Raw genomic sequence first — 115343 nt, forward strand, 5'->3', positions numbered from 1 at the left:
GGGCATACTCGGTGATCAGCAGGATATTCAGCCCGGTCGTTGGTTTGCAGCCCGCTACGGCGGCCAGATCGATAACCGGGATCACCTGGTCACGGATATTGACCATCCCCATCAGGGGTGACTTCATCCCCGCCGGTTTGGTAAACGCTGGCATGGGCACAATCTCGCGAAGCTTAAAGACGTTGATGCCGAACAGCTCAGATTTGTTTTCATTCAAAGATGTGCCGAGACGAAACAGCAGCAGCTCAAAACGGTTCGACAGGGTCAGATTTGCCCTGTCATCAATGTCTTTCTGGAAGTTATCCATTTTTGCCCCTAAGTGAAAAATACCTGCCTGGTATGGTTATCGGCAGAGTCGGGGAAAACCAGAGCATTAAACGCGCACCGTAGCAAAATCTTCTGCCAGCTGGCTGTCGGCAAACAGGGCACGGCACTCGGCCAGCAGCATGGCGCAGCCTTCGGCGTCATAGCGGGAGCTGACGTGGGTGACGATCAGCTTTTTCACCTGCGCGTCGCAGGCAAGCCTGGCCGCCTGGCGCGTTGAGCTGTGGCCGCGGCTGTTGGCTTTCTCCTCCATCGCGGCCTCAAGCGTCGCCTCATGCACCAGCAGATCGACGCCCCGGGCCAGCGCGAGGGCGTTATCGCAAGGGGCGGTATCCCCGAAGATGGCCAGCTTCTTACCGGGGCGGGGCGGAGAGAGATAGTCTGCCCCGTCGATCGTCCGGCCATCGTCCAGGGTGACGCGTTCACCGCGCTTGAGCTGCTGGAACAGCGGGCCGAAGGGCACCCCGGCGGCAACGAGCGCCGCACCGTCCAGGGCACCGGGTTTATCCTGCTCTTCCACGCGGTAGCCGTAACACTCTACCGGGTGATTCAGCGCGGCCGCGGTCACGGTATACGCATCATCGCTGAACACCACGCCAGCGCTAATCTCGACAATCTCAAGGGGATAATCGGTCCAGGATCCACTGATGCGCAGGCTGGTTTCGACAAACTCACGGATCCCGGGCGGGCCGTAAATGGTCAACGGATGGATATTGCCCGCCATCGAGCGGCTGCACAGCAGCCCCGGCAGGCCAAACAGGTGATCGCCATGCAGATGGGTAATGAAAATTTTATCCAGCTTGCCGGGATGACTGGCGGTGCGCAGAAGCTGGTGCTGCGTCCCTTCGCCGCAGTCAAACATCCATAAACCGCCGCGGGTCGGGTGCTGTAAATCCAGCAGAATTGAGGTGACGTTGCGCGTACGGGTCGGCACGCCAGCAGATGTTCCTAAAAAAAGCAGCTCCATAATGCACTCAGCCTCTGTGCCGGGGATGAAAAGTCATTAGCAAATGCCCCATAAACCCTCGGCCAATCGGGCGGGGATATAAGGGGAGCTAATCAGGGGTTTTCTGCGAGGCTACGTAAGCCTTCAATGTTTCGATTGTAGCGCCCCGGCACTACAGGCGAAATAGGAGCGTGACCAGAGCACCCCGCTATTACTCGCCTTGCGTAAATTCGTATTCAGGATGCGCACACGGCGGCTACTGATCGACTTCAAATTATTCACCAGCACACTGACAGACAGCTTCGGCGGGTATGCAATCAGTACATGAACGTGATCCGCTTCCCCGTCCATTTCCAGAATCTCATTTTCCAGCTTTTCGGCAGCGCTTTGAAACGCTTCCCGTATCTACTGGATCATCATGCCGTCAAAAATCTTGCGGCGGTACTTCGTCGTAAAAATCAGGTGGACAACCAACTTGCTGACGCTATGGTGGTGCGAGAGATACCCCACAAATGCCACACTCACTTTAAAAACATCTATCCTGCCCTTAAAGTGTAAAAATTCTATAACTGAGCACTGAAATGAAAAGAGCCACCAAAGTACGCATTTACCCTACCGACGAACAAGCCGCATTCTTAAATGCGCAGTTCGGCGCGGTTCGGTTCGCGTACAATAAAGCCCTTCATATCAGCCGCCACATGTACCAGCGCCACGGCGTTTCCCTCAAGCCGACGCGCGATATAAAGCCATTGCTGGCAGTGGCGAAGAAGTCACGCCGCTATAGCTGGCTCAAAGAATATGACTCGCTGGCGCTCCAGCAAGCAGTGATCAACCTGGACAGGGCATTTGCTAACTTCTTTAACAAGAAACTTAAAGCCAGGTTCCCCGTTTTCAAAAGCAAACACGGCAAGCAATCCAGCTACCATCCCAACGGGAAGGTATTAACTGACGCTATCCAGTTGCCAAAATTGAAGCCTGTCCGGGCCAGTCTTCACCGTGAGATTGTCGGCAAGGTTTCCAGCATCACGATCACCCGCAACGCGGCGGGTAAATACTATGCCTCAATACTTGCAGACGACGGACAGGAAGCGGCGGCAAAGCCGACCTGCATCACCAGCGTAACGGGCTATGATTTGGGGCTGTCGCACTACCTGATCGGCAATGACGGCAACAAGGTGGCAAACCCTCGCCACCTGGTCAATGCATACCGCCGCTTACGCCGTGACAGCAAGGCGCTGTCCCGTAGGAAGGCGGGCAGCGCAAACCGCCTTAAGGCTCGCTTACGCCTTGCCGCACAACACGAACGGGTAGCCAATGCCCGGGCTGATTTTCAGCACAAACTTTCCAGACGAATTATCGACGAAAACCAAGCGGTGATTGTGGAAACGCTGAAATCGACAACCATGATGAAAAACCGTCGCCTCGCCCGTCATATCGGTGATGCGGCATGGTTTGGATTTGTGGCAAAACTCGCCTACAAAGCGGAGTCGGCAGGGGTTCACCTGGTCAAACTGGATCAGTGGTTCGCCAGCTCGAAAACGTGTCATTGTTGCGGCCACAAAATGCCGGAAATGCCGCTAACGGTGCGTGAATGGACATGCCCTGGCTGTAGCGCCAATCATGACCGCGATATCAACGCGGCGATCAACATACAGCACAAGGGCATAACAGAGTTAATGGCGGCGGGTCACGTCGTCAAAGCCCATCGAGGCTTGCGTAAGTCTGGCTCTATGCCAGTTGCAGCCTGAGAAGTGGGAAGCCTCGCTGTTTACGGCGGGGAGCAGTCACTATAACGGCTACCTACACGATAAGGAGACCCCAATGATCCAGTGGCAAGATCTGCACCACAGCGAGCTGACCGTTCCCACGCTTTACGCGCTGCTTCAGCTGCGCTGCGACGTCTTTGTGGTGGAACAAACCTGTCCTTACCAGGACATCGACGGCGACGACCTGGTGGGGGAGAACCGCCATATTCTCGGCTGGAAAGATAACCAGCTGGTGGCTTATGCGAGGATTCTGAAAAGCGACGATGATTTTTCCCCCGTTGTGATTGGCCGGGTAATCGTCAGCAGCGGGGCGCGGGGCGAAAAGCTGGGATACGCGCTGATGGAGCAAACGCTGCGTTCCTGCGAAAAACAGTGGCCGAACAAGGCGTTATATCTGGGGGCGCAGGCGCATTTGCAGGCCTTTTATGCCCATTTTGGCTTTGTGCCGGTAACCGATATCTACGATGAAGACGGCATCCCGCATATCGGAATGGCGAAAGAGAGACAACAAGCGTAGCAGGCAGAATCGGCAGGGATTGTCTATAGTTAGCGAACTGATGCAACTACAAGGAGAAAACTATGTCCTTCCAATCTTCGGAAACGCATGTTGATGACGATCTGACGCTGTTAAGTGAAACGCTGGAAGAAGTCCTTCGTTCTTCAGGCGATCCGGCCGATCAAAAGTACATTGAGCTGAAGGCGCGTGCCGAACAGGCACTGCACGACGTGAAAACACGCGTCAGCCATGCGTCGGATACTTACTATTATCGGGCTAAAAAAGCGGTCTATCGTGCAGACGATTATGTCCGTGAAAAACCCTGGCAGGGTATTGGAGTAGGTGCCGCCGCCGGTCTGGTGCTCGGTATTCTTCTCGCCCGCCGTTAAGGCTACACACGCACGCTTCTCCCTGCCAAATTGGGGGTACTGCTTTTTCAGGCAACTACCCCGTATAATGTGAGGTTTTTGAGCTGGGAGAAGTTCGCGTGCACTCGATTTCCACCGCGCTGGCAGGCCTTTGCGACCAGTTAGCCGCCGATTTTCCTGATGCGCCTGGCCTGCATCACCTCAATATCTCTTTTGCACTTAACGATGCCTTTGACCCGCTCGCCTGGCTGAATGCCCAACAGAGTTTCCCCCAGTTCTACTGGCAACAGCGTAACGGCGATGAAGAGTACGCCGCGCTGGGAGCGACAAAAAAGTTCTCCTCTCTCTCTACCGCCCGTCATTTTTTGCAGCGTTATCCGCACTGTCCCGATCTTCGGGTTGTGGGCGTAAATGCCTTCGAGCCCGCGCAGGGCAGCCTGTTTCTGCCGCGTCTGCTGTGGCAACGCAACGGCGGAACCGCGACGCTGCGGCTGGTACTCTGTAGCGACACCTCGCTGAAAGACGATGCCCGGCACGCGCGCGAATTTATATGCTGCCTCGAAGAGAGCCGGCCTGTCGACGCTGTTGTTCAGCCGGTGGTGAGCGAAACCCATCGGCCTGAGAAATCCGGCTGGCTGGCGTTAGTCAGCCGTGCAACCGATGCCGTTGCTCAGGGGGAGTTCGACAAAGTGGTGCTGGCCCGGGCCACGGATCTGCAGTTCAGTCAGCCGGTTAACCCTGCCGCCCTGATGGCCGCCAGCCGTCGGGTCAATTTCCAGTGCTACCACTTTTTTATCCGTTTTGATGCGGCTCATGCCTTTCTCGGGTCGTCCCCGGAGCGGCTGTGGCGGCGGCGCGGAACCCTGCTGCGCACCGAGGCGCTGGCCGGTACGGTCGCCAGCCATCCGGATGATGCGAAGGCCGCCCGCCTGGGCGACTGGCTGATGCATGATGATAAAAATCAGCGTGAAAATATGCTGGTGGTCGAAGACATCTGTCAGCGCCTGCAGCGCGAGGGCGGGGTACTGGACGTCCTGCCGCCGCAAATCGTGCGCTTGCGTAAGGTCCAGCATTTACGCCGCTGCATCTGGACCGCGCTGCAACAGCCGAATGATGAGCAGTGCCTGATGCTGCTCCAGCCCACCGCAGCGGTCGCCGGTCTGCCGCGCCAGGCGGCATGGGAATTTATCGCCGGCAATGAACCCTTCGACCGGGAGTGGTATGCCGGTTCCGCTGGCTATTTGTCATTAGCGCAAAGCGAATTTTGCGTGGCGTTGCGCTCGGCCAGGGTGGAGAAAGCCTGCGTGCGCCTCTACGCCGGGGCGGGGATCGTGAGCGGTTCCGACCCGGAACAGGAGTGGCAGGAGATCGAAAATAAAGCCGCCGGACTGCGCTCTCTGCTCCTAAAGGATTAATACTGAGTCGTACTTACCCGATTCATATCAAAATTACATCTTTTCCTATTATTTATACTAAGTCGCAATATTGATACCGGACAATTCCATGTCAGTGAGTTCCTTTAACCGGCGCTGGGCGGCGGTGATCCTTGAAGCCCTGACCCGCCATGGCGTCAGGCACGTTTGCATCGCACCCGGCTCGCGTTCGACGCCGCTGACCCTGGCCGCTGCGGAAAACCGCGCCTTTATTCATCACACCCATTTTGATGAGCGCGGCCTTGGGCATCTGGCGCTGGGGCTGGCCAAAGCCGGTAACGCCCCGGTGGCGGTGATTGTCACCTCCGGTACCGCGGTGGCAAACCTCTATCCGGCGCTGATTGAAGCCGGGCTGACCGGTGAAAAGCTGGTTCTGCTGACGGCGGATCGTCCCCCGGAGCTGATCGACTGCGGCGCCAACCAGGCCATTCGCCAGCCGGGGATCTTTGCCTCTCATCCTACCGAAACGCTCTCCCTGCCGCGTCCGACCCGGGATATCCCCGCCCGCTGGCTGGTCTCGACGGTGGATAACGCACTGGGCACACTGCGTGCAGGTGCGCTGCACATTAACTGTCCGTTTGCCGAGCCGCTGTATGGCGAAATGGATGAAACCGATCTTGCCTGGCAGCAGGCGCTGGGCGACTGGTGGCAGAGCGATAAACCCTGGCTGAGCGCCCCCGCAGAGCTTGCGAGTCCCAAACAGCGCGACTGGTTCTTCTGGCGGCAAAAACGCGGCGTGGTGCTTGCGGGCAGAATGAGCGCCGCGGAAGGAAAAAAGGTGGCGGAGTGGGCGCAAACCCTCGGCTGGCCGCTGATTGGCGACGTACTTTCCCAGACCGGACAGCCGCTGCCGTGTGCCGACCTGTGGTTGGGCAATACAAAAGCCGTCACCGAGCTCGAGCAGGCGCAGATTGTGGTCCAGCTGGGCGGCAGCCTGACGGGGAAACGGCTGCTGCAGTGGCAGGCGACCTGCACGCCGGAGGAGTACTGGCTGGTGGATCCGCGGGAAGGACGGCTGGATCCGGCGCACCATCGCGGTCGTCGGCTGGTCTCGAATGTGGCCGACTGGCTGGAACTGCATCCGGCGGAAAAACGCGCCCCCTGGGCCGCGGCGATCCCGGAACTCTCCCGTCAGGCCTGGCAGCTGACGGCGCAACACAGCGACGAATTTGGCGAGGCGCAGCTGGCGCACCGCATTCGTGACTATCTCCCCGAGCAGGGGCAGCTGTTTGTCGGCAACAGTCTGGTGGTGCGTCTGATTGATGCCTTTTCCCGCCTGCCGGCCGGCTATCCGGTGTTCAGCAATCGTGGCGCCAGCGGCATTGACGGGCTGATCTCCACCGCAGCCGGGGTCCAGCGCGCCAACGCCCGCTCGACGCTGGCTATCGTAGGCGATCTGTCGGCGCTGTACGATCTCAACGCGCTGGCGCTGTTACGTCAGGCCTCTGCGCCCTTTGTGCTGCTAGTGATCAACAATAACGGTGGGCAGATTTTCTCCCTGCTGCCGACGCCGCACACTGAGCGTGAGCGCTTCTATCTGATGCCGCAAAACGTGCAGTTTGAACATGCCGCGGCGATGTTCAGCCTCCGCTATCAGCGCCCGACAAACTGGGCGGAGCTGGAGAGCGCCCTGGCGACGGCGTGGAGCAAACCCCGCGCGACGCTTATCGAAGTGGTGGTTAACGACAGCGACGGCGCACAGATGTTGCAGAACCTGCTGGCGCAGGTAAGCCATCTATGATCCTGCAAGGGACGCAGTGCGCTGGCGCGGCAGGAAAACCCTGGCTGGTTTTCCTGCACGGCTTTTCCGGCGACCGCCGCGAATGGCAGCTGCCCGAGGCGTGTCTGGACGATTATCCCCGGCTGTATCTCGACCTGCCGGGACACGGCGAATCGGCATCAATTGCAGTCAGTGATTTCCGCGATATGAGTCATCTGCTGAATCGCACCCTTATTAGTTACAACATACTTAACTACTGGCTGGTGGGGTACTCCCTCGGCGGCCGCATTGCGATGTATCACGCTTGCCAGCGCCCAAAAGGGCTACAGGGGCTGATCGTCGAGGGGGCGCATCCGGGGTTGCGTTACGAGCATGAGCGCGTAAGCCGCCGCGCCTCCGATGCGTGCTGGGTCGCACGTTTTCGCCACGAACCCTTAGAGGCGGTGTTTGCCGACTGGTATCAACAGCCAGTCTTTGCCTCATTAACCGAAGGGCAGCGGCAGGCGCTGGTTGCCCTGCGCAGCCGCAACAACGGCGCGGCCCTGGCCGCGATGCTGCAGGCGACGTCCCTGGCCGAACAACCTGATTTACGGGCTGCGCTCGCTGAGTGCGTAGTCCCTTTTTTCTATATGTATGGCGAGCGGGACGGCAAGTTCAGGGCGATTGCCCGGGACCTTCCCGCGATCGGCCATCCAATCCCCCATGCCGGACATAACGCCCATCGGGAAAACCCCGTTGCGGTGGCTGAGCGTCTGGCTCAGATACTCCGTCTACCCAAAAAGGACACGCTATGATCTATCCTGACGAAAACATGCTCTACGCACCGGTGGAATGGCAGGACTGCTCCGAAGGTTACACCGACATTCGTTACCACAAATCGGCGGACGGCATCGCCAAAATCACCATCAACCGTCCCGAAGTGCGCAACGCGTTTCGTCCGGTCACCGTCAAGGAGATGATCCAGGCGCTGGCGGATGCGCGTTATGACGACAATATCGGCGTGATTGTCCTGACCGGGGAGGGTGAAAAAGCCTTCTGCGCCGGTGGCGATCAGAAAGTGCGCGGCGACTACGGCGGATACCAGGATGACTCTGGCGTACACCACCTGAACGTACTCGACTTCCAGCGCCAGATCCGCACCTGTCCAAAACCGGTGGTGGCAATGGTGGCTGGCTTCTCCATCGGCGGTGGCCACGTGCTGCACATGATGTGTGACCTGACGATTGCCGCAGAAAACGCCATCTTTGGCCAGACCGGGCCGAAAGTGGGCTCTTTTGACGGCGGCTGGGGCGCGTCCTATATGGCCCGCATCGTCGGTCAGAAAAAAGCGCGCGAAATCTGGTTCCTGTGCCGTCAGTACAATGCTCAGGAAGCGCTGGACATGGGCCTGGTCAACACCGTGGTGCCGATTGCCGATCTGGAAAAAGAGACCGTGCGCTGGTGCCGCGAAATGTTGCAAAACAGCCCGATGGCACTGCGCTGCCTGAAAGCGGCGCTGAACGCCGACTGCGATGGTCAGGCGGGTCTGCAGGAGCTGGCGGGGAATGCCACCATGCTGTTCTACATGACCGAAGAGGGCCAGGAAGGACGTAACGCCTTCAACGAGAAGCGCCAGCCGGACTTCAGCAAATACAAACGGAATCCGTAATGCGCAGCGTACAGATCTACCGCTGGCAGGTACCGATGGACGCGGGTGTGGTACTGCGCGAACGGCGGTTAAAAACCCGCGACGGTCTGTTCGTTCATCTCCAGCAGGGCGGACGGCAGGGGTGGGGAGAAGTCTCCCCTCTGCCGGGTTTCAGCCGCGAATCGCTGGAAGAGGCGGAAGCCTCGCTGCGGGCGTGGGGCATCGCCTGGCGCGACGGCGAAGCGCCTCTGTTACCCGGTCTGCCTGCGGTGGATTTTGGCATCAGCTGCGCGCTGGCGGAGCTGGACGGCTCCCTGCCGGAAGAGGCGGACTATCGCGCGGCCCCGCTCTGCACCGGGGATCCTGACGAACTTTTTGCCGTACTGGCCGCCATGCCGGGCGAGAAAGTGGCGAAGATCAAGGTCGGTCTGTATGAAGCGGTGCGCGACGGCATGGTGGCGAATCTGCTGCTGGAGGCCATCCCGGATCTGCGGCTGCGCCTCGACGCCAACCGTGCGTGGACCCCACTGAAAGCGCAGCAGTTTGCGAAGTACGTCAATCCGTCGCATCGGGATCGTATTGCCTTCCTGGAAGAACCCTGTAAAACGCGCGCGGACTCGCTGGCCTTTGCCCGGGAGACCGGAATTGCCATCGCCTGGGATGAAAGCCTGCGGGAGGACGATTTCAAATGGGTTGCCGAGCCGGGCGTGCGGGCGGTGGTGATCAAACCTACGCTCACCGGCAGCATCGCGAAGGTCCGTGAGCAGGTGCAGAAGGCCCACGCCCTCGGGCTGACGGCGGTGATCAGCTCGTCGATTGAGTCGAGCCTCGGCCTGACCCAGCTGGCGCGAATGGCCGCTCAGTTCACGCCCGACACCGTTCCCGGCCTGGATACCCTGAACCTGATGCAGGCGCAACTGTTGCGGCCCTGGCCGGGCAACACCTTGCCGTGTCTGGATCGCGACGCGCTGGAGCCGCTGCTATGACCTTTTCCGACTGGCCGTGGCGGCACTGGTGCGCGCGCAAGGCTGAACAACCGGCGCTGCGGCTTAACGGCGAATGCCTGACCTGGCGCGAACTCTGCCAGCGTACCGATGCCCTGGCGAGCGGTTTTGTCCAGCAGGGGGTCAGGGAAGGCGATGGGGTAATGCTGCAGGCGCATAATCATCCCGACACATTGCTGGCGTGGCTGGCGCTGCTGCAGTGCGGGGCGCGGATCCTGCCGGTAAATCCGCAGCTACCGCGTTCCGTGCTGGAGATCCTGCTCCCGCCCCTGACGCTGCGCTTTGCGCTGGTACTCAATGGCAATAGCGGTTATTCCGGCCTGTCTGCCCTGACGCTGGATCGCCAGCAGGGGAGAGCGGGCGCGGTCTGGCAGCCTGAACGGCTGGCGACCATGACCTTAACCTCGGGCTCGACAGGCCTGCCGAAAGCAGCGGTGCACACCTGCGCCGCCCACCTTGCCAGCGCCGAAGGCGTGCTGGCGCTTCTGCCCTACGTCGGGGAGGACGACTGGCTGCTTTCTCTGCCGCTTTTCCATGTCTCCGGGCAGGGGATCCTGTGGCGCTGGCTGCTGGCGGGTGCCCGCCTGACCGTCTGTGAAAAACAGCCTCTGGAACAGATGCTGCAGGGCTGTACCCACGCTTCGCTGGTACCGACTCAGCTCTGGCGCCTGCTTAATGGTGGGAACGATGTGGCGCTTAAAGCGGTGCTGCTGGGCGGCGCGGCGATCCCCGGAGAGCTAACCCTGCGGGCTGCCAGCCGGGGCATTCGCAGCTGGTGCGGCTATGGCCTGACGGAGTTCGCCTCTACCGTCTGCGCCAAAGAGGCGGATGGCCTGGCGGATGTCGGCTATCCGCTGCCGGGCCGGGAAGTGAAACTGGTAGAGGGCGAGGTGTGGTTAAAGGCGGCCAGCATGGCCAGCGGCTACTGGCGTGACGGCCAGCTTGTGCCCGTCGCCAACGCCCAGGGCTGGTTCGCCACCCGCGATCGCGGTGAGATAGTGGACGGACGCCTGACCATTCTTGGTCGGATGGATAATCTCTTTTTCAGCGGTGGGGAAGGGATCCAGCCGGAAGAGCTGGAGCGGGTGATCGGCACCCATCCTCAGGTCAGCCAGGTTTATGTGGTTCCCCTCGATGACGTCGAGTTTGGTCAACGGCCAGTGGCGGTCGTCGAGTGCGAAGCGGGGGCAGATATCGCACAGCTGCCGCACTGGCTCAGCGATAAGCTGGCGCGCTTTCAGCAGCCGGTGCACTGGCTGGTCCTCCCGGCTGAACTGAAAAATGGCGGGATTAAGATCTCCCGTCGCGCCCTGCAACAGTGGGTTCATCAGTCGTTAAGGGGCTGATTTGCGAGCCTGCTCGGGAAAAGAAATCAACAAGCTTACCTGCAGCGCGTGCTGTGTTATTTTCCGGCGAAAGGAACTGGCGCAAGGGAAAATATGCACAGCCCATCAACACCCACGCCGCATGACGCGGTGTTTCGTCATATTCTGTCGCAGCCAGAGACGGCGCGAGATTTTTTAGCGATCCACTTGCCGGAAAAATTACTCGCGCTCTGCGATCTGTCGTCGTTGCGGCTGGAGTCAGGCAGCTTTGTCGAAGAGGATCTTCGCCTCAGCTACGCCGATCTCCTGTGGTCCGTGAATACCTCTTCCGGCGAGGGGTATATTTATGTGCTGATCGAGCATCAAAGCTCCCCGGATCGGCACATGGCCTTTCGCCTGATGCGCTATGCAATTGCCGCCATGCAGCGACATCTCGACAAAGGGCACCGCGAGCTGCCGCTGGTGATCCCGCTGCTATTTTATCATGGTCGGCGCTCGCCCTATCCATGGTCACTGCGCTGGTTCGATGATTTTCATGAGCCTGAGCAGGCCGAATCGCTCTATACCGGGGCTTTCCCCCTGATTGACATCACCTGTCTGTCTGATGAAACCATCATGGAACACCGCCGGATTGCGATGCTGGAACTGCTGCAAAAGTATGTCCGGCAGCGGGACATGTTGGAACTTCAGGAGCAACTGGTCAGGCTCCTGGGGCTGGGATACACTGGCAATGCCCAGCTAAAAACGTTGCTCAACTATCTTCTTCAGGCCGGCCATACCGCCGACCCCGCAGCGTTTTTGCAGGCATTAGCACACAGGACGAAGGATCATCAGCATAAGGAGACGTTAATGAATATTGCGCAATTTCTCCGGGAAGAGGGTATGGCTCAGGGATTAAATCAGGGCCTAAGTCAGGGAAGAGCGGAAGGCATTGAACAGGAGGCGCTTCGCATCGCTAAGGTGATGCTGGAAAATGGCCTGCCGCCTGAGACCGTCACCCAACTGACCGGTCTGGCGCCCGAGATTGTCGAGCAGGCCAGACATTAATCATGAAATAAAAAACGGGAGCCTGGGCTCCCGTTCTGTTTTTACTTCTCTTCGGCTAAACGCATCAGTGCTGCCTGCACACCCGCTCCGTAGTGCGGATGGACTTCACTGAACAGGGCAATCTGGCGCGCCTGAATAAACGCCGGCACATCCTGCATATCTCCGGCGATACGGTCGAACATCCGCTGGTGCTCTTCCGGGCTCAGCAGTTCAAACAGCTTGCGCGGCTGGCTGAAGTAGTCGGTATCCTCACGATGATTCCAGTGGTCTGCGGCGCCCTCAAGGGACAACGGCGGCTCGCTGAAGTCCGGCTGTTCCTGGAACACGCAAAAGCTGTTTGGCTCATAGGTGGCACCATTGCCGCTGTTGCCATCCACGCGCATCGCGCCGTCGCGATGGTAGTTATGGAACGGGCAGCGCGGGGCGTTCACCGGGATCTGATGATGGTTCACGCCTAAACGGTAGCGGTGGGCATCGCCGTAGGAGAAGAGGCGCCCCTGCAGCATGCGATCCGGCGAGAAGCCAATCCCCGGGACCACGTTAGCAGGCGACATCGCCACCTGCTCAACTTCCGCAAAGTAGTTGTCCGGGTTACGGTTCAGCTCCAGCACACCCACTTCCATCAGCGGATAGTCGCCGTGCGGCCAGACTTTGGTCAGATCGAACGGATTATAAGGCACCTTCGCGGCATCGCTTTCCGGCATGATCTGCACGTAAAACGTCCAGCGTGGGAAATCGCCTTTTTCGATAGCGGTAAACAGATCCCGTTGGGAACTTTCACGGTCTTCTGCGACCAGGCGTTTGGCTTCATCGTCCATCAGGTTAGCAATACCCTGCTGGGACTTGAGGTGGAATTTCACCCAGAAGCGTTCGTTATTGTGGTTAATAAAGCTGAACGCGTGGCTACCGAAGCCGTGCATGGTGCGATAGGAGCGCGGCAGTCCGCGATCGCTGAAGTCAATAGTGAGCTGGTGCAGAGTTTCCGGCTGCTGGGAGAAGAAATCCCATTTATACGTAGGGTTACGCAGGTTCGAACGCGGGTCGCGCTTCACCACGTGGTTGAGATCCGGAAACTTCAGCGGATCGCGCAGGTAGAAGACCGGGGTATTATTTCCGACCAGGTCCCAGTTGCCTTCTTCGGTGTAAAACTTGATAGAGAAGCCGCGGATATCACGTTCCGCATCGGCGGCACCGCGTTCACCGGCCACGGTGGAGAAGCGCACAAAGAGATCGGTTTTTTTATCGACTGCGGAGAACAGCTTCGCGCGGGTAAAGGCGGTAATGTCCTGGGTCACGGTAAAGGTGCCGTATGCGCCTGAACCTTTGGCGTGCATCCGACGCTCCGGGATCACCTCTCTGTCGAAATGGGCCAGTTTTTCCAGGAACCAGACATCCTGTAGCAGCATCGGTCCGCGCGGGCCTGCGGTGGCAACATTGTTGTTGTGGGCAACGGGGCAGCCGGATGCGGTGGTTAAACCTTTCTTGCTCATATTTTCTCCCTGAAATGTCAGTGTTGGTCGTTAAATTTCCGTTTTGAGCTCCAGCTAATCTAAAGAAAGGGGGCAGAGGGCTTATTGATCGGACGCAATGTAAGCGGGCGTAATCTGTTTCTCAGGATTTAACATTGTTAAAACCTGTAAGTATCAACTCGTTACAATCTAATTTTTGTATTGCATCACCTCAGCGTTGATCGCTGGCCGACTCACGTTAAAATCACGCGTTTTGGGAATCTATCTAAATAATTGTGCGGGATCACGACAATGAAAAAAGTGGCATTACTGGGCCTCGGCGGCCTGATGTTTGTTTCTGCGGCAGCCAATGCGATTACCATCAGCGGCCAGGCCGGTGAGGACTACACCAACGTTGGCGTCGGTTTCGGCACGGAAACGTCGGGCCTGGCGGCGACCGGCAACTGGACCAATAACGACGATGAGGGTGACGTAGCCAGCATCGGTCTGGGCCTGAACGTGCCTCTCGGTCCGTTCCTTGCGACCGTGGGCGGTAAAGGAATCTACACTAACCCGAAAGACAGCGACGAAGGCTATGCGGCGGCGGTAGGCGGCGGCCTGCAGTGGAAAATTGGCAACAGCTTCGGTCTGTTTGGCGAGTACTACTACTCTCCGGACTCCCTCTCCAGCGGTATCGATAGTTACGAAGAGGCCAACGCAGGTGCGCGCTGGACCATCATGCGCCCTATCACCATTGAGGCGGGCTACCGTTATCTGAACCTGGCAGGCAAAGACGGCAACCGCGACAACGCCATTGCCGATGGCCCGTACGTGGGCGTGAGCGCTGGCTTCTGATCCTCCGGCGCGGCGGTCTGCCGCGCCTGTTTCTCTCTTCCCCCCACAGCCGATTGCGCTATAGTGTTTTCACCACAAATGCGGGAGAACACAATGATAAACGTGGAGATGCTGTCCACTGGCGATGAAGTGCTGCATGGACAAATCACTGATACCAATGCGGCCTGGCTGGCGGATATTTTCTTTGAGCAGGGATTACCGTTAACGCGGCGTAACACGGTGGGTGACTCGCTGGAGGCGCTGGTGAACGTCCTGCGTGAGCGTAGCGAACAGGCGGATGTGCTGATTGTGAATGGCGGCCTCGGCCCCACCAGCGACGACCTGAGCGCGCTGGCCGCCGCCACGGCGAAAGGCGAAGAGCTGGTGTTGCACACCGAGTGGCTCAGCCATATGGAGCGTTTCTTCAGCGAACGCGGCAAAGTGATGGCCCCCAGCAACCGCAAGCAGGCCGAAATTCCGGCCAGCGCGGAGCTGGTCGATAACCCGGTCGGCACCGCCTGCGGCTTTGCCGTTCAGCTTAACCGTTGCCTGATGTTCTTCACCCCCGGCGTCCCGTCCGAATTTAAGGTGATGGTGGAAAAAGAGATCCTGCCGCGCCTGCGCCAGCGTTTTACCTTACCGGAACCCCCAATCTGTTTGCGTCTCACCACCTTTGGCCGCTCGGAGAGCGATCTGGCGCAGAGCCTCGATCACCTGAGCTTACCGCCAGGTGTGACGATGGGCTACCGCTCCTCCATGCCGATTATCGAACTGAAATTAACCGGCCCGGCAACCGAGAAGGCCGCGATGCTGGCCCTGTGGCCTGAAGTACAGCGCGTGGCGGGGGAGAGCCTGATCTTTGAAGGCACCGAAGGACTCCCGGCGCAAATCGCCCGCGATCTGCAGGCCCGCCAGCTGAGCCTGACCCTGAGCGAGCAATTTACCGGTGGCCTGCTGGCGTTACAGCTTTCACGGGTAAGCGCTCCGCTGCTGGCAAGCGAGGTGGTGCCGTCCCAGGAGGAGACCCTGGCGCAAACCGCCCACTGGGTGGCCGAGCGGCGCGTGAAACATTTTGCCGGTCTGGCAGTGGCGGTGTCGGGTGTCGATGAAGATCACCTTAACTTTGCCCTGGCCACCCCGGAAGGCACCCATGCCCTGCGGGTGAAAATGAGCGTCACGCGACACAGCCTGGCGGTGCGTCAGGAGGTCTGCGCGATGATGGCGCTGAACATGCTGCGTCGCTGGCTGAACGGCAAGCCGGTGGCCAGCGAACATGGCTGGATCAACGTCGTCGAGACGCTGTTCCTGCCGTGATTTTTGCGCGCCGGGCTCCCCACCCGGCGCGTTGTTGTCCAACCTGTTGTACTCGCTCTGATTCTTTCTGCGCTGTTCATCACATTTTTATCCTGCTGTTTGTCCATCTGGCTGGAACCCGCCGGTGATTTGAACTCGCTCACAAATAAACCCGCCCTCAGCCGCAACACTGATTCCAGTATTCAGGACTGGAGTCCAGCATGTTGGAATCAACCAAAGTACCGGCGCTGACCCGCGCCATCGATATTCTCGACACCATCGCCCGTCTGGGGCCCTGTAGCGCCGCGACCCTGATCGACGAGCTGGGGATCCCAAAAAGCACCGCTTACCTGCTATTGGGTGAACTGAAAAGACAGCGTTTTCTCAGCCTCGACAGCCAGGACAACTACTGCCTGTGGACCCGGCTGGTGGAGCTGGCGGGTCACGCAGTCAGCCGGATGGATCTGCGTGAGATGGCGCGCCCGCGCCTGACGCAGCTGATGGACGAAAGCGGCATGCTGTGCCATCTCGGCATTATCGATAACGGTAGCGCCTACTACATTCTCAAAATCGAGTCGTCCGCCACCATCAGCGTGCGTTCGCACGAGGGGAAAAGCCTGTCTCTCTCCCGCTCGGGCATTGGCAAATGCCTGCTCGCCTGGCAACCCGAGCGGGTGCAGGAGGCGATCATCGCCAGCCTGGACTGGGAGCGGGTCACGCCCACCACCATCACCAGTGCCGGGCAGATGCGTGACGAGCTGGCGCGCATTCGCGCCAGAGGCTGGAGTTTTGACAACGGCGAAGACTACCCCGACGTGCGCTGCGTGGCGGCACCGGTCTTTAACGCCAGTAACGAACTCACCGCCGCGATCTCGGTGGTGGGTACCCGACTGCAGATCAACGAGGACAACCGCGACTACCTGGCCGGTAAAGCGATTGCCTGTGCGAAAGACATTTCCCGTTTACTGGGCTGGAAAAGCCCCTTCGATCAAGCCTCATAATATGGAGAACATCATGACCCTACCGAAGATTAAACAGATCCGTGCCTGGTTTACCGGCGGCGCAACGGCAGAGAAGGGCGCAGGCGGCGGCGATTATCACGACCAGGGGGCCAACCACTGGATCGACGACCATATCGCCACCCCGATGAGTAAATATCCGCAGTATGAGCAGTCGCGCCAGTCGTTTGGCATTAACGTCCTCGGCACGCTGGTGGTCGAAGTGGAGGCCGACAATGGCCAGACCGGTTTTGCGGTCTCCACTGCCGGAGAGATGGGCTGCTTTATCGTTGAGAAACACCTCAGCCGCTTTATCGAGGGCAAATGCGTCAGCGACATCAAGCTGATCCACGACCAGATGCTCGGCGCGACCATGTATTACGCCGGTTCCGGCGGGCTGGTGCTCAACACTATCTCCTGCATCGACCTGGCGTTGTGGGATCTGTTCGGCAAGGTGGTCGGGCTGCCGGTCTACAAACTGCTCGGCGGCGCGGTACGCGATGAGATCCGCTTTTACGCCACCGGGGCGCGTCCGGATCTGGCGAAAGAGATGGGCTTTATCGGCGGCAAAATGCCGACCCACCGGGGGCCGCACGACGGCGACGCCGGGATCCGCCAGGACGCGGCGATGGTGGCCGAGTACCGGGAGAAATGCGGCCCCGACTTCTGGCTGATGCTCGACTGCTGGATGAGCCAGGACGTCAATTACGCCACCAAACTGGCCCACGCCTGCGCACCGTACAACCTGAAGTGGATTGAGGAGTGTCTTCCGCCGCAGCAGTACGAAGGCTATCGCGAACTGAAGCGCAATGCCCCGCCGGGGATGATGGTGACCAGCGGCGAGCACCACGGCACCCTGCAATCCTTCCGCACCCTTTCCGAAACCGGGATCGACATTATGCAGCCTGACGTCGGCTGGTGCGGCGGCTTAACCACCCTGGTGGAGATCGCCGCCATCGCCAAAGCACGGGGGCAGCTGGTGGTGCCGCACGGTTCGTCGGTCTACTCCCACCATGCGGTGATCACCTTTACCAATACCCCGTTCAGCGAGTTCCTGATGACCAGCCCGGACTGCGCGACGCTGCGTCCGCAGTTTGATCCGATCCTGCTCGATGAGCCGGTGCCGGTAAATGGCCGTATTCATAAGTCGGTGCTGGATAAACCCGGCTTTGGCGTCGAGCTGAACCGCGATTGTGCCCTGAAGCGTCCATACAGCCACTAATCCGTCGCGCCGCGCACCGGCGTGGCGTCACCTTTTACTGAGGATTGTCCATGAGTATGACTCTGCTCGACAGCGTGGTCAGGAAAAACCGCGCCCGCCTGATACCCTTCATGCTGGCGCTCTACGTGCTGGCGTTTCTGGATCGCTCTAACATCGGCTTCGCCAAAGAGAGCTACCAGATCGATACCGGACTCAGTAACGAAGCCTATGCCCTGGGCGCCGGGATCTTCTTTGTGGTTTACGCTCTGCTGGGCGTGCCCGCCAACCTGCTGATGCGCAAGTTTGGTGCCCGGACGTGGATCGGCACCACCACGCTGCTGTGGGGATTCCTCTCCGCGGCGATGGCGTGGGCCGATACCGAAACTAAGTTTCTGCTGATCCGCACCCTGCTGGGTGCAGCAGAGGCGGGCTTCTTCCCCGGCATGATCTACCTCACCTCCCAGTGGTTCCCCCAGCGCAACCGCGCCAGCATCATGGGACTGTTTTACATGGGTGCGCCGCTGGCGTTATCGCTCGGGTCGCCGCTCTCAGGTGCGCTGCTGGAGATGCACGGCTTTATGGGCCATCCCGGCTGGTTCTGGATGTTTATTATCGAAGGGCTGATTGCCGTGGGTGCCGGGATATTTACCTTCTTCTGGCTGGACGATACCCCGCAGCAGGCGCGGTTCCTCACTGCCGAAGAGAAACAGGTGCTGATCAATCAGCTGGCAGGGGAGGAGCAGAGCAAGGCCACCTCGCGGTTGAGCGATGCCCTGCGCAATGGCCGGGTCTGGCAGCTGGCATTTATCTACATGACCATTCAGATCGCCGTCTACGGGCTGATTTTCTTCCTGCCGACGCAGGTGGCGGCCCTGCTCGGCACCAAAGTGGGCTTCACCGCCTCGGTGGTGACCGCGATTCCGTGGGTTGCAGCGCTGTTTGGCACCTGGCTGATTCCACGCTACTCCGACCGCACCGGCGAGCGGCGCAACATCGCCACGCTGACGCTGCTGGCCGCCGGTATTGGGGTGGGCGTCTCGGGGCTGGTGTCGCCGGTGCTGGCGATGGTGGCGCTGTGCGTGGCCGCGGTCGGGTTTATTGCCGTGCAGCCGGTCTTCTGGACCATGCCGACGCAGCTGCTCTCCGGCACCGCGCTGGCGGCGGGGATTGGCTTCGTCAACCTGTTTGGCGCAGTGGGTGGTTTTCTTGCTCCGCTTATCCGGGTGAAAGCCCAGAGCGTGTTTGGCAGCGATGCGGCCGGGCTGCTGGCGCTGGCCGGGATTGCGATCCTCGGCGCGCTGGCGATCCTGGTGCTGGGCGTGACCCGCACTGCACCGCAGGCCGATCGCGTACATCATTAATATCAGGGAGTTATTATGCAAAACGTTCTTTCAAACCCCTTTAAGCAGGCCCTGCTTAAGGGTGAAACGCAGATCGGGCTGTGGCTGAGTTCCACCTCGTCTTACATGGCGGAGATCGCGGCGACCTCAGGCTACGACTGGCTGTTAATCGATGGGGAGCATGCACCTAACACGGTGCAGGATCTCTATCATCAGCTGCAGGCGATCGCCCCTTATGCCAGCCAGCCGGTGATCCGCCCGGTTGACGGCGACCGCAGCCTGATCAAGCAGGTGCTGGATATAGGCGCCAGGACGCTGCTGATCCCGATGGTCGACAGCGCAGAACAGGCGCGCGAGATCGTCTCCGCAACCCGCTATCCGCCGTTAGGGGTGCGCGGCGTGGGGGCAGGCGTGGCGCGGGCGGCGCGCTGGGGACGGGTGGAGAACTACATGGCCCAGGCCAACGACGAGCTGTGTTTGCTTATTCAGGTGGAGAGCAAAGCCGCGCTGGATAACCTGGATGCGATCCTGGACGTTGAAGGCATTGACGGCGTGTTTATCGGGCCGGCCGATCTGTCGGCTTCGCTGGGTTATCCCGACAACGCCGGGCATCCGCAGGTACAAGAGATCATTGAGCAGGCGATCCGCCGGATCCGCCACGCGGGGAAAGCCGCCGGCTTCCTGGCGGTAGATCCTGAGATGGCGAAGCGCTGTCTGGCGTGGGGGGCGAACTTTGTTGCCGTCGGGGTCGATACCATGCTCTATACCGGGGCGCTGGACAAGCGGCTGGCGCTGTTTAAATCCGGCAGCGCCCAGGCCAGTAAAAACAGCTACTGACCCGGTTACATTTCGATTTCGATGTCACCTTTTGCCCGGCAGCAGCAGGGCAAAATTTCCCCTTCGTTGATGAAGGCCAGCGGTTCGGTGATCCAATCGACCTGACCGGTCACCAGGCGGCAGCGGCAGGAGCCGCAGTAGCCTTCACGGCACTGGTATTCGACTTCAATCTGGTGGGATTCCAGCGCAATGAGTAGGGAAGGGTGTTCTTCCTGGCACAGGAGTTCTGTGCCAGTAAGACGAAGCGTCACGCGGCTCATCAGAGCTGGAAGTCGCTCAAATCGTCGGTGTTGACTTCAGAATCAATCTGACCGACCAGGTAGGAGCTCACTTCCACTTCCTGCGGCGCAACCTGCACGTTATCGGACACCAGCCAGGTGTTGATCCACGGGATAGGGTTGGAGCGGGTCTGGAACGGCAGATCCAGGCCGACCGCCTGCATGCGGATGTTGGTGATGTACTCCACGTACTGGCAGAGAATATCTTTGTTCAGGCCGATCATGGAACCGCCCTGGAACAGGTATTCTGCCCACTCTTTCTCCTGCTGTGCCGCCTGAACAAACAGGTCATAGCTCTCCTGCTTGCACTCTTCAGCAATCTCGGCCATCTCCGGATCGTCCACGCCGCTGCGCAGCAGGTTTAGCATATGCTGGGTGCCGGTCAGGTGCAGGGCTTCATCACGAGCGATCAGACGGATGATTTTGGCGTTGCCTTCCATCAGCTCGCGTTCCGCGAAGGCGAAGGAGCAGGCGAAGCTGACGTAGAAGCGGATCGCTTCCAGGGCGTTAACGCTCATCAGGCACAGATAGAGCTTTTTCTTAAGTTCACGCAGGTTCACGGTGACGGTTTTGCCGTTCACGGTGTGGGTGCCTTCGCCCAGCAGATGCCAGTAGCTGGTCATCTCAATCAGGTCGTCATAGAAGTGGGCAATGCCCTGCGCGCGCTTCAGGATCTGATCGTTGGTAACGATATCATCAAACACAATCGCCGGATCGTTGACGATGTTACGGATGATATGGGTATAGGAGCGGGAGTGGATCGTCTCAGAGAACGCCCAGGTCTCGACCCAGGTTTCCAGCTCCGGGATGGAGATCAGCGGCAGCAGCGCGACGTTCGGGCTACGACCCTGGATGGAGTCCAGCAGCGTCTGGTACTTCAGGTTGCTGAGGAAGATATGCTTTTCATGCTCCGGCAGAGCCTGGAAGTCGATGCGGTCGCGGGAAACGTCAACTTCTTCCGGGCGCCAGAAGAAGGAGAGTTGCTTTTCAATCAGCTTTTCGAAGATGTCATATTTTTGCTGATCGTAGCGTGCCACGTTGACCGGCTGGCCGAAGAACATCGGCTCTTTGAGCTGGTCGTTTTTCGTCTGTGAAAAGGTGGTGTATGCCATGAGTGTATCCTGTGAGAGATTTTGTCGTTCGGGCAAACAAAATCGTAGGCCGGGTAAGCGTAGCGCCACCCGGCATTTACATTAAATCTTACAAGCGCCGCTTTCGCAGCCGTCGTCCTGAATGGACGGGGCCAGATCGTCCTGCGCATCTTCTGCACCGTCACGGGTGTTTTGATAATACAGGGTTTTCACGCCAAATTTGTATGCGGTAAGCAGGTCTTTCAGCAGCTGCTGCATCGGCACTTTCCCTGACGGGAAGCGTGACGGATCGTAGTTGGTGTTGGCAGAGATCGACTGGTCGATAAACTTCTGCATGATGCCCACCAGCTGCAGGTAGCCGTCGTTATTTGGCATCTCCCACAGCAGCTCGTAGTTGTTTTTCAGCAGCTCGTAGTCCGGCACCACCTGGCGCAGGATCCCATCTTTCGACGCTTTGATGCTCACATGGCCGCGCGGCGGCTCGATGCCGTTGGTGGCGTTGGAGATCTGCGAGGAGGTCTCGGACGGCATCAGGGCAGAGAGCGTGGAGTTACGCAGGCCGTGGGTCTTAATGGATTCGCGCAGGGCTTCCCAGTCAAGATGCAGCGGCTCGTTGGCGATCGCGTCCAGGTCTTTCTTATAGGTGTCGATCGGCAGAATGCCTTTGGCGTAGGTGGTTTCGTTGAACCACGGGCAGGCACCTTGTTCGATGGCCAGATCGTTAGAGGCTTTCAGCAGGTAATACTGAATGGCTTCGAAGGTCTGGTGCGTCAGGTTGTTGGCGCTGCCGTCGGAATAACGTTTACCGTTTTTCGCCAGCCAGTAGGCATAGTTGATCACGCCAATGCCGAGGGTACGACGACCCATTGCACCGCGTTTTGCCGCCGGGATTGGGTAATCCTGATAATCCAGCAGCGCATCCAGGGCACGTACCGCCAGCACCGCCAGCTCTTCCAGCTCGTCGAGGCTGTTAATGGCACCCAGGTTGAACGCAGACAGCGTACACAGGGCGATTTCGCCGTTTTCGTCGTTCACATCTTCCAGCGGTTTGGTCGGCAGGGCGATCTCCAGGCACAGGTTAGACTGGCGCACTGGGGCAACGACCGGATCGAACGGGCTGTGGGTGTTGCAGTGGTCGACGTTCTGGATGTAGATACGACCGGTGGAGGCGCGCTCCTGCATCATCAGCGAGAACAGCTCAACCGCCTTCACGCGCTGCTTACGGATGCTGTCATCGTTTTCATACTGCACGTACAGACGCTCGAACTCATCCTGATCGGCAAAGAAGGCGTCGTACAGGCCTGGGACGTCGGACGGGCTGAACAGGGTGATATCGCCGCCTTTCAGCAGACGGGTGTACATCAGCTTGTTGATCTGAACGCCGTAGTCCATGTGACGCACGCGGTTACCTTCCACGCCACGGTTGTTTTTCAGTACCAGCAGGCTTTCAACTTCCAGATGCCACATCGGGTAGAACAGGGTCGCTGCGCCACCGCGCACGCCGCCCTGAGAGCAGGATTTCACCGCGGTCTGGAAGTGTTTGTAGAACGGGATACAGCCGGTGTGGAACGCTTCACCGCCGCGGATCGGGCTACCCAGCGCACGGATGCGGCCGGCGTTGATGCCGATCCCGGCGCGCTGGGAAACGTATTTCACAATGGCGCTGGAGGTGGCGTTAATGGAGTCCAGGCTGTCGCCGCACTCGATCAGCACGCAGGAGCTGAACTGGCGGGTTGGGGTGCGCACGCCGGACATGATCGGCGTCGGCAGAGAAATCTTGAAGGTCGAAACCGCATCGTAGAAACGCTTCACGTATTCCAGACGGGTATCGCGCGGATAGCCAGAGAACAGGCAGGCGGCAACCAGAATGTAGAGGAACTGGGCGCTCTCGTAGATTTCGCCTGTTACGCGGTTCTGGACCAGGTATTTCCCTTCCAGCTGCTTCACCGCGGCGTAGGAGAAGTTCATATCACGCCAGTGATCGATAAACCCGTCCATCTGCTTGAACTCTTCTTCCGTGTAGTCTTCCAGCAGATGCGTGTCGTATTTGCCCAGCTCTACCATCTTCACCACATGATCGAACAACGCTGGCGGCTCAAACTGGCCGTAGGCTTTTTTACGCAGGTGGAAAATGGCCAGACGGGCAGCGAGGTACTGATAATCCGGTGCTTCGCGGGAGATCAGATCCGCCGCAGCTTTGATAATGGTTTCGTGGATATCAGAGGTTTTGATGCCGTCATAGAACTGGATGTGAGATCGCAGTTCCACCTGAGAAATGGATACGTTGTTCAGTCCTTCTGCTGCCCAGTCGAGAACACGATGGATTTTGTCCAGATTGATACGCTCGGTAGCACCGTCGCGCTTTGTCACCAGCAGACTCTGATTCATGTGGGTTTTTACCTGTCCGTGAAAAATGAAAATATCCCCCGCTTATCCACAGACCTCTGTGGATAAATACTATATATAGGGGTTGTGCGTTAAGCATAACGCAAGATGGTGAGTATTCTAGTAAGGATTCTTTTCAGCACAAGAGTTGATTTTGAGGTTAAATTCAGGTTGTGAAAGAGTAAAAAAGCCTAAGTCCTCGTACCGTAAGGCCTGGACGTCATGTCAATAATGTAGAAAAAAAAATGAAAATTTGATCGACTGCTGATTTCTTCAACGGGTGGTCAAAAATGCGCAACGGAGGGTTGCGCATTCGTTAGAAAAAGAGTGGCTAACCTTAGTCTTTTTTTGCGGTGGTATGGAGCATGTAGTTCACGTCCACACCCGGTGCCAGTTTGAACTTGTCGCTCAGAGGATTGTAATGCAGGCCGGTCATGTGCTGCTCTTTCAGCCATGTGCCGTCGACCCAGCTTAGTAATTCGGCCGGTTTGATGAATTTTTTCACGTCGTGAGTGCCTTTAGGCACCATCCGCAGCACGTATTCCGCACCGACCACCGCCATCAGCCATGCCTTGCCGTTGCGGTTGATCGTGGAGAAGAACACCTGGCCGCCCGGTTTTACCAGCGCTGCGCAGGCTTTTACCACCGATTGCGGGTCGGGAACGTGCTCCAGCATCTCCATGCAGGTGACGACGTCATACTGATGGGCGTGATCCGCCGCATGCGCTTCGACCGTTTCCTGCACGTACTCTACCTGCACGCCGGACTCCAGCGCATGAAGGCGGGCGACCTGCAGCGGCTCAAATCCCATATCCAGGCCCGTTACGGTTGCCCCTTCGCGCGCCATGCTCTCTGCCAGGATGCCACCGCCGCAGCCCACGTCCAGCACCTTCTTACCGAACAGACCGCCGGAGCGCTCCGCGATATAGCCCAGACGCAGGGGGTTAATGCGGTGCAGGGGTTTAAACTCACCTTCGAGATCCCACCATCGGGACGCCACCGCTTCAAATTTGGCGATCTCTTCATGGTCAACGTTGTGAGCCACCGGGGATTTTTCCGCATTCATGGACGCTTTTACTCCGTAATTTAAAGACGAGGAAGTATATCAGGATAACAAAGCAAATTAGTTTAAACCTAAGCGGGTGTGTTATAATTTCCGACCTTTGAATCCGGGATACAGTAGAGGGATAGCGGTTAGATGAGCGACCTTGCGAGAGAAATTACACCGGTTAACATCGAGGAAGAGCTGAAGAGCTCCTATCTGGATTATGCGATGTCGGTCATTGTTGGCCGTGCGCTGCCGGATGTCCGCGATGGACTTAAGCCGGTACACCGTCGCGTACTATACGCCATGAACGTATTGGGCAATGACTGGAATAAAGCCTACAAAAAATCTGCCCGTGTCGTTGGTGACGTAATCGGTAAATATCACCCGCATGGTGATACAGCAGTTTATGACACCATCGTCCGTATGGCGCAGCCATTCTCATTGCGTTACATGCTGGTTGATGGTCAGGGTAACTTCGGTTCAGTCGACGGCGACTCCGCCGCGGCGATGCGTTATACGGAAATCCGTATGTCGAAAATCGCCCATGAGCTGATGGCCGATCTGGAAAAAGAGACCGTTGATTTCGTCGATAACTACGACGGCACCGAGCGCATTCCGGATGTGATGCCAACCAAGATCCCTAACCTGCTGGTAAACGGTGCATCCGGTATCGCCGTAGGTATGGCGACCAACATTCCGCCGCACAACATCACCGAAGTGATCAACGGCTGCCTGGCCTATATCGACGATGAAGAGATCAGCATTGAAGGGCTGATGGAACACATCCCGGGCCCGGACTTCCCGACCGCCGCCATCATTAATGGCCGTCGCGGCATTGAAGAAGCGTACCGTACCGGTCGCGGCAAGATCTATATTCGTGCCCGCGCCGAAGTGGAAGCCGACGCCAAAACCGGCCGTGAGACCATTATCGTCCACGAAATCCCGTATCAGGTGAACAAAGCGCGCCTGATCGAGAAGATTGCCGAGCTGGTTAAAGAGAAACGCATTGAAGGTATCAGCGCGCTGCGTGATGAGTCTGATAAAGACGGCATGCGCGTCGTGATTGAGATCAAACGTGACGCGGTAGGGGAAGTGGTGCTTAACAACCTCTACTCCCTGACGCAGCTTCAGGTCTCCTTCGGTATCAACATGGTTGCGCTGCACCATGGCCAACCGAAGATCATGAACCTGAAAGACATTCTGAGCGCGTTCGTCCGTCACCGCCGTGAAGTGGTGACCCGCCGTACCATTTTCGAATTGCGTAAAGCCCGCGATCGTGCACACATCCTTGAAGCCCTGGCGGTTGCGCTGGCGAACATCGATCCGATCATCGAGCTGATTCGTCGCGCGCCAACCCCTGCGGAAGCGAAAGCAGGACTGGTGGCTCAGCCATGGGCGCTGGGGAATGTCTCTGCAATGCTGGAACGGGCAGGCGATGATGCTGCGCGTCCGGAGTGGCTGGAGCCCGAGTTCGGCGTGCGTGATGGTCAGTATTACCTGACCGAGCAGCAGGCCCAGGCGATTCTGGATCTGCGTCTGCAGAAACTGACCGGCCTCGAGCACGAAAAACTGCTCGACGAGTACAAAGAGCTGCTGGAACAGATTGCCGAGCTGCTGCATATCCTTGGCAGCGCCGATCGTCTGATGGAAGTGATCCGCGAAGAGCTGGAGCTGGTCCGCGATCAGTTCGGCGATGAGCGTCGCACCGAAATCACGGCGAACACCGCTGATATCAACATCGAAGACCTGATCAACCAGGAAGACGTTGTTGTGACCCTGTCTCACCAGGGCTACGTGAAGTACCAGCCGTTAACCGACTACGAAGCACAGCGTCGTGGCGGCAAAGGCAAGTCAGCGGCACGTATTAAAGAAGAAGACTTTATTGACCGCCTGCTGGTGGCCAACACCCACGATACCATCCTCTGCTTCTCCAGCCGGGGCCGTCTGTACTGGATGAAGGTTTATCAGCTGCCGGAAGCGAGCCGTGGCGCGCGTGGACGTCCAATCGTCAACCTGCTGCCGCTGGAGCAGAACGAGCGTATCACCGCCATTCTGCCGGTGCGCGAGTACGCAGAAGGCGTGAACGTCTTTATGGCGACCGCCAGCGGTACGGTGAAGAAGACCGCCCTGACCGAGTTCAGCCGTCCACGTTCAGCCGGCATTATTGCCGTCAACCTGAACGAAGGCGACGAACTGATTGGTGTGGATCTGACCTCCGGTTCCGACGAAGTGATGCTGTTCTCTGCCGCCGGTAAAGTGGTGCGCTTCAAAGAGAGCGCAGTGCGCGCCATGGGTCGTACCGCGACCGGCGTTCGCGGCATCAAACTGGCAGGCGAAGACAGCGTCGTTTCCCTGATTGTTCCGCGCGGCGAGGGAGCGATCCTGACCGTTACGCAGAACGGCTACGGTAAACGTACCGCTCAGGACGAGTATCCAACCAAGTCCCGCGGCACGCAGGGCGTTATCTCGATCAAAGTGACCGAGCGTAACGGCTCCGTTGTTGGTGCGGTTCAGGTTGATGATACCGACCAGATCATGATGATCACCGATGCCGGTACGCTGGTGCGTACCCGCGTGTCAGAGATCAGCGTGGTGGGTCGTAATACTCAGGGCGTGATCCTCATCCGTACTGCGGAAGATGAAAACGTGGTGGGTCTGCAGCGCGTCGCTGAGCCGGTGGATGACGAAGAGCTCGACTCTATCGACGGCAGCGTAGCGGAAGGTGACGATGAGATCGCACCGGAAGCGGACACCGACGACGATGCAGCGGACGACGCTGAAGAGTAACGTCACCTGACGATAAAGGGCCGATCTCCGGCCCTTTTCTTTTGCTGGTACGCGCAATTGCAGACAACCTAACATTGCGACCGCGCGCGTTTACCGCTACCTTAAGCCATTCCTTTTGACCCTGATGGCGGAGCCTCGCCCCCTTGAAATACCTCGTCTCCTTCCGAACCACGCTGAAAGTCTCTCGCTATCTATTTCGGGCGCTGGCGCTCCTGATCTGGGTGTTGATCGCACTGTTTTCGGTATTTTACATCGTCAACGCGTTGCACCAGAAGGAGGCGGAGATCCGTCAGGAATTCAGCCTCAGCTACGATCAGTCCCAGCGCTACATTCAGCGTACCGCCGACGTCATGAAGGAGCTCAAGTACATCGCGGAAAACCGTCTGACGGCAGAAAACGGCGTGCTGGCTACCCGCGGGCGCGACAATAAAACCGAGGTTCCCAACTTTGAGCCGCTGTTCCCCGATTCTGACTGCTCGGCAATGGGCCCGGCATGGCGGGGGTCGCTGGAGTCACTGGCGTGGTTTATGCGCTACTGGCGCGATAACTTCTCGGCAGCCTACGATCTGAACCGGGTCTTTCTGATTGGCAGCGAAAACCTCTGTATGGCCAACTTTGGCCTGCGTGACGTGCCGATGGATCGTGACAACGCCCTGAAAAGTCTGCACGAGCGGATCATGAAATACCGCAATGCGCCGCAGGACGAGCGCGGCAATAATCTGTTCTGGATCAGCCAGGGCCCACGTCCTGGGGTAGGGTACTTCTACGCCATGACGCCGGTCTATCTGGCTAATCGTCTGCAGGCGATGCTCGGCACCGAGCAGACTATTCGCATGGAGAACTTCTTTACCCCCGGCAACTTGCCGATGGGCGTGACCATTCTCGATGAAAATGGCCATTCTCTTATCTCGCTGGTGGGGCCGGAAACCCGCCTCAAGATCGACCCTCGCTGGATGCAGGAGCGTTCGTGGTTTGGTTATACCTCCGGTTTCCGCGAGCTGGTGCTGAAAAAGAGCCTGCCGCCATCGTCGCTGAGCATCGTCTACTCCGTGCCGGTGGATATGGTGCTGGAGCGTATCCGAATGCTGATCCTCAACTCGGTGCTGCTGAATGTGCTGGTGGGGATTGCGCTCTTTACCCTCGCGCGGATGTATGAGCGCAAAATCTTTATCCCGGCGGAGATTGACGCCCAGCGCCTCGAAGAGCATGAGCAGTTCAACCGTAAGATTGTCGCCTCTGCGCCAGTGGGGATCTGTATTCTGCGCACCCTGGATGGCACCAACATTCTCAGTAACGAGCTGGCGCATAACTATCTGAATATGTTGACCCACGAGGACCGCCAGCGGCTGACGCAAATCATCTGCGGGCAGCAGGTGAACTTCGTCGATGTGCTGACCAGCAACAACACCAACCTGCAGATCAGCTTTGTACACTCGCGCTATCGCAATGAAAACGTCGCCATCTGCGTGCTGGTGGATGTCTCCGCCCGCGTCAAAATGGAAGAGTCGTTGCAGGATATGGCCCAGTCCGCTGAACAGGCCAGCCAGTCGAAATCGATGTTCCTCGCCACCGTCAGCCACGAGCTGCGCACCCCGCTGTACGGGATTATCGGTAACCTCGATCTGCTGCAGACCAAAGAGCTGCCCCGGGGCGTTGACCGCCTGGTGACGGCGATGAACAACTCCTCCAGCCTGCTGTTGAAAATCATCAGCGATATTCTCGACTTCTCCAAAATCGAGTCCGAGCAGTTGAAAATTGAACCCCGCGAATTCTCCCCGCGCGAGGTGATGAACCATATCAGCGCCAACTACCTGCCGCTGGTGGTGCGTAAGCAGCTGGGGCTGTACTGCTTTATTGAACCGGACGTGCCGGTTTCGCTTCAGGGCGATCCGATGCGTCTGCAGCAGGTGATCTCCAACCTGCTCAGTAACGCCATTAAGTTTACCGATATGGGCTGCATCGTGATGCATGTCGCCAGGGCAGGGGATTACCTGAGCATCCGGGTGCGCGACACCGGGGTGGGTATTCCGGCCAAAGAGGTGGTCAAGCTCTTCGATCCGTTCTTCCAGGTGGGGACGGGGGTTCAGCGTAACTTCCAGGGCACCGGGCTGGGGCTGGCGATTTGTGAAAAACTGATCAGCATGATGGACGGCGATATTTCGGTGGATACCGAGCCGGGCATGGGTAGCCAGTTCACTATCCGCATTCCACTCTATGCGGCCCAGTCTCCGGCCAACGGGCTGGTAGAGGGATTAAGTGATAAACGCTGCTGGCTGGCAGTCAATAACGCCTCGCTGTATGCCTATCTGGAATCCCTGCTGACGCCGCACGGCATTCGCGTGGCGCGCTACGTCGGGCAAACGCCGGATGCGGAAGACATACTGATCACCGACGATGAGCTGACGCAGCCGTGGCAGGGTAAAGCGGCGGTGATCTTCTGCCGTCGTCACATCGGCATCGCCCAGGAGCGCGCCCACGGCGAGTGGGTGAGCAGCGTGGCCGCACCGCATGAGCTGATTGCGCTGCTGGCGCGGATCTACCGTATCGAGTTGGACGCAGGCAATGGCTCGGCGGCGCTGCCTTCACCGGAATCAGAGCAGTCCCTGAATGAGGACATGATGATCCTGGTGGTGGATGACCATCCGATTAACCGCCGTCTGCTGGCCGACCAGCTTGGCTCGCTGGGCTATCAGTGCAAAACCGCTAACGATGGCGTGGACGCGCTAAACGTGCTGAGTAAAAACCATATCGACATCGTCCTGAGCGACGTAAACATGCCGAACATGGACGGCTATCGCCTGACCCAGCGTATTCGCCAGCTGGGCCTGACGCTGCCGGTGGTAGGCGTCACCGCCAACGCGCTGGCAGAAGAGAAGCAGCGCTGTCTGGAGTCGGGGATGGACAGCTGTCTTTCCAAGCCGGTCACGCTGGACGTGCTGAAACAGACGCTGTCGGTGTACGCGGAGCGGGTGAGGAAGACGCGGGGATAAAAGTGCGGCCTGATGCCCTCACCCTAACCCTCTCCCGCTGGGCTGAGGGATCCCCACATAAATATTGGCACGGACGGCTCCCTCTCCATTCAGGGAGAGGGCTGGGGTGAGGGGGAACATGCGGCTCAGGTGGTGGTTCCGTTCACCTTACGTTCTGCACTTCTCTGTCAGCGGCGTCACCCGTGAACGTGTTAAGGGGCTTGCCGCCGCCCCTTAACAATCCCGGCTCCCGGCAAAGAAAATCGCCGCTTCGCGGTGCCCTCAGCTTATTCCTCCAGGCTTTCGGGCCGGGCACCAGCCTGCATCCATGCAGGCTATGCCCTCTCGGCGCGTCCCTGCGCCTCGCCCGGCCTTCCGGAAACGCTTCGGCGATTTTCAGCCGGACCAGGGAGTCGCTGTAAGTCATTTATTATTATGTAATTATTCTATTGCTTTAAAGGCAAAAAAATTACTGGGATCTCTCAACCCACAGGGAGAGGGCGCAAACATAAAAAAAGGCAACTTACGTTGCCTTTTTGCGTTTACCTTGCCACCCGGCGTTTCGCACAATCAGTCTTTATCGGCCGGACTCAGGGTCACGGAAGAGAGATAGTTCAGCAGGGCGATGTCGTTTTCCACGCCCAGTTTCATCATCGCCGATTTTTTCTGGCTACTGATGGTTTTAATGCTGCGGTTCAGCTTCTTGGCAATCTCGGTCACCAGGAAACCTTCGGCGAACAGACGCAATACTTCGCTCTCTTTCGGTGACAGACGTTTGTCACCGTAACCGCCAGCGCTGATTTTTTCCAGCAGGCGGGAGACGCTTTCCGGGGTAAATTTCTTCCCTTTCTGCAGCGCGGCCAGCGCCTTAGGCAGATCGGTTGGTGCGCCCTGTTTCAGGACAATCCCTTCGATATCGAGATCCAGAACGGCACTTAAAATGGCCGGGTTGTTGTTCATGGTCAACACGATGATCGAAATACTCGGGAAGTGACGCTTGATGTATTTGATCAGCGTAATCCCGTCACCGTATTTATCTCCAGGCATGGAAAGGTCGGTGATGAGCACGTGCGCATCAAGCTTTGGCAGGTTATTAATCAGTGCTGTGGAATCTTCAAATTCGCCGACTACATTCACCCACTCGATCTGTTCAAGTGATTTGCGAATACCGAACAGTACAATCGGATGGTCATCGGCAATAATTACGTTCATATTGTTCATGTATAGGGCTACCTTGCTACAGCAAGCTTTTGACATAGTCGTCAATGTCGCTGATGTATTTTTCTATGCTGGCGGCATCTTTCTCACGAATAAGATGTTCCAGCGTTTCACATAATTGCTTGCCTGGAACCAGATTAAGCATGGCAAACACCCCTTTGAGCCGGTGTGCTGTCTGAGCCAGCGCTGCGAAGTCGTTCGCGGCGGCTTCAGTATACAACCTCTTAACATCATCTGGTACTGTGTCTACGAAGAGAGAATAATAGCCGCTGGCCTGCAGTTCGGCATTTTCATTGCCGCCCAGTGGGGATTCCGGGATCGTTTCCTGCGCCAGTTGCTCCTCTATTAGTTGTAGTACAGCTTCCTGCATCGCATTGCTCATATTAAAGTTGACGCGCACCTGGCCGGGGCCAATTTTTCGCACGCCTGGCTCATCATCGCTTAAAAGCAAGCCCGAGGCAGTAAGATTAGACGGATTATCTGTTAAAAAGAGATCATATTCTTGACTTGCCAGCCTTTCGTCCGGGGAGATACAGGTCGCTCCCCAGTTTTCCAGCTGGCGAACCACGATACTGCGGATCTCATTCGACGTCACATCCACCATGATCACCACCTCATCCAGCAGGCCCTCATCGTCCTCGGTTTCCTGCGGGCTGGCCGGCATTTTCACATGCAATGAATAACGGGTGCCCAGCGACTCACGGGCTTTAATGTTCAGGTGACCGCCAAGCTTACGCGCCAGCTGATCGCAGAGCCAGAATGTGAGGGCGTTGGCTTTGCCGTAATTGTCGCCCTGGGTATCATTCAGGAACGGGAAGTGCAGATTGTCGATTTCACTGGCCGTCACCCCTTCGCCGGTATCGAGGATACGGAAGGTAAGACGGTCATCAGCCGACTCATCGCTGCTCACTTCCAGCGTAATTTTGCCGATCTGGGTGGTCGTGACCGCGTACTGGATCAGCATCAGCAGAATACGACGCAGCGCGTCGCGGTCGCCGTGGCGCTCATCGTTAGCCCGCAGCGGGTTGTTTATCAGCAGCTGCAGCCCTTTACGCTTGATCACCGGCAGCACTTCCGGCACCACTTCATCAATCAGATCCTGAATCGAGAACAGCGTAGCGGTGCTCTTCCAGCTGTCGTTCTCTAGCATATTGGCGAGCTGGATCTCATCCACCAGCCGCACCAGCGTATCGGCATGGCCCGACAGCTGCAGGCTTTCCGGGCTGGTTAACTGAGCCGCTTCGCTGGCCAGCGCCTTCAGCGGCAGTTTGAAGGCGTCGCCGATATTCTGCATAAAGGCCGCGCGGCCCTGCTGGTTCTTCTCGTACAGTCTTTGCGCCTGTTTGAGCTTTTTATTCACCAGCACCTCGCGATCCTGATCGCGAATGATAAAGATCTGCGTGCGCGACGCCACCTGGCTGCGGAACTGACGGATCTCGTACAGCTCATTATTAATGGTGGCCTGAATCACGCCCTGATGCTGATCGGCCATGCTGGTGATGTTCTGTAGATTCAGGTGCGGCAGCAGGTGATCGGCGATTTTGTTGCTGATCACCGTGCGGTTGGCCTCCTGGTCATGCACCAGCAGACCGAGCGGCAGCACCGAGACAATCTCTTCATTCAGGGCGCGCAGGACGCGCAGCTCGTTGCTGGTCCCGGCGGCAACCGGGACATCGCTCTGGCGACCTGGCTGCGAGCGGAAGGTGGTGTAACCAAACAGCGCCAGCGCCAGCAGACCAATATTGAGCAGCAGCGGCAACAGGATATTTTGCAGGGTGTCCAGCAGCAGCGTACCGAAAGGCACCTGCCAGACCAGACGCATGCCGGTCGTGTTCAGCGAGGAGGCGATCTCGATTTTCGAGCCATTAAAGGAGATAGAGACGCTATCGGGGCTCTCTTTATCCGTCGGCGCACGCAGGTTTTGCCCAGTGGTATCCTGCTCGAGGCGGAAGCTCTCAAGCGGCATATCCGGGGGGATCAGATCGTTGATCGGCAGATCGAAGGCCACCACCGTCGCCAGATGGCCTGGCTGATTGAAGGTGGTGCGCAGGGTAAAGTAGTGACCATTTTGCCAGGCCAGACGGCGCAGGGAAGAGAAGCTTTCGCGTTCATCCAGAGCATTGGCCTGCTGCAGCATCTCCGCGCGACGGGAATCAACAATCGTGCCGACCGAGGACTCTTTAAAGCCGGAGGAGAGATCTTTCAGCGGCAGGGTGGAGATCAGGATCATGCTGTTGTCCTGACCGTTGAGATAGTACATCGACCAGGGAACGGTCTCCGCACCCCACAGCGTATCGAGATAGGTCGACATGCGCTGGGTCATCTCCAGCGTAGCGCTGTCGTGCGAACCGAAAATCAGGGCTTCGGTTTTGCGCCGCGTTTTCTCCAGATAGTAGACGTCCTGCTTCAGGCGCGTCTCCTGCAACCCTTCAGCAGAAGCCGTGGTCGGCGTGGCCGCGATGTTGTCGTAAATCTGCCAGGTGGCGTAGCGCCAGGTGTCGATGCGTTTATGCAGTGCGTGGCTGATATCAACAATCTGATAGCTTCTGTCTTTTAACCAGGTGTTCACCGCGCTCTGCACCATCACGCCCATGGTCACTAACAGCACAACGATCAATAGAAGAAAGAAACGGGTAATACTGCCCGGAAGCAGGGAGAATTTGTTCGCGGCTGTGGTTTCTGACTGACTCATTGCTGTGGTTAACCCGTTATGGCTGCGCTTCAGGCGAATAGGGCAGTATAAAGCGTAATAATCGAATTTCCAGCCTCACGCCACTTACGGGACCGACTTTTTCATCCCGTTGCGCAAGTTGAAAAGGATTGTCTTAAATCTGTACGGTTAAACGTTTATTGTACAAATAATTAACAATATAGCGAAAAAATAGCACGAATAAACAAGAAATTAAATTACCTGCTAAATTTTTTAGACAAAAAATAGCACGCTAAGATTTAATTAATAGTCGTTATAGTTTCGGGTGGGTAGCACAGATATTTTAAGTTTGCGTAAAGAAGAGTAAAAAAAAACCGAATGCATTGCATTCGGTTCAATTCTGGATAAACAGACATTCAAATTTGAATGACGGTAATAAATAAAGTTAATGATGATAGCGAGAGATATTTTAGTAGCCGCGCGTCTTTTTGTTTTGGCAATCAGTGCTATAATTATTTTTTTCTTAAGCTATTGATTTTATTGTAATATTTTAAGTTTTTGATTTTTGGTGCTTTATTTTTTAACTTATTGTGCGGCAAAAAAGTTCCCTCATATTTACAAAATGAAACATCTATACGGCAATATGAAACATCTTAAAAGTTTTCGTATCATATTCTTGTTGGATTATTCTGTATTTTTGCGGAGAATGAACTTGCCGACTGGTTAAGAGGGTTAATCAGTAAGCAGTGGTAATAAAAACATATAACAGAGGGTTAAAATAATGAAAGTCAAAGTACTGTCCCTCCTGGTACCAGCACTGCTGGTAGCAGGCGCAGCAAATGCGGCTGAAATTTACAACAAAGACGGCAACAAATTAGATCTCTACGGCAAAGTAGACGGTCTGCACTATTTCTCTGATGACGATGGCGCTGATGGCGATCAGACCTACATGCGTATCGGCTTCAAAGGCGAAACTCAGGTTAACGATCAGATCACTGGTTATGGTCAGTGGGAATACAACGTTCAGGCTAATGACACAGAAAGCAGCAGCAACCAGTCCTGGACGCGTGTGGCCTTCGCTGGTCTGAAATTCGCTGACGCAGGTTCTTTCGATTACGGTCGTAACTACGGCGTGATCTACGACGTAACCTCCTGGACCGACGTTCTGCCAGAATTTGGCGGCGACACCTACGGTTCTGATAACTTCCTGCAATCCCGTGGTAACGGCGTTGCTACCTACCGTAACCAGGACTTCTTCGGTCTGGTTGACGGCCTGAACTTTGCTCTGCAGTACCAGGGCAAAAACGGCAGCGTCAGCGGTGAAAACGTTGGCGGCCGTAGCCTGCTGAAACAGAACGGTGACGGCTTCGGCGGCTCCCTGACCTATGATCTGGGCGAAGGCTTCAGCGTGGGTGCAGCAGCATCCTCTTCCAAACGTACCGCAGACCAGAACGGTCCAGGCGTTTACGGCCGTGGCGACCACGCTGAAGTGTACAGCGGTGGCCTGAAATACGACGCGAACAACATCTATCTGGCAGCGCAGTACACCCAGACTTACAACGCGACCCGTTTCGGTAACTCTCAGTCCAGCAGCGACAACGCGGTTTATGGCTTTGCTAACAAAGCACAGAACTTCGAAGTGGTTGCACAGTACCAGTTCGACTTCGGTCTGCGTCCATCCGTGGCTTACCTGCAGTCTAAAGGTAAGGACATCGAAGGTAACGGCGACCAGGATCTGCTGAAATATGTTGATGTTGGCGCGACTTACTACTTCAACAAAAACATGTCCACCTACGTTGATTACAAAATCAACCTGCTGGATGATAACGCCTTCACCGACCGTGCAGGCATCAGCACTGATGACATCGTAGCACTGGGTCTGGTTTACCAGTTCTAAGTCTTACGCAGTATTGCAAAAGGGGCCTGTGGGCCCCTTTTTTTGGCCTGACTCTCCGCCCCTTACAAAGCCTGCTTTTTAGTGTACTCTTGCCGGTCTCAGGCTTGAGGATAATAACGAATGGAAATTACTTTTCTGCGCGCCGGCGTTCTGGCGACACTGTTTATGCTGTCAGCGTGCGATGCGCCAGCCCCTCCGGCGAAGGCCGACACCGCCGCCGCAACGGTGCTGGAAGGCAAAACCATGGGCACCTTCTGGCGCGTCAGCGTGATTGATCTCTCTGCCGCCCGGGCTGAAGAGCTGCGCGGGAAGATCCAGTCCCAGTTGGATGGCGACGACCAGCTGATGTCCACCTATAAAAATGACTCTGCCCTGATGCGCTTCAATCAGTCCCAGAGCACCTCTCCCTGGCCGGTAAGCGAATCGATGGCGGATATCGTCACCGAGGCGCTGCGGGTGGGGTATAAAACCAAGGGGGCGATGGATATCACCGTCGGCCCGCTGGTTAACCTGTGGGGCTTTGGCCCGAACAAGCAGCCGGTGAAAACCCCCGATCAGGCGCAAATAGATGATGCCCGGGCGCAAACGGGCCTGCAGCACCTGACGGTTATTAATCAGTCCGGCCAACAATACCTCGAAAAAGATATCCCCGATCTGTTTGTCGATCTCTCGACGGTGGGGGAGGGCTATGCTGCCGATCACCTGGCCCAGCTGATGGCCGAAGAGGGGATCTCGCGCTACCTGGTGTCGGTGGGCGGGGCGCTGGTCAGCCGCGGCATGAACGCCAGCGATAAGCCCTGGCGCGTGGCGATCCAGAAACCTACCGATCGGCAAAACGCCGTCCAGGCCATTGTCGATATCAACGGCCACGGCATCAGTACCTCCGGCAGCTACCGTAACTATTATGAGCTGGACGGAAAACGCATCTCCCATGTGATCGATCCCCAGACCGGTCGCCCGATTACGCACAACCTGGTGTCAGTAACGGTCATTGCCCCTACGGCGCTGGAAGCCGATGCCTGGGATACCGGTCTGATGGTGCTGGGAACCGAGAAAGCGAAAGAGATCGTGCGAGAGCAGGGGCTGGCGGTCTATATGATTGTCCGCGAAGGGGAGGGCTTCAAAACCTGGATGTCCCCGCAGTTCTCCAGCTTCCTCGTCAACGGGGCGAATTAAAAAGCAAGATTGCCGGTTTTTGTCGGGTGGCGTTCAGGCAGGCTAAGCATATGCTTATATAAGGAGCCGATCATGAAAAAGCCGAACCTGATGAATGACGATCAACGCTGGCTGGCGGTGCTGGCCCGCGATGACCATGCCGATGGTCAGTTTGTGTTTGCCGTACAGACCACCGGCATCTTCTGCCGCCCCTCCTGTCGGGCGCGCCATGCCCTGCGTGAAAATGTTCGCTTTTATCCCGATGCCCGCCAGGCGTCGCAGGCGGGTTTTCGCCCCTGCAAACGCTGCCGCCCGGATCAACAGGATCCTCAGGCGCAGCGGGTTGCCACTATCGAAAAAGCCTGCCGGTTACTGGAGCAGGAGCAGCCACTGACGCTGGAAAAGCTGGCGCAGGAGGTGGCGATGAGCCCGTATCATCTGCATCGACTGTTCAAATCCTTTACCGGGATGACGCCGAAAGCCTGGCAGCAGGCAGCCCGGGCGAAACGGCTGCGCGACGCCCTGGCGCAGGGTGAGAGTATTACCGACTCCGTGCTGGCGGCGGGTTTCCCCGACAGCAGCAGCTATTATCGCAACGCCGACGCCACCCTGGGAATGACCGCAAAGCAGTACCGCAGCGGCGGGGAAGAGACCACCGTGCGCTATGCTTTAAGCGACTGCGCGCTGGGGCGTTGTCTGGTGGCGGAGAGCGCGCGCGGTATCTGCGCGATCCTGCCCGGCGATGATGACAGCGCCCTGATTGCCGAGCTGGAAACGCTCTTTCCGCACGCCCGGCGAGAACAGGCCGATACCGCCTTCGCCGCGCGCGTCGCTCAGGTGATCGCCAGCGTGGATAACCACGCCGTGGCGCTCCCCCTACCGCTGGATATTCGCGGCACCGCCTTTCAGCGCCAGGTCTGGCAGGCCCTGCGTGCCATTCCTGGCGGCGAGACCGCAAGCTATCAGCAGGTGGCCAACGCCATTGGTCAGCCCGGTGCGGTGCGGGCGGTGGCCCGGGCCTGTGCCGCCAACAAACTGGCGATTGTCATCCCCTGTCACCGGGTGGTACGTAGCGACGGCGGGCTGTCGGGTTACCGCTGGGGCACGGCCCGCAAAGCGGCGCTGCTGCGTCGCGAAGCAAAAAAAGAGGAGGTGTAATGCTGGATTTATTTGCGGATGCTGAGCCCTGGCAGGAGCCGCTGGCACCGGGGGCGGTGATCCTGCGCCGTTTTGCCCTGGCGCGGGCCACCGCCTTAATGCAGGGCATCGAACAGGTCGCCAGCGCCTCGCCGTTCCGCCAGATGGTCACCCCCGGGGGCTACACCATGTCGGTGGCGATGACCAACTGCGGCGGGCTGGGCTGGACCACCAACCAACGGGGCTACCTCTACTCCCCGGACGATCCCCTCACAAACGCGCACTGGCCGCCGATGCCGGACGCTTTTGCTGCCCTTTGTCACGATGCGGCCCGTGAGGCGGGTTATCCTGATTTCCAGCCGGATGCCTGCCTGATCAACCGCTACGCCGTCGGGGCTAAACTCTCTCTTCATCAGGATAAGGATGAGGCCGACCTGCGGGCGCCGATTGTCTCGGTGTCGCTCGGCCTGCCCGCGGTGTTCCAGTTCGGCGGATTACGCCGCAACGATCCGCTGCAACGCCTGCTGCTGGAGCACGGCGACGTGGTGGTGTGGGGCGGGCCGTCCCGCCTGTTTTATCATGGCATTCAGCCGCTTAAACCCGGAGAACATCCTCTCACCGGGGAGTATCGCTACAACCTGACCTTCCGCCAGGCAGCGAATAACGAATAAAAATAAGAATTATTCTTGATGTAAGTGGCGGGCAGTTTACACTGCTGGCTGATTTTTCTTGTCTGGATTGTTTGTATGGAACTCCTGTTGCTGGTCTGGCGGCAATACCGCTGGCCGTTTATCGCGGTAATGGCATTAAGCCTGCTTAGCGCCGCGCTGGGTATCGGGCTTATCGCCTTTATTAACCTGCGTTTAATTGAAACGGTCGACACGACCCTGATGGTGCTGCCGGAATTTCTCGGCCTGTTGGTACTGCTGATGGCCGTGACCCTGGGTTCGCAGCTGGCACTCACCACTCTCGGCCACCACTTCGTCTACCGCCTGCGCAGCGAGTTCATCAAGCGTATTCTGGATACCCAGGTTGAACGCGTCGAGCAGCTGGGCAGCGCCTCGCTGCTGGCTGGATTGACCAGCGATGTCCGCTCAATCACTATCGCCTTTGTGCGTCTGCCGGAGCTGGTGCAGGGGATCATTCTGACCTTCGGGTCGGCTGCCTATCTGGCCTGGCTCTCCACCAAAATGCTGGCGATCACCGCCCTGTGGATTGCGATCACCATCTGGGGCGGCTACCTGCTGGTGTCCCGCGTCTACAAGCACATGGCGGTGCTGCGTGAAACCGAGGATAAGCTCTATAACGACTATCAGACGGTACTCGAAGGGCGCAAAGAGCTGACCCTGAACCGCGAGCGCGCCGAGCATATTTTCAATAACCTCTATATCCCGGATGCCCGGGAATATCGCCACCACATTGTGCGGGCCGACACTTTCCACCTGAGCGCGGTCAACTGGTCAAATATTATGATGCTGGGGGCGATTGGTCTGGTCTTCTGGATGGCCAACAGCCTCGGCTGGGCGGATACCAACGTCGCCGCCACTTACTCGCTGACCCTGCTGTTCCTGCGCACGCCGCTGCTTTCGGCCGTAGGCGCGCTGCCGACGCTGCTCAGCGCCCAGGTGGCGTTTAACAAGCTGCGCAAGTTTGCCCTCGCGCCGTACAAAGCCGAATTCCCGCGCCCACAGGCCTTCCCTGACTGGCAGACGCTGGAGCTGCGCAACGTCACCTTCAAATATCAGGACAACGACTTCTCCGTCGGGCCGGTGAACCTGACCCTCAACCGCGGCGAGCTGCTGTTCCTGATTGGCGGCAACGGCAGCGGCAAATCGACGCTGGCGATGCTGCTGACCGGCCTGTATCAGCCCCAGTCGGGCGAGATCCTGCTGGACGGCAAACCGCTGAGTGCCGAAAAGCCGGAAGATTACCGCAAGCTGTTCTCTGCGGTGTTTACCGACGTCTGGCTATTCGAGCAGCTGCTGGGCCCGGAAGGCAGGCAGGCCGATCCGGCGCTGGTGGAGAAGTGGCTGGCGCATCTGCAAATGTCGCACAAGCTGGAGCTGCAGGATGGCAAGATCCTCAACCTCAAGCTGTCGAAAGGGCAGAAGAAGCGCGTGGCGCTGCTGCTGGCGTTGGCGGAAGAGCGCGACATTATTCTGCTGGATGAGTGGGCCGCCGATCAGGACCCGCACTTCCGCCGCGAGTTTTACCAGGTGCTGCTGCCGCTGATGCAGCAGATGGGCAAAACCATCTTCGCCATCAGCCATGACGATCACTACTTTATCCATGCCGACCGCCTGCTGGAGATGCGCAGCGGCCAGCTGACGGAGCTCACCGGCGCGGAACGTGATGCCGCGTCGCGCGATGCGGTAGCCCGTACCGCGTAATCTTTCTGCCCGGCGGCACCGCGCCTGCCGGGCAACTTTCACCGCATCGCTGCTTTTTTATCCATCCCCCTCCGCCGTTTATTCTTATTTACATATCGTCACGCTATGCTTAATGCCATCACATTTAATGGATATATGATTGATGGCATTTACTAATAAACACAGCGCAAGGCTGCGCGATGAAGAGCGTGCCCGTCTGATCTGGCTGCTCACCACCGATAAAGCGGTGGTCTCCACCCTGTTAGGCAAGCTGACCCTGGCTGAGCAATATGACGTTGGCACCTTATCCGACAATATTGCTGAGGTAGGGGCGCTGGTGGCGCATCTGCCGCCGCCCGATCTGGCCGATACCCTGGAAGCCTTACCCTCGGAAGAGCGCCACGCCCTGTGGCGGCTGGTGGAGGATCACGAGCGCGGCCAGGTGCTGCTCGAGGCCTCTGAAAACGTCTGGGACGATCTGATCGACGAGATGAGCGACAGCGCCATCCTTGATGCCCTGCAAACCCTCGATATCGACGATCAGATCTACCTGGTGCAGCATCTGCCCCGCGACCTGACGGGCCGCCTGCTGGCCTCGATGCCGGCCGACGAGCGCGCCCGCGTGCGTCAGGTCATGGACTACGAGAAAAACAGCGTTGGCGCGATTATGGAGTTCGGCGTCATCCTTGTGCGCCCGGACGTCACCCTGGCGGCGGTGCAGCGCTACCTGCGCCGGCTGGGGAAAATGCCGAAGAATACTGACAAACTCTTTGTCACCTCCCGGGATAAAACCCTGCTGGGGGAGCTGGAGCTGCAAACGATTCTGCTCAACGACGCCCACAGCCGGGTGAGCGAGGTGATGGATCACGAGCCGACGATCTTCCTCCCCGAAGATAATGCCGAAAAAACCGCGCGCACCTTCGAGCGTGACAACCTGCTCAGCGCCGCGGTGGTGGACTCAACCGGCAAAATAATGGGCCGCTTAACCATCGATGAGATTGTCGACGTGGTGTACGAAGAGACGGGGAACGATATGCGCGCTATGGGCGGTGTGAGCGCGGAAGAGGATGTTTACGCCCCGGTGAGCAAGGCGGTGAAAACCCGCTGGGCGTGGCTGGCGATCAACCTCTGTACCGCCTTTATCGCCTCGCGGGTGATTGACGGCTTTGAACACACCATCTCCCAGCTGGTGGCGCTGGCCTCGCTGATGCCCATCGTGGCGGGCATCGGCGGGAATACCGGCAACCAGACCATCACCATGATTGTCCGCGCGCTGGCGCTGCAAAATATTCAGCCGGGCAACTTCCGCTTCCTGATCCTGCGTGAGCTGGGGGTGGCGTTAATCAACGGCCTGGTGTGGGGTGGGATTATGGGCGGGGTGACCTGGTGGCTGTACGGCGATATGGCGCTGGGCGGGGTAATGACCCTGGCGATGGTGCTGAATCTGCTGGTGGCGGCAATGATGGGGGTGATCATTCCGATGGTGATGACCCGCCTCGGGCGCGACCCCGCAGTGGGGTCGAGCGTGATGATCACTGCCATCACCGATACCGGCGGTTTCTTTATTTTTCTTGGGTTGGCGACGCTGTTTCTGCTGTAGCGGCGCTATGGCGTCGCAGGCGGGCAGGGAGGATCGCCATGACGATAATCCCGCCCAGCACGCCAATCGCCAGATTGCCGGTTGAGACGGTGGCCGCCACGGTCACCAGCATCACCAGGGTTTCTGCGACCGGTGCGCCTTTCACCGCGGCAGGGCGAATGCTTTGCCAGTTAAAGGTTTTGAGGGCGACTATCGCCATGATCCCCGCCAGCACCGCCATCGGGATTTTTGCCATGACGTCGCTCAGGGCGGTGACCAGCAACAGCAGCACCAGCCCGGCGGCGAACGTAGAGACGCGGCTGCGCCCTTTGCCCATTTCGACGTTAACGATGGTCTGACCGATCATCGCGCACCCGGCGATCCCACCAAAGAAGCCCGCCATGATGTTAGCCACACCCAGCCCCATGCTCTCGCGGCGCTTGCTGGACGGGGTAGCCGTCAGTTCATCCACCAGTTTTGCCGTCAGCAGCGACTCCATCAGGCCGACAAAGGCGATGCTCAGCGCGCAGGGCCAGATAATGCTCAGGGTGTTCAGATTAAGGGGCACCAGCATCTGGGTGATCCCCGGCAGGCCGCCGCCGATAGAGCCTTCATCGCCCACGGTCGGCAGCAGCTGGCCGCTGGTGACGGTAAACAGGGTCAGAACCACAATCGCAATTAGCGGGGAAGGAATAGTTTTGATGTAGCGGGGCGCCCACAGCACAATCAGCAGGGTCAGGACAAACAGGCCGACAATCAGCGGGCTTTTGCTCCAGAAATGCGGTACCTGAGCAAAGAAAATCAACATCCCCAGCGCGTTCACAAACCCGGTCATCACCGCCTGAGGAATAAAGCGCATCAGGCGCGCCATCCCCAGCGCGCCGAACAGGATCTGGATCAGCCCCGCCAGCAGCACCGCCGGCAGAATATACTGCGCGCCATGCTGATGCACCATCGGCCCAATCACCAGCGCCACCGAGCCCGCGGCGGCGGTCACCATCGCCGGACGGCCGCCCATGACCGACAGGGCCAGGCACAGCACCACCGAGGCGAACAGGCTTACTTTGGGATCGACGCCCGCGACTACGGAGAAGGAGATCACCTCCGGGATGAGCGCCAGGGCGGTGATCACACCGGCCAGGATTTCACGCGTCAACAGCGACGGGGAGCGCAGAACGGCAAGAGTATGGGGAGATGCATGTGTTGGGGACATATTTCTTCGCAGGTTAGTGGCGCTGGGCAGGATCTGTGCGGCCGATCACAAAGGGCAGCATAGTAGCGGGAAAACGCGCGTGTTTCCAGCCCAGCTGGGGTCATATCCCTACAAGTATCGCGACATTAATTATCATAATTACAATAATTATTTAACCTTTAAACAATATTTAAATATTGCTACCGTGGCGCCGCACTCGACTTCATCTGCATAAATAGCGAACAACACGCTTATTACGAAGGCATTAATTATGAAAAAAATGACTGCCCTGTTGCTGGCTGCGGCGGCAAGCCTTAGTGCTGCCCCGATGGCGGCGAAGGCTCAGGCATCGCAGGACCAGGAAACGGACGTTCTGTTAATTGGCGGCGGGATCATGAGCGCCACGCTCGGAACCTATCTGCAGGAGCTTCAGCCGGACTGGTCCATGACCATGGTAGAACGCCTCGACGGCGTCGCGCAGGAGAGCTCCAACGGCTGGAACAACGCCGGGACCGGCCACTCGGCCTTAATGGAGCTGAACTACACCCCGCAGAAGAAAGACGGCTCTATCAGCATTGAGAAAGCCGTGGAGATCAACGAAGCGTTCCAGATCTCCCGTCAGTTCTGGTCTCACCAGGTAAACAGCGGCGTGATGCACGATCCGCACAGCTTTATTAACACCGTGCCGCACATGAGCTTTGTCTGGGGCGACGACAACGTTAACTTCCTGCGCGGTCGTTATGCTGCCCTGCAGCAAAGCTCGCTGTTCCGCGGCATGAAGTATTCCGAAGATCACGCGCAGATCAAAGCCTGGGCGCCGCTGGTGATGGAAGGGCGTGACCCGAACCAGAAAGTGGCCGCGACCCGTACCGAAATCGGCACCGACGTGAACTACGGCGAAATTACCCGTCAGCTGGTGGGCTCTCTGCAGAAAAAAGAGAACTTCAACCTGTCGCTGAACACTGAAGTGCGCGGCTTTAAGCGCAACGCGGACAACTCCTGGAGCGTGACCGTTGCCGATCTCAAACACAATGAAGAAGAGCACGTCATCAAGGCGAAGTTCATCTTTATCGGTGCGGGCGGCGCGGCGCTGAAGCTGCTGCAGGAGACCGGCATCCCGGAAGCGGATAACTATGCGGGCTTCCCGGTTGGCGGGCAGTTCCTGGTGTCGGAAAACCCGGAAGTGGTGAACCGTCATCTGGCGAAAGTGTATGGCCAGGCGTCCGTAGGCGCACCGCCGATGTCGGTGCCGCACATTGATACCCGTATTCTCGACGGTAAGCGCGTGGTGCTGTTCGGGCCGTTCGCCACCTTCTCAACCAAGTTCCTGAAGAACGGTTCACTGTGGGATCTGCTGAGCGCCACCACCACCTCGAACGTAGGGCCGATGATGAATGTCGGTCTGGATAACTTCGATCTGGTGAAATACCTGATTAGCCAGGTCATGCTCTCTGACGACGATCGCTTTGAGGCGCTGAAAGAGTACTATCCGCAGGCGAAGAAAGCGGACTGGCGTCTGTGGCAGGCGGGTCAGCGCGTGCAGATCATCAAGCGTGATGAGGAGAAAGGCGGCGTGCTGCGTCTGGGCACCGAAGTGGTCAGCGACAAAGAAGGCACCGTGGCCGCGCTGCTGGGGGCCTCCCCTGGCGCATCCACTGCGGCACCGATCATGCTGCACCTGATGGAGAAAGTGTTCAAAGACAAAGTCGCCAGCCCGGAATGGCAGGCGAAGCTGAAGACCATTATTCCTTCCTACGGAACGGCGCTGAACGGCAACGTTGACGCCACAGAGCAGGAGCTGGAGTACACCAGCCGCGTGCTGCAGCTGAAGTATGAAAAGCCGCAGGCACCGGATGCGGCGCCTCAGGCTGAGCCGCAGGCGACATCCCAGCCGGAAAGCAAACCGGTCGCGGATATCGCGCTCTGATAAAAAAAAGCCGGGTTATTTAACCCGGCTTTTTTATTAACGCGCGACGGCGTTTTCGATTTTCTCATCTGCCTGCCAGACGCGGTATTTCACCTCAACGTTGTCCGGGGTGTAGACCACAATCGGCAGCTTGCTGTTGTAGCGCAGCAGGCTGTGCTCGCCCAGATTGGCGGTCACAAATTTGGCGCTCTTTTTCCCGTCCGGGCAGGCCATCATGGTGGAGACCGGCGAGGTGACCTTATCAAAGACGTAGTAGTCATAGCCCCAGCCTTCCAGCGTCTTGCTGGTTAACTGCCCGCCGAGGCGGTGCACGTTGCAGTCCACGTCCAGCGTCTGGCCGATCAGCAGCTCAACTTTATAATTCGCTTCATCTTTCTGCGCGGGCAGGTCGATAACCTGGCGCTTCATCCCCTGTTCCGCCTGCGGATACGGGGCCGTTTTTTCGAGCGGTTGCGCGGCTGGGGCGGCATAAGCGCTGGCGCAGGCCAGTGCCAGCAGAGCGACGAGGCTTTTAGGTGCGTTTTTCACAGTCATTCCTTTTTATGTCAAACGGGTCATGTCCACACTATCATATCTGGTGTTTTTTGCCTTTATTTTATTTTTATGTGGTTTATATCACTGATAATTTGCCTTTAACCTGGTTTTAAATTCTGTAATGGTGTCAGGGAGCCGTTCGTGGTAGGGTGAGCGGCAATCATTGTTATTCATCTGTGAAGGAATAGATGCATGGTACGCCAAAAACTTAACACCCCGGCGGGGAAAAAATTTCTGCTGGCACTGCTGACGGTGTTTCTAATCGCGGTGATTGGGGTGGGGCGTGTGACGATCGTTGGTGTGGTTGACCAGTACAACATTCCGTTGACGGCGTGGACCACCAGCATGTTCGTTCTGCAATCGGCGATGGTGCTGGTCTACAGCACGGTCTTTACCGTTCTGCTGGCTATCCCACTGGGGATCTTTTTCCTCGGTGACAGCGATAAGCACTGAGTTTTCCCGTTGCAATATTAACGATATTTATTCGCATTCCCTCCTGCGGCGTTTTCGGGTTAAATACCTGTTTTCCCGATAGCAGGAGTGGAGCATGGCCTCCCGATTTACCACCCTAAGCCGGATCCCAAAAGGGGTCTGGGTCGTTGGCGGCGTCAGCATGTTGATGGATATCTCCTCGGAGATCATCCATAGCTTATTACCGCTGTTTATGGTGACCACACTGGGTGCCAGCGTCATCTTTATTGGCCTTATCGAAGGGCTGGCGGAAGCCACGGCGCTGATTATCAAGGTCTTCTCCGGTGCCATCAGCGACTATCTGGGCAAACGTAAAGGACTGGCGCTGCTGGGCTACGGCCTGGGTGCCGCCAGCAAGCCGCTGTTTGCGCTCGCCTCGTCTTCGGGGATGATCCTCGGGGCACGCTTAATCGACCGGGTAGGGAAGGGGATCCGCGGCGCACCCCGCGACGCGCTGGTGGCCGACGTGACGCCGCCGGAACTGCGCGGGGCGGCATACGGGCTGCGGCAGTCGATGGATACCGTTGGCGCGTTTCTTGGCCCGCTGCTGGCGGTGGGCATGATGCTGCTGTGGAACAACGATTTCCGCACCATCTTCTGGATCGCCGTTATTCCCGGCGTACTTGCCGTCGCGCTGCTCTTTTTTGGCCTGCACGAACCCGCCTCTCCCGTCACCCATAAACGCAGCAACCCGATTAAAAAAGAGAACCTGAAACGCCTCGGCGCCAGCTGCTGGTGGGTGATTGGCCTGGGCGCGGTCTTTACCCTGGCCCGCTTCAGCGAGGCCTTTCTGGTGCTGCGGGCCCAGCAAGCCGGTATTCCGCTGGCGCTGATCCCGCTGGTGATGGTGGCCATGAACCTGCTCTACGCCTTTTCCGCCTATCCGTTCGGCAAACTCTCCGATGCCATGAGCCATACCCGTCTGCTGCAGTGGGGACTGGCGGTGCTGATCGCGGCGGATATCGTGCTGGCGCTGACCACCCACTGGGCGGGGATCATCCTCGGCGTGGCGCTGTGGGGTATCCATATGGGGATGACCCAGGGGCTGCTGACCGCAATGATTGCGAAAACGGCACCCGCGGACCTGCGCGGTACCGCCTTTGGCCTGTTCAGCATGGTGAGCGGCGTGGCGCTGCTGATTGCCAGCCTGGGGGCGGGCATTATCTGGGAGACGTGGGGCGCGGAGTACACCTTCTACGCCGGGGCGGCGATCTGCCTTGTAACGCTGGCTTACCTGCTTAAGCGACCCGCGGCGTTGTAAAGCGCATGGCAGCGGAAAAAGAGTCAGTTAAAAACTCGGAGAGTTAGCGCCGTTTTGTTACCAATGTGGTCCTTTCTATCAGGAGATATTTATGAAAAGGACCGCACTTTACACCGCGCTGGCGTCAGCCCTTCTGTTGCCTTCGCTTTCTGCGCATGCAGGCCCGCAGGCTCATGTTGTTTGCGCTTATCATCACACCTCGGGTGATGATGCCATTATGATGTTCGGCAAAGCTAATCAGGCAATGTGGCATGATTTCTTTGGCAACACCCGCACCGATGCTGACTCATCTTATGCCTCGCTGCGCCAGCAGCCGGAAACCACCTGCGATAACAAAGCGGACAGTTCGGCTTACTGGGCACCCTCCCTGCGTCTCCCGGACGGCACGGTGGTGAAACCTGCGTATCAGAAAACCTACTATCAGGCTTCAAACGTTGATCAGTATCCCCTCAGCCCTTTCCCGGCCGGGCTTGCGCTGCTGGTGGGCGATCACCATGGTGCTAAGCCCAACTCGCGGATCACTTTCTTATGCGCCAACGGCAAGGGCTACAGCAATAAAATCGGTGAAGTCTGCGGACTGCGAAGCGCTAAAGATGCGGTGCAGTTTAATATCGGTATCCAGTTCCCCAACTGTTGGGACGGTATCAACCTGAAGCCGCACCACGGAATGGCAAATGCTGCCTACGATGTGAAAGGGCAGTGCCCTTCCGGCTACCCGGTGAAGATCCCGACGGTGAACATGAACGTGGCTTACGTGCTGCACGACATCACCTCCCTGGATACGGCTAAAGTCCAGCTGTCGCTCGATCCCACCATGAATGGTGATGAGCGGGAAGAGCACTGGGGCAGCCTCTATACCGCCCATGCCGACTTTATGAACGGCTGGACCGAAGAGGGGGCCCGCTTTATGACCGAAATGTGCATGAATCAGGGCATGGATTGTGGCACCAACGTGCCTTATGGCTATTCGAAGGCGCAGGCGAACGTCTGGGTGAGCAGCGAGACGCCGACCACTCCGGTTCCGACGGCACAGACGCTGTTAATCCAGGATAACTGGAAAAACGGCGGTCGTACCCGTAACGTCGAGACCATGAGCCTGGTCAAATTTAAGATCCCTGCGCTGGCGACAGGCCAGGATCCTTCCTTGTTCAAGTACAAGGTCCGCATCTTTGGTGGGAAAGTTGAAGCTAACGGCGCCGATCAGATCTTCTTCTACCCGGCCAGCAACGACTGGGATCCTGCCACCGTCACCTGGAAAAAGCGGCCTGCCTGCAACTACAGTTCCGATGCGATCCTGTATCTCAACAACAAGCGTGAGTACCGGATGGTGGATGTTGATAAGGCGGTGCGTAAAGCGCTGGCCGCAGGGAAAACGGAAATCTCCTGGTACATCGGGGGGGACCGTCAGGGTAACCACTACCAGTTCAATCCGGCAGACACCAGAGAGAGCCTGATGCTGATGCTGACGGGGTACAAACACACCCCGGAAATCTAACTATCAGAAGCCGGCCCGGCAGCGGGCTGGCTTCAGCCTCTCTTTACATATGCTTACATTTGTTGCTCTGGATGATAAAAACCAGTAGATACAGTGAGTTATAAATTTAGCCTGGACGCGCTTATTTCATTTGAAACAGCCCGATACCGCGTTAAAAATGACAAATTATCCTGCTTAAATAACGACTTAGCCTCTCTCCCTGACTCATATCAATAACTTATTAGTTTCCTTTAAAAACAATTTCGTTTGTTTAACACAGCACGCGATGCTAATTTTCATCGCGAATTAACAACGTGTGGTTTTTAAACAGAGTCAGGCAGGTTTCAGATCGCGGCTGAGTCTTTGTTTCAGGCATCTTTTTTCTTTCTGGTGGTTATGGGTATGGTTAAAAAATTACTGATCGCGGTTGTACTCTCCTCAATAGTTTCCGCTCCGGCGCTGGCGATTAATGCCAAGTTTCGCGAGCAGTTGATCCGCTCCGGGTGTAATCAGCAAACCGAGATGGACGGCACCTGTGATATTCATAAAACCAAAGCGGAGAACCAGCAATCCGCCGAGCTGAATAGCTTTCTGCGCGACAGCGTTCGTGGGCAAAAGGTTGATGCAGCTTACAACGCGCTTGAGGGATATGGTTTTAAAAATACGCAACCTCTGACCTGGGTGAAGGGCAAACAAAAGGTGACGTTAAAAATGAATAATGCTGACGTGGTGACCAGCGCGACCGTTGCGCACTGATTGCACTTTGAAAAACTGAACGCTCTTACAGCCCCGTTGGGGCTGTTTTTGTTGCTGGCTTTATTTGTTTTCCTGTATCGCAGGCATAAAAAAAACCAACCGCAACGGGTTGGTTTTTTTGGGATTTTTGGTCGGCACGGAGAGATTTGAACTCTCGACCCTCGCCACCCCATGACGATGCGCTACCAGGCTGCGCTACGTGCCGACACGAAAATTTATACTACCCATTTCCGCGTTTAATGCAAGGCCAGTTCAGGCTAACTGATTAATTTTGAATCAGTTAGCAATAAACCGTTTTTCATCCGTCAGCACCTGCAACAGCAGACTGAGCTGTGGCGTCTGGTCGTGGAGTTTCTCACCCTGCAGATTGTACGTCCTGTAGCTGCCGTTGCTGTTCAGAACCAGCGTCAGAGTTGGGGTCGTAACGGCTAAGGTATTGTTGCTGGCGGCCGTTACCCAGTTGTGACGACGTGTGGCGCTGAACAGATCCTGACCCTGGGAGTACTCATTAGCTGGCGTGCTGACGTGGAGCAGACGCTGCATCAGGGTCGTCATCACATCTTTATGATCGGTCAGCATGTTAATGCGCTGCGATGGCGTGCCAGGCCAGTGGATGACCAGCGGAACGTGCAGGCGAGGGCGCGACCAGTCGACATCCTTGCCCTCGTTGTCCAGCGGCACGCCGTGACCCGCGGTGATCACCACGACCGTGTTCTCCAGCTTGCCGGATTCACGCAGGGCGTCCAGCACCCGGGCAATCTGCGCATCCACATCGCCTGCCGCCTTAGCGTAGCGACGGGTAAAGGTTTTCTGGTTGCTGTTATCCAGCGTGGTGCCGTTGAGGGCAATCCACGAGAACCAGCGGTTATCGTCCTGCGCATAGCGGTTCAGCCAGCTGATCCACTGTCCTGCAGTCTGTGCGTCGGACTGGCTCTGGGTGGTCGGCAGTGAGAAGTCGGACAGCAGCGCCTGGCGGTACAGCGGACTGCTGAAGCCATCAGATGAGAACAGTCCCAGCTGATAACCCTGCTGGTTCAGGCCGGTGATCAGCGCCGCAGGGATACGCGACGACAGCACGCCGTCCATATAGCCCGGCGAAATGCCGTAGAACAGGCCGAAGATCCCGGTATCGGTGGAGTTACCGGAGCTCATATGTTGGGTAAAGTTAATGTTCTTATCGGCAAACTCCGCCAGCGTCGGCATCTGCTTCTCAAAGCGCGAGTAGTTCAGCCCGTCAACGGTGATCAGCAGGACGTTTTGCCCCTGGCCCATGTCACGGTAACGCAGATCGCTGAGCGGATACTGCACCGAAACCGCTTCGGGATCGCCTTGCTCAATCAGGCGGCGCTGATACTCCTGCGCATCCAGCAGGCCGTGTTTCTCGAGGAAGCGACGAGCGGTCATCGGATAGGAGAGCGGCAGGTTCGCACGCTGCATGGTGATCGGCCGATAGAAGTTGGCGTCAGCCCAGATATACATGAAATGCGAGCCGATAAAAGCCGCAAAAAACAGGGCGGCGACCGGTTTAGCGTAGCGACGACGTCGCGTCAGGCTGCGCAGTTTTTGCCAGCTCCAGGTGGCAAACAGCATCTCAATCAGCAGGATAATCGGCACGCTGATAAACATCAGCTGCCAGTCGCGTGCCGTTTCGTTCTGGTCGGGGTTAATCACCAGTTCCCAGACGACAGGATTAAGATGCAGGTGGAAACGGGTAAAGACTTCGCTGTCGATCAGCAGCAGCGTCATGCCTGCGGTGGCGAGGATGGCGGAGACAAACCGCATCAGCCGTTGTGACATAACGACAAACGTCAGTGGGAACAGGATCAACAGATAGGTGGAGAACACCAGAAAGCTGAAATGGCCAATGACGCTCATCCAGGAGTAGATACGCCCGGCAAGCGTTGTCGGCCAGTCGGCGACAAACAGGTAACGACTGCCAAGCACCATCGCCAACAGAATGTTGAACAGGGCAAACCAGTGCCCCCAGCTAACCATCTGGGAGACTTTTTCACGGTAGCGCTGACGATTCGTCACCATAAACTGTCGTTCGTTTCCCTTAGTGCGCCTGGTCGTCGTTAACCGAGGACTGTAAGGCCTGGGCGAAAGATTTTGCGATCGCCTGGCGCTGGGCCGGCGCAACGCTGGTATTGATAAGGTTAGTCACCATATTTCCCAGAACCATCAGGGAAAGGTCGGTTGGCGCCTTATGTTTTTCCAGTACGTTGAGCAGCTCACTGAGCATTTGTTCAACGTGTTCATCACTATAGCGGGAGAGTTGTGGCATAAATCGAAATCTGTTTGTGGAGGAAAGGGCAACATATTACCGTAGCAACAGCTTTTTTTCCCCTTTTTTATCTTCGGTTGCATACATGACTGGCGGGTGGTTGAATACGGCCCGGTCTAAAAGGAGAGTTTATCATGAGTCTGGATATCAACCAGATTGCCCTGCACCAGCTTATCAAGCGTGATGAGCAAACCCTTGAGCTGGTGCTGCGCGATTCGTTACTGGAACCTACACCTACCGCGGTCGACATGATCGCGGAGCTGCACCGGGTTTACAGCGCCAAAAACAAAGCCTACGGCCTGTTCAGCGAAGAGAGTGAACTGGCGCAGACGCTGCGTCTGCAGCGTCAGGGCGAAGAGGATTTCCTCGCCTTCAGCCGGGCCGCTACCGGTCGTCTGCGCGATGAGCTGGCGAAGTACCCCTTTGCCGATGGTGGGATCGTCCTGTTCTGCCACTATCGTTACCTGGCGGTGGAGTATCTGCTGGTGGCGGTGCTGAACAACTTAAGCAGCATGCGCGTCAATGAGCAGCTGGATATCAGCTCGACTCACTATCTGGACATCAACCACGCGGATATCGTGGCGCGTATCGATTTGACCGAATGGGAAACCAATCCGGAGTCGACCCGCTATCTGACCTTCCTGAAAGGGCGGGTAGGGCGCAAGGTTGCCGACTTCTTTATGGATTTCCTGGGTGCCAGCGAAGGGCTGAATGCTAAAGCGCAGAATAAAGGCCTGCTGCAGGCGGTGGATGACTTTACCGCAGAAGCCGAGCTGGACAAATCCGAGCGCCAGAACGTGCGTCAGCAGGTGTACGCCTACTGCAACGAGCAGCTGCAGGCAGGGGAAGAGATCGAGCTGGAGTCGCTGTCAAAAGAGCTGGCCGGCGTCAGCGAGGTGAGTTTCCAGGACTTTACGGCGGAGAAAGGCTACGAGCTGGAAGAGAGCTTCCCGGCGGATCGCAGCACCCTGCGTCAGCTCACTAAATTTGCCGGTAGCGGCGGTGGGTTAACCATTAACTTTGATGCCATGCTGCTGGGCGAGCGTATTTTCTGGGATCCGGCGACCGACACGCTGACCATCAAAGGCACCCCGCCAAACCTGCGCGACCAGCTGCAGCGTCGCACCTCCGGCGGCAAATAACGGCCATAAAAAAACCCCGCAATGCGGGGTTTTTTCTCAACCTGTTAGCGATTACGCGCGAACGAAGTCGATGTGAGACAGTTTTGGCTTGAACGGGTGACGCTGAACAGCCTGAACCTTCACTTTTTCTTCTTTACCGTCAACAACCAGGGTCAGAACTTCGCCGTAAAAACCAGGCTTGTCCTGCAGGTTCCACACTTTGTCGTGGTCCAGTTCGATTGCGATCGGAGCAGCTTCGCCGCCATAGATGATGGCAGGGAATTTGTTTGCTACGCGCAGGCGGCGGCTCGCACCCTTGCCCTGCTCTTTACGTGCTTCTACATTGATAGTTAACATTGATTTCTCTCTGTACATATTATTCCTGCTACAGGCGACCCAGCAGCAGGTAAGTGTTCTGCCTCACGGATGTGAAGCGGGCGGCATTTTATACTCAAATGGCTCGCACATCAATGAAAAGTCCCTTTATCCACGTAATTCGTTGGCCCGGCGATAGCGGCCTTCATAATCGAAAACCTTTTCACGCACCTGCCAGAACTGCCCTTTTTTGCGCGCCACCACAAAGTCAGGGTGGCGCAACAGCGGCTGCTGATGAACGATATCCGCCGCGGTGATCCAGCGCAGCGGCACCCCAGGGGTACGGGTATGCGGGCGGATAAACAGCTGCTCAAAGGCGGTACGCTGGGCGGGGGTCTGCAAACGGAAGCGCTCACTTACATCTGCGCCGTCTTCGTCGTAATAGGTGATTTTCAGCCATTCGCCTTTTTCATCCGCGCCGTGAGCCAGCACCATCCCGCTGCAGCGCAGCACCAGCGCGTCTTTCAGCTTCAGGGCCGCTTTCAGCATATCGTCGGGATCGACCAGCACCGTATCGCAGGCGCGGCAGCGGCGGGCGGCAATGTCGTTTTCGGCGTTGCACTGCGGGCAGTTTTTAAAGCGGAAGCGGTAGTCGCACTGCTCGCGATGCCCCTCGTCATCTTCAAACCAGCCCTGACAGCGGCGGCCAAAGTGCTCAATCAGGGTGCCGTCGGCGGTGGTTTTGCCCCAGAAGGTGTTGGCAAACCCGCAGCCGGGGCAAAACACCTGCACGGGGACGTTGTCACTTTTCCCCTTCGGCGCACCCACTTCCGGGGCATAAAGGTCGTGAGGGTTGCCGGCGTAATCCAGAATCAGGCAGTCGGTTTTGCCGGGCGCTAAACGCAGGCCGCGGCCGACAATCTGCTGATAGAGGCTGACGGATTCGGTCGGGCGCAGAATGGCGATCAGATCGACGTGCGGAGCATCAAAGCCGGTAGTAAGCACTGACACATTGACCAGGTAGCGGAACTGCTGCGCCTTAAAATCTTCAATCAGCCGGTCGCGCTCGCTGCCGGGCGTTTCGCCGGTGATAAGCCGGGCTTCGCTGGCGGGCAGCAGGCCGGTGATTTCCCGGGCGTGCTCCACGGTGGCGGCAAAAATCATTACCCCTTTGCGGTCAGCGGCAAATTCCATTATCTGGCTGATGATATGCGGGGTAATACGATCCTGTTTTTTCAGCTCACGGTTGAGATCCGCCTCGCTGAACAGGCCGTTGCTCTGGACCTGCAACCGGCTGAAATCGTACTGCACCACTGGCATATCCAGCCGCTCCGGCGGCGTCAGGTAGCCGTGTTTGATCATATAGCGCAGCGGCAGCTCGTAAATGCAGTCGCGGAACAGCGCCTTTTCATTGCCGCGCACCATGCCGTGATAGTGAAAGCGGTAGATCCAGCCTTTGCCGAGGCGGAACGGGGTAGCGGTGAGCCCCAGCAGACGGATCTGCGGGTTCACGCTCTTCAGGTGGGTCAGGATCTGCTGATACTGGCTGTCATCGTCATCGCTGATACGATGGCACTCATCCACAATCAGCAGCGAGAACTCGCTCTGAAACTTGTCCAGATTGCGCGCCACCGACTGCACGCTGCCAAACACCACCTTGCCGTGGCTCTCTTTACGCTGCAGACCGGCGGCAAAAATATCGGCCTCCAGGCCCAGCGCCAGATACTTGGCATGGTTCTGCGCTACCAGCTCTTTGACGTGCGCCAGCACCAGCACGCGGCCGCGCGCCAGGCGCGCCAGCTCGGCGATCACCAGGCTTTTGCCCGCGCCCGTGGGCAGGACGATGGCGGCCGGTTCTTTATGCTGACGAAAGTGGGCGAGGGTGGCGTCCACGGCTTCCTGTTGATAGGGGCGAAGTGTAAAGGTCATGGTTACTCAGCTTGGTTATCTCGCACATAGTATGCCACGAAACTTTTTCCCTTGAGTGGCGCACAGAGCCCGTTATACTGGGCTGTTGTTAACTGCTTCTTTTCCGGGCGCCTCGTCCGGCTCCTGGCACCTTTAAGGCTAAAATTATTTCATGCGACTTGATAAGTTTATCGCTCAGCAACTCGGCGTAAGCCGCGCTATTGCTGCGCGTCTGATTCGCGGCAGCCACGTAACCGTGGATGACGACATTGTGCGAGACAGCGCGTTCAAACTCCAGCCTGAGCATCAGGTAGAATATGAAGGCAATTCGCTGACCCAGCAGATCGGCCCGCGCTACTTCATGCTCAATAAGCCGCAGGGCTACGTCTGTTCGACCGACGATCCGGATCACCCGACCGTGCTCTATTTCCTCGATGAGCCTGTGGCGCACAAACTGCACGCCGCCGGGCGTCTGGATATCGACACCACCGGTCTGGTGCTGATGACCGACGACGGTCAGTGGTCGCACCGTATTACCTCCCCGCGCCACCATTGCGAAAAGACCTACCTGGTGACCCTGGAGTCGCCGGTGAGCGACAGCACGGCAGAGCAATTTGCCCACGGCGTCCAGCTGCACAATGAAAAAGATCTGACTAAGCCCGCCGTTCTGGAAGTGATCACCCCTACCGAAGTGCGTCTGACCATCAGCGAAGGACGCTACCATCAGGTAAAACGCATGTTCGCTGCCGTGGGTAACCATGTTGTCGGTCTGCATCGCGAACGGATCGGAGAGATTGCTCTCGACCCGGAACTTGCGCCAGGCGAATACCGCCCGTTGACGGAAGAAGAAGTTGCCAGCGTTGGCCTCTCTTCTCGCTAATTTCAGGAGCTCACTGTGACCACCAGGCCACACTCGTCGTTCAGCATTGTCTTTATCCTTGGCCTGCTGGCCATGCTGATGCCGCTGTCCATCGACATGTATCTGCCCGCGCTGCCGGTGATCGCTGAGCAATTTGGCGTACCTGCGGGTAGCGCACAAATGACCCTCAGCACTTATATCCTCGGCTTTGCCCTCGGCCAGCTGCTGTACGGACCGATGGCTGACAGCCTGGGCCGCAAACCGGTGATACTGGGCGGGACGCTGGTGTTTGCCGGCGCGGCGGCGGCCTGCGCGATGTCGCAGTCCATCGATCACCTGATCGTTATGCGTTTCTTCCACGGCCTGGCGGCAGCGGCGGCCAGCGTGGTCATCAACGCCCTGATGCGGGATATCTACCCGAAAGAAGAGTTCTCCCGCATGATGTCATTCGTCATGCTGGTTACCACCGTTGCGCCGCTGGTGGCGCCAATGGTCGGGGGCGCGGTGCTGGTGTGGTTCAGCTGGCATGCGATTTTCTGGATCCTGGCGCTGGCGGCCCTGCTGGCCTCGGCGATGATCTTCTTCTTTATAAAGGAAACCCTGCCCGCTGAGCATCGGCAGAAGTTTCATATCCGCACCACGCTCGGCAATTTTGCCTCGCTGTTTCGCCATAAGCGCGTGCTGAGCTATATGCTGGCCAGCGGCTTCAGCTTTGCCGGGATGTTCTCCTTCCTCAGCGCCGGGCCTTTTGTCTACATCGAGCTTAACCACGTCTCCCCGCAGCATTTTGGCTACTACTTCGCGCTGAACGTGGTGTTCATCTTTGTGCTGACCATGATTAACAGCCGCTTCGTCCGCCGGGTGGGGGCGCTGAACATGTTCCGCATTGGGCTGTGGATCCAGTTCGTGATGGCGATGTGGATGGTAGTGACCGCCTTCTTCGATGTCGGCTTCTGGACCCTGGTGGTGGGGATCGCGGCCTTTGTCGGGTGTATCTCGATGGTGTCGTCCAACGCGATGGCGGTGATCCTCGATGAGTTCCCACATATGGCCGGAACGGCTTCTTCCCTGGCGGGGACCTTCCGCTTCGGGATTGGCGCCATTGTCGGGGCGCTGCTGTCGCTTGCGACCTTTACCAGCGCCTGGCCGATGCTCTGGTCAATTGCCCTCTGCGCCACCGGTTCAATTCTGTTCTGCCTCTACGCCAGTCGGCCACGAAAAGCGGTGAAATAAACGACAAAAAAGGGTCCCGACGGGGCCCTTTTTTGATGCCGGTCAATCAAAACAGGTTTCATTGACGCCTTGTTTGTTTCTTTTATGTAAAATCTATTTATGTAAATAGTCACAGCTTTGTAGTTAAAAAGGTTGTGTTAGATCACAGAAACGGGTACATATAGCGCCGCTAATGACCTGAAACACTGCCAAAAAGCCCTGATAAATAAGACGCCAACGCCCGTGGAAACTGGTGTAAGCGTTTTCTTAATCAAAACAGGGCAAGTGTTTAATGATGTGTTACTATAAATGTAAATAGATTGTGAAGTATATTTTGCTTCCGGGGAACAAACGTGAATACATTACAGCTCTCCATTATTCATCGCTTGCCGCAGAGCTATCGCTGGTCGGCGGGTTTTGCAGGCTCGAAGGTTGAACCGATTCCGCAAAATGCAGCGAACGGTGATAACTGTCTGGTAGCGCTCAAGCTGCTGGGCCCGGAAGAGGGCAACGCGTGGCCGGTGATGGAAAAGTTAAGCCAGGCGCTGACCGATATTGAGCTTTACAGCTCGGTTCTGGAGTGCGAAGGCGAGCCGTGCCTGTTCGTGAAAAGCCAGGACGAGTTCGCGGCAACCTGCCGTCTGAAAAATTTTGGTGTGGCGATCGCCGAATCCGTAGCAGGTCAGGCCCCTGTCTGAGCGTCAGCGTAGCGCTAATAGCTGACGCGTGTACTCTTGCGTCGGCGCGGCAAACACGCGCTGACACTCCCCTTGCTCGACCACCTCTCCCTGCCGTAGCACAATCACCTGATGGCATAGCGCCCGTACCACCTGTAAATCGTGGCTGATAAAGATATAGGCCAGACGGTGCTTTTCCTGCAGCGCCTTCAGCAGTGCCAGAATCTGCGCCTGCACGGTTTTGTCCAGCGATGAGGTCGGTTCATCCAGAATAATCAGCTCCGGGCGCAGGATCAGCGCGCGGGCAATGGCGATGCGCTGGCGCTGGCCGCCGGAAAAGGCGGCGGGATAGCGATGCCGGGTCTGCGGATCCAGCCCCACTTCACCCATCACCCGAATTACCTCCTCTTCGCGCGCCTGCAGGCTGAGACCGGGCTGGTGAACGCGCAACCCCTCCTCAATAATTTGCTGCACGTTAAGTCGCGGATTCAGAGAGGAGTTGGGATCCTGGAACACCACCTGCATCCGGTGGCGGACGGGCAGCATCTGTCGGCGATCCCAGCGGTGCAACGGCTGGCCGTCAAACTCTATTTCCCCTTTCGAGGCGATCAGGCGCAGCAGCGCCAGCCCGGTGGTGCTCTTTCCGGAGCCGGATTCGCCCACAAGCCCTAAAGTTTCGCCCGGACGCAGGGTGAAGCTGACGTTATTCAGCACCTGCTTGTGATCCACTACCCGGCGCAGGAGACCTTTGCGCACCGGAAACGCCACCGAGAGATCTTTTACGCTCAGCAGCGGTTGCCCCGCGTCCGGCAGCGGAACAGGATCCCCGGCGGGCTCGCTGTTGAGCAGCCGCTGGGTGTAGGGATGCTGTGGGGCGGCGAGCAGCGGCGCGGCGCGGTTCTGTTCCACGCAGCGGCCGTTCTGCATTACTGCGACCCGGTCAGCCAGCTTTTTTACAATGCTGAGGTTATGGGTGATAAACAGCAGGCTCATGTTCAGCTCGTCGCGCAGCTCGCGTAACAGCTGCAGGATCTGCGCCTGCACCGTGACGTCCAGCGCGGTGGTCGGCTCATCGGCGATCAGCAGTTCCGGGCGGGTCAGCAGCGCCATGGCAATCATTACCCGCTGGCGTTCACCGCCGGAGAGCTGGTGAGGGAAATCGGCCAGCCGTTTTGCGGCGTTGCGGATCCCGGTGCGTTCGAGGCAGTCGAGCATCTCCCCGCGCGCCGCCTCTTTACGCATCCCGCGGTGCAGGGAGAGCACCTCATAGAGCTGTTTTTCGAGGGTGTGCAGCGGGTTCAGCGACACCATCGGCTCCTGGAAAATCATGGCGATTTTGTTGCCGCGCACTCCGCGCAGGGTGCGCTCGTCGGCATGCAGCAGCGACTGGCCGTGAAACAGGATGTCGCCCTGCGGATAGACTACCGGCGGGGCAGGGAGCAGGCGCAGGACCGAGAGGGCGGTGACGCTCTTCCCGGAGCCCGATTCTCCGACCAGCGCCAGCGTCTCGCCGGCATCAATTTGCAGGGAGATCTCATTGACCACGGTGCGCAGCTCGCCCTGCTGGCGAAAAGCGATGGAGAGCGCGTCGATATGAAGCAGAGGCTGGGTCATCTTACACCGCCTTATTCGGGTCAAAGGCATCGCGCACCGCTTCGCCAATAAAAATCAACAGCGAGAGCAGGACGGCGACGGAGAGAAAACCGGCTATCCCGAGCCACGGCGCTTGTAGATTGTTTTTGCCCTGTAACAGCAGCTCGCCCAGCGATGGCGACCCCAGCGGCAGGCCGAAGCCGAGAAAATCGAGCGAGGTAAGGGTGGTGATGGAGCTGCACAGAATAAACGGCAGGAAGGTGAGGGTCGCCACCATGGCGTTCGGCAGCATGTGACGGAAGATGATCCCGCGATCGCTCACCCCCAGCGCCTGGGCGGCGCGGATATAGTCAAAGTTGCGGGTACGCAGGAACTCTGCGCGCACCACCCCCACCAGCGCCATCCAGCCAAAGAGCACCGTGATGGCCAGCAGCCACCAGAAGTTAGGCTGAACCACGCTTGAGAGCAGAATAATCAGGAACAGCGTCGGCATCCCGGACCAGACTTCGATAAAGCGCTGCCCCCAGAGGTCAATTTTGCCGCCGTAATAGCCCTGAATCGCCCCGGCCAGCACGCCCATCACGCTGGAAAACAGGGTCAGCATCAGGCCAAACAGAATCGAAATCCGCGTCCCGTACAGAATACGCGCCAGCACATCCCCGCCGTTGGCATCGGTGCCGAGCCAGTTTTGTGCCGAAGGCGGAGACGGGAACGGGGTGGAGGTGGCAAAGTTAATGCTGGTGGCACCAAAGCGGACCGGGGTCCAGAGCACCCAGCCGTGCTGGTCTAGCTGGGCCTGTAACCACGGATCCTGGTAATCCGCCGCGGTGGCGAAGGGGCCGCCAAAATCGCTTTCGCTGTACTCTTTCACCACCGGGACGTACCAGCGATCGTTAAAATGCACCAGCAGCGGCTTGTCGTTGGCAATCAGCTCCGAGCACAGGCTGAGGGCGAAAAACAGGGCGAAAATCCACAGCGACCAGTAGCCTCGGCGATTGTGACGAAAGCGAGCCCAGCGGGCCTGATTAATGGGGCTTAAGCGCGGCATCAGCGACCCTCAAAATCAATGCGCGGATCGACCAGCGTATAGCAGATATCGCTGAGGATATTCAGCAGCAGGCCAATCAGGGTGAATATATAAAGCGTGCCAAACATCACCGGATAATCCCGCGAGACGGTGGCCTCATAGCCGAGCAGCCCCAGGCCGTTGAGAGAGAACATCACCTCAATGAGCAGGGAGCCGGTAAAGAACATGCTGATAAAGGTGGCGGGAAAACCGGCGATCACCAGCAGCATGGCGTTGCGAAAAATGTGTTTCCACAGGATGCGCCGCTCGCTCACCCCTTTGGCGCGGGCGGTGACCACGTACTGCTTGCGGATCTCGTCGAGGAAGGCGTTTTTGGTCAGCATGGTCAGGGCCGCAAAGCCGCCAATCACCGTCGCCAGCACCGGCAGGGTGATGTGCCACAGATAGTCAGTTATCTTTTTGTACCACGGCAGGCTACTGAAATCGGTCGACACCAGTCCGCGCAGCGGGAAGAGGTCGAAGTAGCTCCCCCCGGCAAAAAAGACGATCAGCAGCACGGCAAACAGAAACGCCGGGATCGCATAGCCAATAATAATGAAGGTGCTGCTCCAGATATCGAACCGGCTGCCGTTATCCATCGCTTTGCGGATGCCGAGCGGGATCGAGACCAGATAGATAATCAGGGTGCCCCACAGCCCCAGGGTGATGGACACCGGCAGGCTCTCTTTTATCAGATGCAGGACCGAGGCGCTACGGAACAGGCTGTCGCCAAAATCAAAGCGCAGATAGTCCCCCAGCATTTTGAAGTAGCGTTCGTGGATCGGTTTATCAAAGCCGTAGCGCTGGGTGATCTCGGCGATCACCTCCGGATCCAGGCCGCGCCCGCCGCGATAGTGGCTCTCATTGATGTTGCCCACCCCGGTGCGGGCGTGGCTGGCGCGCATCCCTTCATCGCCCCCGCCGGGCATCGACCCGCTGTTACCGAACTCGATGGCGGCAATGGCCTGATCCACCGGGCCGCCCGGGGCGATCTGCACGATAAAAAAGTTGATGGTGATGATCGCCCACAGGGTGGGGATCACCAGCAGTAAACGACGAAGTAAATAAGCGCCCATTGCGTATCCTTAACGCCGCTCGGCGGGTAATTTCGCCGCTCTGTTAACGTCATACCACCAGTTTTCAAACCCGAGCGAGTAGACCGGGCGCTGCGCCGGAAGCGCGAATTTATCCCAGCGGGCCACCCGGTCCTGGCCCATAAACCACATTGGCAGCATGTAATAGTTCCAGGTCAGGATCCGATCCAGTGCCCGCCCGAGGGGCAGCAGCTTCTCTTTGTCGCCCTGCGCGGCCACGATCTGCGCAATCAGGGTATCGACGGCCGGGTTTTTCACCCCCGGCGCATTATAGGTTGAGTCAATGTACTGGGAGGCCCAGGAGATTTGCAGGTCGGTGCTTGGCCACGGCATGGCCCGCCACAGGCGCGGCATCATATCGTAATCGCGGTTGCGCATCCGGTTGGTGATCTGTGAATTATCCACCTGGCGGATGTTCATGGTAATGCCGAGCCGTTCCAGGTTGTGCTGGAACGGCAGCACCCACTGGTTATTGCCCCCCGAGGCCAGCAGCAGTTCAAAGCTGAGCGGTTTGCCGGTTTGCTTGTTGATCCGCTGTTTATTTTTAATCTCCCACCCGGCCTCGTCCAGCAGCTGGCTGGCTTTCAGCAGGTTGTTACGATCGTAGCCGTCGCCTTTTGAGACCGGCGGCTGGAAGACGGTGGTAAAGACTTCCGGGGGAACCTCGCTTTTCAGCGGCCCGAGTAGCGTCAGCTCCGCGGCATCCGGGTAACCCTTCGCCGCGTACTCTGTATTCTGGAAGTAGCTGTTAACCCGGCTGTAGGCACCGTAAAACAGGGCCTTGTTCATCCATTCAAAATCAAAGGCGAGGGTAATGGCCTGACGAACGCGGCGATCGCTGAATACCGGGCGCTGAATATTAAACGCCAGCCAGCGCGTGTCCTGTGCGGAGTCATTTTTTAGCGCCTCTTTGACGATAAAGCCGCGGTCAAAGTTTTTCCCGGTGTAGCGCGTGGCCCAGTTTTTGGCGCTGCTCTCGACCCGCATATCAAAGGCCCCCGCTTTAAAGGCTTCGAAGGCCACGTTATCGTCCAGATAATAGTCGTAGCGCAGGGTATCAAAGTTCCAGCGGCCCCGGTTCACCGGCAGGTTGGCCGCCCAGTAATCTTTTACCCGGGAGTAGATCAGATACTGCCCCATCCGCCAGTGGGTGATGCGATACGGCCCGCCGGCCAGCGGTGGGGTGGAGAGCGGATCGCTGAGCTTGTGATCCTTCCAGAACTTTTCGGGCATTACCGGCAGGGTCAGCAGGCTCAGCATGTCCTCTTTATTGGGGTTAGCGAGCGTGATGCGCACCGTCAGCGGGGCGATGGCCGTCACCGTTGCCCCTTTATAGACCAGCCGGAACTGCGGCACCCCTTCGGTCATAAACTTATGGAAGGTGAAAGCCACGTCGCTGGCCTTCACCGGAGTGCCGTCATGGAAGCGCGCCAGCGGGTTGATGGTCAGCTCCATCCAGGAAAAATCATCGGCATAGCGCGCCATCTCGGCCACCAGCGGATAGTAGCTTCCCGGCTCATCGTCGGAGGTCGTAAAGAGGGTGTCGTAGAGGGCGTCGGTGCGCTCGGCCGCCACGCCGCGCAGGGCATAGCGGTTGAAGTTGTCGAAGGTACCGCTGGCCGCCAGGGTAATGCTGCCGCCTTTGGGCGCGGCAGGGTTAACGTAGTCGTAGTGATCGAAATTGATGGCATATTTCGGTTCGCCAATCACCGCGAACGCATAGCTCTCTTTAATGGTTTGCGCCTGGCTGAGTCCACTCATCATCGCCATCAGCAGCACTATCATGCGCACAATCATTCCGCTACGTTTTCCTCTTGCAGTCTGCCCGGGCCGAATACCTGAATAATAAGTGACGTAGCGGTGGTTGGGAAATTATTCGCAGTCCTGGTGAACATCCGGTTTCCAGGTTAAAAGCTGCTCCAGGCGCATCGGGCGGCTGATCCAGTAGCCCTGCAGCAGATTGACGCCGTGATCGCGCAGCCATTTCGCCTGCTCGGGAGTCTCGACGCCTTCGGCGATGGTCACCATATTGAGCCGCCGGGCGAGGGTCAGCACCGCGTCCAGCACCGGAGACGTGACGGTCTCCATGCCGATGGCGTTGACGAAGCCCCGGTCGATTTTGAGATAGTCCATGGTAAAACGCTCAAGGTAGATCAGGGCGCTGTGCCCGGTGCCAAAATCATCTACCGCGATTTCAAATCCTTCCAGGTGCAGCCACTCAAACAGCTTTGTCGCTTCCCGCTGGTTCAACATATCGCGCTCGGTAATTTCGAGCACAATCTGGAAATGGTCCGGCGGCAGCGCGGCGGCAAATTTGCGCATATCCTCCTTGAAGCTGTCGGCGTGCAGATGGCCCGGCGCGATGTTAATTCCCAGCTTGGAACCCACCGGGAAGCGTTTTTTCAGCGCCGGAGCATCGCGCAGAATCAGGTCGAAGAGATGCAGCGTCAGGGGCACAATCAGCTTCTGTGCTTCCGCGAAGCCAATAAAGGCATCCGGCGGGATCTCCCCGGCGCCGGGATGATGCCAGCGCATCAGCACCTCTACACCGCCCGGCTGCAGGTTAACCGCGTCCACCACTGGCTGATAGACCACGTAAAACTGATTCTGCTTAATGCCGGTGAGGATCTCTTTACGCGGATTGGCGCGATTCATCAGCCAGTAGAAGCAGAGCACCCCGATGCTGGAGCCGCACATCAAACCAAACAGCAGCGCAAATTGCAGATCGTCCAGCGTCCAGCTTTCGGCATACAGATTAATGGTCAGCGGCAGCCCTTCAATCCGGCTTGAGCGCACAGGGTTTTCATCCAGATTCGAAACGTGAATTAAACGATTTGAATAGGTCGAAAAAGAGGTATCGCCAATAATAAGGGCAATACCGGCAAATTCATCCTGGCGGGCGGTATATAACAGATAGGGGGTAAGGTTGAGGTTAATTGAAGTAAATACCCCGCCGTTCTTCATGAGCGGATTTCGGTGCCATAACACAATAGCCGGTTTTTTCGGCATCATCGGCGTCCCGGGCAGCAGGGCCATATCGACCTCTTTATTAACGTCGATCTCCGGCACCAGATCGCTGAGCAGGACATGCATTGGCCCGGTTGCTGACGAGCAGAAGGCGATTTTATCTTTCACCAGCAGGAAGGCACGGACGTTAAGACTGAATGCGGCGCGGGAGGTCAATTCTGAACTGACCTCGTGGCACTGGCTTAAGGTCAGCGGCTGCAGTTCATCAATGGAGACGCGCAGCTCTTTGAAATAATCCGCCATGTAGTCATGGAGGTCGGTAATCAGGTTATTGTATTTCACTTCCCGTTTGTGATAACTGAAAAAAAACTGCATACCGCCGCAGAGCAGGGCAACAATAAGACCGACTAGCACGCTGAGCATCAGCACTTTTCGGCGGGTTGATAAATGGCGGGTAAACATAAATGTTATGGGATCCTGATGTGCCGCCCGCGTTATCATGACGGCTAAACACACACAACTACAGTCTATAACCTGGAACGATCTTCATGTGGAGATACAAAAAAAAAGCACTGCAGTAGCAGTGCTTTTTTAACATGCTGTCAGCCAAGGGAAACGGACAGCACAGGCGGTTAACTGCGAGTCAGTACACGACGCGCTTCATTGTAGCGCTTCTTCCAGTAGGGCTCGTTCATACTGGAGATCGTCACACCACTGCTGGTGGACGCGTGGACAAACTGGTCGTTACCAATATAGATGCCGACATGACGGCCGGTAGAACCCGCACGGAACAGCACTAAATCGCCGGTGCGTAAGCTGCTACGCGAGATCGATTTGCCCATTTCCTGTTGTTCATAGGTTGAACGCGGAAGTTCTAAACCAAACTGTTCGCGGAAAGTACGCTGTACGAAACCGGAACAATCAATCCCTTTACGTGTATCGCCGCCAAGGCGATAGCGCACGCCTTTCCAGCTAGCATACTGGTCCATTAATCGGGATTTGATATCCAGATTGCTGACCATCTTTTCAAATTCATCCTGAGAAGCTTGCAGTGAAGAGGCGTCTTCTGACCCCACAACACGCGTCTCAGGATGCATATTCTTTGCGGTATTCGATGCGCTACAAGCTGAAAGCAGAACCGCTACTGCAATCGCCGGGATCACCCGTGAGAAGTATCTCAAGATCGGTTGAGATTTGACCATGTTGTTTATTATCCCTTGAAGTCCTTAACGACAAATATCGTTATAAAAAAATGCCAAGCGAGACGAGACTAAATACCTGCGCACTATCAGACAATTCTTTATGGTCAAATCTGTGGCGAATCGCACAAATTTATTTACAACGATAATAATTGCAGCGCTGAGGTAAAACGAGTCTGAGAGTACCCGATCGGGGCTATCATTGCGAGTAAAAATAACCAATTTTTTATAAGAAAATGTGATACCGAAAGTTAGCTGCCGGGATAGCAATATTACGGGGTAATTTAGGTTAAGGAATGCACAACGCGTTAATTTCTATCGTGATTAATATGACGCGAAGATGACAACTGCAAGGAGAGGGAGTGAATAATCCATCAGGGATCTGCAATGATCCCTGATGGAAATAGTTAATTTCGGTAAGTAACTTGTTTTAAGCTTGTTGAATTAGCTGGGGCAGGTAGCGATCAAAAAAGGTTATTAAACGCTCACTCAATGGGGTCATCAGACACCAAGGAAGCCCAATCAACGCCACTGAAAGGGATCCGACGGCAATATCGCTGAACCAGTGCGCGCCAATCATTACCCGTGGGAAAGAGAAAACCATAAAAATAATCAGGGCTAATGCGAAAGTCTTATGACCAAAATAACGCCACATAAAGGCGGTGAAAATAAGCAGCATCATCCCGTGATCGCCGGGGAAACTGTCCTTCGAGGCGTCTTTTGTCGAAATATGCAGCAGTTCACTGACGCGGTAGATATCCGGGAAAAATAGCGTCGGACTTGCGCGTTTCACCGGAATAAGCGCCTGCGCCAGCTGGTTCAGGACCACCGCGGTCAGCAGCATCACCAGGCCAATCATCAGAATACGCCGCCGTCCGGCAGCGCTCTCGTTGCGCCAGAAGGTCAGCATCAGGTAGCCCATTGCCAGCAGAGAGCAGACGTCAAAGGCGCGGTTGTTGGTGATAGCCACCAGCCACAGGAAGGCGCGACTTTCAACCAGCTGGTGGTTGAAGAAGTGAAATATTCCGCTGTCCAGCGGGAACCAGAAACCGTGGTTGGCAGGCAAATACCAGGATAAAAAGAGAGCCACGCCAGCGAGGTTAAGCAATAAGATAGGTAATAGTCGGGTTTTCATTATCATGCCGTAAGCTGTTAAAACAGGGCAACGTTAGTTGCCCGAACTTAAACGAAGCTTCAACAAGCTCGACTGTAAGGCGTTCCAGTCGGTGTTAACCGCACTAATTAACTCTATTCGGCTATCCGGCGGTGCCGCGCCCTGGGTCTCAATATGAAAATCAGCGCCCTGACGATTAACCTGCAGCAGCCCCTCGGGAATACGCATTACCCCTTTCACGCGTTCAACCGGTGCCAGCCGTACCCACTCCAGCAAACCGATGGTGTCGAAGCAGGTGTCGGCATCAAATACCCAGCCGCAGGCCTGATGCCCCTGGCCGCTGTTCAGGCTGCGACGCCAGCGCTGGTGAGCAGGGAGGCTCAGCGCGGCCAGGCCCTGTTTTTCGCCGTGACTGTGGGCATGCGCGTCGCTGGCGGGCAACGCATTCAGATTGCGACGCGGCAGGTCGAGCAGAGCGTTATCGATATTCCCCTGCGTGGTGTATAACAGCTGACGTTCGCCGCCGAAGTGCTGCCACCAGATATCCAGCGCGGCGCGGCTTTCCGCGGTGGCGCGATCCTCTTTATTGGCGATGATGATGTCGGCGGCGGCAAGCTGATCGCGGAAATTCTCGTTCTGGACATATTTTTCGTCCAGCAACTGACGCGGGTCGAGCAGGCACAGGGTGGCGCGCAAATCGATCCACGGCTCATAGACCGGGGCGGTCAGCAGGTCGAGGATCTGCTTCGGATGGCCCAGCCCGGTGGGTTCAATCAGCAGCCGGTCGGGCTTGCCCTGACGCAGCAGCGTATTCAGCCCTACCTGCATCGGCAGGCCGTTCACGCAGCACATGCAGCCCCCCGGGATCTCCTTCACCAGCGCCCCGTTATCGGCCAGCAGCGCGCCATCAATGCCGATCTCGCCAAATTCATTGACCAGCACGGCCCATTTTTCAGCAGGATCTTTATTCGCCAGCAGGTGCAGTATCGACGTGGTTTTCCCGCTGCCGAGAAAGCCAGTAATGAGATTGGTTTTAGTCACAGGTGCTCCAGGTGATAAATGTAATGCTATAACAATTATCAGTAATCCTGCCGCAAAAGAACAGCCCCGGAAAGGGGAGAGGGCGAACGGGAGGCTTCCCGCTCGCCTTAAGCGCACCAGAGGTTAAAGCGGGAGGGTATCGATAATGGCCTGGCGCGCGCCCGACTGGCGGATGCGCTGGTAAGCCGCGCTTACGGCCTCCACGAACTGCGGATCCTGCGGCAGGTCGGTGCCGAAAATTTCAGTCAGTGCCAGCAGGGCGGCGACGCGCTCCTCTTCGCTGCTGGTTTCGACGATGGCACGGATCTTATCGCTCAGCGGATCGCGTACATCAATGGCATGGCCCGCATCGTCCACTCCGCTGACGTAGCGCATCCAGCCCGCAACCCCGAGGGCCAGCAGCGGCCAGGCGGTGTCGCGCTGGCGGTGGAGGCGAATACTCTCCAGCATCCGCTGAGGCAACTTCTGGCTACCGTCCATCGCAATCTGCCAGGTGCGGTGCTGCAACGCCGGGTTGGCAAAGCGATCAATCAGGCTGTCGGCGTAGGCCGTCAGATCCACCCCGGTGATGCGCAGCGTCGGGGCCTGTTCTTCAAGCATCAGGCGACGGGCGGCGTCACGCAGCGCGCTGTCCGCCATGCAGTCGTTGATATGGGCGAAACCGGCCAGATAGCCAAGATACGCCAGGAACGAATGGCTGCCGTTAAGCATACGCAGCTTCATCTGCTCCCACGGCAGGACGTCCTGCACCATCTGCACGCCAGCCACTTCCCACTCCGGGCGACCGGCGACAAAGTTGTCTTCGATCACCCACTGGATAAAGGGCTCGCAGCTGATGGCGCACGGATCTTCGACGCCCACCTCACGAGCGATTTCCGCAAGGGAGTCGTCGGTGGCGGCGGGCACAATCCTGTCCACCATGGTGCCCGGGAAGCTGACGTTGGCCGCGATCCACTCTGCCAGCTCTGGCGAACGCGTGTGGGCCATGCCCAGCACCGCGTTTTTCACCACGTGGCCGTTATCGGGAATGTTGTCGCAGGAGAGCACGCTGAATGGTGCCAGACCCCGCTCGCGGCGGCGGTGCAGGGCTTCGACGAGGATCCCCGGCGCGGAGTGCGGCGTATCCGGGTTTTCCAGATCGTGGATAATGCGTTCATTGCGGGTATCCAGCTTGCCGGTGGCCGGATCGATGCAGTAGCCCTTTTCGGTGATGGTCAGAGAGACAATCGCCACCTGCGGCTCGCAAAATTTCTCAATAATGGCCGCCAGCGAATCAAGCTTAGCGTTCAGACATTCATGCACCGCGCCCACGATAATCGGCTGATTACCCTCGGCACCTTTCTCCAGCACCGTAAACAGATGATCCTGCGCGCGCAGCTGGCTCATCAGCGTATCGCCGCTAAACAGGCTAATCTCACATATCCCCCAGTCGCCGCCTTTGGCGTTCAGCACCCGGTCGGTCAGGAGCGCCTGATGCGCGCGATGAAAGGCACCAAAGCCGAAATGGACGATACGGGAGCGTAGCGCCTGGCGATCGTACTGCGGCTGTAACACGTGAGCGGGTAGCGCGGTGGAGGCAATTGTCTTCATGAAATACACACCTGATTAACCATTAATTAACAATGCCAGTGTAAAGTTATATGACAACAAATTGAATTGGTGAGCCGTAATTATCCGGGAACTGTGAGATGGATCAATCAATATAGCGAGATACATTGACCTCTCTGGCTACGCATGTATGGTAGTCGTCATCTGAGTCGATAATATTGGTATAACAACTTTAGAGGGTGAATCAATGGAACAAACCTGGCGTTGGTACGGGCCGAAAGACCCGGTTTCTCTTGATGATGTGCGTCAGGCTGGCGCAACGGGCGTCGTCACCGCACTGCACCATATTCCCAACGGCCAGGTGTGGCCGGTGGAAGAGATCAAAGCGCGTCAGGCGCTGCTGGCTGAGAAGGGGCTGACCTGGTCAGTGGTCGAAAGTATTCCGGTTCACGAAGAGATCAAAACCCATTCCGGTGACTACCAGACCTGGATTGCCAACTACCAGCAGAGCATCCGCAACCTGGCGGCCTGCGGCATCGATACCGTGTGCTACAACTTTATGCCGATCCTCGACTGGACGCGTACCGACCTGGAATACGAAATGCCGGACGGCTCTAAAGCGCTGCGCTTTGACCAGATCGCTTTTGCCGCCTTCGAGCTGCACATCCTGAAACGCGATGGCGCGGCGGCAGATTACACTGCAGAAGAGCAGCAGCAGGCCCAGGCGTGGTTCGACAACGCCAGCGAGGCCGAGATTGAAAAACTGACCCGCAACATTATCGCCGGCCTGCCGGGTGCGGAAGAGGGCTACACCCTCGACCAGTTCCGCGCGCGTCTGGCGGAGTATGGCAACATCGACAAAAACCAGCTGCGGGAAAACATGGCCGTCTTCCTGCGCGCCATCGTACCGGTGGCGGAAGAGGCGGGCGTGCGTCTGGCGGTTCATCCTGACGATCCACCGCGTCCAATCCTCGGCCTGCCGCGTATCGTCTCCACCATTGAGGATATGCAATGGCTGAAAGAGACGGTCGACAGCATTTACAACGGCTTCACCATGTGTACCGGCTCCTACGGCGTGCGTGCCGATAACGACCTGGTGCAGATGATTGAGACCTTTGGCGACCGGATCCACTTCACCCACCTGCGGGCCACCTGCCGGGAAGACAACCCGAAAACCTTCCACGAAGCGGCGCATCTCGGCGGCGACGTGAATATGGTGGCGGTGGTCGATGCGATTCTGGGTGAAGAGCAGCGCCGTAAGCGGGCGGGCGATCTGCGTCCGATTCCGTTCCGTCCGGACCACGGGCACCAGATGCTGGACGATCTGCGTAAGAAAACCAACCCGGGTTATTCCGCGATTGGACGTCTGAAAGGGATGGCGGAAGTGCGCGGCGTGGAGCTGGCGCTGAAGATGACGAAGTACCCAGAACTTCTGTAGGTTCAGTTGCCGGGTGGCGGCGTCGCCTTACCCGGCCAACAACAGCACCAATAAAAAAACCGGCTCAATGGCCGGTTTTTTTGTAGGCCCGGTAAGCGTAGCGCCACCGGGCAAATGTCACATTAGTCAGCACGACCCATATAGCGTTTTTCTTCGATATGGATGCGGATCTTCTCGCCTGCGGAGAGGTATTCCGGCACCTGTACCACCAGACCGGTGGTCAGGGTTGCTGGTTTGTTACGGGCAGAAGCGGAGGCGCCTTTAATTCCTGGTGCGGTTTCCACGATCTCCAGATCGACGGTCTGCGGCAGCTCCAGCGCCAGCAGTACGCCATCCCAGGTCAGAACCTGCATGTCCGGCATGCCGCCTTCTGGAATAAACAGCAGCTCTTCTTCAATCTGATCTTTGGTGAAGATGTATGGGGTGTAGTCTTCTTTATCCATAAACACGTATTCGTTGCCGTCCACGTAGGAGAAGTCGACATAACGACGGGTCAGGGTAACGGTATCCACGATATCGTCGCCTTTGAAACGCTCTTCAACTTTCAGGCCGGTACGCACATCAGCGAAACGCATTTTGTACAGCGTTGCTGCGCCACGGGCGCTTGGTGCCTGAATATCGATGTCTTTTACAATCAGCAGCTTGCCGTTGTAATTCAGCACCATACCTTTCTTAATTTCGTTCGCTCTTGGCATTGCAGTAATCCTGTTCACGGGAAGGTCAAAAATATCGCGTCAAAGTACTCGCGCGCGGCATTTCAGGCAAGTGGATTTCGCGGCTTTTGCTATCAATACGCAAAAGGTGTTACTGTGCGCGTCACGCCCGCGGGAGCGGCTTTCTTTCAGGTAAAGTACGTATATGGATTGCCGACCGGACTGCGGAGCATGTTGCACCGCGCCCTCCATCTCCAGCCCCATTCCCGGCATGCCCAACGGCAAGCCTGCCAACACCCCCTGCGTCCAGCTGGATGCACAACAGCGCTGCAAAATCTTCGGCTCGAGCTTGCGGCCTAAAGTCTGTGCCGGTCTTCAGCCTTCGCTCGAGATGTGCAGCACCTCGCGCGGGGAGGCCATGACCTGGCTGCTCGAACTCGAGGCGCTGACCGCGCCTTAAATATCCTTGATGCGCGTCAGGCAGAGGGTGGTGAGGATGCACATCCCCAGCGCAATCCAGAATACCGCGTGATAGCTCCAGATCTCGGCCACCACCCCGGCCACAGAACCGGCAATAATCCAGCCCACGCGGGTGGTATTGGTATAGAGCGTCGTGGCAGCACCCGCCTGGCCCGGCATCAGATCCTGGAAGTAGAGCATGCCGATCCCGGCGAGAATGCCAATATAGATAGCGTTCAGCAGCTGTAATCCCAGCAGCACCACCGGCGAGTGGGCGGTCAGCATTCCGACGTAAAACAGCAGGCCCGCGACGGCGGCAACGCGCATCAGGAAGCGTTTACCGAAGCGTTTAGCGTAATAGCCTGCAATCAGCATCGTGGGGATCTCCAGCCCGGCGGCCGTCCCCATCATCACCCCTGCCAGCTTCTCGGACAGATGCAGCTCATTAATGATAAACAGCGGCATATTAATGATGTACAGGCTGTTGGTGCCCCACATTAAGGTGCACACCGTAAACAGCAGCAGCGCGTCGCGACGGTTGCGGCGAGGGGACTCCAGCACCCCGGTCGCCAGCTTCGGCTCTTTGCGCATCGTCGGCAGGAAAAACCACACCATTGCGCCACAGACCACAAACGCCACGGCGGCGCTGATATACATCGCGGAGAAACCAAACCCCATTGCCAGGGCGTAGGCCAGCGGCGGCCCGACGACCCACGCCAGCGAGACCTGGGCGCGGAGGATCGAGCTGAACATCACCGCCTCGCGGCCGGTATGGTCGGCATGCTCCCGCGCTAAAGCGAACAGCTGCGGGTTGGCGGTGGAGCCAAAGCTGCTGAGAAACACGCCGACAAACAGCAGCACGAAATAGTTACGGTTCCAGGCGAACAGCAGGCAGGCAAAAACGCCCATCAGGCAGCAAAAGACGATCAGGGATTTGCGGTCGCCTTTCTTGTCCGAACGCCCGGCCAGAAACTGGCTGACCAGGATGCCGATGATGGCGCTGCCGGTAAAGAAGAAGCCGACCATGGCCGGACGGACATGTACCTCGTTGGTGAGGAACAGGCTCAGGGTAGGGGTTTGTAACGCACCGGCAATCCCGGTGAGGAAGGCAACAATTAAAAACGCCGATGAGGTCAAGTCAAATGACTTGGGAGAGGCGGCGGCGGGGGTCGTATGCATGTTTCTGTATCAGTGATATGAAGAGAGGCGGAGTTTACGCCGCTTGTCAGAAAATAAACAGATAGCGAAATCAATTACCCCACGAAAAATCAAAATCCCCTTTCAGATTGTTATACGCGGTTGCTGAAGTTGCTGAAACACAGCGGTGAAATTTAAAACAGAGAAGAAAAAATGCGTTATCAGGCAATAAAATGTGCTGCACATCTAAATTTTGTATGCTGAATTGTAACTTTACTTGCATGCTTTTGTAGAAAGAGCAAGACTTCTTGAAACGTTTCAGCGCTATCGGGTATCACTGAATCAACCGGAATAGCGTATTTTTTTTCATGTTAGCTGAAACGATTCAATTTCAGCAGGAGTGGAGAACCATGTTCCAGTTATCCGTGCAGGACATTCATCCCGGCGAACAGGCCGGTACTAAAGAAGAGGCTATCCGGCAGATCGCCGCCGCGCTGGTGCAGGCGGGCAACGTCGCCAACGGCTACGTTGACGGCATGCTGGCGCGTGAGCTGCAGACCTCAACTTTTCTTGGCAATGGCATCGCCATTCCGCATGGCACCACCGATACCCGCGATCAGGTGCTGAAAACCGGCGTTCAGGTCTATCAGTTCCCGCAGGGCGTGCTCTGGGGCGAAGGCCAGGTGGCCTATGTCGCCATCGGGATTGCCGCCAGTAGCGATGAACACCTCGGCCTGCTGCGTCAGCTAACGCACGTTCTGAGCGACGACGCGGTGGCTGAACAGCTGAAATCCGCTACCACCGCCGAAGAGCTGCGCGCGCTGCTGATGGGTGAAAAGCAGAGCGAAGCCCTGAAACTGGATAACGATACGCTGACCCTGGACGTGGTGGCTTCCGATCTGGTGACCCTGCAGGCGCTCAACGCTGGTCGCCTGAAAGAGGCCGGTGCAGTGGATACCGCTTTCGTGGCTCACGCCGTAAACGACAAACCGCTGAACCTCGGTCAGGGCGTCTGGCTGAACGACTGTGCTGAAGGCAACCTGCGCAGCGCTATCGCCGTCAGCCGTGCGGCCACTGCTTTTGATACCGCAGGTGAAACCACAGCCCTGCTGGTCACCGTCGCTATGGCGGATGAACAGCCGGTTGAGGTGCTGAAGCGCCTGAGCGACCTGCTGCTGAACAAAAAAGCTGAACAACTGCTGAAAGCCGATGCCGCGACTCTGCTGGCGCTGCTGACCAGCGATGATGTGAATACCGATGAACTGCTGAGCGCCGAGTTTGTGGTGCGTAACGAACATGGCCTGCATGCCCGTCCGGGTACCATGCTGGTCAATACTATCAAGCAGTTCAACAGCGACGTGACCGTCACCAACCTCGACGGCAGCGGGAAACCGGCCAACGGTCGCAGCCTGATGAAGGTTGTTGCGCTGGGCGTGAAGAAAGGCCACCGTCTGCGTTTCACCGCGCAGGGTGCAGATGCTGAACAGGCGCTGCAAGCGATTGGCGAGGCCATCGCGGCCGGTCTGGGGGAGGGCGCATAATGAGCAGACGTGTTGCCACTATTACGCTGAACCCGGCTTACGACCTCGTGGGCTTCTGCCCGGAAATTGAACGCGGCGAAGTGAACCTCGTGCGTACCACTGGCCTGCACGCAGCAGGTAAAGGGATTAACGTTGCGAAAGTGCTGAAGGATCTCGGGATCGACGTCACCGTCGGCGGTTTCCTCGGCAAAGATAACCAGGACGGTTTCCAGCAGCTGTTCAGCGAGCTGGGGATTGCCAACCGTTTTCAGGTGGTGCAGGGCCGTACCCGCATCAACGTGAAAATGACCGAAAAAGATGGCGAAGTGACCGACCTGAACTTCTCCGGTTTTGAAGTCACCCAGGCCGACTGGGAGCGTTTTGTGAATGACTCCCTGACCTGGCTGGGTCAGTTCGACATGGTTTGCGTCAGCGGCAGCCTGCCGTCCGGCGTCAGCCCGGAAGCCTTTACCGACTGGATGACGCGCCTGCGTAGCCAGTGCCCATGCATCATCTTTGACAGCAGCCGCGATGCGCTGGTGGCCGGTCTGAAAGCCGCGCCGTGGCTGGTGAAACCGAATCGTCGCGAACTTGAGATCTGGGCTGGCCGTAAACTGCCAGACTTAAAGGATGTGATTGATGCTGCCCATGCCTTACGTGAGCAGGGTATCGCTCATGTGGTTATCTCGCTGGGTGCAGAGGGCGCGCTGTGGGTTAACGCCTCCGGCGAATGGATCGCCAAGCCGCCGTCGATGGAAGTGGTCAGCACCGTGGGTGCCGGCGACTCGATGGTGGGCGGGTTGATTTACGGCCTGCTGATGCGTGAATCCAGCGAACACACGTTACGTCTTGCCACCGCCGTTGCTGCCCTGGCCGTCAGCCAGAGCAATGTGGGGATCACCGATCGTACCCAGTTAGCCGCGATGATGGCGCGCGTTGACTTGAAACCTTTTAACTGACAGCAGGAGAGGCATAATGAAAACGCTGCTGATTATTGACTCTGCACTCGGACAGGCGCGCGCCTATATGGCGAAAACCTTGCTGGGTTCGGCGGGACATAAAGCACACCTTGATTTCATCGACAACCCGGGCGATGCCGAACTGGTCATCGTACTCGGCGACAAGATCCCGGCCGACAGCTCGCTGAACGGCAAAAAAGTGTGGCTGGGCGATATCAATCGCGCCGTTGCTCACCCGGAACTGTTCCTGAGCGAAGCGAAAGGCCATGCGGCGCTGTATACCGCTCCTGTCGCGGCAGCAACGGCAACGGCGGTCACCAGCGGTCCGAAACGCGTGGTCGCGGTAACTGCCTGCCCAACCGGCGTGGCGCATACCTTTATGGCGGCAGAAGCCATTGAAACCGAAGCCAAAAAACGCGGCTGGTGGGTGAAGGTTGAAACCCGCGGCTCCGTGGGCGCAGGCAATGCCATCACCCCGGAAGAGGTGGCAGCAGCGGACCTGGTGATCGTGGCCGCGGATATCGAAGTGGATCTGGCGAAGTTTGCCGGGAAGCCGATGTACCGCACCTCAACCGGTCTGGCGCTGAAGAAAACCGCTCAGGAACTGGACAAAGCCCAGGTCGAAGCGAAACCCTTCCAGCCTGCGGGCAACACGGCCTCTTCGGCTTCTGAAGGCAAAAAAGAGTCTGCCGGGGCTTACCGTCACCTGCTGACGGGCGTCTCCTATATGCTGCCGATGGTGGTGGCGGGCGGTCTGTGTATCGCGCTCTCCTTCGCCTTTGGTATCGAGGCCTTTAAAGAGCCTGGTACTCTCGCAGCGGCGCTGATGCAGATTGGCGGCGGCTCGGCGTTCGCGCTGATGGTGCCGGTGCTGGCAGGTTACATTGCGTTCTCCATCGCTGACCGTCCGGGTCTGACTCCGGGTCTGATCGGCGGTATGCTGGCTGTGAGCACCGGCTCTGGCTTTATCGGCGGGATCATCGCCGGCTTCCTCGCCGGTTACGTCGCGAAGCTGATCAGCTCGAAGCTGAAACTGCCGCAGAGTATGGAAGCCCTGAAACCGATCCTGATCATTCCGCTGTTCTCCAGCCTGATTGTTGGCCTGGGCATGATCTACCTGATCGGTAAACCGGTTGCGGGTATCCTCGAAGGCCTGACCCACTGGCTGCAGACCATGGGCACCGCCAATGCGGTCCTGCTGGGTGCGATCCTCGGTGCGATGATGTGTACCGACATGGGTGGTCCGGTGAACAAAGCGGCTTACGCGTTCGGCGTTGGCCTGCTGAGTACCCAGACCTACGCCCCGATGGCGGCCATCATGGCTGCGGGTATGGTGCCACCGCTGGCGCTGGGCCTGGCGACAATCGTTGCCCGTCGTAAGTTCGACAAGGCGCAGCAGGAAGGCGGTAAAGCGGCGCTGGTTCTGGGCCTGTGCTTTATCACCGAAGGGGCTATCCCGTTTGCCGCCCGTGACCCGATGCGCGTTCTGCCGTGCTGTATCGTTGGCGGCGCGGTGACCGGTGCTATCTCCATGGCGATTGGCGCAAAACTGATGGCACCGCACGGTGGTCTGTTTGTCCTGCTGATCCCGGGTGCGATTACGCCGGTGCTGGGTTACCTGTTTGCGATTATCGCTGGTACACTGGTGGCAGGTCTCTCCTACGCGGTAGTGAAACGCCCTGAAGCTGAAGTGGTTGCCGCGAAAGCAGCATAAGTTCTCTTAAAAATAAAAGGCAGAGGAAACTCTGCCTTTTTTTATTGTAATAACGCCTTGAAGGTGTTCCCCGGATCCATCTCCCGTGCCAGAGCAATAAGCTGCGGCTTATTTTTAATAATGTATCCTGCCTTCTGTTTCACCAGCACGCCATCATGCGTCAACTGCGCAATAACAAATAAAAGATGCCGGTAAGACACACCCATGTATTCTGCGGCTTGCGTATGTTTCTCGCGATATATATCACAATTCTGCGTGAGTAAAATAAAAGCTGCCAGTCGATTAATCAACGGGAAAGACTGGTTTTGGGTTAAGGATACGATATTACGGTAATTTTTATGGCTTAACGCAACACAAAGGTGGCGTAAAAATGTCGCATCGTTTAGCAATAAATATCGGTACTGTTTGACAGGCAATGCCAGGCACCAGCACTCCTCAATGGCCTGAACCGCTCGCGGTTCGTGATCTGCGTCGACTAATTCAATCTCGCCAATAAAACAGGGTGCGCTAAAAAAATCAATTAGCGAAACCTTGCCATTGGGCAGGGTGGCGTACAGTTTAGCCCGTCCTCGCACGAGGTAGAAGAGATAAGCGGGCTGGCAGCCCTCTTTGACAATAAAGTCCCCGGCCGCCATCTGTACTAAACGGGTGTCACGTAAAATATCCAGCGAAAACCGCGCCTTATAACCCGATTCCTGAATAAATTGCTGCTTTAACGCATCATTGTGGATCTCTTTCACTGCAGCTTCCTGATGTGAGATTTCTCATACTGAGCATAGGTTTTCCGTTGTTAGGATTCAATCGTCAACATAAGTCCTGCCTTTGATGAATCCAATTAACGTAACAGCGAACTGAGGAAGTAAAAATGGAAAAGAGAAAAATTATTCTTGATTGCGATCCTGGCCATGACGATGCGATTGCCATAATGCTGGCGGCAAGACATCCCGCAATTGATTTATTAGGGATAACCATCGTTGCTGGTAATCAAACGCTGGATAAAACGTTAGTGAATGGATTAAATGTATGCCAGGCGCTGGATATTAACGTTCCGGTTTACGCGGGAATGCCACAGCCAATTATGCGCCAGCAGATCGTGGCCGATAATATTCATGGCGAAACAGGGCTGGATGGTCCGGTATTCGCACCATTAACCCGCAAAGCAGAAAGTACCCACGCGGTGAAATACATTATCGATACGCTGATGGCAAGCGACGGTGATATCACCTTAGTTCCCGTCGGCCCGCTGACTAACATTGCGGTGGCAATGCGGATGCAACCCGCGATTCTGCCTAAAATTCGCGAAATCGTGCTGATGGGTGGGGCATACAGGACAGGCAATTTCACGCCGTCCGCGGAATTCAATATCTTTGCCGACCCGGAAGCGGCTCGGGTGGTCTTCACCTCTGGCGTGCCGCTGGTAATGATGGGTCTGGATCTCACCAACCAGACGGCCTGCACCGCTGACGTGATCGCCAGGATGGAAAAAGTCGGCGGCCCGGCCGGTAAATTGTTCAGCGACATTATGAACTTCACCCTTAAAACCCAGTACGAAAACTACGGTTTGGCCGGGGGTCCGGTACACGACGCTACCTGTATCGGTTATCTCATTAATCCAGCCGGGATTAAAACCCAGGAGATGTATGTCGAAATCGATGTGAATAGCGGTCCCTGCTATGGCCGCACCGTGTGCGATGAACTGGGTGTGCTCGGTAAAGCGGCGAATACCAAAGTCGGGATCACTATCGATACCGGCTGGTTCTGGGATTTAGTGGAAGAGTGCGTGCGCAAGTACGCCTGATCTCCCTGAGTACAGGGGGTGTCTGCCATGCGACCCTGACGGGCGATCCCTGATTGCCCGTCACGCGATCCAACCGGCCATTAAGAGACAATCATTATGGACGTCATAAGAAGTGTTCTGGGTATGGTGGTATTACTGGCAATTGCGTTTCTGCTGTCGGTAAATAAAACGCGCATCAGCCTGCGCACCGTTGGGGCGGCGCTGCTGCTGCAAATTGCCATCGGCGGCATTATGCTCTATTTCCCACCGGGGAAATGGCTGGCAGAGCAGGCAGCGCTTGGTGTGCATAAAGTGATGATGTACAGCGATGCGGGCAGTGCCTTTATTTTTGGTTCTCTGGTCGGGCCGAAAATGGACAGGCTGTTTGACGGCGCCGGGTTTGTTTTCGCGTTTCGCGTGCTGCCCGCCATCATTTTTATTACCGCGCTGGTCAGTCTGCTTTACTACATCGGTGTGATGGGTTTGCTGATCCGCATCCTCGGCGGTATTTTCCAGAAAGCACTGAACATCAGTAAAATCGAGTCTTTTGTCGCCGTCACGACGATTTTCCTCGGACAGAACGAGATCCCGGCGATCGTGAAGCCGTTTATCGATCGACTCAATCGCAACGAGCTGTTTACCGCGATTTGCAGCGGGATGGCGTCCATCGCCGGTTCGACGATGATTGGTTATGCGGCGCTGGGCGTGCCCATTGACTATCTGCTGGCCGCGTCGCTGATGGCTATCCCAGGCGGCATCTTATTTGCCCGCTTACTTAGCCCGGCAACAGAAACGACTCAGGTGACTTTCGAAAACCTCTCTTTTACCGAAACACCGCCAAAAAGCGTTATTGAAGCAGCGGCGAGTGGAGCAATGACCGGGCTGAAAATCGCCGCCGGAGTCGCAACTGTGGTGATGGCGTTCGTTGCCATCATCGCGATGATCAACGGTATTATCGGTGGCGTCGGGAGCTGGTTTGGTTACGGTCATGCCACGCTCGAGGGAATCTTTGGCTATCTGCTGGCCCCGCTGGCGTGGTTGATGGGTGTTGACTGGAGCGATGCGCATCTTACCGGCAGCCTGATTGGGCAAAAGTTGGCGATTAATGAATTTGTTGCCTATCTCCACTTTTCGCCCTGGCTGCAAACTGCGGGACAGCTGGATGCGAAGACCATCGCCATTATCTCTTTTGCCCTCTGTGGTTTTGCCAACTTCGGATCCATTGGCGTGGTGGTGGGGGCCTTTTCTGCCGTCTCGCCCCGACGCGCACCGGAAATCGCGCAGCTGGGATTACGGGCGCTGGCGGCCGCTACACTCTCTAATCTGATGAGCGCTACCATCGCCGGACTCTTTATTGGTCTGGCTGGATAAGAGGATCGCCGCGAAAGCGGCGATTTTTTATTGCACTTAAACGTGCCACCGATCTCACTATTTTGTCGAAGCTAAAACTGTCTCTACAAATAACTGTGATTCTGTTCATATTCATTTGACGATCCTCTCTGCTCTCGCTTTACTTTCCTCTTCTTATGCATAATATGAACACATGTTTATAAATTAACATGTGCTCTAATAACTTTAAGTGTTACTACCTCGCTTAATAATCATTGCGATGGCCTGCGCGCCAGAGGATGTTCTATGCGTGAAAAGGATTATATTGTTGTTATTGGTTCTGCAAATATGGACGTGGCGGGATATTCACATGCTTCGCTCAATTATGCCGACTCTAATCCAGGGAAAATAAAATTCACCCCCGGCGGCGTAGGCCGCAATATTGCGCAAAATCTGGCGCTATTGGGTAAAAATGTCTGGCTTCTTTCCGCGGTAGGCGATGATTTTTATGGTCAGTCGCTGCTGTCACAAACCCAGGCCGCCGGGGTGCAGATCGACAAGTGCCAGGTCATCGCCGGGGAAGGCACCTCCAGCTATTTATCCTTGCTCGACAATACCGGGGAGATGCTGGTTGCCATCAACGATATGGCAATTTCTGACCACATTAATCCGTCCTATCTGGCCCACCATCTGGCATTTATCCGCGCTGCGAAAGCGGTGGTGCTGGACTGTAATCTCAGCGAATCCGCCCTCGCCTGGATCTTTGAGAATGCAGGCCAGACGCCGGTTTTCATTGATCCGGTCTCGGCCTGGAAATGCAGCAAGATCAGCGACTGGCTGGGCCATATCCACACCCTCAAGCCCAACCGGCTGGAGGCCGAAACCCTGAGCGGTATTCCGCTGACCTGCGCTGCGGATGCGCCGGAAGTGGCGGCCTGGTTTCACCAGCGTGGTCTGTTCCGGCTGGTGCTGAGCATGGGCGGCGACGGCGTTTATTACAGCGAGAACGCGGGAGAAAGCGGCTGGTCAGCGCCGTTTAAAACCCAGGTGGTCAACGTCACTGGCGCGGGCGACGCAATGATGGCAGGGCTCGCCTTCTGCTGGCTGGAAGGGGCCACATTTAAAGATTCCGTTCGTTTTGCTCAGGGCTGCTCTTCGCTGGCGCTGGCTTCCGTATTTACTAATAACCCTGATTTATCGTCTGAAAACGTTAACGCATTAATGGAGAGAGAACATGTCTGAATTAAAATTATCTGCTGAGTTCCTGCAAATTTCTCCTGAGGTTCAGGACGCTTTAAATAATAACCGACCCATTGTGGCGCTTGAATCCACCATTATTTCTCACGGCATGCCTTTCCCGCAAAATGCCCAGACGGCGCTGGAAGTGGAAGATGCGATCCGCCAGCAGGGCGTTATTCCGGCCACCATTGCGATTATTCATGGCGTAATGAAAGTCGGCCTGAGTAAAGAAGAAATTGAATTATTGGGTCGCGAAGGTCATGCGGTGACCAAAGTCAGCCGCCGGGATTTGCCCTTCGTGGTGGCGGCAGGCATCAACGGGGCAACGACGGTTGCCTCAACCATGATTATTGCGGCGATGGCCGGGATTAAGGTCTTTGCCACCGGTGGGATTGGCGGCGTTCACCGTGGTGCTGAGCATACCTTTGATATTTCCGCAGATTTACAAGAGCTGGCAAAAACCAACGTCGCCGTGGTCTGTGCAGGCGCGAAATCGATACTCGACCTCGGCTTAACTACCGAATATTTAGAAACCCAAGGCGTGCCGTTGATTGGCTACCAGACGCAGTCCCTGCCAGCCTTTTTCTGCCGCACCAGCCCGTTTGAGGTCAGCATTCGTCTCGACAGCGCCAAGGCCATCGCCCGGGCAATGGCAGTGAAATGGCAGACCGGCCTCAACGGTGGTCTGGTAGTGGCTAATCCCATCCCGGAACAGTTTGCGATGGCGGAAGAGACCATCAACGCGGCTATCGACCAGGCGGTAAGGGAAGCCGAAGAGCAGGGGGTTACCGGCAAAGCCAGTACCCCGTTCCTGCTGGCCCGCGTGGCGGAATTGACCGGTGGCGACAGCCTGAAATCGAACATTCAGCTGGTCTTTAACAACGCCCGCCTGGCCTGCGATATCGCGAAGGCTTATCAGCGTATGGCGTAACCCTTTCACAGGCAGTTTGCCGTCGCCTGTCTTCGCAGTGGAATCACGGATACCCGGCCTGTCGCCGGGTTTTCAGGTAAGGAAATCATTATGGACGTAATGAGAAGTCTGCTGGGTATGGCGGTACTGTTGGCGATAGCCTTCCTCCTGTCGGTTAATAAACGCCGTATCAGCCTGCGTACCGTCGGTGCCGCCTTCCTGTTGCAGGTGGCGATCGGCGGCATCATGCTCTATTTCCCACCCGGCAAATGGCTGGTCGAGCAGGCCGCCATCGGGGTGAGTAAAGTCATGTCCTACAGCGATGCCGGCAGCGCCTTTATCTTTGGGGCGCTGGTCGGGCCGAAGATGGACACCCTGTTTGACGGGGCCGGGTTCGTGTTTGCCTTCCGGGTGCTGCCCGCCATTATTTTTGTCACCGCACTGATCAGCCTGCTGTACTACATCGGGGTGATGGGGCTGCTGATCCGCGTGCTGGGCGGTATTTTCCAGAAAGCGCTGCGCATCAGCAAAATCGAATCCTTTGTCGCGGTGACCACCATCTTCCTCGGGCAGAACGAGATCCCGGCGATCGTGAAACCTTTTATCGACAAGATGAACCGCAACGAGCTGTTTACCGCTATTTGCAGCGGGATGGCGTCGATTGCCGGTTCGATGCTGATTGGCTACGCGGGGATGGGCGTACCGATTGATTATCTGCTGGCAGCCTCGCTGATGGCGATCCCCGGCGGGATCCTGTTTGCCCGTCTGCTGAGCCCGGCCACCGAGGAATCACAGGTCACCTTTGATAATCTCTCCTTCAGCGAGACGCCGCCAAAAAGCATTATCGAAGCCGCGGCGACCGGGGCGATGACCGGGCTGAAAATCGCCGCCGGGGTCGCGACGGTGGTGATGGCGTTTGTGGCGATCATTGCCCTGCTGAACGGCATGCTGGGCGGCATCGGCGGCTGGTTTGGTATCGAAAGCCTGAGCCTGGAGGGGCTGTTTGGCTACGCCCTCGCGCCGCTGGCGTGGATCATGGGCGTCGAATGGCAGGATGCGACCCTGGCGGGCAGCCTGATTGGCCAGAAGCTGGCGATTAACGAGTTCGTCGCCTATCTCAACTTCTCACCGTATCTGCAAACCGCCGGTCAGCTGGATGTGAAAACCATCACCATTATCTCGTTCGCGCTGTGCGGTTTCGCCAACTTCGGCTCGATTGGCGTGGTGGTCGGGGCGTTTTCTGCGGTATCGCCCCAGCGTGCCCCAGAGATCGCCCAGCTTGGCGTGCGGGCGCTGGTGGCGGCGACGCTCTCTAACCTGATGAGCGCCACCATTGCTGGGTTCTTTATCGGCTTAGCGGGATAGGGTAGGTCAGGCCGGGTAGCGACACTACCCGGCTTTTTTTACTGAGCGGCTTCGAGCAGAGACCAGGCGTTATCCACCGACAGGGTCGGATTATTAATGCTGTCACTGGCGCGGGAGAGTGCCGCACAGGCGAGGGCAAACCGGGCCGCATCGGCAAAATCGCTCCCGTCGAGGTAGCCGTAGACAAGACCCGCCATAAATGCATCGTCGGCACCGAAACGATCGACTACCGGATGCGCAGGAGGCGTCAGGTAGAACGGCTTTGCACCCTGCTCACTGCACAGCACCGAATCATCTTCCAGACAAACCACAATTCGCTGCACCCCTTTTTCATGCAGGGTGGTCAGCGCCGCCTGACGATCGTCGCACTCCGCCAGAATTTGCAGCTCTTTCAGGGTCGGCTTGAGGGTATGGATCCGCGACAGCCAGGGCTTGATTTTGTCGGCTTTAAATTCTGAAACCGTGTCAATAAACACCGGCACATCTCCGGCGAGGGTAAAGACCCACTCCAGGGATTCCGTCGTGAGATTACAGTCGGCCAACACCACCCCCGCATGGGCCAGCAGCTCGCGCGACTGGTTCAGCAGCTGCGGCGTCAGCCCCTGCAGGATGTGCGTGTCGTTGATGGCCAGCACGGTGTCGTCCTGCGGATTGGCAATCGACAGATAGGTCGCCGTGCTTTGCCCGTGCAGGCGGATCGTGCTCTGGACGTTCACACCCGCCAGCCGGGTTTGCTCCAACAGGGTTTCGCCATAAAAATCGCTGCCGACGGCGGAGATCAGGTGCACCTCGCGGCCCAGCAGCGCCAGGTTATGGGCAATATTTCGCGCCACGCCGCCCGCCGCGCACTGAATGGCCCCCGGATGGGAGGAGGGCTCAGGGAAGCGAATATCGGCCACGCCGCGAATATCCATATTGATGGCACCAAGCGCCACGCAATAATCCTGTTCGGTGAGGATATAGCCCTTACCCTTGATCGCTCCTTTACGCATCAAATCCATGATGTGTGCCGCCACGCGCGAGCGGCTTATGTCGAGGATCTGGGCGATTTCATGCTGCTGAATAAGAGGGTTACGACGCAGGATCTTCAGGATCTGCTTTTCCCTTTCGTTCATCATTATGCGGTGGCCTCGGCTATCTGTTGCGCTTTCAGCCAGGCGATCTCTTCCGCCCAGATATCCGGGTTGATGGTTTCGAGCACCATCGGAATGCCGTCGAAACGCGAGTCCTGCATGATAAAGCGGAACGCGTCATGGCCGATGTTGCCTTCACCCAGGCTGTGATGGCGGTCGACGCGGCTGCCAAAGGCGCTTTTCGCATCGTTGAGGTGCATGCCGCGCAGGTACTCAAAGCCCACAATGCGTTCGAATTCGGCGAAGGTTTTTGCACACTCTTCCGTGCTGCGCAGGTCGTAACCGGCGGCAAAGGCGTGGCAAGTATCAATGCAGACCCCAACCCGGGTTTTATCTTCCACGCCGTCGATGATGGCCGCCAGATGCTCGAAGCGGAAACCGAGGTTGCTGCCCTGTCCGGCGGTATTTTCAATCACCGCCGTCACCCCTTTGGTCTGCTCCAGCACGATATTGATCGACTCGGCGATCCGCGCCAGGCAGGCGTCTTCGGCAATCTGCGTCAGATGGCTGCCAGGGTGGAAGTTCAGCAGCGTCAGGCCGAGCTGCTCGCAGCGCTGCATCTCATCGAGGAAGGCCTCGCGGGATTTGTCCAGCGCCTCCTGAACCGGGTGACCGAGGTTAATCAGGTAGCTGTCGTGGGGCAGGATCTGGCCGGGGGTGAAACGGTATTTTTCGCAGGCCGCTTTGAACTCATCAATCACCTGAGTGGTTAAGGGTGCGGCGCGCCACTGGCGCTGATTTTTGGTGAACAGGGCGAAGGCGGTCGCCTCGATTTCGGCGGCACGAATGGCGGCATTCGCCAGACCGCCAGCAGCGCTGACGTGCGCTCCAACATATTTCATAAAGGGACTCCTGTTAACCCGCAAACGCTTATGATAGCGGGTTAACAGGAGAAGGATGAAGTGGTTTATGCCAGCAGGCTGTGAACCGCCAGGTTAATCGCACCCCCGCCAACAATCAGCCAGATGAAGAGCATCAGCGCCATCAGCAGCGGTTTGGCCCCGGCTTTTTTCAGGGCGCTGACGTGGGTGGTTAAGCCCAGCGCCGCCATCGCCATCGCCAGCAGCACGGTATCCAGAGTCACCAGCATATCGACCACGGCTTTGGGCAGCAGATGGAACGAGTTAAACACCGCCACCACAATAAACAGGATCGCAAACCACGGAATGGTGATTTTGCTCTTCTCGCCGCTGCCCGCCGGGGCGAGCTGTTTCACCCGCGCCGCCAGGAACAGCAGGAAGGGAGCCAGCATCATGACTCGCAGCATTTTGGCGATCACCGCCGCATTCTCCGCATCCGGGCTGATGGCGTGACCCGCCGCGACCACCTGGGCCACCTCATGCATCGTTGAGCCGATATAAATCCCGTAGGTTTCCGGGCTGAACCAGTGCGCCACCAGCGGATACATCGCCGGATAGAGGAAGATCGCCAGGGTCCCGAAGATCACCACCGTCGCCACGGCAACCGTCACCTTGCTGGCTTCGGCCTTCACCACCGGCTCGGTCGCCAGCACCGCCGCGGCGCCGCAAATGCTGCTGCCCGCGCCAATCAGCCAGCTGGTCTGTTTGTCGAGGCCGAATACCTTCTGGCCGATAAAGCAGGCCAGCATAAAGGTGCTGGTCAGGGTTAACACGTCGATGGCGATCCCGCTCACGCCCACATCAGCAATCTGCGCGAAGGTCAGGCGAAAGCCATACAGGATGATCCCGAGGCGCAGCAGGTGCTGCTTGGCAAAAATCACCCCGCTATCGCAGGGCTTGTAAATGCGCGGGTAGACCGTATTCCCGACGACCATCCCCAGCAGGATGGCCAGCGTCAGGGCGCTGAATCCTGCCCCGGCTACCGCCGGAATACTGCCGCCCCACAGCGCTGCGCCGGTGACCAGCGCGCTCAGCGCCAGGCCCGGAATGTAGTGCCACACTGGATGGTGATGCTGCAAAGTGAGTGTTGTCATAACCTTCTCCTTTTCTCTGGCTAAAGGTTACGGCGCGCTGGCTTAAAAATAAAATTGATTATATATTTATAATTAATCTCTATAAGTGGTAAGCAGGGCGCTTACCGTACCGGATAGCAACTATGCACATTACGTTACGCCAGCTCGAAGTCTTTGCCGAAGTGCTGAAAAGCGGGTCGACCACCCAGGCTTCCCAGATGCTGGCCCTGTCCCAGTCTGCGGTCAGCGCCGCGTTGACCGATCTTGAAGGCCAGCTGGGGGTTCAGCTTTTTGACAGGGTAGGGAAGCGGCTGGTGGTGAACGAGCACGGGCGCTTGCTCTATCCCCGCGCGCTGGCGCTGCTGGAGCAAACCGTCGAGATCGAACAGCTGTTCCGCGAGGACAACGGCGCTATTCGCGTCTATGCCAGCAGCACCATCGGCAACTACATTCTGCCGGAGGTGATTGCCCGCTACCGCCGCGATTTCCCAACGTTGCCGCTGGAGATGAGCGTCGGCAATAGTCAGGATGTGATCAATGCGGTAATCGATTTTCGGGTCGATATCGGTCTTATTGAAGGCCCGTGCCACAACGCCGACATCATTGCCGAACCCTGGCTGGAGGATGAGCTGGTGGTCTTTGCCTCGCCGGCCTCTTCTTTATTACAGCAGGAGGTGACGCTGGAGCGGCTGGCGCAGGCCCCGTGGATTTTGCGCGAGCAGGGGTCAGGCACGCGCGAGATCGTCGATTATCTGCTGCTTTCGCACCTGCCGCAGTTTCATATGGGCATGGAGCTGGGCAATTCGGAGGCGATTAAACATGCGGTGCGCCACGGTCTGGGCATCAGCTGCCTGTCGCGCCGGGTGATTGCCGAGCAGCTGGAGAGCGGTACGCTGGTGGAGATCCCCGTTCCGCTGCCGAAGCTGGTGCGTACCCTGTGGCGCATCCATCACCGCCAGAAGCACCTCTCCAACTCCCTGCAGCGTTTTCTGCGCTACTGCGAAATGTAACCCCGCCCGGCGGCGTTTTGCCCGCCGGGATCTCTTTCGCGCACCAATATCATTCTCTGCTTTACTTATAATCCTGGTCCGGTCATGAAGCTCTCTTATAACAGGGCATTTGTGCCGGAAGAGCTGGCGATCGTCTGCTACAATCGCGCCTCATTTTTTGAATGGACAGCATTTTCATATGGTTTCCGAAACTAAAACCACAGAAGCGCCCGCGCTACGTCGCGAACTCAAGGCGCGTCACCTGACGATGATTGCCATTGGCGGTTCTATTGGTACAGGTCTTTTTGTCGCCTCTGGGGCGACCATTTCTGCAGCGGGCCCTGGCGGCGCGCTCTTTTCCTATATCCTGATCGGTTTGATGGTCTACTTCCTGATGACCAGCCTGGGTGAACTGGCGGCATACATGCCGGTCTCCGGTTCTTTCTCCACCTACGGTCAGAAATACGTGGAAGAAGGCTTCGGCTTCGCGCTGGGCTGGAACTACTGGTACAACTGGGCGGTGACCATCGCCGTGGATCTGGTGGCCTCGCAGCTGGTGATGACCTGGTGGTTCCCGGATACGCCGGGCTGGATCTGGAGCGCGCTCTTCCTCGGGGTGATCTTCCTGCTGAACTACATCTCCGTGCGCGGTTTTGGCGAAGCGGAATACTGGTTCTCGCTGATCAAAGTCGCGACGGTAATCATCTTTATCGTCGTCGGCGTGGCGATGATTGTTGGCATCTTTAAAGGCACCGAACCCGCGGGCTGGAGCAACTGGGCCATTGGCGATGCACCGTTTGCCGGGGGCTTCTCGGCGATGATTGGCGTGGCGATGATCGTGGGCTTCTCCTTCCAGGGAACGGAGCTTATCGGCATTGCTGCCGGTGAATCCGAAAACCCGGAGAAGAACATTCCGCGCGCGGTGCGCCAGGTCTTCTGGCGTATTCTGCTGTTCTATGTGTTTGCGATCCTGATTATCAGCCTGATCATTCCGTATACCGATCCGAGCCTGCTGCGTAACGATGTGAAAGACATCAGCGTCAGCCCGTTCACCCTGGTGTTCCAGCATGCCGGTCTGCTCTCTGCGGCAGCGGTAATGAATGCGGTGATCCTGACGGCGGTACTGTCGGCGGGTAACTCCGGGATGTACGCCTCTACCCGTATGCTCTACTCCCTGGCCTGCGACGGCAAAGCGCCGCGTATTTTCGCTAAGCTGTCCCGTGGCGGCGTGCCGCGTAACGCGCTCTATGCCACCACCGTGATTGCCTGCCTGTGCTTCCTGACCTCAATGTTCGGTAACCAGACGGTTTACCTGTGGCTGCTGAACACCTCCGGGATGACGGGCTTTATCGCCTGGCTGGGTATCGCCATCAGCCACTACCGTTTCCGTCGCGGCTATGTGAAGCAGGGTTACGACATTAATAACCTGCCGTACCGCTCCGGGTTCTTCCCGCTGGGGCCGATCTTCGCCTTTGTGCTGTGTCTGATCATTACTTTGGGTCAGAACTACGAAGCCTTCCTGGCCGACACCATTGACTGGGGCGGCGTGGCAGCGACCTATATCGGTATCCCGCTGTTCCTGATCATCTGGTTTGGCTACAAGCTGGCGAAGGGCACGAAGTTTGTCAGCTATAGCGAAATGGACTTCCCGAATAGCTTTAAAAAATAACCGCAACGCCTCTCTTTAAACCCGCTCACTCGAGCGGGTTTTTTTATTGCCACAATCTGCACAATTGACATAAATTTTAACAATTGAATTGATAATGGTTATCGTTTGTCTTATCATTAGCATATTAATAAAAAAGCACTTGTGAGCAGTACCTGTTTGATTTTGTAGTGTTTACCTCATGGAGATCGTAAATGTTTAGGTTGAATCCCTTCGTTCGGGGAGGGCTGTGTGCGTCTGCTCTGTCCCTGGCCCTGCCGGTTGTTGCGGCGGAATCTGGCGACACTATGGTGGTGACCGCCTCGGCCAACGAGCAAAACCTGAAGGATGCCCCGGCCAGTATCAGCGTCATCACCCAGCAGGATCTGCAGCGCAAGCCGGTGCAGAACCTGAAAGATGTGTTAAAAGACGTTCCGGGCGTCCAGTTAACTGACGAAGGGGACAACCGTAAGGGCGTCAGTATTCGCGGTCTGGACAGCAGCTACACGCTGATCCTGGTTGACGGGAAGCGCGTCAACTCCCGCAACGCCGTTTTCCGCCATAACGACTTTGACCTCAACTGGGTGCCGGTTGACGCCATCGAACGTATCGAGGTGGTGCGCGGGCCGATGTCCTCCCTCTACGGCTCCGATGCCCTGGGCGGTGTGGTCAACATCATCACTAAAAAAATCGGCCAGAAATGGACCGGTACCCTCACCGCCGACAGCACCATTCAGGAGCACCGCGATCGCGGCGACACCTACGGCGGCCAGTTCTATACCAGCGGCCCGCTGGTGGATGGCGTCCTCGGCCTGAAAGCCTTTGGCAGCCTGCAGAAGCGCGATAAAGACGATCCACAGACATCATCGACCAGCGCCACGGGGGAAACTCCGCGCATCGAAGGCTTCACCAGCCGCGATGCCAACGTGGAATTTGCCTGGACCCCGAACGAGAACCACGACTTCACCGCGGGCTACGGCTTTGATCGTCAGGATCGTGATTCCGACTCGTTGGATCAGAACCGCCTTGAGCGCCAGAACTACTCCCTGAGCCACAACGGGCGCTGGGGCGTGGGCAACAGCGAGTTGAAATTCTACGGCGAGAAGGTCGATAACAAGAATCCGGGCAACAGCAACCCCATCACCTCCGAAAGTAACTCTATTGACGGCAAATACGTTCTGCCGCTGGGCGAAATCAACCAGCTCCTGACCTTTGGCGGCGAATGGCGTCACGACAAGCTGAAGGATCCGGTGAACATTACCGGCGGCAGCAGCAGCACGACCTCGGCGAGCCAGTATGCGCTGTTCCTGGAAGACGAATGGCGGATCTTCGAGCCGCTGGCGCTGACCACCGGCGTGCGTATGGATGACCATGAAACTTACGGCGACCACTGGAGCCCGCGTGCGTATCTGGTCTATAACGCGACCGATACCCTGACGGTAAAAGGCGGCTGGGCGACGGCATTCAAAGCGCCATCTCTGCTGCAGCTCAGCCCGGACTGGACCACCGGCTCCTGCCGTGGTGCCTGTGAAATCGTCGGCAGCCCGGACCTGAAGCCGGAAACCAGCGAAAGCTTCGAACTGGGCCTCTACTACAACGGGGAAGAGGGCTGGTTAGAGGGTGTGCAGGGTAGCATCACCGCCTTCCAGAACGACGTGGATGACCGCATCAGCATCCTGCGTACGGCGAATGTTAATCAGGCGCAGGGCTACCCGAACTATGTCGGACTGAATGCCGACGGCGAGCCGGTTTTCCGCTACTACAACGTCAATAAGGCGCGTATCCGTGGCCTGGAAACGGAAGTGAAGTTCCCGATTGCCGAAGACTGGCGCATGACGCTGAATTACACCTATAACGACGGGCGTGATATCAGCAACGGCGAGAACAAGCCGCTCTCCGAGCTGCCGTTCCATACCGCCAACGGCACGCTTGACTGGCAGGCAAGCCAGGCGTGGTCCTTCTATGTGCAGGGTAATTATACGGGTGAGAAACGCACCGTCACCGATGGTGCCGCAACGCCGGGCGGTTACGTGGTGTGGAACACCGGTGGCGCATGGCAGGCCACGAAAAACGTCAAGCTGCGTGCGGGGGTCATGAACCTGCTGGATAAAGATCTCAGCCGCGACGACTACAGCTACACCGAAGAAGGCCGCCGTTACTTTATGGCGGTGGATTACCAGTTCTGATTGTAGAACCGCCGGGCGGCGCTGCGCTTGCCCGGCCTACCGATATGCTCCCTCTCCCTGTGGGAGAGGGTTGGGGTGAGGGCATCAGGCCGCACTTACTTCAATAACTGCTGCGCATGGAAGCGCAGATGATCTTCAATAAACGACGCAATAAAGTAATAGCTGTGATCGTAGCCTGGCTGGATGCGTAACGTCAGCGGCCAGGCCTTCTGGCGCGCGGCCTCCGCCAGCACCGCCGGCTGTAACTGGCTTGCCAGGAACTGATCCGCATCACCCTGATCGATAAGCGTTGGGATCGCCTGTTCCGGCTGGCTGGCCAGCATCAGCGCACAGCTGTCCCACGCCTGCCAGGTCTCGGCATTCTCGCCCAGGTAATTCGTGAACGCTTTCTGCCCCCACGGCACCTGGGACGGGTTTACGATCGGCGCAAAGGCCGACACGCTGACGTATTTACCCGGATTTTTCAATGCCATTACCAGCGCACCGTGGCCGCCCATCGAGTGGCCGCTGATCGCACAGCGATCGGACACCGCGAACTCCGCCTGGATCAGCGCCGGCAGCTCATCGCGCAGGTAATCGTACATCCGGTAATGCCGCGCCCAGGGTTCCTGGGTGGCATTCAGGTAGAATCCGGCGCCTTTGCCCAGGTCGTAACCGGCATCGTCCGCTACGTCATCGCCGCGCGGGCTGGTGTCGGGCATAACCAGAGCGATCCCCAGCTCCGCCGCCACCCGCTGGGCACCTGCTTTGGTCGTGAAGTTCTCATCGTTGCAGGTCAGGCCGGAGAGCCAGTACAGCACCGGCGGTTTTGCCGCACCGGTAGCCGGGGGCAGAAAAATACTGAACGTCATCGCGCAGTTCAGCACCGCCGAGTCATGACGCCAGCGCTGCTGTCGACCTTCAAAACAGTGGTGCTCTTCGAGCAGTTCCATGCAGGGCTCCTTCAGGAAGGGTGTATAGAGAGATGGAAGTCATAATACAGATAATTCAATAACGCGTGAGTAACTTTCACTTCCGCATTAACGACATATCCTGCATCATGAATTTACGAAACTTTAACAACTGGAGTGGTCATGGCGCTGCGTATCGCGCTCAGCGGATTTGTGGTTCTGGTGGTGGCGATGGGAATAGGGCGCTTTGCCTTTACCCCACAGGTGCCACTGATGATTGCGGCAGGGCAACTGACCCTGACCAGCGCCGGGCTGGTGGCGGCAATGAACTATCTCGGCTATCTGGTGGGGGCATGGGATGCCATGCGCGCGCACCGGTTTGTCGAGGGCCGTCTGTGGCTGGGGATTGTGGGCGCGGTGGCGCTAACCCTGCTCTCAGCCGTTGCGGATAACGCCCTGGTCCACGGGCTGCTGCGGTTTGTGATTGGCTGCATGAGCGGCTGGTCGATGGTGCTGGTGGCCGCCTGGACCAACGAGCGGCTGGCCCATTTCGGCAAGCCGGGCCTGAGTGCCGCGGTCTTCGCCGGGCCGGGGGCAGGCATCACTATCAGCGGTCTGCTGGCGGTATGGATCCAGGCGCACGGGTTGTCGGCCAGCGCCGCCTGGCAAATCTACGGCGTGCTGGCCCTGGTGCTGATCGCGCTGGTGGCTCGCTATCTGCCGCGGGCCGGACAGCTGCATCGTCCGGGCACCACGCCGGAGCCGCTGACGCTGACCCGCAATTTGCGTCGTCTGGTCTGGAGCTACAGCCTCGCCGGATTTGGCTACATCCTCCCGGCGACCTTTTTGTCGCAGATGGCGGCGCTGCGCTTCCCGGGCAGCGCGTTTGCCCAGTTTGTCTGGCCGGTGTTCGGCGTGGCCTCGGTGCTGGGCATTGCCCTGAGTATTGCCCTGCGCCATGTCTCCACCTCGAATCGCAGGCTGGCGCTGGTGCTCTGGCTGCAGGCGGTGGGGGTGATTGCCGCCTGGCTGCTGCCGGGGATGGCCGGTCTGGTGACCGGGGCGCTGTTAGTGGGTGGCGGATTTTTATGTGCGGTGCAGCTCTCGTTGCTCTACGGGCGCGAGCTGGCACCGAATCATACGCGGTACATGGCCGGGTTACTGACGACCGGCTATGCGGTCGGGCAGCTGATTGGCCCGATGACCTCGGCGCTGTCGAGCTGGCTTACTCAGCAGCTGGAGCCCGCTCTGGGCCTTGCGGGTGTCGCCCTTTTCGTGGCGGGTGGGCTGGTCTGGCAGCGTCAGGTTGAAAGGTAACGGCAATTGGAATAATTATCGCGGTGAATACTGGATTATGCTCGCCGCCTCACGCACAATGAGTGCACATTTTGCCCCACGGAGGGCAGAAGAGCACCGCACCTGCAGGAGAAAAGAATGTCATCAATGAGTAAAGAAGCAGCTCTCGTCCACGAGGCGCTGGTCGCACACGGTCTCGAAACCCCGCTGCGCCCACCGGTTCAGGATCTGGACAACGAAACGCGTAAACGTCTTATTTCCGGGCATATGACCGAAATCATGCAGCTGCTGAATCTCGATTTGAGCGATGACAGTCTGATGGAGACCCCGCGTCGCATCGCCAAAATGTATGTCGATGAGATTTTCTCGGGGCTGGATTATGCCAACTTCCCGAAAATCACCGTCATTGAAAACAAAATGAAGGTGGATGAAATGGTGACGGTGCGTGATATCACCCTGACCAGCACCTGTGAACACCATTTTGTCACCATCGACGGCAAAGCGACCGTGGCCTATATTCCGAAGGACGCGGTAATTGGCCTGTCGAAGATTAACCGCATCGTGCAGTTCTTTGCCCAGCGTCCGCAGGTGCAGGAGCGTTTAACCCAGCAGATCCTCATCGCGCTGCAGACGCTGCTTGGCACCAACAACGTGGCGGTTTCCATTGATGCGGTACATTATTGCGTGAAAGCGCGCGGCATTCGCGATGCGACCAGCGCCACCACCACGACCTCTTTGGGTGGCCTGTTTAAATCAAGCCAGAACACCCGTCAGGAGTTCCTGCGCGCCGTGCGTCATCGCGACTGATCGTTAGGGCAGAATACATGGAAAGAAATGTCACGCTGGATTTCGTTCGTGGCGTCGCGATTCTGGGTATTCTGCTGCTCAATATTAGCGGCTTCGGTCTGCCGAAAGCCGCTTATCTCAATCCTGCCTGGTATGGCGATATTACCCTCAGCGACGCCTGGACATGGGCGGTGCTGGATCTGTTCGCCCAGGTTAAATTCCTCACTCTGTTTGCCCTGCTGTTCGGGGCTGGCCTTCAGCTGCTGCTGAAACGCGGTAAACGCTGGATCCAGGCCCGACTTTCGCTGCTGGTCCTGCTCGGCTTTATTCATGGCCTGCTGTTCTGGGACGGCGATATTCTGCTGGCCTATGGGCTGGTGGGGCTGATCTGCTGGCGCATTATCCGCGATGCGCAGGATATTAAAAATCTCTTCAATACCGGGGTGGTGCTGTTCGTCATCGGCGTTGCCATTCTGCTGCTGCTGGGAGTGATTTCGGGCGGCTCCACCAATCGCTCCTGGGTGCCAGATGCGGCCAACCTGCAGTATGAGCAGTACTGGAAGCTGGGCGGCGGAGCGGAGGCCATCAGCAACCGGGCCGATATGCTGGGTAACAGCCTGCTGGCGCTTGGCGCGCAGTATGGCTGGCAGCTGGCGGGGATGATGCTGATCGGCGCTGCGCTGATGCGTACCGGCTGGCTGAAAGGCGAATTTAGCCTGCGTCATTACCGGCGTACCGGGCTGTGGCTGGTGCTGATCGGTCTGGCGATTAATCTCCCGGCGGTGATCGCCCAGTGGTATGTGAGCTGGGATTATCGCTGGTGTGCGTTTCTGTTACAGGCGCCGCGCGAGCTGAGCGCGCCGTTTCAGACCATAGGCTATGCCGCGCTGATGTATGGCTTCTGGCCACAGCTCTGCCGTTTCCGGCTGGTCATGGCGATAGCCTGCGTGGGGCGTATGGCGCTCAGCAACTACCTTCTACAGACACTGATCTGCACGACTCTGTTCTATCACCTCGGCCTGTTTATGCAGTTCGATCGCCTGCAGCTGCTGGGCTTCGTTCTGCCCATCTGGCTGGTGAATATCCTGTTCTCCGTTTTCTGGCTGCGTCATTTCCGTCAGGGACCGCTGGAGTGGCTGTGGCGACAATTGACCGCACGTGCTGCAGGGGTTTCATCAAATAATACATCCGGATAACGATCTGGATCACAATCATTAACAAAACGGATGTAACCGTTTTCATCCTTGTGAGCTTCTTCACGTAGTCCTCCCGTTCTCGCTGCCAGAATAGTCACCTTGCTAAACACAGGGGGTGTCTGTGAGTTGCTGCAATCTAAATAAGGATGGTGAATATGATCACCATTCGTGACGTCGCGCGTCAGGCGGGCGTTTCTGTCGCTACCGTTTCCCGGGTTCTTAACAACAGCGCGCTGGTCAGTCCGGAGACGCGCGAGAGCGTGATGAAGGCCGTCACCGCGCTGGGCTACCGGCCAAACGCTAACGCCCAGGCGCTGGCGACCCAGGTCAGCGACACCATCGGCGTGGTGGTGATGGACGTGTCGGATGCCTTCTTTGGTGCCCTGGTGAAAGCCGTGGACATGGTCGCTCAGGAGCACCAGAAATACGTGCTGATCGGCAACAGCTATCACGAGGCGGAAAAAGAGCGTAATGCCATTGAGGTGTTGATTCGCCAGCGCTGTAACGCCCTGATTGTGCACTCAAAAGCCTTAAGCGATGAAGAGCTCTCTTCCCTGATGGAGCAGATCCCCGGCATGGTGCTGATCAACCGCATCGTGCCCGGCTATGCCCACCGCTGCGTCTGCCTTGATAACGTCAGCGGAGCGATGATGGCGACGCGGATGCTGGTGAATAACGGCCATCAGCGCATCGGCTATCTTGCATCAAGCCACCGCATTGAAGATGACGAAATGCGGCGTGAAGGCTGGCAGAAAGCCTTGCTGGAGCAGGGCATTGCCGCATCGGACAGCTGGATCGGCACCGGCGCGCCGGACATGCAGGGCGGGGAAGCGGCCATGGTGGAGCTGCTCGGGCGCAACCTGCAGCTGACCGCGGTCTTTGCCTATAACGACAGCATGGCCGCAGGCGCGCTGACGGCGCTGAAAGATAACGGCATTGCGGTGCCACAGCATCTGTCATTGATTGGTTTCGATGATATCCCGATTGCCCGTTACACCGACCCACAGCTGACGACGGTGCGCTACCCGATCGCCTCTATGGCGCGGCTGGCCACGGAGCTGGCGTTACAGGGCGCCGCAGGGAAGCTGGATATCAACGCAACACACTGTTTCATGCCGACTTTAGTGCGTCGCCATTCGGTTGCCATTCGGCAAATTGTGGCACCGATCACTAACTAATAATTCGCCGTGATGTAACCGTTTTCAATTTGTGAGTAAATTCACAGTAAGTTAACAATGCGCTGTCTATGATGTCAGCGTTTTAGTGACTGAAACGTTATGTAACGGTGAATAATCACTTTCACTATAGTCAGGACACGTTAAACATCCAAAAAAACGCATTCTGGAGCGTTACCGACCAAGGAAGATAGAAATTTTATAAGTGGACTTCGGCCGGCATTAACGTTTCATTAACATTTGCCCGCCGATCGTTATTCACACGAACTACCCTGCATAAAAACCGGAGATATCATGAATAAGAAGGTGTTGACTCTGTCTGCTGTTATGGCAAGCATGCTTTTTGGTGCAACCGCGCACGCTGCAGATAGCCGTATTGGTGTGACTATCTATAAATACGACGATAACTTTATGTCTGTTGTGCGTAAGGCCATCGAAAAAGAGGGTAAATCAGCGCCAGACGTGCAGCTGCTGATGAATGACTCCCAGAATGACCAGTCCAAACAGAACGACCAGATCGACGTACTGCTGGCAAAAGGCGTGAAAGCACTGGCAATCAACCTGGTTGACCCGGCGGCTGCAGGCACCGTTATTGAGAAAGCACGTGGCCAGAATGTGCCAATCGTGTTCTTCAACAAAGAACCTTCCCGTAAGGCGCTGGATAGCTACGACAAAGCCTTCTACGTGGGCACCGACTCCAAAGAATCCGGCATCATTCAGGGCGACCTGATTGCCAAACACTGGGCGGCCAACCCGAACTGGGATCTGAACAAAGACGGTCAGATTCAGTTTGTTCTGCTGAAAGGCGAGCCAGGCCACCCGGATGCTGAAGCACGTACCACTTATGTGATCAAAGAGCTGAACGACAAGGGTCTGAAAACCCAGCAGCTGGCATTAGATACCGCTATGTGGGACACCGCTCAGGCGAAAGACAAGATGGACGCATGGCTGTCCGGCCCGAACGCTAACAAAATCGAAGTGGTTATCGCCAACAACGATGCGATGGCAATGGGTGCAGTAGAAGCGCTGAAAGCACACAACAAATCCTCAATCCCGGTATTTGGCGTGGATGCTCTGCCAGAAGCGCTGGCACTGGTTAAATCTGGCGCAATGGCCGGTACCGTGCTGAACGATGCTAACAACCAGGCGAAAGCCACCTTCGATCTGGCGAAAAACCTGGCAGACGGCAAAGGCGCTGCTGACGGCACCAACTGGAAAATCGACAACAAAATTGTTCGCGTACCTTACGTTGGCGTAGATCAGGAAAACCTGTCGCAGTTCACCGGCAAATAAGTTTTAGCATTCCACTGGGCGCAGCTTCTGCGCCCTTTTATCACGCGACGCGAGGCCGAGAAGGTATAATTATGGTCAGCACAACGACTCAGTCGTCCGGTGAATACTTGTTGGAAATGAGCGGTATCAACAAGTCTTTTCCCGGTGTTAAAGCACTGGATAATGTTAATTTAAAAGTACGGCCTCACTCCATTCACGCCTTAATGGGTGAAAACGGTGCGGGTAAATCAACATTATTGAAATGCTTATTTGGGATCTATTCAAAAGATTCTGGCAGCATTCTTTTTCAGGGGAAAGAGATCGATTTCCATTCTGCCAAAGAGGCACTGGAAAACGGTATTTCGATGGTTCACCAGGAACTTAACCTGGTTCTTCAGCGTTCTGTTATGGACAATATGTGGCTGGGTCGTTATCCGACCAAAGGCGTATTTGTCGATCAGGACAAAATGTATCGCGATACCAAAGCGATTTTTGATGAACTGGATATTGATATCGATCCGCGCGCGCGCGTGGGTACGTTATCAGTTTCACAGATGCAGATGATCGAAATCGCCAAGGCCTTCTCCTATAACGCGAAAATCGTGATTATGGATGAGCCGACCTCTTCATTAACGGAGAAAGAGGTGAACCACCTGTTCACTATTATCCGTAAGCTGAAGGATCGCGGCTGCGGCATCGTTTATATCTCGCATAAAATGGAAGAGATCTTCCAGCTGTGTGATGAGATCACAGTGCTACGCGACGGCCAGTGGATCGCCACCCAGCCGCTGGAAGGGCTGGATATGGACAAGATCATCGCCATGATGGTCGGTCGTTCCCTGAACCAGCGCTTCCCGAGCAAAGAGAACAAGCCGGGCGAAGTGATTCTGGAAGTGCGCAACCTGACGTCATTGCGCCAGCCTTCCATTCGCGATATCTCCTTCGACCTGCACAAAGGAGAGATCCTCGGGATTGCCGGTCTGGTCGGGGCCAAGCGTACCGATATCGTGGAGACCCTGTTCGGGATTCGTGAGAAATCCGGCGGGACCATTACCCTGCACGGTAAAAAGATCAATAACCATAACGCCAACGAAGCCATTAACCACGGTTTTGCGCTGGTGACGGAAGAGCGGCGCTCGACCGGTATTTATGCCTATCTGGATATTAACTTTAACTCCTTAATTTCTAATATTCATAATTACAAAAACAAAATCGGTCTGTTGGATAATTCCCGCATGAAAAGCGATACCCAGTGGGTAATTGACTCTATGCGCGTAAAAACCCCAGGACATCGCACGCAAATTGGCTCGCTCTCCGGTGGTAACCAGCAAAAGGTGATTATTGGCCGCTGGCTGTTAACCCAGCCTGAAATTCTGATGCTGGATGAACCGACCCGTGGTATCGACGTCGGCGCAAAATTTGAGATTTATCAGCTGATTGCTGAATTAGCCAAGAAAGATAAAGGGATTATTATTATTTCGTCCGAAATGCCGGAATTGTTAGGGATCACCGATCGTATTCTGGTCATGAGCAATGGTCTCGTTGCCGGAATTGTTGAAACCAAAACGACAACGCAAAACGAAATTTTGCGTCTTGCGTCTTTGCACCTTTAAGCTTAGGGGCTCCACATGAGTGCGTTAAATAAGAAAAGTTTCCTTACTTATCTGAAAGAAGGCGGTATTTACGTTGTTCTTTTAGTCTTGCTGGCCATTATTATTTTCCAGGATCCGACATTCTTAAGTCTGCTGAACTTAAGTAACATTCTGACGCAGTCTTCGGTACGTATTATTATCGCGCTGGGCGTGGCGGGTCTGATCGTCACCCAGGGTACTGACCTGTCAGCCGGTCGTCAGGTCGGTCTGGCTGCGGTTGTCGCGGCAACGCTTCTACAGTCGATGGAAAACGCCAACAAGGTGTTCCCGGAAATGGCGACCATGCCCATTATCCTGGTGGTCCTGATTGTCTGCGTTATCGGTGCGGTTATTGGTCTGATTAACGGTATTATCATCGCTTACCTGAACGTTACGCCGTTCATCACCACTCTGGGTACGATGATCATCGTTTACGGTATTAACTCCCTGTACTACGACTTCGTGGGGGCATCGCCGATTTCCGGTTTCGACAGCGGGTTCTCCACCTTTGCGCAGGGCTTTATCGCGCTGGGCAGCTTCCGCCTCTCCTACATCACCTTCTACGCCCTGATTGCAGTGGCGTTTGTCTGGGTGCTGTGGAACAAAACCCGCTTCGGTAAGAACATCTTCGCTATCGGCGGTAACCCGGAAGCGGCGAAAGTCTCCGGTGTTAACGTGGCGCTGAACCTGCTGGTGATTTATGCCCTGTCCGGCGTGTTCTACGCGTTCGGTGGTTTACTGGAAGCGGGCCGTATCGGCTCTGCCACCAACAACCTCGGCTTTATGTATGAGCTGGATGCGATTGCCGCGTGCGTCGTGGGTGGCGTGTCCTTCAGCGGTGGTGTGGGTACCGTTCTCGGCGTGGTAACCGGTGTGATCATCTTCACCGTGATCAACTACGGTCTGACCTATATCGGCGTGAACCCGTACTGGCAGTACATTATTAAAGGCGCGATTATTATCTTCGCCGTTGCGCTGGACTCCCTGAAGTACGCGCGTAAAAAGTAAGATTTGTGATAACAAAAAACCCGCTTATCACCAGCGGGTTTTTTTATGATTATTGTGGTTCATTCGCTAACAGCGACACGATAAGTGATTTTGAGGTGGGTACCAGCCCGGTTTCCAGCCCGAACGGTTTAAAGACCTTATTAATCATCTCTGCAGAAAAATTGCCTTTATCATTTTCCACTTCTGATAACGTCTTACGCGCCACCTTCACCAGACGAGCATAATCATCCTGCCGCAGGCCCAAAACCTCGATCCTGAGTCGCTTCAATGCCTGGCCTTGCGTAACAGTCCCCAGCAACAGATCGCGGATAATGGCATTCATCACCGATTTACGCTCCAGCGTGTTAACCCGGGATTTATTGCGGGAAAATCGCTGACTGCCTGACCCTGTTAAGGGCGCTTTATCCGCTTCGGGAAGCGGAGAAGAAGGAAGACGCTGATTGCGGCTTCGTAGATTTGCCAGCGTGGCACTCAGGTCTGACTGTTTCTTATCAGAAGATTTCATAGCAATTTCCAGCGCGTCAGTTTATCGGCAATAAAGTTGAAGCCAGTGGCGGGCATCTCAAGAATCTGCTCTGGTACACCACGTTCTTGTAAGCGTGCTTTAAGCCCAACAAGCTGCGCTGATGTTTCCTGTAATGCCGCGAGCAGTTGGGGGACGGGAACGAGATCGGACAGCGCCTGAGCGATGCCGGTGAAATCATAATCACCACCTGATTCATAGGGTGATGCCCATTTTGTCGAGCGTGGTATCCCTTCCGGGTCTGCTTTCATCGGGGCAAAATCGTATATCGGTGCCAGATAAAGGGTCTTTTCCGTTTTGATAAAAGCGGTGTTGCGACCGTGATTATCACTGTTGCCGAACAAAATATTCAGCAGGTCGCGGCGAACCCATTCAATGACAAAGGCGGGGATATCAAAATCATATCCCTGTTCGCGACACATATTACTGCGTATGATTTTGTCGATTAATGTGCGGATGGTCGTTTCATGATCGAGCGTAACGCCAGGCCCCTTTTGCAGCAGAGAATAGACAGATTCCATCCCCAGCTTGATTAACTCCCCTTGCGCATTTCTGGCGATATCAAAACGGGGAAGCCATAAAGAAGGGTAGCTGCGACCTTCTGTTAGCTTCATTCCTTCTGTGGGTATAGTGCTGAACCCCATTGCTGTTAGCTCATGATAATAATGAAATTCAGCTCTCAATATATTGCAGTCGATTTCGTTCCTTGCCCCCCGGGGGTACTTAACCAAATAATAACTGTCCTGGTTATCAGGGTTATTTTGCCAGGTATCGATCCAGATTCGTTGTTCTTTGCTGCAACGTAACAATAATTTTGGCGCTTCCCCACCAGCACCTGTTGCCCCACCAGCTGCGGCACCTCTCTCCTGAGCATAATCGAGAAAATCGGCGGCGCGGTTAATAACATCTTCTACCGTAAAATAGTGCGCTTCCGCACGCGGATAATAATCGGGAACGGATTCTTTAATGCGAAAGTTACCCACAGGAGACATCGTGCCATATTTCAGCAAGATAAAATTTTGCTGACCAACGGGCAGATCGTTAATGTCGAGATAGTTCACCCAGTAACGACGACTCGCGCCGCTTGGGATAATGTCATCCAGGAATCTCAGCCAGCCGGGCTTACCCTGATCGTTAAAGTAGAGGGAGACAGGATAATTTAGTGAGACGGCATGGTGATCGTCGTAGTCAAGAAAATCGATCGCGTAATCAGAGAGATAGTTGACCTCTGTGGTTCGCCAGTCGTCATTATCGCTATAAGGGAAAGTGACAATTGCAATGTCTTGCCATTCGCTGCGCAACCACGCCTGTAGGGTTAATGACTCCATTATCGTCTCCTGATTCCCGTATGAGTAAAATATTACGCATTAACCAGCAATTTTCCAGTTAATGTAACTTATATCACTCATAATTGGGCGCTGGAGGATTTAATGTGTGCCATAGACCACATTAAATTCAGGGGGCATCATTTCTTCTTCTGCATCTCCAGCAGCTGCTCTGGAGTTACCGCCGGATAACCCTGGGCATCTTCCGGCACTTCCAGCATCGCCGGGATCGGCACCAGCGGGCCTAAGAATCGTGGTTCGCGTTTGAAGACATAGAGATCGGCCAGCGCACCCAGGCGGGCACCGAATTCGCGCACCCGCACGGTGAGCATGTCTTTCGGCGACGGGACGGCATAGCACTGCGCCTGAATACCCATATGCAGGGCAATAAACAGCGCGCGCTCGCAGTGGAAGCGCTGGGTGATGATGATGAAATCGTTGGTATCGAATACCTTACGGGTGCGGACAATCGAATCGAGGGTTCGGAAACCGGCGTAATCGAGCACGATATCCGCTGGATCCACGCCTGCGGCAATCAGGTCTTTACGCATGGTGACCGGCTCGTTATAGCTCTGCAGGGCGTTATCGCCGCTTAATAGTAGATAGTTGACCTTGCCGCTGTTGTAGGCGTTGAGTGCGCCCTGAATGCGGTAACGGTAATACTGGTTGATCACCCCGGTGCGGTAATACTTGGCGGTGCCGAGCACCACGCCAACCTGGCGGTAGGGCAGGTCCTGAAGGTCGTCGAAGATATAGGGGGCTGTTTTCCAGCTCATCCAGCGGTCGAGGCCCAGCGCAGTCAGCAGCACGATGGCGATCAGGGCAACCAGGCTGTAAAACATGCGCTTTAACATACAGATGACTCGTACCAAAGGTGAAATTTCACTCAGGCTACTTTACCCGTCTGGTAAGCGCAAGAAACGGCGGTTTAATTGGGGGGATTTTCATCAATTGTGCGGGCATTGCTGCCCGCATCAGAGGCTTACGCCAGCAGCACGCGGTCGATGCTGGTGCAACCCAGGGCGCGCAGCGTGGCCGCGGTAGCATCCCACTGGATCAGTGAAGCATCGGCTTTTTCCGCCAGGATGGCACGCTGAATATCCGGGTAGTCGTAACCGTTGAGGCTGAGCAGATTCAGTGCGCCCTGCAGCGGCGGCAGCGTCGGGTTAAAGGCGGCGTTCTCGGCATAGCTGCCGGTGAAAAGTCGGCCATCGCGGCACTCCAGCGCCACCCCGCTCGGGGAGTTGCTGTACGGCGCATGCGACCTGTTGGCGGCGAGGATAGCGGCCTGAGCCAGCGCGTCGCCGCTGACATCGTAGCCATGATCCTGCTCATCCATCAGCAGAGATTTAATCTCCAGATCCTTCGGTCCGAAGGCGTCCGGCAGGTAATCCGCCAGGGTATGCGGATCGCGGCCCGGCAGGTTGATGCGCAGCTGCAATCCGCTGTTAAGCTCGTTCATAAACTGGCGGCAGTGGCCGCAGGGGGTATAGTTCACGGTGATGGCCTGCAGGGATTTTTCACCGCGCAGCCAGGCGTGGCTGATAGCGCTCTGTTCCGCATGCACCGTCTGCTGCATGGTCGCCCCGAGAAACTCCATATTGCCGCCGAAGTACCAGGTGCCGCTCACGCCGCGCGCAATGGCGCCAACGTTGAAATGGGAGAGGTCAGCGCGGGCGCAGGCCGCCGCCAGCGGCAGAAGCGCAAAGGCCAGCGCGTCATCATCCAGATCGGTGGCACCTTTCAGTGCGGTGACCTGTTCAGCCGTCAGCAGGGCGGGGAAGTGTGCATCCGCCAGAACCGGGGCCAGGGCTGACTGCAAATTCTCTGCAAGCTGAGCGAAAGCTGATTGAAAACGTGGATGCATGGCGTTGCCTCATAAAGGTTAATGGATCGGTAGTGTACGGAGCCGTCAGGGCTTTATATGTGACTAAGATCTCATTATGTGTGCAACTTATGAAACTCAAATGAAAAATGCGCGACGCGTCGCAAATTTTAGCCCATTACCGCCAGAATAATCGGGAACAGGAACGGTGCAATCAGTGAGGTCATGATCCCGCAGATCACCAGCGCCAGGGAGCTGAATGCCCCTTCCTGATAATCCAGCTCCGCGCAGCGGGCGGTACCGAGGGCGTGCGACGCCGTACCCATCGCCAGGCCACGGGCAGATTTGGTGTGAATGCGCATGGCGTTCAGCAGCGTATGGCCCAATACCGCCCCAAGAATACCGACATAAATGACGCACACGGCGCTGATCGCCGGGATGCCGCCGAGACTGCCGCCCACCGCCATCGCGATCGGGGTGGTCACCGATTTAGGTAGAATAGAGGCCGCGATTTCCGGGGTTGCCCCCATCAGCAGCGCCACCGAAGTGCCGGTGATCATCGCCACTACGCTGCCCACCAGGCAGATGGTAATGATCGACTTCCAGCGGGCGCGGATCTGGTGCAGCTGCTCATACAGCGGAAACGCCAGCGCGACCACCGCAGGCTGGAGCAGATCGTTGAGCACCTTGCTGCCCTGGAAATATTTCGCGTAGGGAATGCCGGTCAACAGCAGGAAAGGAATAATCACCACCATTGCCACCAGCAGGGGGTTAAGCAGCGGGAACTTCAGGCGCACTGCCAGCTTGCGGGCGGCGAAGAACACCGCCACGGTGAGCGGCAGCGACCACCAGATATTGGCCATCATTTTTTCTGTCCTTTCTGTCCAACCACGTTACGTTCTCCATGCGCCAGATGGGTGCTCCAGCTCACCACTAAAAACACCACCAGCGTGCTGATAGTGCAGGAGACAAATATCGGACCAAACTGGGCGCTCAACAGGTCGTAATACTGCATTACCCCCACGCCAATCGGCACAAACAGCAGCGCCATATAGCGGATTAATACCGAGCAGCCGGGCTTAACCCATTTTGCCGGGAGGATTTGCAGCGCGAGCAGCACAAACAGGATCAGCATGCCAATAATGCTGCCGGGGATGGTGATGGGCAGCAGGGAAGCGAGGAAGATCCCCGCGTACAGGCAGGCGTAAATCAGGATGAAGGCGCGCAGGTATTGCCAGACAACGAACAGTGATTTCTTCATGGTGAAAGTCCTTAATGGAACGCATTCATCATACAATTAAAACCGGAAACGTGCTACGGATCACATCATGACTTTTGAGCATACCAGACATTACTTTCTGGAACCTTGGGCATTTCCCCAAACCGCAGGAGACATTGTGACGCGGGCAAGATACGATCGGCGGATAAACGGATACTGAAATCCGGTGCCACCCAATACCTGAGGTAATCAATGCCAACAATTGTTATTAAAACCGCCGATGAGCTGGCCCGCCAGCGCCACGCGGGTGAACTGCTGGCTTCCGTGTTCACCATGCTGGACGAGTTTATTAAGCCTGGCGTATCAACCATGGAGATCAACAACCGCGCAGAGGCGTTTATCGTCGAGCAGCTTCACTCCCGCCCGGCCAGCAAAGGGCAGTATGACTACCCTTACGTGCTGAATACCTCGGTGAACGACGTGGTCTGCCACGGGATCCCGAAGGAGTCGGAGCATCTTAAGTCGGGCTCTATCGTTAACGTCGACATTACCCTCGAAAACGCGGGCATGATCGCCGACTCCAGTAAAATGTATCTCATTGGTGAGGTTTCGCCCCTGGCCCGCCGGCTGGTGAAAGCGACCTACGAGGGGATGTGGAAGGGGATTAAAGCCGTCAAGCCGGGCGCGACGCTGGGGGATATTGGCCACGCCATTCAGTCATACGTCGAAAGTCACGGCTACAGCGTGGTACGGGAGTATTGCGGCCACGGCATTGGCAAGGAGATGCACGAAGAGCCGCAGATCCTGCACTACGGCAAACCCGGCGAAGGCCCGGTATTGCAGGAGGGGATGGTCTTTACCATCGAACCGATGATCAATCAGGGCGACAGCCGCATTAAAACCAAAAAGGACGGCTGGACGGTGGTCACCCGGGACAAAAAGCTCTCTGCGCAATGGGAACACACCATCGCCGTAACGGCAGACGGTTTTGAGGTACTCACCCTGCGCCCCGAAGAGACCCTCCCTGATTAAAACCGCAACCCTGCACGACGCTTCCCACCTTTGGCGGGAGCGGCTACTATAGCGCGTCTTTTTTTACGGGTACTGATATGCGTGTATTACTGGCACCGATGGAAGGCGTGCTCGATTCGCTGGTGCGTGAGCTGCTGACCGACGTTAACGATTATGACCACTGCATCACCGAATTCCTGCGGGTGGTGGATATGTTGTTGCCGGTAAAATCGTTTTACAGACTCTGCCCGGAGCTGCATCACCAGAGCCGCACTCCCTCCGGCACCCTGGTGCGGGTTCAACTGCTGGGACAATATCCCGAATGGCTGGCGGAAAACGCCGCCCGCGCCGTGGAGCTGGGCTCCTGGGGCGTGGACCTGAACTGCGGATGTCCATCGAAAATGGTCAACGGCAGCGGCGGGGGGGCTACGCTGCTCAAGGATCCTGAGCTGATCTACCGCGGCGCGAAAGCGATGCGCGAGGCGGTGCCCTCTCATCTGCCGGTCACGGTGAAGGTGCGTCTGGGCTGGGACAGCGGCGACAGGCAGTTTGAAATTGCCGATGCCGTCCAGCAGGCGGGCGCCAGCGAGCTGGTGGTGCATGGCCGCACCAAAGAAGATGGCTACAAGGCCGAGCGCATTAACTGGCAGGCCATTGGCGAGATCCGCCAGCGGCTGACCATCCCGGTGGTGGCTAACGGCGAAATCTGGGATCGCGAAAGCGCGCTGGCCTGTATGAAGGAGACCGGCTGCGATTCAGTCATGATCGGGCGCGGGGCGCTGAACGTGCCAAACCTCAGCCGGGTGATCAAATACAATGAGCCGCGCATGCCCTGGCCGGAGGTGGTGACGCTGCTGAAGAAGTACACCCGCCTCGAAAAGCAGGGCGACACCGGCCTGTACCACGTGGCGCGCATCAAGCAGTGGCTGAGCTATCTGCGTAAAGAGTACGACGACGCGCTGGACCTGTTCCAGGAGATCCGCGCCCTGCAATCCTCGGCGGAGATCGCCCGGGTCATTCAGTCAAAATAAGCCAACGTCGATCTGCGTCACGTTTTTTAGCGGGGCGCATTGTGGCATCGAACGAAACTGGTAAAGTGCGCTAACTGGATTGTTACTGCTGCGGCAGGCAAAACCTGATTTTCTGGCATCTGCCGGAGGTCAGGTTTTTTTGTTTCTGGGGCATGGAATGAAAATCGCCAAAATACTGAATAACAATGTGGTGGTTGTTCTGGATGAACAGGGGCGCGAACAGGTGGTGATGGGCCGTGGGCTGGCCTTTCAAAAGCACCCTGGCGATCGGGTCCCGAAAGAGAACATCGAGAAAGTGTTTGCCCTGCAAAGCGACGAGCTGGTGCAGCGGCTGGGGGAGTTACTCAGCCAGATCCCGCTGGAAGTGATGACCACCTGCGACCGCATTATCGGGCTGGCGACGCAGCGGCTGGGAAAACTGCAGGAGAGTTTGTACATCACCTTAACCGACCACTGCTACTTTGCGATTGAGCGGCAGAAGAAGGGGCTGGGAATCAAAAACGTGCTGCTGTGGGACATTAAGCGGCTCTACCCGAAAGAGTTTGAGCTGGGCCAGCAGGCCCGGGCCATCATCGCTAAACGGCTTGACGTCGAGCTGGGCGAAGATGAAGCCGGGTTTATCGCGCTGCATCTGGTCACTGCCCAGCTGCACAGCGAGATGCCGGAGGTGATGCACGTCACCCGGGTGATGCAGGAGATCCTGCAGCTGGTGAAATACAGCTTACAGCTGGAGTATGACGAGGAGTCGCTAAGCTATCAGCGCTTCGTCACCCATCTGAAGTTTTTCGCCCAGCGGATGCTGACCCGCACCGTGGTTGCGGATGACGATGCCTCGCTGCACTCGGCGGTTAAAGAGAACTACGGCAAAGCCTGGGTGTGCGCTGAGAAGATTGCCCGGCATTTGCAAAAGAGTTATCAGCGCGAACTGACCACCGAAGAGATTATGTTTCTCACCATTCATATTGAGCGTGTGAGAAAAGAGGGGCGCTAAGCCCCCACCAACGGATTGTTACTGCACTGTGCAGGCAAAACCTGAGCGCGGCACCCGAAAGGGCGTCGTTCTCGGGTTTTTTTGTTTTTACGACTCAGTCAAACCCTGCCTGCGGGCAGAGAAGAAGGAAACAGAGATGGAATATCAAGCACTGGCGAAGGATATTCTCGGCCACGTTGGGGGCAAAGAGAACATTGTCAGCCTGGTTCATTGCGCGACCCGGCTGCGTTTCAAACTGAAAGACGCTCAGCGTGCGGATGCCGAAGGGCTGAAGACACATCCCGGCGTGATCATGGTGGTCGAAAGCGGCGGCCAGTTCCAGGTTGTGATTGGCAACCACGTCCACGACGTCTGGCTGGCGGTGTGCCAGGAGGCGGGGCTGGCTGATGACGCGCCTGCCGCCGCAGTGGATAAAGGCGAAAAAACCAGCCTCGGCGGCCAGCTTATCGACATTGTCTCCGGCATTTTTACCCCCTTTATCGGTGTCCTCGCCGCCTCGGGGATCCTGAAAGGGATGCTGGCGCTGGCCGTGGTGTGCGGCTGGCTGACCACCGACAGCGGCACGTACAAAATCTGGTTTGCCACCAGTGACGCGCTGTTCTTCTTTTTCCCGCTGGTGCTGGGCTACACCGCCGGGAAAAAGTTTGGCGGCAACCCGTTTATCACCATGGTGATTGGCGGGGCGCTGGTGCATCCGACCATGATTCAGGCCTTCGAGGCCAGCCAGCAGGCGGGCGCGGTGGCAAATGCTTTCCTCGCCGTTCCGGTGACCTGGTTTAACTACAGCGCGTCGGTCATTCCGATCATTCTTGCCGCCTGGGTCAGCTGCTGGCTGGAGAGGCAGGGCAACAAACGCCTGCCATCGGCGATGAAAAATTTCTTCACCCCGCTGATCTGCCTCGGCGTCACGGTGCCGCTCACCTTTCTGGCGATCGGCCCGGTGGCCACCTGGCTCAGTCAGATGCTGGCGAACGGCTACCAGTGGATCTACGTTCTGGCACCGTGGCTGGCGGGCGCGGCGATGGGTGCGGTGTGGCAGGTGTGCGTTATCTTCGGCCTGCACTGGGGGCTGGTGCCGCTGATGATCAATAACCTCGCCGTGCTGGGCCACGACTCCATGCTGCCGATGCTGCTCCCGGCGGTGATGGGCCAGGTGGGGGCCGCGTTCGGCGTATTCCTGCGCACCCGCGACACAAAGCTGAAAATGCTGGCGGGCTCCTCGGTCACGGCCGGGATATTCGGTATCACCGAACCGGCGGTCTATGGCGTGAACCTGCCCCTGCGTCGTCCCTTTATTTTTGGCTGCGTGGCGGGGGCGGTCGGCGGCGCGATTGTCGGTTTCTTCGACACCCACGTCTACTCCTTTGGCTTCGGCAATGTCTTCACCATCGCGCAGATGATCCCCCCGGGCGGAGTGGACGCCACGCTGTGGGGCGGGATTGCGGGCATCGTGGTGGCGCTGGTGCTGAGCTGCGTTCTGACCCTGATTGCCGGCATGCCCGCCAGTCCGGCCACTGCCCCTGTAGCAGCTAACGTCGATGAAGACACGGTGCTCTCCCCGATGCGCGGTACGGTGCTGGCGCTGGACCAGGTGCCGGATACCACCTTCGCCAGCGGTCTGCTCGGTCAGGGCGCGGCGATTATTCCTGCTGATAACAAAGTGATTGCCCCTTTTGCCGGGGAAGTCGCCTCTATTTTTGCCACTAAACATGCCATTGGCCTGCTGAGCGACAGCGGCATCGAAGTGCTGATCCACGTTGGGATCGACACCGTGAAGCTCGACGGCAAGCCGTTTACCGCCCACGTGAAGGTGGGTGACAAAGTCCAGCCGGGCGATCTGCTGCTGGAGTTCGACCGTCAGGCGATTCTTGATGCCGGATACGATCTGGCGACCCCCATTATTATCAGCAACAGCGACGACTACCGCGATGTCGCGACCGTGGCGGCGACCGCCGTCCAGGCCGGCGCGCCGTTGCTTTGCGTAAGCCATTAATAACAGGAGAACCAAATGAAAACTTTCCCGGACGATTTCTTATGGGGCGGCGCGGTTGCCGCGAATCAGGTAGAAGGGGCTTATCTGGACGATGGTAAAGGATTGTCCACCTCTGACGTTCAGCCGCAGGGGGTGTTTGGCCCGGTGGTGGAGCGCGTGGCGGGCGATAGCGGGATCAAAGACGTGGCGATCGATTTCTATCATCGCTACCCGGAGGACATCACACTGTTCGCCGAGATGGGCTTCAGCTGCCTGCGCGTCTCCATTGCCTGGACGCGTATCTTCCCGAACGGCGATGAGCAGCAGCCGAACGAGGCCGGTCTGGCCTTCTACGACAGGCTGTTTGACGAGCTGGCGGCGCACAACATCACCCCGCTGGTGACGCTCTCCCACTACGAGATGCCGTGGGGGCTGGTGAAGCAGTACGGCGGCTGGGGCAGCCGTCAGGTAATTGGCTTCTTCGAGCACTATGCCCGCACCGTCTTCACCCGCTATCAGCACAAGGTGAAGCTGTGGCTCACCTTTAACGAGATCAACATGTCCCTGCACGCGCCGATGACCGGCGTTGGCCTGCCGGAAAGCAGCAGCAAGGCGGAGGTCTATCAGGCGATCCACCATCAGCTGGTGGCGAGCGCGCTGGCGGTGAAAGCCTGCCACGAGATCATCCCGGACGCGAAAATCGGCAACATGCTGCTGGGCGGCCTGGTCTACCCGCTGACCTGCAAGCCGGACGACGTGCTGGAAGCCCTGCAGGAGAACCGCGCCTGGCAGTTCTTCGGCGACGTGCAGTGCCGCGGGGCGTACCCGGGCTATATGCTGCGCTTCTTCCGCGACAACGGCATTCAGCTTGAGATAACCGATGCCGATCGCGAGGCGTTGACATCGACCATCGACTTTATCTCCTTTAGCTACTACATGACCGGCTGTGTCACTACCGACGACGCGCTGAACCAGCAGGCGCGCGCCAATATTCTGAATATGGTGCCTAACCCGCATCTGGCCAGCTCAGAGTGGGGCTGGCAGATCGACCCGGTGGGCCTGCGTACCCTGCTGAACGTGCTCTGGGATCGCTATCAGAAGCCGCTGTTTATCGTCGAGAACGGTCTGGGGGCGAAGGACAAGCCGGACGCCGACGGCGTGGTGCAGGATGATTACCGCATCAGCTACCTCAACGACCATCTGGTGCAGATGCGCGAGGCGATTGACGACGGCGTGGAGGTGATGGGCTACACCAGCTGGGGGCCGATCGATCTGGTGAGCGCCTCCAAAGCGGAGCTGTCGAAACGCTACGGCTTTATCTATGTCGATCGCGACGACAGCGGGGCAGGCACGCTGGCGCGCAGCCGCAAGAAGAGTTTTTACTGGTATCAGGAAGTCATTGCGACCAAGGGCGCTTCGCTGAAAGCCTGATGACCGCAGGGGCGTCCGGCAAAACCGGGCGTCTTTTCTATCTGTGTAAAGGTATGACAAATTGTGGATTGCCACCGATTCCTAAAAAAATGAAGCGCTGCGGGCGTATTTTGCAGCCTTCTTTTTTATGTGAATACTCTAATGAAACCTTCACGTTTTTATGGCTTCTGCCTGCCTCTTTCCCTTTTTCTGGTTGCCTGTGCGCCGCAGCACGATACCGCAGCATCGCTTAATCAACAGATCCCTGCCGCAAAAATAGAGACCGGACTGCCGGCCGGGCAGTGGCCAAAAAATGCGTGGTGGGAGGATTTCCACGATCCGCAGCTGACTGCCCTGATCGTCAAAGCGCAGGCCGACGCCCCGGATATGCAAATTGCCCGGCAGCGCATTGCCCTTGCCGAAGCCCAGGCCAAAATGGCGGTCGCCGACGGGGGCCCGGAAATAAATTTTTCTGCCGATGCTGAACGGCAAAAAATGTCAGCCGAAGGGCTGATGGGGCCCTTTGCGGTCACCGATCCGGCGGCTGGCACCACCGGCCCCTGGTACACCAACGGCACCTTTGGCGTAACCGCTGGCTGGGATCTGGATCTGTGGGGTAAAAACCGCGCCCAGGTTGAGGCCCGCATCGGCAAAGTCAACGCGCAGCAGGCGGAGCTGCAGCAGACCCGCCAGCTGCTTGCTACCAGCGTGGCGCGTCTCTACTGGGAGTGGCAGACTCAGGCTGCGGCCGGGAAGGTATTAACCGCCATCATGCAGGAGCAGGGGAATATTATTCGCACCGATCAGGAGCTGTACCAGCATGGCATCACCTCGTCCGTAGAAGGGGTCGAAACCGATATCAATGCCAGCAAAACCGAGGAGCGGTTGGCAGAGGTGAACGGCAAGATGAAAGCCATTGCCGCGCGTCTGGAAGCCCTGACTAACACACCGTCGATAACCCTCATCCCGCACGCCTTACCCTCTGTCGAAACGAAACTGCCTTCTTCGCTGGGTTACGAACTGCTGGCCCGACGTCCCGATCTGCAGGAAGCCCACTGGGTTATCGAGGCCTCCCTGCATGAGGTGGATGCGGCGAAAGCAGCGTTTTATCCCGACGTGAACCTGATGGCGTTTCTCCAGCAGGATGCGTTGCACCTGAGCGATCTGTTCCGCTCCTCGGCGCAGCAGATGGGCGTCACCGCCGGTCTGACCTTGCCGATTTTTGATAGCGGACGCCTGAATGCGAATCTCGATATCGCCCAGGCCCAGAGCAATCTGTCGGTTGCCAACTACAACAAAGCGGTGGTGGAGGCGGTGAATCAGGTGACCCGCACCGCCAGCGAAGTAGAAACGTTAATCGAGAAAAATCAGCATCAGCAGAGCGTTGAGGCCAATGCCGCGCGGGTGGTGGCGCTGGCGCAGGCGCGTTACCGGGCGGGGATTATCGCCGGGACCCGGGTCAGCGAGGCCAGAATACCCGCCCTGCAGGAACACCTCGCCGGGCTGACGCTGCAGGGGCAGTATATCGATGCCACGCTGCAACTCACCTCCGCGCTGGGTGGCGGCTATCAGCACGGGTAGAAAGTCAGAAGTAACTATACTTACCTCTTTGTGGTTTTCAGGAGGTGAGTATGGGTTCAACCAATCGTGTGGCTATTGTAACGGCATCGGATTCGGGGATCGGCAAAACCACGGCGCTGATGCTGGCGGAGCGCGGGTTTGATATTGGCGTCACCTGGCACTCGGATGAAGAAGGGGCGATGAAAACCTGTCGTGAGATCGAGGCGCGGGGGCAGCGGGCTGAGGCCATCCAGCTGGATCTTAGCCACCTGCCGGACGGGGCGTCGGCGATCGAGAGGCTGATTGAACGCTTCGGACGCATCGACGTGCTGGTCAACAACGCCGGGGCGATGACCAAAGCGTCGTTCCTCGATATGGAGTACGACCAGTGGCGATCCATATTTACCGTCGATGTGGATGGCGCTTTTCTCTGCTCACAGATTGCCGCCCGGCAGATGGTGAAGCAGGGGGAGGGGGGGCGCATCGTCAATATCACCTCGGTGCATGAACATACCCCGCTGCCGGAGGCCAGCGCTTACACCTCGGCCAAGCATGCCCTCGGCGGCCTGACCAAGTCGATGGCGATGGAGCTGGTGCATCACAATATTCTGGTCAACGCCGTCGCGCCCGGGGCCATCGCCACGCCGATGAAT

96 protein-coding genes, 1 tRNA gene and 2 pseudogenes (2 of these 99 cut by a window edge) are annotated in these 115343 nt (G+C 57.2%); 60 read left to right on the plus strand and 39 right to left on the minus strand.

The features are described 5' to 3' along the window. The 3 genes and pseudogenes from V7Q49_RS00490 to tnpA all read right to left on the minus strand — a co-directional run. A protein-coding gene (locus V7Q49_RS00490; protein WP_333848780.1) for a chemotaxis protein crosses the window boundary here: on the minus strand, positions 1-307 show its beginning. It extends 698 nt beyond the left edge of the window; the window shows 307 of its 1005 coding nt (coding positions 1-307); it begins with the start codon at positions 305-307; its stop codon lies beyond the left edge, outside the window. A gap of 66 nt (positions 308-373) precedes the next feature. Further along, positions 374-1291, minus strand: coding sequence for a ribonuclease Z (gene rnz / locus V7Q49_RS00495; RefSeq protein WP_333848781.1), 918 nt, complete (start codon positions 1289-1291; stop codon positions 374-376). Positions 1292-1379: 88 nt separating this feature from the next. Then, positions 1380-1795: pseudogene (tnpA, locus tag V7Q49_RS00500) on the minus strand (IS200/IS605 family transposase). A gap of 56 nt (positions 1796-1851) precedes the next feature. Between tnpA and V7Q49_RS00505 the strand changes: the two are divergent. The 10 genes from V7Q49_RS00505 to V7Q49_RS00550 all read left to right on the plus strand — a co-directional run bounded on the left by V7Q49_RS00505 (position 1852) and on the right by V7Q49_RS00550 (position 12056). Continuing rightward, the gene (locus tag V7Q49_RS00505) at positions 1852-3018 is read left to right on the plus strand and encodes an RNA-guided endonuclease TnpB family protein (RefSeq protein WP_333848782.1); all 1167 of its coding nucleotides are present in this window, start codon (positions 1852-1854) and stop codon (positions 3016-3018) included. 73 nt (positions 3019-3091) lie between these two features. Next, on the plus strand, positions 3092-3553 hold the full coding sequence (locus V7Q49_RS00510) for a GNAT family N-acetyltransferase (protein WP_333848783.1): 462 nt from the start codon (positions 3092-3094) through the stop codon (positions 3551-3553). A 62-nt stretch (positions 3554-3615) separates the two neighbouring features. Beyond that, complete coding sequence (elaB, locus tag V7Q49_RS00515) at positions 3616-3921, plus strand: stress response protein ElaB (protein ID WP_333848784.1); 306 nt, start codon at positions 3616-3618, stop codon at positions 3919-3921. 98 nt (positions 3922-4019) lie between these two features. Beyond that, a complete protein-coding gene (menF, locus tag V7Q49_RS00520; protein ID WP_333848785.1) occupies positions 4020-5315 on the plus strand; it encodes an isochorismate synthase MenF in 1296 nt (431 codons plus the stop codon). An 88-nt stretch (positions 5316-5403) separates the two neighbouring features. After that, positions 5404-7074, plus strand: coding sequence for a 2-succinyl-5-enolpyruvyl-6-hydroxy-3-cyclohexene-1-carboxylic-acid synthase (menD, locus tag V7Q49_RS00525; protein ID WP_333848786.1), 1671 nt, complete (start codon positions 5404-5406; stop codon positions 7072-7074). Then, positions 7071-7847: a 2-succinyl-6-hydroxy-2,4-cyclohexadiene-1-carboxylate synthase gene (gene menH / locus V7Q49_RS00530; protein WP_333848787.1), complete on the plus strand. Its 777-nt coding sequence runs from the start codon at positions 7071-7073 to the stop codon at positions 7845-7847. The genes menD and menH overlap by 4 nt, the downstream gene beginning before the upstream one ends. Beyond that, on the plus strand, positions 7844-8701 hold the full coding sequence (gene menB, locus V7Q49_RS00535; RefSeq protein WP_333848788.1) for a 1,4-dihydroxy-2-naphthoyl-CoA synthase: 858 nt from the start codon (positions 7844-7846) through the stop codon (positions 8699-8701). The genes menH and menB overlap by 4 nt, the downstream gene beginning before the upstream one ends. Next, positions 8701-9666 (plus strand): o-succinylbenzoate synthase, encoded by a 966-nt coding sequence (gene menC, locus V7Q49_RS00540; protein WP_333848789.1) that lies wholly within the window; start codon positions 8701-8703, stop codon positions 9664-9666. Before menB ends, menC begins: the two co-directional genes overlap by 1 nt. Next, positions 9663-11030 (plus strand): o-succinylbenzoate--CoA ligase, encoded by a 1368-nt coding sequence (gene menE, locus V7Q49_RS00545; protein WP_333848790.1) that lies wholly within the window; start codon positions 9663-9665, stop codon positions 11028-11030. Before menC ends, menE begins: the two co-directional genes overlap by 4 nt. A 93-nt stretch (positions 11031-11123) precedes the next feature. Next, a complete protein-coding gene (locus V7Q49_RS00550; protein WP_333848791.1) occupies positions 11124-12056 on the plus strand; it encodes an Rpn family recombination-promoting nuclease/putative transposase in 933 nt (310 codons plus the stop codon). A 41-nt stretch (positions 12057-12097) separates the two neighbouring features. Here V7Q49_RS00550 and V7Q49_RS00555 read toward each other — a convergent pair whose 3' ends face one another. Beyond that, positions 12098-13546, minus strand: coding sequence for a catalase (locus tag V7Q49_RS00555; RefSeq protein ID WP_333848792.1), 1449 nt, complete (start codon positions 13544-13546; stop codon positions 12098-12100). A 270-nt stretch (positions 13547-13816) separates the two neighbouring features. Here V7Q49_RS00555 and V7Q49_RS00560 point away from each other — a divergent pair, with 270 nt between their 5' ends. The 6 genes from V7Q49_RS00560 (at position 13817) to yfaU (ending at position 20007) form a co-directional block, all read left to right on the plus strand. Further along, positions 13817-14359 carry a YfaZ family outer membrane protein gene (locus V7Q49_RS00560; RefSeq protein ID WP_333848793.1) on the plus strand — a complete coding sequence of 181 codons (543 nt, stop codon included), beginning with the start codon at positions 13817-13819 and terminating at the stop codon, positions 14357-14359. A gap of 93 nt (positions 14360-14452) precedes the next feature. Further along, the gene (locus V7Q49_RS00565; protein ID WP_333848794.1) at positions 14453-15652 is read left to right on the plus strand and encodes a nicotinamide mononucleotide deamidase-related protein YfaY; all 1200 of its coding nucleotides are present in this window, start codon (positions 14453-14455) and stop codon (positions 15650-15652) included. Between the two features lie 200 nt (positions 15653-15852). Then, a complete protein-coding gene (locus V7Q49_RS00570) occupies positions 15853-16632 on the plus strand; it encodes an IclR family transcriptional regulator (RefSeq protein ID WP_333848795.1) in 780 nt (259 codons plus the stop codon). A gap of 13 nt (positions 16633-16645) precedes the next feature. After that, complete coding sequence (gene rhmD / locus V7Q49_RS00575; RefSeq protein ID WP_333848796.1) at positions 16646-17851, plus strand: L-rhamnonate dehydratase; 1206 nt, start codon at positions 16646-16648, stop codon at positions 17849-17851. A 50-nt stretch (positions 17852-17901) separates the two neighbouring features. Then, positions 17902-19191, plus strand: a complete 1290-nt coding sequence (locus tag V7Q49_RS00580) for an MFS transporter (protein WP_333848797.1) — start codon at positions 17902-17904, stop codon at positions 19189-19191. 15 nt (positions 19192-19206) lie between these two features. Beyond that, entirely contained in the window at positions 19207-20007 is an 801-nt protein-coding gene (yfaU, locus tag V7Q49_RS00585; protein ID WP_333848798.1) for a 2-keto-3-deoxy-L-rhamnonate aldolase, read from the plus strand. A gap of 5 nt (positions 20008-20012) precedes the next feature. Here the strand turns inward: yfaU and yfaE are convergent, their stop codons facing one another. The 4 genes from yfaE to ubiG all read right to left on the minus strand — a co-directional run bounded on the left by yfaE (position 20013) and on the right by ubiG (position 24827). Further along, a complete protein-coding gene (yfaE, locus tag V7Q49_RS00590; protein WP_333848799.1) occupies positions 20013-20267 on the minus strand; it encodes a class I ribonucleotide reductase maintenance protein YfaE in 255 nt (84 codons plus the stop codon). Further along, a complete protein-coding gene (gene nrdB / locus V7Q49_RS00595) occupies positions 20267-21397 on the minus strand; it encodes a class Ia ribonucleoside-diphosphate reductase subunit beta (protein ID WP_156264272.1) in 1131 nt (376 codons plus the stop codon). Before nrdB ends, yfaE begins: the two co-directional genes overlap by 1 nt. An 81-nt stretch (positions 21398-21478) precedes the next feature. Next, complete coding sequence (gene nrdA, locus V7Q49_RS00600; protein ID WP_333848800.1) at positions 21479-23764, minus strand: class 1a ribonucleoside-diphosphate reductase subunit alpha; 2286 nt, start codon at positions 23762-23764, stop codon at positions 21479-21481. A 334-nt stretch (positions 23765-24098) separates the two neighbouring features. Continuing rightward, positions 24099-24827, minus strand: coding sequence for a bifunctional 2-polyprenyl-6-hydroxyphenol methylase/3-demethylubiquinol 3-O-methyltransferase UbiG (gene ubiG / locus V7Q49_RS00605; protein ID WP_333848801.1), 729 nt, complete (start codon positions 24825-24827; stop codon positions 24099-24101). Between the two features lie 132 nt (positions 24828-24959). Between ubiG and gyrA the strand changes: the two genes are divergently transcribed. Both gyrA and rcsC read left to right on the plus strand, forming a co-directional pair. Next, positions 24960-27596 (plus strand): DNA topoisomerase (ATP-hydrolyzing) subunit A, encoded by a 2637-nt coding sequence (gyrA, locus tag V7Q49_RS00610; protein WP_333848802.1) that lies wholly within the window; start codon positions 24960-24962, stop codon positions 27594-27596. 143 nt (positions 27597-27739) lie between these two features. Beyond that, positions 27740-30586: a two-component system sensor histidine kinase RcsC gene (rcsC, locus tag V7Q49_RS00615; RefSeq protein WP_333848803.1), complete on the plus strand. Its 2847-nt coding sequence runs from the start codon at positions 27740-27742 to the stop codon at positions 30584-30586. A 549-nt stretch (positions 30587-31135) separates the two neighbouring features. Here rcsC and rcsB read toward each other — a convergent pair. After that, positions 31136-31786: a response regulator transcription factor RcsB gene (rcsB, locus tag V7Q49_RS00620; RefSeq protein ID WP_106995396.1), complete on the minus strand. Its 651-nt coding sequence runs from the start codon at positions 31784-31786 to the stop codon at positions 31136-31138. A 16-nt stretch (positions 31787-31802) separates the two neighbouring features. Further along, the gene (gene rcsD / locus V7Q49_RS00625) at positions 31803-34475 is read right to left on the minus strand and encodes a phosphotransferase RcsD (protein WP_333848804.1); all 2673 of its coding nucleotides are present in this window, start codon (positions 34473-34475) and stop codon (positions 31803-31805) included. Positions 34476-35214: 739 nt separating this feature from the next. Here rcsD and V7Q49_RS00630 point away from each other — a divergent pair. From V7Q49_RS00630 to mgtE, 6 genes are all read left to right on the plus strand, one after another. Next, on the plus strand, positions 35215-36330 hold the full coding sequence (locus V7Q49_RS00630) for a porin OmpC (RefSeq protein WP_333848805.1): 1116 nt from the start codon (positions 35215-35217) through the stop codon (positions 36328-36330). Positions 36331-36450: 120 nt separating this feature from the next. Beyond that, on the plus strand, positions 36451-37506 hold the full coding sequence (gene apbE / locus V7Q49_RS00635; RefSeq protein WP_333848806.1) for an FAD:protein FMN transferase ApbE: 1056 nt from the start codon (positions 36451-36453) through the stop codon (positions 37504-37506). A gap of 72 nt (positions 37507-37578) precedes the next feature. Continuing rightward, positions 37579-38643, plus strand: coding sequence for a bifunctional DNA-binding transcriptional regulator/O6-methylguanine-DNA methyltransferase Ada (gene ada, locus V7Q49_RS00640; protein WP_333848807.1), 1065 nt, complete (start codon positions 37579-37581; stop codon positions 38641-38643). Beyond that, positions 38643-39293 carry a DNA oxidative demethylase AlkB gene (gene alkB / locus V7Q49_RS00645; RefSeq protein ID WP_333848808.1) on the plus strand — a complete coding sequence of 217 codons (651 nt, stop codon included), beginning with the start codon at positions 38643-38645 and terminating at the stop codon, positions 39291-39293. Before ada ends, alkB begins: the two co-directional genes overlap by 1 nt. Positions 39294-39368: 75 nt before the next feature. Continuing rightward, entirely contained in the window at positions 39369-41012 is a 1644-nt protein-coding gene (locus V7Q49_RS00650; protein WP_333848809.1) for a multidrug ABC transporter permease/ATP-binding protein, read from the plus strand. Positions 41013-41154: 142 nt separating this feature from the next. Further along, on the plus strand, positions 41155-42591 hold the full coding sequence (gene mgtE, locus V7Q49_RS00655; protein ID WP_333848810.1) for a magnesium transporter: 1437 nt from the start codon (positions 41155-41157) through the stop codon (positions 42589-42591). On the opposite strand, the pseudogene V7Q49_RS00660 reads toward mgtE, so the two are convergent. Further along, positions 42554-43844, minus strand: a pseudogene (locus V7Q49_RS00660) (SulP family inorganic anion transporter). The gene mgtE and the pseudogene V7Q49_RS00660 sit on opposite strands and share 38 nt — an antisense overlap. Positions 43845-44033: 189 nt before the next feature. On the opposite strand from V7Q49_RS00660, the gene mqo reads away from it, so the two are divergent. Next, positions 44034-45689: a malate dehydrogenase (quinone) gene (gene mqo / locus V7Q49_RS00665; RefSeq protein ID WP_333848811.1), complete on the plus strand. Its 1656-nt coding sequence runs from the start codon at positions 44034-44036 to the stop codon at positions 45687-45689. Between the two features lie 36 nt (positions 45690-45725). Here the strand turns inward: mqo and eco are convergent, their stop codons facing one another. Continuing rightward, positions 45726-46223, minus strand: coding sequence for a serine protease inhibitor ecotin (gene eco, locus V7Q49_RS00670; protein ID WP_333848812.1), 498 nt, complete (start codon positions 46221-46223; stop codon positions 45726-45728). Positions 46224-46415: 192 nt separating this feature from the next. Between eco and V7Q49_RS00675 the strand changes: the two genes are divergently transcribed. The 4 genes from V7Q49_RS00675 (at position 46416) to V7Q49_RS23485 (ending at position 50185) form a co-directional block, all read left to right on the plus strand. Continuing rightward, positions 46416-46676 carry a DUF2534 family protein gene (locus V7Q49_RS00675; RefSeq protein WP_333848813.1) on the plus strand — a complete coding sequence of 87 codons (261 nt, stop codon included), beginning with the start codon at positions 46416-46418 and terminating at the stop codon, positions 46674-46676. Positions 46677-46770: 94 nt separating this feature from the next. Beyond that, positions 46771-47955 (plus strand): MFS transporter, encoded by a 1185-nt coding sequence (locus tag V7Q49_RS00680; RefSeq protein WP_333848814.1) that lies wholly within the window; start codon positions 46771-46773, stop codon positions 47953-47955. Between the two features lie 91 nt (positions 47956-48046). After that, positions 48047-49450 carry a CBM96 family carbohydrate-binding protein gene (locus V7Q49_RS00685; RefSeq protein ID WP_333848815.1) on the plus strand — a complete coding sequence of 468 codons (1404 nt, stop codon included), beginning with the start codon at positions 48047-48049 and terminating at the stop codon, positions 49448-49450. A 381-nt stretch (positions 49451-49831) separates the two neighbouring features. After that, on the plus strand, positions 49832-50185 hold the full coding sequence (locus tag V7Q49_RS23485) for a hypothetical protein (RefSeq protein WP_442913051.1): 354 nt from the start codon (positions 49832-49834) through the stop codon (positions 50183-50185). A 128-nt stretch (positions 50186-50313) separates the two neighbouring features. Here the strand turns inward: V7Q49_RS23485 and V7Q49_RS00695 are convergent. The 3 genes from V7Q49_RS00695 to V7Q49_RS00705 form a co-directional block, all read right to left on the minus strand. After that, positions 50314-50390: transfer RNA gene (locus tag V7Q49_RS00695), tRNA-Pro, on the minus strand. 71 nt (positions 50391-50461) lie between these two features. Then, entirely contained in the window at positions 50462-52222 is a 1761-nt protein-coding gene (yejM, locus tag V7Q49_RS00700) for an LPS biosynthesis-modulating metalloenzyme YejM (RefSeq protein WP_333848816.1), read from the minus strand. A gap of 19 nt (positions 52223-52241) precedes the next feature. After that, positions 52242-52469 (minus strand): YejL family protein, encoded by a 228-nt coding sequence (locus V7Q49_RS00705; protein WP_032612681.1) that lies wholly within the window; start codon positions 52467-52469, stop codon positions 52242-52244. 134 nt (positions 52470-52603) lie between these two features. On the opposite strand from V7Q49_RS00705, the gene yejK reads away from it, so the two are divergent. Then, on the plus strand, positions 52604-53611 hold the full coding sequence (yejK, locus tag V7Q49_RS00710) for a nucleoid-associated protein YejK (RefSeq protein ID WP_106995381.1): 1008 nt from the start codon (positions 52604-52606) through the stop codon (positions 53609-53611). 51 nt (positions 53612-53662) lie between these two features. Here the strand turns inward: yejK and rplY are convergent, their stop codons facing one another. Continuing rightward, positions 53663-53947: a 50S ribosomal protein L25 gene (gene rplY, locus V7Q49_RS00715; protein WP_106995380.1), complete on the minus strand. Its 285-nt coding sequence runs from the start codon at positions 53945-53947 to the stop codon at positions 53663-53665. A 126-nt stretch (positions 53948-54073) separates the two neighbouring features. Then, positions 54074-55834: a DEAD/DEAH box helicase gene (locus tag V7Q49_RS00720; protein WP_333848817.1), complete on the minus strand. Its 1761-nt coding sequence runs from the start codon at positions 55832-55834 to the stop codon at positions 54074-54076. Between the two features lie 151 nt (positions 55835-55985). On the opposite strand from V7Q49_RS00720, the gene rsuA reads away from it, so the two are divergent. The 3 genes from rsuA to V7Q49_RS00735 all read left to right on the plus strand — a co-directional run bounded on the left by rsuA (position 55986) and on the right by V7Q49_RS00735 (position 58582). Further along, a complete protein-coding gene (rsuA, locus tag V7Q49_RS00725) occupies positions 55986-56693 on the plus strand; it encodes a 16S rRNA pseudouridine(516) synthase RsuA (RefSeq protein ID WP_333848818.1) in 708 nt (235 codons plus the stop codon). Positions 56694-56708: 15 nt separating this feature from the next. Further along, the gene (locus V7Q49_RS00730) at positions 56709-57905 is read left to right on the plus strand and encodes a Bcr/CflA family multidrug efflux MFS transporter (RefSeq protein ID WP_142486504.1); all 1197 of its coding nucleotides are present in this window, start codon (positions 56709-56711) and stop codon (positions 57903-57905) included. A gap of 332 nt (positions 57906-58237) precedes the next feature. Beyond that, a complete protein-coding gene (locus V7Q49_RS00735) occupies positions 58238-58582 on the plus strand; it encodes a YejG family protein (protein ID WP_106995376.1) in 345 nt (114 codons plus the stop codon). A 3-nt stretch (positions 58583-58585) separates the two neighbouring features. Here V7Q49_RS00735 and yejF read toward each other — a convergent pair whose 3' ends face one another. The 9 genes from yejF to V7Q49_RS00780 all read right to left on the minus strand — a co-directional run bounded on the left by yejF (position 58586) and on the right by V7Q49_RS00780 (position 70225). Then, the gene (yejF, locus tag V7Q49_RS00740; RefSeq protein ID WP_333848819.1) at positions 58586-60175 is read right to left on the minus strand and encodes a microcin C ABC transporter ATP-binding protein YejF; all 1590 of its coding nucleotides are present in this window, start codon (positions 60173-60175) and stop codon (positions 58586-58588) included. Position 60176: 1 nt separating this feature from the next. Then, on the minus strand, positions 60177-61202 hold the full coding sequence (locus V7Q49_RS00745; RefSeq protein ID WP_333848820.1) for an ABC transporter permease: 1026 nt from the start codon (positions 61200-61202) through the stop codon (positions 60177-60179). Then, the gene (locus V7Q49_RS00750; protein ID WP_333848821.1) at positions 61202-62296 is read right to left on the minus strand and encodes a microcin C ABC transporter permease YejB; all 1095 of its coding nucleotides are present in this window, start codon (positions 62294-62296) and stop codon (positions 61202-61204) included. The genes V7Q49_RS00745 and V7Q49_RS00750 overlap by 1 nt, the downstream gene beginning before the upstream one ends. Positions 62297-62305: 9 nt before the next feature. Beyond that, positions 62306-64111: an extracellular solute-binding protein gene (locus tag V7Q49_RS00755; RefSeq protein ID WP_333848822.1), complete on the minus strand. Its 1806-nt coding sequence runs from the start codon at positions 64109-64111 to the stop codon at positions 62306-62308. A 75-nt stretch (positions 64112-64186) separates the two neighbouring features. Continuing rightward, positions 64187-65743, minus strand: a complete 1557-nt coding sequence (locus V7Q49_RS00760; RefSeq protein WP_333848823.1) for a cyclic di-GMP phosphodiesterase — start codon at positions 65741-65743, stop codon at positions 64187-64189. Between the two features lie 170 nt (positions 65744-65913). Then, positions 65914-66483 (minus strand): bifunctional murein DD-endopeptidase/murein LD-carboxypeptidase, encoded by a 570-nt coding sequence (gene mepS / locus V7Q49_RS00765; protein WP_077226278.1) that lies wholly within the window; start codon positions 66481-66483, stop codon positions 65914-65916. Positions 66484-66910: 427 nt separating this feature from the next. After that, positions 66911-67615 carry a phosphatase PAP2 family protein gene (locus V7Q49_RS00770; RefSeq protein ID WP_333848824.1) on the minus strand — a complete coding sequence of 235 codons (705 nt, stop codon included), beginning with the start codon at positions 67613-67615 and terminating at the stop codon, positions 66911-66913. A 33-nt stretch (positions 67616-67648) separates the two neighbouring features. Next, positions 67649-68635: a CobW family GTP-binding protein gene (locus V7Q49_RS00775; RefSeq protein WP_333848825.1), complete on the minus strand. Its 987-nt coding sequence runs from the start codon at positions 68633-68635 to the stop codon at positions 67649-67651. A 123-nt stretch (positions 68636-68758) separates the two neighbouring features. After that, a complete protein-coding gene (locus V7Q49_RS00780) occupies positions 68759-70225 on the minus strand; it encodes a mannitol dehydrogenase family protein (protein ID WP_333848826.1) in 1467 nt (488 codons plus the stop codon). A 205-nt stretch (positions 70226-70430) separates the two neighbouring features. Between V7Q49_RS00780 and uxuA the strand changes: the two genes are divergently transcribed. Beyond that, on the plus strand, positions 70431-71621 hold the full coding sequence (uxuA, locus tag V7Q49_RS00785; protein ID WP_333848827.1) for a mannonate dehydratase: 1191 nt from the start codon (positions 70431-70433) through the stop codon (positions 71619-71621). Positions 71622-71743: 122 nt separating this feature from the next. Here the strand turns inward: uxuA and yeiP are convergent, their stop codons facing one another. Next, the gene (gene yeiP, locus V7Q49_RS00790) at positions 71744-72316 is read right to left on the minus strand and encodes an elongation factor P-like protein YeiP (RefSeq protein ID WP_014884579.1); all 573 of its coding nucleotides are present in this window, start codon (positions 72314-72316) and stop codon (positions 71744-71746) included. Positions 72317-72479: 163 nt separating this feature from the next. Between yeiP and V7Q49_RS00795 the strand changes: the two genes are divergently transcribed. Beyond that, on the plus strand, positions 72480-72734 hold the full coding sequence (locus V7Q49_RS00795; protein WP_333848828.1) for a YkgJ family cysteine cluster protein: 255 nt from the start codon (positions 72480-72482) through the stop codon (positions 72732-72734). Here the strand turns inward: V7Q49_RS00795 and setB are convergent. Next, a complete protein-coding gene (gene setB, locus V7Q49_RS00800; protein ID WP_333848829.1) occupies positions 72731-73912 on the minus strand; it encodes a sugar efflux transporter SetB in 1182 nt (393 codons plus the stop codon). The genes V7Q49_RS00795 and setB overlap by 4 nt on opposite strands. Positions 73913-74280: 368 nt before the next feature. Here setB and fruB point away from each other — a divergent pair, with 368 nt between their 5' ends. From fruB to fruA, 3 genes are read left to right on the plus strand one after another with little or no spacing between them, the layout of a single operon-like run. Further along, positions 74281-75411, plus strand: coding sequence for a fused PTS fructose transporter subunit IIA/HPr protein (fruB, locus tag V7Q49_RS00805; protein WP_333848830.1), 1131 nt, complete (start codon positions 74281-74283; stop codon positions 75409-75411). Further along, positions 75411-76349 (plus strand): 1-phosphofructokinase, encoded by a 939-nt coding sequence (gene fruK / locus V7Q49_RS00810; RefSeq protein WP_142486491.1) that lies wholly within the window; start codon positions 75411-75413, stop codon positions 76347-76349. The genes fruB and fruK overlap by 1 nt, the downstream gene beginning before the upstream one ends. A gap of 16 nt (positions 76350-76365) precedes the next feature. After that, positions 76366-78063 (plus strand): PTS fructose transporter subunit IIBC, encoded by a 1698-nt coding sequence (gene fruA / locus V7Q49_RS00815; RefSeq protein WP_333848831.1) that lies wholly within the window; start codon positions 76366-76368, stop codon positions 78061-78063. A gap of 41 nt (positions 78064-78104) precedes the next feature. Here the strand turns inward: fruA and V7Q49_RS00820 are convergent, their stop codons facing one another. Continuing rightward, complete coding sequence (locus tag V7Q49_RS00820; RefSeq protein WP_333848832.1) at positions 78105-78803, minus strand: transcriptional regulator YeiL; 699 nt, start codon at positions 78801-78803, stop codon at positions 78105-78107. 125 nt (positions 78804-78928) lie between these two features. Between V7Q49_RS00820 and rihB the strand changes: the two genes are divergently transcribed. From rihB to V7Q49_RS00845, 5 genes are all read left to right on the plus strand, one after another. Beyond that, positions 78929-79861 (plus strand): ribosylpyrimidine nucleosidase, encoded by a 933-nt coding sequence (gene rihB, locus V7Q49_RS00825; RefSeq protein WP_333848833.1) that lies wholly within the window; start codon positions 78929-78931, stop codon positions 79859-79861. Between the two features lie 96 nt (positions 79862-79957). Next, complete coding sequence (locus V7Q49_RS00830; RefSeq protein WP_333848834.1) at positions 79958-81211, plus strand: NupC/NupG family nucleoside CNT transporter; 1254 nt, start codon at positions 79958-79960, stop codon at positions 81209-81211. Between the two features lie 264 nt (positions 81212-81475). Continuing rightward, on the plus strand, positions 81476-82411 hold the full coding sequence (locus V7Q49_RS00835) for a pseudouridine kinase (RefSeq protein WP_333848835.1): 936 nt from the start codon (positions 81476-81478) through the stop codon (positions 82409-82411). Next, positions 82404-83339 carry a pseudouridine-5'-phosphate glycosidase gene (locus V7Q49_RS00840; RefSeq protein WP_333848836.1) on the plus strand — a complete coding sequence of 312 codons (936 nt, stop codon included), beginning with the start codon at positions 82404-82406 and terminating at the stop codon, positions 83337-83339. The genes V7Q49_RS00835 and V7Q49_RS00840 overlap by 8 nt, the downstream gene beginning before the upstream one ends. Positions 83340-83429: 90 nt before the next feature. Next, entirely contained in the window at positions 83430-84683 is a 1254-nt protein-coding gene (locus V7Q49_RS00845; protein WP_333848837.1) for a NupC/NupG family nucleoside CNT transporter, read from the plus strand. Positions 84684-84721: 38 nt separating this feature from the next. On the opposite strand, the gene V7Q49_RS00850 is transcribed toward V7Q49_RS00845, so the two are convergent. The 3 genes from V7Q49_RS00850 to V7Q49_RS00860 all read right to left on the minus strand — a co-directional run bounded on the left by V7Q49_RS00850 (position 84722) and on the right by V7Q49_RS00860 (position 87770). Beyond that, complete coding sequence (locus tag V7Q49_RS00850) at positions 84722-85798, minus strand: sugar kinase (protein WP_333850460.1); 1077 nt, start codon at positions 85796-85798, stop codon at positions 84722-84724. Positions 85799-85800: 2 nt separating this feature from the next. Then, entirely contained in the window at positions 85801-86658 is an 858-nt protein-coding gene (nfo, locus tag V7Q49_RS00855; RefSeq protein WP_333848838.1) for a deoxyribonuclease IV, read from the minus strand. Positions 86659-86723: 65 nt separating this feature from the next. Further along, on the minus strand, positions 86724-87770 hold the full coding sequence (locus tag V7Q49_RS00860) for a YeiH family protein (protein WP_333848839.1): 1047 nt from the start codon (positions 87768-87770) through the stop codon (positions 86724-86726). A 122-nt stretch (positions 87771-87892) separates the two neighbouring features. Here V7Q49_RS00860 and yieE point away from each other — a divergent pair, with 122 nt between their 5' ends. From yieE to cirA, 3 genes are all read left to right on the plus strand, one after another. Next, positions 87893-88759 carry a DNA-binding transcriptional regulator YeiE gene (gene yieE, locus V7Q49_RS00865; RefSeq protein WP_333848840.1) on the plus strand — a complete coding sequence of 289 codons (867 nt, stop codon included), beginning with the start codon at positions 87893-87895 and terminating at the stop codon, positions 88757-88759. 178 nt (positions 88760-88937) lie between these two features. Continuing rightward, the gene (locus V7Q49_RS00870) at positions 88938-90407 is read left to right on the plus strand and encodes an amino acid permease (protein WP_333848841.1); all 1470 of its coding nucleotides are present in this window, start codon (positions 88938-88940) and stop codon (positions 90405-90407) included. Positions 90408-90598: 191 nt separating this feature from the next. Beyond that, a complete protein-coding gene (gene cirA / locus V7Q49_RS00875; protein WP_333848842.1) occupies positions 90599-92569 on the plus strand; it encodes a catecholate siderophore receptor CirA in 1971 nt (656 codons plus the stop codon). Positions 92570-92664: 95 nt separating this feature from the next. Here the strand turns inward: cirA and fghA are convergent, their stop codons facing one another. Further along, the gene (gene fghA, locus V7Q49_RS00880; protein WP_333848843.1) at positions 92665-93501 is read right to left on the minus strand and encodes an S-formylglutathione hydrolase; all 837 of its coding nucleotides are present in this window, start codon (positions 93499-93501) and stop codon (positions 92665-92667) included. Between the two features lie 141 nt (positions 93502-93642). Between fghA and V7Q49_RS00885 the strand changes: the two genes are divergently transcribed. From V7Q49_RS00885 to mglC, 7 genes are all read left to right on the plus strand, one after another. Next, the gene (locus tag V7Q49_RS00885; RefSeq protein ID WP_333848844.1) at positions 93643-94776 is read left to right on the plus strand and encodes a YbfB/YjiJ family MFS transporter; all 1134 of its coding nucleotides are present in this window, start codon (positions 93643-93645) and stop codon (positions 94774-94776) included. A 117-nt stretch (positions 94777-94893) separates the two neighbouring features. Continuing rightward, the gene (gene folE / locus V7Q49_RS00890; protein WP_333848845.1) at positions 94894-95562 is read left to right on the plus strand and encodes a GTP cyclohydrolase I FolE; all 669 of its coding nucleotides are present in this window, start codon (positions 94894-94896) and stop codon (positions 95560-95562) included. A gap of 17 nt (positions 95563-95579) precedes the next feature. Continuing rightward, complete coding sequence (yeiB, locus tag V7Q49_RS00895; protein WP_333848846.1) at positions 95580-96737, plus strand: DUF418 domain-containing protein YeiB; 1158 nt, start codon at positions 95580-95582, stop codon at positions 96735-96737. Positions 96738-96892: 155 nt separating this feature from the next. Continuing rightward, the gene (gene galS / locus V7Q49_RS00900) at positions 96893-97915 is read left to right on the plus strand and encodes an HTH-type transcriptional regulator GalS (RefSeq protein WP_333848847.1); all 1023 of its coding nucleotides are present in this window, start codon (positions 96893-96895) and stop codon (positions 97913-97915) included. A gap of 291 nt (positions 97916-98206) precedes the next feature. Beyond that, positions 98207-99205 carry a galactose/glucose ABC transporter substrate-binding protein MglB gene (gene mglB, locus V7Q49_RS00905; protein ID WP_333848848.1) on the plus strand — a complete coding sequence of 333 codons (999 nt, stop codon included), beginning with the start codon at positions 98207-98209 and terminating at the stop codon, positions 99203-99205. Positions 99206-99276: 71 nt separating this feature from the next. Then, entirely contained in the window at positions 99277-100797 is a 1521-nt protein-coding gene (gene mglA / locus V7Q49_RS00910; protein WP_333848849.1) for a galactose/methyl galactoside ABC transporter ATP-binding protein MglA, read from the plus strand. A 15-nt stretch (positions 100798-100812) separates the two neighbouring features. Next, on the plus strand, positions 100813-101823 hold the full coding sequence (gene mglC / locus V7Q49_RS00915) for a galactose/methyl galactoside ABC transporter permease MglC (RefSeq protein ID WP_333848850.1): 1011 nt from the start codon (positions 100813-100815) through the stop codon (positions 101821-101823). 49 nt (positions 101824-101872) lie between these two features. Here mglC and V7Q49_RS00920 read toward each other — a convergent pair whose 3' ends face one another. From V7Q49_RS00920 to V7Q49_RS00945, 6 genes are all read right to left on the minus strand, one after another. Next, complete coding sequence (locus V7Q49_RS00920; protein ID WP_333848851.1) at positions 101873-102328, minus strand: helix-turn-helix domain-containing protein; 456 nt, start codon at positions 102326-102328, stop codon at positions 101873-101875. After that, positions 102325-103674, minus strand: a complete 1350-nt coding sequence (locus V7Q49_RS00925; protein ID WP_333848852.1) for a type II toxin-antitoxin system HipA family toxin — start codon at positions 103672-103674, stop codon at positions 102325-102327. The genes V7Q49_RS00920 and V7Q49_RS00925 overlap by 4 nt, the downstream gene beginning before the upstream one ends. Positions 103675-103811: 137 nt before the next feature. Further along, positions 103812-104525, minus strand: a complete 714-nt coding sequence (sanA, locus tag V7Q49_RS00930; RefSeq protein ID WP_333848854.1) for an outer membrane permeability protein SanA — start codon at positions 104523-104525, stop codon at positions 103812-103814. Positions 104526-104653: 128 nt separating this feature from the next. After that, positions 104654-105538 carry a cytidine deaminase gene (gene cdd, locus V7Q49_RS00935; protein WP_333848855.1) on the minus strand — a complete coding sequence of 295 codons (885 nt, stop codon included), beginning with the start codon at positions 105536-105538 and terminating at the stop codon, positions 104654-104656. A 128-nt stretch (positions 105539-105666) separates the two neighbouring features. Then, entirely contained in the window at positions 105667-106362 is a 696-nt protein-coding gene (locus tag V7Q49_RS00940; protein WP_333848856.1) for a CidB/LrgB family autolysis modulator, read from the minus strand. Beyond that, on the minus strand, positions 106359-106757 hold the full coding sequence (locus tag V7Q49_RS00945; RefSeq protein ID WP_333848857.1) for a CidA/LrgA family protein: 399 nt from the start codon (positions 106755-106757) through the stop codon (positions 106359-106361). The genes V7Q49_RS00940 and V7Q49_RS00945 overlap by 4 nt, the downstream gene beginning before the upstream one ends. A gap of 210 nt (positions 106758-106967) precedes the next feature. On the opposite strand from V7Q49_RS00945, the gene map reads away from it, so the two are divergent. The 7 genes from map to V7Q49_RS00980 form a co-directional block, all read left to right on the plus strand. Next, positions 106968-107747 (plus strand): type I methionyl aminopeptidase, encoded by a 780-nt coding sequence (map, locus tag V7Q49_RS00950; protein ID WP_333848858.1) that lies wholly within the window; start codon positions 106968-106970, stop codon positions 107745-107747. A 77-nt stretch (positions 107748-107824) separates the two neighbouring features. Beyond that, positions 107825-108757, plus strand: a complete 933-nt coding sequence (dusC, locus tag V7Q49_RS00955) for a tRNA dihydrouridine(16) synthase DusC (protein WP_333848859.1) — start codon at positions 107825-107827, stop codon at positions 108755-108757. A 157-nt stretch (positions 108758-108914) separates the two neighbouring features. Continuing rightward, entirely contained in the window at positions 108915-109748 is an 834-nt protein-coding gene (gene licT / locus V7Q49_RS00960; protein WP_333848860.1) for a BglG family transcription antiterminator LicT, read from the plus strand. A 136-nt stretch (positions 109749-109884) separates the two neighbouring features. After that, entirely contained in the window at positions 109885-111741 is a 1857-nt protein-coding gene (gene bglF / locus V7Q49_RS00965; RefSeq protein WP_333848861.1) for a PTS beta-glucoside transporter subunit IIABC, read from the plus strand. Positions 111742-111756: 15 nt separating this feature from the next. Then, positions 111757-113151 (plus strand): glycoside hydrolase family 1 protein, encoded by a 1395-nt coding sequence (locus V7Q49_RS00970; RefSeq protein ID WP_333848862.1) that lies wholly within the window; start codon positions 111757-111759, stop codon positions 113149-113151. Positions 113152-113292: 141 nt separating this feature from the next. Next, positions 113293-114711, plus strand: coding sequence for a multidrug resistance outer membrane protein MdtQ (mdtQ, locus tag V7Q49_RS00975; RefSeq protein ID WP_333848863.1), 1419 nt, complete (start codon positions 113293-113295; stop codon positions 114709-114711). Between the two features lie 50 nt (positions 114712-114761). Further along, a protein-coding gene (locus tag V7Q49_RS00980; protein WP_333848864.1) for an SDR family oxidoreductase crosses the window boundary here: on the plus strand, positions 114762-115343 show its 5' portion. 192 nt of this gene lie beyond the right edge of the window; the window shows 582 of its 774 coding nt (coding positions 1-582); it begins with the start codon at positions 114762-114764; its stop codon lies off the right edge, out of view.

This window comes from Leclercia sp., from assembly GCF_036780805.1.
Classification (GTDB): Bacteria; Pseudomonadota; Gammaproteobacteria; order Enterobacterales; family Enterobacteriaceae; genus Enterobacter.

Excerpts from the sequence above, each read along its gene's own strand:
- rnz (WP_333848781.1), bottom strand. The coding sequence starts at position 1,291 with ATGGAGCTGCTTTTTTTAGGAACATCTGCTGGCGTGCCGACCCGTACG.
- V7Q49_RS00505 (WP_333848782.1), top strand. The coding sequence starts at position 1,852 with ATGAAAAGAGCCACCAAAGTACGCATTTACCCTACCGACGAACAAGCC.
- V7Q49_RS00510 (WP_333848783.1), top strand. The coding sequence starts at position 3,092 with ATGATCCAGTGGCAAGATCTGCACCACAGCGAGCTGACCGTTCCCACG.
- elaB (WP_333848784.1), top strand. The coding sequence starts at position 3,616 with ATGTCCTTCCAATCTTCGGAAACGCATGTTGATGACGATCTGACGCTG.
- menD (WP_333848786.1), top strand. The coding sequence starts at position 5,404 with ATGTCAGTGAGTTCCTTTAACCGGCGCTGGGCGGCGGTGATCCTTGAA.
- menH (WP_333848787.1), top strand. The coding sequence starts at position 7,071 with ATGATCCTGCAAGGGACGCAGTGCGCTGGCGCGGCAGGAAAACCCTGG.
- menB (WP_333848788.1), top strand. The coding sequence starts at position 7,844 with ATGATCTATCCTGACGAAAACATGCTCTACGCACCGGTGGAATGGCAG.
- menC (WP_333848789.1), top strand. The coding sequence starts at position 8,701 with ATGCGCAGCGTACAGATCTACCGCTGGCAGGTACCGATGGACGCGGGT.
- menE (WP_333848790.1), top strand. The coding sequence starts at position 9,663 with ATGACCTTTTCCGACTGGCCGTGGCGGCACTGGTGCGCGCGCAAGGCT.
- V7Q49_RS00550 (WP_333848791.1), top strand. The coding sequence starts at position 11,124 with ATGCACAGCCCATCAACACCCACGCCGCATGACGCGGTGTTTCGTCAT.
- V7Q49_RS00555 (WP_333848792.1), bottom strand. The coding sequence starts at position 13,546 with ATGAGCAAGAAAGGTTTAACCACCGCATCCGGCTGCCCCGTTGCCCAC.
- V7Q49_RS00560 (WP_333848793.1), top strand. The coding sequence starts at position 13,817 with ATGAAAAAAGTGGCATTACTGGGCCTCGGCGGCCTGATGTTTGTTTCT.
- V7Q49_RS00565 (WP_333848794.1), top strand. The coding sequence starts at position 14,453 with ATGATAAACGTGGAGATGCTGTCCACTGGCGATGAAGTGCTGCATGGA.
- V7Q49_RS00570 (WP_333848795.1), top strand. The coding sequence starts at position 15,853 with ATGTTGGAATCAACCAAAGTACCGGCGCTGACCCGCGCCATCGATATT.
- rhmD (WP_333848796.1), top strand. The coding sequence starts at position 16,646 with ATGACCCTACCGAAGATTAAACAGATCCGTGCCTGGTTTACCGGCGGC.
- V7Q49_RS00580 (WP_333848797.1), top strand. The coding sequence starts at position 17,902 with ATGAGTATGACTCTGCTCGACAGCGTGGTCAGGAAAAACCGCGCCCGC.
- yfaU (WP_333848798.1), top strand. The coding sequence starts at position 19,207 with ATGCAAAACGTTCTTTCAAACCCCTTTAAGCAGGCCCTGCTTAAGGGT.
- yfaE (WP_333848799.1), bottom strand. The coding sequence starts at position 20,267 with ATGAGCCGCGTGACGCTTCGTCTTACTGGCACAGAACTCCTGTGCCAG.
- nrdB (WP_156264272.1), bottom strand. The coding sequence starts at position 21,397 with ATGGCATACACCACCTTTTCACAGACGAAAAACGACCAGCTCAAAGAG.
- nrdA (WP_333848800.1), bottom strand. The coding sequence starts at position 23,764 with ATGAATCAGAGTCTGCTGGTGACAAAGCGCGACGGTGCTACCGAGCGT.
- ubiG (WP_333848801.1), bottom strand. The coding sequence starts at position 24,827 with ATGAATGCGGAAAAATCCCCGGTGGCTCACAACGTTGACCATGAAGAG.
- gyrA (WP_333848802.1), top strand. The coding sequence starts at position 24,960 with ATGAGCGACCTTGCGAGAGAAATTACACCGGTTAACATCGAGGAAGAG.
- rcsB (WP_106995396.1), bottom strand. The coding sequence starts at position 31,786 with ATGAACAATATGAACGTAATTATTGCCGATGACCATCCGATTGTACTG.
- rcsD (WP_333848804.1), bottom strand. The coding sequence starts at position 34,475 with ATGAGTCAGTCAGAAACCACAGCCGCGAACAAATTCTCCCTGCTTCCG.
- V7Q49_RS00630 (WP_333848805.1), top strand. The coding sequence starts at position 35,215 with ATGAAAGTCAAAGTACTGTCCCTCCTGGTACCAGCACTGCTGGTAGCA.
- apbE (WP_333848806.1), top strand. The coding sequence starts at position 36,451 with ATGGAAATTACTTTTCTGCGCGCCGGCGTTCTGGCGACACTGTTTATG.
- ada (WP_333848807.1), top strand. The coding sequence starts at position 37,579 with ATGAAAAAGCCGAACCTGATGAATGACGATCAACGCTGGCTGGCGGTG.
- alkB (WP_333848808.1), top strand. The coding sequence starts at position 38,643 with ATGCTGGATTTATTTGCGGATGCTGAGCCCTGGCAGGAGCCGCTGGCA.
- V7Q49_RS00650 (WP_333848809.1), top strand. The coding sequence starts at position 39,369 with ATGGAACTCCTGTTGCTGGTCTGGCGGCAATACCGCTGGCCGTTTATC.
- mgtE (WP_333848810.1), top strand. The coding sequence starts at position 41,155 with ATGGCATTTACTAATAAACACAGCGCAAGGCTGCGCGATGAAGAGCGT.
- mqo (WP_333848811.1), top strand. The coding sequence starts at position 44,034 with ATGAAAAAAATGACTGCCCTGTTGCTGGCTGCGGCGGCAAGCCTTAGT.
- eco (WP_333848812.1), bottom strand. The coding sequence starts at position 46,223 with ATGACTGTGAAAAACGCACCTAAAAGCCTCGTCGCTCTGCTGGCACTG.
- V7Q49_RS00675 (WP_333848813.1), top strand. The coding sequence starts at position 46,416 with ATGGTACGCCAAAAACTTAACACCCCGGCGGGGAAAAAATTTCTGCTG.
- V7Q49_RS00680 (WP_333848814.1), top strand. The coding sequence starts at position 46,771 with ATGGCCTCCCGATTTACCACCCTAAGCCGGATCCCAAAAGGGGTCTGG.
- V7Q49_RS00685 (WP_333848815.1), top strand. The coding sequence starts at position 48,047 with ATGAAAAGGACCGCACTTTACACCGCGCTGGCGTCAGCCCTTCTGTTG.
- V7Q49_RS23485 (WP_442913051.1), top strand. The coding sequence starts at position 49,832 with ATGGTTAAAAAATTACTGATCGCGGTTGTACTCTCCTCAATAGTTTCC.
- yejM (WP_333848816.1), bottom strand. The coding sequence starts at position 52,222 with ATGGTGACGAATCGTCAGCGCTACCGTGAAAAAGTCTCCCAGATGGTT.
- V7Q49_RS00705 (WP_032612681.1), bottom strand. The coding sequence starts at position 52,469 with ATGCCACAACTCTCCCGCTATAGTGATGAACACGTTGAACAAATGCTC.
- yejK (WP_106995381.1), top strand. The coding sequence starts at position 52,604 with ATGAGTCTGGATATCAACCAGATTGCCCTGCACCAGCTTATCAAGCGT.
- rplY (WP_106995380.1), bottom strand. The coding sequence starts at position 53,947 with ATGTTAACTATCAATGTAGAAGCACGTAAAGAGCAGGGCAAGGGTGCG.
- V7Q49_RS00720 (WP_333848817.1), bottom strand. The coding sequence starts at position 55,834 with ATGACCTTTACACTTCGCCCCTATCAACAGGAAGCCGTGGACGCCACC.
- rsuA (WP_333848818.1), top strand. The coding sequence starts at position 55,986 with ATGCGACTTGATAAGTTTATCGCTCAGCAACTCGGCGTAAGCCGCGCT.
- yejF (WP_333848819.1), bottom strand. The coding sequence starts at position 60,175 with ATGACCCAGCCTCTGCTTCATATCGACGCGCTCTCCATCGCTTTTCGC.
- V7Q49_RS00745 (WP_333848820.1), bottom strand. The coding sequence starts at position 61,202 with ATGCCGCGCTTAAGCCCCATTAATCAGGCCCGCTGGGCTCGCTTTCGT.
- V7Q49_RS00750 (WP_333848821.1), bottom strand. The coding sequence starts at position 62,296 with ATGGGCGCTTATTTACTTCGTCGTTTACTGCTGGTGATCCCCACCCTG.
- V7Q49_RS00755 (WP_333848822.1), bottom strand. The coding sequence starts at position 64,111 with ATGATTGTGCGCATGATAGTGCTGCTGATGGCGATGATGAGTGGACTC.
- V7Q49_RS00760 (WP_333848823.1), bottom strand. The coding sequence starts at position 65,743 with ATGTTTACCCGCCATTTATCAACCCGCCGAAAAGTGCTGATGCTCAGC.
- mepS (WP_077226278.1), bottom strand. The coding sequence starts at position 66,483 with ATGGTCAAATCTCAACCGATCTTGAGATACTTCTCACGGGTGATCCCG.
- V7Q49_RS00770 (WP_333848824.1), bottom strand. The coding sequence starts at position 67,615 with ATGAAAACCCGACTATTACCTATCTTATTGCTTAACCTCGCTGGCGTG.
- V7Q49_RS00780 (WP_333848826.1), bottom strand. The coding sequence starts at position 70,225 with ATGAAGACAATTGCCTCCACCGCGCTACCCGCTCACGTGTTACAGCCG.
- uxuA (WP_333848827.1), top strand. The coding sequence starts at position 70,431 with ATGGAACAAACCTGGCGTTGGTACGGGCCGAAAGACCCGGTTTCTCTT.
- yeiP (WP_014884579.1), bottom strand. The coding sequence starts at position 72,316 with ATGCCAAGAGCGAACGAAATTAAGAAAGGTATGGTGCTGAATTACAAC.
- V7Q49_RS00795 (WP_333848828.1), top strand. The coding sequence starts at position 72,480 with ATGGATTGCCGACCGGACTGCGGAGCATGTTGCACCGCGCCCTCCATC.
- setB (WP_333848829.1), bottom strand. The coding sequence starts at position 73,912 with ATGCATACGACCCCCGCCGCCGCCTCTCCCAAGTCATTTGACTTGACC.
- fruB (WP_333848830.1), top strand. The coding sequence starts at position 74,281 with ATGTTCCAGTTATCCGTGCAGGACATTCATCCCGGCGAACAGGCCGGT.
- fruK (WP_142486491.1), top strand. The coding sequence starts at position 75,411 with ATGAGCAGACGTGTTGCCACTATTACGCTGAACCCGGCTTACGACCTC.
- fruA (WP_333848831.1), top strand. The coding sequence starts at position 76,366 with ATGAAAACGCTGCTGATTATTGACTCTGCACTCGGACAGGCGCGCGCC.
- rihB (WP_333848833.1), top strand. The coding sequence starts at position 78,929 with ATGGAAAAGAGAAAAATTATTCTTGATTGCGATCCTGGCCATGACGAT.
- V7Q49_RS00830 (WP_333848834.1), top strand. The coding sequence starts at position 79,958 with ATGGACGTCATAAGAAGTGTTCTGGGTATGGTGGTATTACTGGCAATT.
- V7Q49_RS00835 (WP_333848835.1), top strand. The coding sequence starts at position 81,476 with ATGCGTGAAAAGGATTATATTGTTGTTATTGGTTCTGCAAATATGGAC.
- V7Q49_RS00840 (WP_333848836.1), top strand. The coding sequence starts at position 82,404 with ATGTCTGAATTAAAATTATCTGCTGAGTTCCTGCAAATTTCTCCTGAG.
- V7Q49_RS00845 (WP_333848837.1), top strand. The coding sequence starts at position 83,430 with ATGGACGTAATGAGAAGTCTGCTGGGTATGGCGGTACTGTTGGCGATA.
- V7Q49_RS00850 (WP_333850460.1), bottom strand. The coding sequence starts at position 85,798 with ATGAACGAAAGGGAAAAGCAGATCCTGAAGATCCTGCGTCGTAACCCT.
- nfo (WP_333848838.1), bottom strand. The coding sequence starts at position 86,658 with ATGAAATATGTTGGAGCGCACGTCAGCGCTGCTGGCGGTCTGGCGAAT.
- V7Q49_RS00860 (WP_333848839.1), bottom strand. The coding sequence starts at position 87,770 with ATGACAACACTCACTTTGCAGCATCACCATCCAGTGTGGCACTACATT.
- yieE (WP_333848840.1), top strand. The coding sequence starts at position 87,893 with ATGCACATTACGTTACGCCAGCTCGAAGTCTTTGCCGAAGTGCTGAAA.
- V7Q49_RS00870 (WP_333848841.1), top strand. The coding sequence starts at position 88,938 with ATGGTTTCCGAAACTAAAACCACAGAAGCGCCCGCGCTACGTCGCGAA.
- cirA (WP_333848842.1), top strand. The coding sequence starts at position 90,599 with ATGTTTAGGTTGAATCCCTTCGTTCGGGGAGGGCTGTGTGCGTCTGCT.
- fghA (WP_333848843.1), bottom strand. The coding sequence starts at position 93,501 with ATGGAACTGCTCGAAGAGCACCACTGTTTTGAAGGTCGACAGCAGCGC.
- V7Q49_RS00885 (WP_333848844.1), top strand. The coding sequence starts at position 93,643 with ATGGCGCTGCGTATCGCGCTCAGCGGATTTGTGGTTCTGGTGGTGGCG.
- folE (WP_333848845.1), top strand. The coding sequence starts at position 94,894 with ATGTCATCAATGAGTAAAGAAGCAGCTCTCGTCCACGAGGCGCTGGTC.
- yeiB (WP_333848846.1), top strand. The coding sequence starts at position 95,580 with ATGGAAAGAAATGTCACGCTGGATTTCGTTCGTGGCGTCGCGATTCTG.
- galS (WP_333848847.1), top strand. The coding sequence starts at position 96,893 with ATGATCACCATTCGTGACGTCGCGCGTCAGGCGGGCGTTTCTGTCGCT.
- mglB (WP_333848848.1), top strand. The coding sequence starts at position 98,207 with ATGAATAAGAAGGTGTTGACTCTGTCTGCTGTTATGGCAAGCATGCTT.
- mglA (WP_333848849.1), top strand. The coding sequence starts at position 99,277 with ATGGTCAGCACAACGACTCAGTCGTCCGGTGAATACTTGTTGGAAATG.
- mglC (WP_333848850.1), top strand. The coding sequence starts at position 100,813 with ATGAGTGCGTTAAATAAGAAAAGTTTCCTTACTTATCTGAAAGAAGGC.
- V7Q49_RS00920 (WP_333848851.1), bottom strand. The coding sequence starts at position 102,328 with ATGAAATCTTCTGATAAGAAACAGTCAGACCTGAGTGCCACGCTGGCA.
- V7Q49_RS00925 (WP_333848852.1), bottom strand. The coding sequence starts at position 103,674 with ATGGAGTCATTAACCCTACAGGCGTGGTTGCGCAGCGAATGGCAAGAC.
- sanA (WP_333848854.1), bottom strand. The coding sequence starts at position 104,525 with ATGTTAAAGCGCATGTTTTACAGCCTGGTTGCCCTGATCGCCATCGTG.
- cdd (WP_333848855.1), bottom strand. The coding sequence starts at position 105,538 with ATGCATCCACGTTTTCAATCAGCTTTCGCTCAGCTTGCAGAGAATTTG.
- V7Q49_RS00940 (WP_333848856.1), bottom strand. The coding sequence starts at position 106,362 with ATGATGGCCAATATCTGGTGGTCGCTGCCGCTCACCGTGGCGGTGTTC.
- V7Q49_RS00945 (WP_333848857.1), bottom strand. The coding sequence starts at position 106,757 with ATGAAGAAATCACTGTTCGTTGTCTGGCAATACCTGCGCGCCTTCATC.
- map (WP_333848858.1), top strand. The coding sequence starts at position 106,968 with ATGCCAACAATTGTTATTAAAACCGCCGATGAGCTGGCCCGCCAGCGC.
- dusC (WP_333848859.1), top strand. The coding sequence starts at position 107,825 with ATGCGTGTATTACTGGCACCGATGGAAGGCGTGCTCGATTCGCTGGTG.
- licT (WP_333848860.1), top strand. The coding sequence starts at position 108,915 with ATGAAAATCGCCAAAATACTGAATAACAATGTGGTGGTTGTTCTGGAT.
- bglF (WP_333848861.1), top strand. The coding sequence starts at position 109,885 with ATGGAATATCAAGCACTGGCGAAGGATATTCTCGGCCACGTTGGGGGC.
- V7Q49_RS00970 (WP_333848862.1), top strand. The coding sequence starts at position 111,757 with ATGAAAACTTTCCCGGACGATTTCTTATGGGGCGGCGCGGTTGCCGCG.
- mdtQ (WP_333848863.1), top strand. The coding sequence starts at position 113,293 with ATGAAACCTTCACGTTTTTATGGCTTCTGCCTGCCTCTTTCCCTTTTT.